This is a genomic window from Nocardia sp. CA-107356 (assembly GCF_050946365.1).
Classification (GTDB): domain Bacteria; phylum Actinomycetota; class Actinomycetes; order Mycobacteriales; family Mycobacteriaceae; genus Nocardia.
In genome coordinates this window covers 9,747,379-9,860,195 of record NZ_CP191992.1, presented here as the reverse complement: position 1 = coordinate 9,860,195, position 112,817 = coordinate 9,747,379, and the positions used below count along the sequence as shown (strand labels likewise).

The following is a 112,817-nucleotide window of genomic DNA, read 5'->3' as shown; positions in this document are numbered from 1 at the left end:
CCGAGAGGAGGAGATGCCCGGTGAGTCAACGGGAGTGGATCGAAAAGGACTTCTACAAGGAGCTGGGTGTCTCCTCCAGCGCCTCGCAGGACGAGATCAAGAAGGCGTATCGCAAGCTCGCTCGTGACTTGCATCCGGATGCCAACCCTGGCGATACCAAGGCCGAGGAGCGGTTCAAGACCGTCAGCGAGGCGCATGCCGTGCTGTCGGATCCGGCCAAGCGCAAGGAATACGACGAGACCCGCAAGCTGTTCGCCGGTGGCGGATACGGGCGCGGTGGCTTCAACCCCGGTGCGGGCGGCGGCTTCTCGCAGGACTTCAATATCGGTGACATCTTCGGCCAGGCGAATGCGGGCGACGGTGGCCTCGGTGACCTGCTCGGTGGGCTGTTCAACCGGGGCGGTACGCGGACCGCGAGCCGCCCGCGCCGCGGCGCGGATGTGGAGACCGAGACGACCCTGGGGTTCCGCGAGGCCGCACAGGGGGTCACGGTTCCACTGCGGATGACCAGTCCGTCGCCGTGTACGACTTGCCACGGCAGCGGCGCCAAACCGGGTACCAGTCCACGAGTCTGCCCCGTCTGCAATGGCAACGGTGTGATCAGCCGCAACCAGGGTGCGTTCGGCTTCAGCGAGCCGTGTGACGAATGCCGTGGCACCGGCTCGATCATCGACGATCCATGTGTCGACTGCCACGGCAGCGGCATCCAGAATCGGACCCGCACCATCACGGTGCGGATTCCGCCCGGTGTCAGCGATGGGCAGAAGATCCGGCTGGCCGGACAGGGCGAGGCCGGGCTGCGTGGTGCGCCTTCGGGTGACCTCTATGTCACCGTGCACGTCAGCCAGGACAAGGTCTTCGGCCGCAACGGCGACGATCTGACCCTGGTGCTGCCGGTCAGTTACAGTGAATTGGTGTTGGGCACAACGGTTTCCGTGCCCACGCTGGAAGGGCGCGTCGGCGTCAAGGTGCCACCCGGCACTGCGGACGGCCGCATCCTGCGGGTGCGCGGCCGTGGCGTGCCCAAGCGCGGTCCCGGCGGCGGGGCGGGCGATCTGCTCGTCACCGTCAAGGTGGCCGTGCCACAGAAGCTGGACGACGATGCCACCGATGCGCTCAAGCGCTTTGCGGAGGCGGAGAAGGCCAGCGGGTTCGATCCACGTGCGGGATGGGCAGGTGCGTGATGTCCGATAGTCCGAAGCAGGCATCCAGTGGGGCCGCGCGGGCCGAGTTCTTCATGATCTCGGTCGCGGCCCAGCTGGCGGGTATGCACGCGCAGACACTGCGCACGTATGACCGCTTGGGACTGGTTACGCCGCAACGGACTTCGGGTGGCGGTCGACGGTATTCGGCACGGGACGTCGAGCTGCTGCGCGAGGTGCAGCGGCTGTCCCAGGACGAGGGCGTCAATCTGGCGGGCATCAAGCGCATCATCGAACTCACCAACCAGGTCGAGGAGCTGCAGCAGCGGGTCGCCGACATGTCGGCCGAACTGGATCGGCTGCGCGCGGGGTATCGCCCCGATCTCGTGCCGCCGCAACGCAGTACCGCACTGGTGGTGTGGAAGCCGCGTAATCGGCGCTGATAAGCGCTACGGCAAAAGTAAAGGCTCCGGGATTCGGTTCGTAACCGAGCTCGGAGCCTTTGTCGTTTCGTCGATAGGTGAATGCGTTATGCCGCAATGCCGCACCGAATAACTGCTGGCAGTACTCGAGCAAACTCCCGACTCCGGATTTGGGTATCCGGCAAGTGGTTCGAGGCCGGGCGGCTTCGGCCCGCGGATGGTGGGGTTGCCAACGATGTGCCGAGCTGCGAAGTTTGCTGCGGACAGTGGTACAGCTAACTATGCGCCGGATCGCACCCGTGATTGCGCCGTTCGCCAGCTCGGTGGGTGCGTGGTATTTGCCATAGCCGGGTGAGCGGTTGTGGCACGCGGGTTGCCGTGGGATCGCTCTCGGAACCTGATTGGGATGAAATTTGCATACCGGGCCTTACGAGATCGGTGAGTATGTGACGGATTTCGTCGCCGTGTTCGTTCTTTCGGTTTGTTTCCAAGGGTTTTCGCGGTGCCTATCGCGGTTTCAGCGGAATTACATACGTGATGTTTATGCGAGTGATTCCGTAGCTGGCAAACCTCGCCTACACTCGTTCCAACGCTGCTGTCGAGTGTCCCGCAGCACCTCACTCGCCGGCTCAAGGTTTGTGTTCGAGTGCAAAAAGGGGTTGTGACACAAATGGATTCGCGGACTGTCGCTTTGATCAGAACGACGTTCAAGGCGGTTGCTGCGGAGGAGGGGGGTCAGGCCAAGCTGGCCAGTTCGTTCTACGCAATCCTTTTCACCGACTACCCCGCCGCCAGGGACTTTTTCCCCGCGGCAATGGATGCGCAGCGGGACCGATTGGTCAAGGCGATCTCCTATGCGCTCGATCGGCTCGAGGAGCCGGACAAACTGTTGCCATTCCTTGCCCAACTCGGGCGCGATCATCGCAAATACGGCGTGCAAGCGGCGCATTACACCGCCGTCGCCACCTCATTGAAGACCGCGATGCGGATCTTCGCGGGCACCGAGATGTGGACCGACGAGGTCGATCGGGCCTGGGACGAAGGCCTGAAGATCATCGGCGAGACCATGATCGGTGCGGCCGAAGAGGAATCGACGCCACCGGTCTGGAGCGGGACCGTCGTCGAGCGCCGCGAGGTGCTGCGCAACCTCGCCGTCGTGCGGTTGCAGTTGAATCAGCCGATGCAGTACGCCGCGGGCCAGTACATCAGCGTGCAGATCCCATCCCGGCCGCGGATGTGGCGCTATATGTCCCCGGCGGTGCCCGCGAATGCGAACGGAGAGATCGAATTCCATATCCGCGGGGTGCTCGGCGGCTGGGTCAGCCCGGCCATCGTCGGCAACACCGCCGTCGGTGACCAGTGGTTACTCGGTTCACCCCTGGGCGGACTCGGTATACCGCGCAATGTGAAACGCAAAATGCTGATGGTCGGCTGCGGTACCGGCATCGCACCCCTGCGCGCCCAGATCATGGCGATGGCACAACGGCGCATCAATCCTCGGGTGCATCTGTTCGTCGGCGGACATCATCCCTGTGATCTCTATGATCTGGAGATCCTGAGCCAACTGGCCACCGCCAATAAATGGCTCACCGTAACCCCGGTCACCGAGAGCGATGAAAACCCGTGGTGGTACCTGGATCCCGGCGAACCCGAATACATCTGGCCGGGTCTGGAGGCTCGAGTGACCGGCCAGATCGGCAAGGTCGTCGCCAGTTACGGCCCCTGGTCCGACCGGGATGTGCAGATCGTCGGCTCACCCTCGATGGTGCAGACCACCAAATTCCGCTTGATGGCCGCCGGAACCCAGACCAAGAACATCCGCCACGACCCGCTGTTTTGAATGGCAGCGCCTGCGGGGCGGCCTGTTCGCGGCCACCTGTTGTCTCACGGGTGCCCCTTTCGAGCGACCTGTAAGCAAGTCGCTAGCGGCGCCGTCGAGACTCGCGACTGCGTCGCATGCGCTTCGACGACTCGGACGCGAGACGGGCGAATGTCGCTCGTAGGGCTCGCTCGGTCGGGGTCGGGCTGTCGATCAGAGTCCTTCGAATTGTATTGCGGTAGTAGGGGTTCCGGTTTCGACCAGTCGATCCAGGGTTACCCGGACCATAGTGGGGGAGCCGCAGACCAGCACCTGATGGTTGTCGAACGCGCCGTGCGAACCGACCACATCCGCGACTGTGCCGAAGAGCATATCGTCGAGCGGGAATCCGATATCCACCCGCGAATGCTCGTACCATTCGTCGACCCAGCCGGGGTCCTCCGGGCTCTCGACGACGGGAATCACAGTGAGCCAGGGCAATTCGTTCGCCAGCAGGAAGAGCATATCGTCGGCGTACAGGTCGCGCGGTGAGCGGCCGCCGACGAACAGATAGGTGGGCGGCGGATCCTCGTATCGGGCGAGGTCGAGGATCTGGGCGCGCATCGGGGCCAGGCCGGTGCCGCCCGCGATCATCACCACCTCGTCACCGTCCGGGTCGACATTGAAAGTGCCTAGGGGAGAACCGATGTGCCATTCATCGCCGGGTTTGGTGTCGGCAACGATGCTGGCACTGCACCAGCCGCCGGGCACCGTGCGCACATGGAACTCCATCTTGCCGTCCAGGGACGGGGGCAGGGCGGGAGAGAACCTGCGGCGCATGCCGGGATGCTGCGGCACCCGGACCTCGACGGATTGACCCGCGAGGAACGGGACGTACTCGCCGATCAGCCGGATCACCGCGATATCGTGGCGCAGCCGATGGTGACCGACCACGGTCGCCTTCCATTCGGGCGCGGCACCATTGCCGAGCGGGCTCGGATTTGTTGTCATTGCTTCTCTCACACGGGATCTGAGCTGATTGCCCACTCTGGGGTGCCGACCGCCATCAGGGCGCGGCGGGTGTCGGCGATCATGCGTGCCGACCCGGCGATCTGGATCTGCCGGTCGGCCCAGGAACCGAAGCTCGCGACCACCGCGCCCAGATTTCCGATCAGGCGGCGGTGCATGCCGTACGGCTCTTCCTGCGGCGGATGCGAATACCACCACGGGTTGGTCTTCTGTTCACACACCGGGACCACGGTCAGCCACGGATTGCTCTGCGAGAGCTGCCACATGTTCTCGACGTCGTAGAGATCGCAGGGGTAGCGCCCGCCGATGAAGAAGTGCACGCGAGGGTTGATACCGCGCTGACCCATCTCGATCAGTTGTGCGCGCAGTGGGGCGATACCGGTGCCCGCGCCGATCAGCAGCACGTCGCGGGCGCTCTCACGATCGATATGCAGACCGCCGAGCGGACCCGCGATCATCCACCGGTCGCCGACCCGGGTCTCGTTGACAAGGGCCGGGCTGACCCAGCCGCCGCGGATCTTGCGAATGTGGAATTCGATCTCGCCGTAGGGATTCGAGGGTATGGCGGGCGACAGGTAGCGCCACATCTTCGGCCGCTGCGGCACCGAGATCGGCACGTACTGCCCGGCCTGATAGGGGATCGGGCTATCGGTCTGCAGCCGCACGATGGCCAGATCCTCGAGCACCCGGCGATGGCCGACGACGGTCGCATCCCAGTACGGCTGCGACTTGTCGGAGTTGGCGCCGATGGCCATGGAGGCGGAGATCAGAATGGTGATGTCGCGCCAGCCCTCTTCGAGTGCGCGATTCCACATCGGACCGTTGAAGACCCGGAAGGCGGCCAGCAGTGCCCGCCCCGCGATATCGTAGTGCGCGGCGAGCACACCGTATTTGCGGTGATCGCGTGCCAACTGTTCCAAGAACTTCTGTGCCCGTCCCCAGTCCTCGAGATTGTCGAGTACGTAATGGATGGCGGTCACCAGGCGCTTGGCCTGCATCTCCATCGCAGGCGGGAACAACTCCCGCAACTGTGGTTTCTCCGCGAACAGATGACCATAGAATGCACTGGCCAACCGCTCGGGTCCGTGCGGCGACTCGATCACCGAACGGAAGTTGGCGCGGACCAGCGCTGCCGAACGCGCATCCACGACGTGGAGCTTCCTTTCCCTCTATATGTGCTGCCCAGGGACGTGTCCGTAACCGGCGGTCCTCCGCCGTCAAGTATCCCTGAAAATCCCGTGGTCGTGTGGGTATGGCCGATCACGACCGTGCCAACGGTAATCCGTGGGCAAATCGGGTCCGCTGTGGGCCTGACATGCAGGATAAGCGAACAGCGTGGCAGGCGGGTTACCGCTGGGTCAACTCGCGACGTTGGCGCGCACCGCGGGGGCGACCGATTCGGCGTAGCGGTGCACCTGTTCGACGGGATCGCCTTCGGTCGGCCAGAAGATGAATGCGTCGACGCGCTGGTCGCGGTACAGGGCGGACAGGTCGTCGACCCAGCGCTCGGGCGGGCCCTCGAGGAAACCGTGGTCGGTGCCGTCACCGGTGATGGTGCCCGAGACGTTGTAGATCCGCCGGATGGCGCGCGGATCGCGCTGCGCAGCGGCGGCGGCATCGTCGATGCGCTTACCCGCCTCGGTCAGGAACTCCGGCGGTGCCCAGGCCGCCGAGGGCAGCCAGCCGTCGGCGCGCTGTCCGGTCAGGGTCAGCATGCGCGATCCCTTGGCGCCGAGCCAGATGCCCGGATCGTGCTGGGGCCGGGGGCCGGGATGGGCTCCGGCGAGTAGATGGAAGGTGCCGGGGATCCGGACCGAGCGTTCGTCGCTCCACATGGCGCGGATGACCGCGATGCCTTCGCCCAGTGCCTGTACCGATTGGCCTGCGCTCAGGTGGTGACCGCCCATGGCGGCGATCGCATCCGCGAACGCGCCAGCGCCGAGTCCGAGCTGAATCCGGCCGCCGGTCATGATGTCGAGCGAAGCAACGGATTTCGCGAGTACGGCCGGATTGCGCAGCGGCAGGTTGGCGACGTCGGGGAAAAAGGTGAGCCGTTCGGTCCGCATGGCGAGGCCGGTGATCAGGGTCCAGGTGTCGAAGAAGCGGCGCTGGTAGGGATGGTCCTGGATGCCGATCAGATCGAGTCCGGCGGTCTCGGCGTAGGTCGTCAGTTCGGTGAGCTGCGGATAGTTATCGGCCTCCGGAATAAGGAAGAGGCCGAATTCGGGCGGGCGGGATGGCTTGTGGCGGGCCCTCACGATGATATTCGGCCGTTTCAGATGGCTAGTACGGTTTTGCCGCGCGCCCCCGCGGCGCCGATAACCGTGGCGGCCTCGGCCAGCGGGACGGTGGCATCGATCGGCACCACCACATCGCCCTCCGCGACCCGATCGAGCAGGCGGGCCAATTCGGGTGCCCGACCGGAGGATTCGATATTGCCCCCCTTGATCCTGCGGTCGCGCAGCGCGTGCTCGTCGGCGGCCCAGATGGTGGAGTAGACCGTGCCGCCGTCGCGGACCAGCCTGGTCAGCTCGACCAGTGCCGCGGGTGGGCTCACCAGGTCGAAGAGAACGTCGACCCCGTCGGGATGTGCGGCGGCGATCTGCGCCGTGACCGGCCCCAGGGTGTAGTCGACGGTTTCGGCCGCGCCGAGCCGGGTCATCTGGTCGGCGGCCGCGCCGCGTGCCGTCGCGATGACGTGCGCGCCCGCCATATTCGCCAGCTGTACCAGGAACGAGCCGACACCGCCGGTCGCGCCGATGATCAATACCGTCTGATCGGGTTCGATCTTGCTGGCGTCGACGATGTCCTGTGCGGTGACGCCCGCGGTCGGCAGGGCCGCGGCCGCCACGGTCGGGACCTGGTCCGGGATCCGGACCAGCGTGGCGTTCTCGGGCAGCACCGCATACTCCGCGAAGCTGCCGTGGCCGACGGGCGGGAACAGGAACTTGCCAACGACCCGGTCGCCGACGGCGAATGCGGTGACGCCGCGGCCGACCGCGGACACCGTGCCCGCGCCGTCGACGCCGAGGATCATCGGGAAGTCGTGCGGCAGCTTGCCATCCAGAATGCCGCTGGCCATCTTCTGGTCGAAGGGGTTGACGCCGGCCGCCTCCAGTTGCACTCGGACCGCACCCGCGCCCGGTTCGGGCACCGGCATATCGGCCAATTCGGGTGCTGCTCCGAAGCTTCGTACCACGATCGCGCGCATCCATTGCTCCTTGATTCGGGCTGGATTGTGGTGCATCAATCAACGGCAAAGGCCATCGTAGGCACCCTTATGCCATAGACCCTGTGATTGATGCCATTCGGCAGTGTCGCGGCGTAGCGTTCATCACGAGTCTGTTCAGGTGTCGGGCGAACCGGTGCGGTTCGTTCAAGAAAGTAAAGTTGAGTGGAACAGACTCAACCTTTCGGACGTTGAACGATGCGAAGCGGTCCGAACCGCGCCGTGCAACCGCGTGGATTCATGCGAGCTCGGTACCGCACATCGACTAGTAGGAAGGTGACCTGTGGACTCGTTCAATCCCACCACCAAGACCCAGGCGGCCCTGACCGCCGCCCTGCAGGCCGCCTCGGCCGCGGGCAATCCGGAGATTCGTCCGGCGCACTTGCTGGTGGCGTTGCTGGATCAAACCGATGGCATCGCCGCCCCCTTGCTCAAGGCCGTCGCGGTAGATCCGGCGACGGTTCGACGCGGGGCGCAGGACATCGTGGACAAGCTGCCGCACGCGACCGGTGCGACCACCACACCGCAACTCGGCCGAGAAGCGCTGGCCGCGATTACCGCCGCCCAGCGCCTGGCCACCGAACTCGGCGACGAATACGTCTCGACCGAACACGTCCTCGTCGGGCTGGCCGAGGGCGACTCGGACGTGACCATGCTGCTGAAGAAGTACGGCGCGACCCCCGACGCGCTGCGCGAGGCGTTCACCGCCGTGCGCGGCAGTGCACGGGTGACCAGTCCGGATCCGGAGGGCAGCTACCAAGCGCTGGAGAAGTATTCGACCGATCTCACCGCGGCGGCCCGATCCGGCAAGCTCGACCCGGTTATCGGCCGCGATACCGAAATCCGCCGCGTCGTACAGGTTTTGAGCCGGCGCACCAAGAACAATCCGGTGCTCATCGGCGAGCCCGGCGTCGGCAAGACCGCGATCGTCGAAGGTTTGGCCCAGCGCATCGTGGCCGGTGACGTGCCGGAGTCGTTGCGCGGCAAGTCCGTTGTCTCGCTCGACCTGGGTGCGATGGTTGCGGGCGCGAAGTACCGCGGTGAATTCGAGGAGCGGCTCAAGGCCGTACTCGAGGAGATCAAAAGCAGTGCGGGGCAGATCATCACGTTCATCGATGAGCTGCACACCATCGTCGGCGCTGGCGCGACCGGCGAATCCGCCATGGACGCGGGCAATATGATCAAGCCGATGCTCGCCCGCGGTGAACTGCGCCTGGTCGGTGCCACCACGCTGGAGGAGTACCGCAAGTTCATCGAGAAGGACGCCGCCCTGGAGCGTCGCTTCCAGCAGGTGCTGGTCGGCGAACCGTCGGTGGAGGACACCATCGGCATCCTGCGCGGCATCAAGGAGCGCTACGAGGTGCACCACGGTGTGCGCATCACCGACTCGGCGCTCGTGGCCGCCGCCACGCTCAGCGACCGCTACATCACCTCCCGGTTCCTGCCGGATAAGGCGATCGACCTGGTCGACGAGTCGGCCTCGCGGCTGCGCATGGAAATCGACTCGCGCCCAGTGGAAATCGACGAGGTCGAGCGCGCAGTACGCCGCCTCGAGATCGAAGAGGTCGCGCTGGAGAAGGAGACCGATGCGGCCTCCGGGCAGCGCCTGGAGAAATTGCGCCAGGAACTCGCCGACGACCGCGAGAAGCTCAGCCAGCTGATGACGCGCTGGCAGAACGAGAAGAGCGCGATCGATCAGGTCCGAGTCCTCAAGGAGGAGTTGGAATCCCTGCGCGGTGAGTCCGAGCGCGCCGAACGCGATGGTGATCTCGGCAAGGCCGCCGAACTGCGCTACGGGCGGATCCCGGCGCTGGAGAAGCAGCTGGCCGAGGCCGAAAAGGTTTCCGCGACAGCCGGTGACGGCGAAGTGATGCTCAAGGAGGAGGTCGGCCCCGACGATATCGCCGAGGTGGTCTCGGCCTGGACCGGTATTCCGGTCGGCCGCATGATGGAGGGCGAAACCCAGAAGCTGCTGCGGATGGAGCAGGAATTGGGCAAGCGCGTCGTCGGCCAGGCCGAGGCGGTGCAGGCGGTCTCCGATGCGGTGCGCCGGGCCCGCGCCGGTGTCGCCGATCCGAACCGGCCGACGGGTTCGTTCATGTTCGTCGGTCCGACCGGTGTCGGTAAGACCGAGCTGGCAAAGGCGTTGGCGGACTTCCTGTTCGACGACGAACGCGCCATGGTCCGCATCGATATGAGCGAGTACAGCGAGAAGCATTCCGTCGCTCGGCTGGTCGGCGCCCCGCCCGGCTACGTCGGTTACGACCAGGGCGGTCAGCTGACCGAGGCAGTGCGGCGCAGGCCGTACACCGTGGTGCTCTTCGACGAGATCGAGAAGGCGCATCCGGATGTCTTCGACATCCTGCTCGCCGTGCTCGACGAGGGCCGCTTGACCGACGGACAGGGCCGCACGGTGGACTTCCGCAACACCATCCTCATCCTCACCTCGAATCTGGGTGCGGGTGGCGATCAGGAGTTCGTCATGAACGCGGTCCGCTCGGCCTTCAAACCGGAGTTCCTGAACCGCCTCGACGATGTGGTCATGTTCCACGCCCTCGACGAGGAGCAGCTGGAATCCATCGTCGATATCCAGCTCGACCAGCTGCAGAAGCGGCTGTCGCAGCGCCGGCTGAAACTGGACGTCAGCGATTCGGCCCGGTTCTGGCTCGCGGTGCGCGGCTACGACCCGGTCTACGGCGCCCGCCCGCTGCGCAGGCTGATCCAGCAGTCCATCGGCGACACCCTCGCCAAGGAACTGCTCGCCGGTGAGGTCACCGACGGCGACACCGTCGCCGTCAACGTCACCCCGAACGGCGAGGGCCTGATCGTCGGCCGCGGCTGACCCCGTCCCGCCCCTGCGTCCCGGCTCGCGATCAATCCGCAGCCGGGCCGCCTCGGGGTGGCCACGGCCGAGCTGGTCTTCGAGCGCCCCCTCGCGTCCCGTCTCCGCGTCCGCGTGAAGGGCATCGAACTCAGCCGAGAGTCGTCGAAGCACCTGCGGCCCAGGCGCGGATCTCATCCGGCAGGCCGGCGGTACGTGGGGCGCGCAACGATCCGCGCATCGGTGCCCCCGACGGAGCGAGTCTTATGAGCGACTGTTCGCGGCCCGTCTCGCGTCGGTGTGGGGGGCGTTGCCGTCGAACTCGGCCGAGAGTTGTCGAAGCACCTGCGGCCCAGGCGCGGATCTCATCCGGCAGGCCGGCGGTACGTGGGGCGCGCAACGATCCGCGCATCGGTGCCCCCGACGGAGCGAGTCTTATGAGCGACTGTTCGCGGCCCGTCTCGCGTCGGTGTGGGGGGCGTTGCCGTCGAACTCGGCCGAGAGTTGTCGAAGCACCTGCGGCCCAGGCGCGGATCTCATCCGGCAGGCCGGCGGTACGTGGGGCGCGCAACGATCCGCGCATCGGTGCCCCCGACGGAGCGAGTCTTATGAGCGACTGTTCGCGGCCCGTCTCGCGTCCGAGTCGTCGAAGCGCATGGGCCGAAGGCCCGAGTCTCGACGGCTCGGACGCGAGACACCAGGGGGCCGCGAACACGCCGCGCCGCAGGCGCGGCAAAGTGTCACAGCCTACCCTGGAGGCCATGACGAATCCCCACGATCCTTGGGCACAGCGACCGGAGGATGCGCCGACGGAACATATCGGTCCGCCGGGTAAGTCGGGGTTCGAGCAGCCGTCGCATACGGCGGAGTACACCGAGGCGTATGGGCCGGGCGGTGCGGGGTCGGTCTATCCGTCCACCGAACAATTCGATCAGTGGGCGCCGCCGCCCCCCAACGCAACCAGGGAATTCCCGCCGTATGAGGGCCAGCCGCAGTGGGGCTCGTACGGCGAACCGTGGGCTGGGTCGCAAGATCCGGCCCAGGTCGGTGCGTATGCCCAGCCGGGCGCACAGTATCCGCCGGGTCCGCCGGGTGCGCCGCTACCGCCCGACCAGCAGCCGCCGCATAAGCGCAATACGGGCCTGTGGATCGCTCTCGGTCTCGGCGTGATCCTGTTGATCGGCGCGGTCGGCGTGGTCGCTGGTGTGGTGCTCGGCGGTAAGGATTCTTCGTCGACCAGCGCCGCGAGCACCTCGGCGTTTCCGACTGCGGGCCGCCCCACCGGTTCGGCCCCGTCGGGTGGGCCGACACCGACCCAGATCATCCCGAGCATTCCGGGGCTGGGCGGCATCGATTCCCTCGGCGCGACCATGGGCACTATTTCCGCCAATTCCGGCGGCCAGCTGACCCTGGATACCCTGGGCGGATCCAAGGTCACGGTGCGCACCACCGATAAGACTCAGGTGATCTCGCTGACGGCGTCCAAGGCGGCCGATCTACCGGTTGGTGACATGGTCATGGTGCAGGGCGATAAGGGTGCGGACGGCTCGATCGACGCGAAGATCATCATCAGCACCGCGATGCCGGGAGGAACACGGTGAGACTGCGGGGGCCGAGAATGGGCGACCGGGGAAACCACGGGCAGGCAGTGACGCGTAATCGCTGGATAGACGAGAGCCTCGGCTTCGCTCGGCCCGGCGCGGGGCTTATGGCGGACTTCGTCCGACTGCGCATATTAGGGTAGGCGACGATGACGGCAATGTGGTTCGGGTTGGCGGCGATCGCGCTGGTTGGTGCGATCGTGCTGCTCTATTTCGATCGGGTCCAGCGACGGCGGACCGGTCATGCGCGCCAGGTCTGGGCGAAGGCCCAGGGCTATACGTATGTGTCGGTGGAACCGGCGCTCGCGGCGACCTGGCGCCGCGGTGCGCTGGCCAAACTCGGCTATCTGTCCGCGGTGGATGTGGTGTCGGGAATCCGCAAGGGCGAGAAGTTCGTCCTCTTCGATCTCGAGGATGCGGCGACGCTGGTCGCGGTGCGCAGGCAGATCGGTTCGGATATCGATGTGGATATGCGGCTCAAGACCGCCTCACCTCCCAAGGACGCCGATCTGGAGCTACTCGGCGCGATCGGCGACCGGGTGGTGTTCGCGACCAATCCGGAGATCGCCAGGCACGCCGTCGACCAGCGCATGGTCGCCTTCATCGAGTCGCTGCCCGATACCGTGCAGATGCTGTGGAGTGAGGGCAACTGGACCCTCGGCATGCTGAATGTCGGTACGGTGGCCAAGGATTGGGAGACCACCATCGACGCGGTGCTGCGGCTGTCGGGTCTGTTGCATGTGCTGCCGCCGGTCAGTGATGTGCGCGGGGTGGATTCGGGCGGTCACGATCCGGGTCGGCCGCATCCGCGCACATCGCGCTCCGCTGCTCCGGACGATGCGGATGGTCCGGTGGGTGCGAGCCGGGTCGCCGCGCCGGAGCGGCGCAAGGACGAGCGCGAGGATCCGGACTACGCCGACTCGGACTCCGCATACGACGAATCGTCTTATGACGAACAGGATTTCGATCGGCCGAAGTATCAGGAGTCGCAGTACTCCGAATACGACGATGACTATGACGACGAACCAGCCGCCGCGGCCCCGGAACCGCCGCGCCGCCCCAGCCTCGCCGTCGTCCCCGACTCTCGCTCGCGGGCCCGCGACGACCGCTGGGCAGCGGAGCCGGAGGACAACTGGCCGCCGGAAGACCGTCCGGCCACCCGCGAATCCGCCCAGCCCGAGCCCATCCGGCCCGAGTCGGACGAGGACGAATGGCAGTCCGCCGAGCACACACCGGATCCGCCCGGCGGTCCGTTCCACCCTGGATTCCGTCCGTACCAGGGACCTGTGCCGCAGTGATGGCCGCAGCGATTGCTTGCAGGTCGCTCGAAAGCGCAGCCGTGGTACCACTTCGACTTTGGATTGTGCAATGGAATCAGCATCGCGTAGCGATTCGATCGGGGGCGGTGGCCGGGTGACGGGTGGACCAGATAGTCCCGCGCGCTTGCCCGGTGCCATCCGTCCTGTCGCCCTGATCACCGGACCGACGTCCGGCATCGGGCACGGATTCGCCGAGCGGCTCGCCGCCCTCGGCTATGACCTGGTTCTCGTCGCCCGCGACGAGGAGCGGTTGAACGCGCTGGCCGCGGAGTTGGAACGCAAATTCGCCACCCGCTCCGAGGTATTGGTCGCCGATCTGGCCGATGCCGCTGATCGGGATCGGGTGGTCGCGCGCGCCGCCGACGGCATCGAATTCCTGGTCAACAATGCGGGATTCGGGCAGTCGGGGGAGTTCTGGACCCAGTCGCCCGCGGCGGTCCAGGCTCAGCTCGATGTCAATGTCACGGCGGTGGTGCAGCTGACCAGGGCCGCGCTGCCCGCGATGATCGCGGCCGCCAAGGGGTCGGTCGTCAATGTCGCCAGCGTCGCCGGTCTGATCCCCGGGCGCGGCTCGACCTATTCGGCTTCCAAGGCCTACGTCGTATCCTTCACCGAAGGGTTGGCGGGTGGACTGGCCGGAACCGGTGTCCGAGTACAGGCCCTGTGCCCCGGATTTGTGCATACGGAATTCCATGAGCGGGCTGGCATCGAGATGTCGTCGCTGCCCAAGCAGCTGTGGCTGAGCGTCGACCAGGTGGTCGCCGGTTCGCTGCGTGATCTGGAGAAGGACCGGGTGCTCAGCGTGCCCGGTGTGCAGTACAAAGTGCTCACCACCGCCGCCGGAATGATCCCGCGACCCCTGGCGGCCCGACTGAATCGCGGCATGTTCAACGCACGCGGAAGGACTTAACAGAGATGATCGACCAGGTAAGCAATACCGCCGTTTCGACGGACGACCGAGACAGATTGGCCGCGCTGGTTCGCGAACTCGCCGTTGTGCACGGCCGCGTCACGCTGTCCTCGGGCAAGGAGGCCGACTACTACGTCGACCTGCGTCGCGCCACCCTGCACCACGGTGCGGGACCGTTGATCGGCACGTTGCTGCGCGAACTCGTGGCGGACTGGGATTTCGAGGCCGTCGGCGGCCTCACCATGGGCGCGGATCCGGTCGCCCTTGCCGTCATGCACGCACCCGGCCGCCCGATCGACGCCTTTGTGGTGCGTAAGGCCGCCAAGACCCACGGCATGCAGCGCCAGATCGAGGGCCCGGATATCGTCGGCAAGCGGGTGCTCGTCGTCGAGGACACCACGACCACCGGTAATTCGCCGTTGACCGCCGTGCGCGCGCTGCGCGAGGCGGGCGCGACCGTGGTCGGCGTCGCAACCGTGGTGGATCGGGAAACCGGTGCCGATCAGGTGATCGCGGCCGAGGGGCTGGAGTACCGGTCGATCCTCGGATTGAAGGATCTCGCGCTCGGCTAAGCTGCGAGCGTGGTCCCGGGGCGCGATCGCTGGTGGTCGGAGCTTCGAATCAGCTGAAACGCCGATGGCTGTGCGGCTCGATATAGGGAGCGCATACGCCGAGCGCAGCGAGGCGTTCGGTAGACAGTGAAGGGTCGTGTGAGTTACCTGTGGTGAGCATTGCAGTCAATAACAGCCGTGCGAATGTCTCGATGCTCGGCATCGGTGCTTACCGTCCGAAGCGCCTGGTCAGCAATGAAGAGGTGTGCGAGGTACTCGACTCGACCCCCGAGTGGATCTACGAGCGCACCGGCGTGCGCAATCGTCGGTGGATCAGCGATGACGAGACGCTGCAGTCGATCGCGGCGGCCGCCGGTGAGCGCGCGATCATCAATAGCGGCATCGACCGGTCCAAGATCGGCGCACTCATTCTGGCCACCTCGAGCTGGTTGACGCTGACCCCGCACGGTGCGCCGAAGGTCGCCAACGATCTGGGGATGAACGGGATCGCGGCCTTCGACCTGACCTCCGGCTGCGGTGGTTTCGGTTACGGTCTCGGTGTCGCGGCGGATCTGATCCGGGCGGGTTCGGCCGATTACGTGCTGCTGATCGGCGCGGAGACGATGACCGTCGGGCTGGATCCGACGGATCGCGGCACCGCGATGATCTTCGGTGACGGCGCGGGCGCGGTAGTGGTCGGCCCCAGCGAGGAGAACGGCATCTCCCCGACGGTGTGGGGCAGTGACGGCGAGAACGCATCGGCGATCGCGCAGGATGTCGACTTCCTCGAGTACATGCAGAAGGCGCAGGCACTGCAGGGCACCGATCCGGCGATCGAGCCCGTCGGCCGAATGTCGCTGCGGATGGAGGGTCCGCGGGTATTCCGTTGGGCGGCTGTCACTTTGCCGCGCGCGCTGGCCTCTGCGCTGGAGGTTTCCGGGGTGTCCAAAGAGGACATCGAGGTGTTCATTCCGCACCAGGCCAATGCGCGTATCAACGAGCTGATGAAGAAGAATCTCGGGCTCGCCGATGACATTCCGGTGGCCAATGACATCGAGAACACCGGCAATACTTCCGCCGCCTCCATCCCGCTGGCGATGGAGGAGATGTTGGTGACCGGTAAGGCCAAGGGCGGCCAGACGGCGCTGCTGCTCGGCTTCGGCGCTGGCCTGAGCTATGCGGGTCAGGTGGTCACGCTGCCGCCCGCCCCGAAAGAGCCGAGCTTCTGACGGTGTCTGATTTGCGTCTCTTTCGTGCCGGGTTCCTAGCGGCGGCGGCGGTGACCGTGTACGGCGCGGTCACCGGCCGCGACACACTGCAGTGGGTCGCGAAGCCGCTGATGATGCCGCTCTTGGCGGCGGATGTGGCGACCGATCGGGCAGCGCTCGACCCGGTCGACCGCACGGTTCTGCTCGGCGCGCTCGGCGCCGCGACCATCGGTGACGTGCTGTTGATCGAGCCGGACAACGATCGCCGGCTGATCGCGGGAGCCTCGTCGTTCGCGGTGATGCAGGGCGGGTATTCGGCGCTCTGGTGGCGGCGCGGTGCACGGCCGCGTCCCGAGATCGCGCTGCCCCGGGTGCTGGCCTGGCTGGGTGCCGCGGCGCTGTTGCGGGCCAAGGCGCCGACCGTCGCGGTGCCGCTGACGGCCTATGGTGCAACGCTCGGCAGCGCGGCGGTGCTCGCCTCCGATCCCGGATTGGCTCCGGAGGCGCGGGATATCGCCGGGCTCAATATTCCGGGTGCGGATCCGCGCAGTCGGCTCGGCCTCGGCGCGCTGCTGTTCACCGTCTCCGATGGGTTGATCGTGCTGCGTCGGCTGTTCGCCCGGGGCGAGCGGTCGCGGCGGGTCGTGGAAGGCGTCATCCTGTCGACCTATGCGGCCGCGCAATTCCTGCTCGCGGATCCCCGCGCCCACGCGAAGATCGAACCATGCTCCGGGCGCGCGAAAGTTATTGCCCCAGAACGAGAATGATTCGATCGCGGTTGGCGGGATCGACCCTGATCGAAATCGTCTCGCCGACCGCGAGGCGCGGTTTGTCGGCCGGGGTGACATCGAAAACGATAGTGCCATGGTAACTTTCGGATCCGGGCACAACGAGTTCCAGATCGAATTCGGTCAACTCGGTGTGATGATCGGTGTGCTGCAGCGTATGCGCGCCCTCGATGGTCGCCCACCCCTCCAGCCCATGCCGCCACAGCTGCCGATCCGCGCGTGAGGGCCGAGCGGCCAGCAGCATTCCGATGCCGCAGCACGAACCGAACAGGCCGACCAGCGCGATGATCTGATAGGCCTCGGTGCCCGGTGGCGTATGCGGTAGTAGCCAGCCGAGCCAGAATCCGAGCAGCACCAAGTACCCGGCCGTCACCCCGAGCACGGTGCGGAGAATGCGCGCGTGGTCCATACCAGCCTCCACCCGACTGCTCTGTACCTCCAGAATAGGTCGGCTCGGCCCAGTGTGAATGCGCCTTGACCAGACCCGTGACCAGGCCGTCTCCACTGGGCAACGGTCGGGGTGATCGGTTGGTGTTCGTCAATTGACGGCGGCCGCCCGCGAGGATCGATGTGATCCTGGTGGTCACCGATGGCTCGGGTGACCGCGTCGACGCCGCTGTGGTGCTCGGCGGCGTCGTGCGCCGACTCAGCCCTTCAATCGCAGTACCGCGAGCACTCGGCGGTGATGGGTATCCGAGGGCGGCAGGTCGAGTTTGGTGAAGATATTGCCGATGTGTTTCTCGACGGCACGTTCGGTGACCGTGAGTGCGGTCGCGATCGCGTTATTGGACAGACCCTGTGCCATCAGTTCGAGGACCTCGCGCTCCCGTGGCGTGAGCCGGGCGAGCGAATCCTGTTGGCGCGAAGCACCCATCAGCTGACTCACCACCTCCGGGTCGAGTGCGGTGCCGCCGGTCGCGACGCGGTCGAGTGCGTCGACGAAGTCGCGAACGTCGGCAACCCGATCCTTGAGCAGGTAGCCGACACCGCTTGCGCCACTGGCGAGAAGTTCAGTGGCATAGCGGGTTTCGATCCATTGCGAGAACACCAGCACACCGGTGAGCGGATATTTGCGGCGCAGCTCGATCGCGGCGAGCAGCCCCTCGTCGGTGAAGGTCGGCGGCATCCGCACATCGACAACGGCCACGTCGGGGTTGTAGGTGCCGACCACATCGCTCAAGGTGGTGGCGTCGCCGACCATGGCGACCACCTCGTGGCCGCGCTCGGTCAGCAGCCCGGCCAGGCCGTCGCGCAGGATCACGCTGTCCTCGGCGATGACCACCCGCAACGGTGTACTCATCGCGGTCCGGCCATCGGGAGCAGGATGGTCACGACGGTGGGCCCGCCGGTCGGACTCTGTACGGTGAGCGTGCCGTCCACCGTGCGGGCCCGCGCCGCCAGGCCCGAGAGTCCGCTGCCGGCTGCGTATTCCCCGTCCATGGGCGGTAGCACACCGCCGATTCCGTTGTCGCGCACCGAGACCGCAATGGTTCGCGCATCGGTCGGCAGTACCGAAACCCAGGCGCTGGCGGCGTTCGCGTGTTTGACCACATTGGTGAGCAGTTCGGCGACCGAGAAGTAGGCGATCGCCTCGATGGCCGGATTCGGCCGCTGCGGCAGGTGTACCCGCAGCTGCACCGGAACCGCACACCGCGACGCCAGCGTTTCCAGCGCGGGCTCGAGCCCCAATTCGAGTGCGGGCGGATGGATTCCGCGTACCAGTTCGCGCAATTCGGTCAATGCCTCCTTTGAGCTGGCGTGTGCGTCGGCGATCAGATCGCGGGCATCAGCGCCCGCGGCCAGCCGCTCCTCGGCCCGTCCGAGAGCCATCGCGATCGTCACCAATCGTGCCTGCGTACCGTCGTGCAGATCCCGCTCCACCCGGCGCAGCGTCGCCGTCGAATCCTCCACCGCCGCACGCCTGCTCGCCTGTAACTCGACCAACTGCCGGTCGCGCGCCGTCGCGGAGAGTAAGGCGATAGTGAGCAGCCCGTGGATCCAGCAGACCGCGCGCAGCAGCCACGGCAGAGCGAAGCAGCCGATGACGCCGACCGCGGACATCAGCAAAACCCTTGGCCAGGTGTCGATATAGAAGGATCCGAACTGGGCGAGTGAATGGTGTGCGACGCCGCTGTCGTCGATATTCGTCGGGTTGAACAGCACCCACGGAATCGGCGACAGCGCGGTGAATACCGTGATGGCCACCACGATCAGCACGAAATAGCCACCGACCACACCGAGTACGGCCTGCGCGCACAGGAACAGGATGCCCCGCCAACTCGCGCGATCGGTGAACGCGCTCTTCAGGAATCCGAAGAAGCCCGGCTGCGAGACATAGGGCGGTGGCCCTTCCACCGGCGTATCGAGCAGATCCCTGGCCAGTGCGCGATAGACCTTCCCCCAGATTCGCGCGCCGAGAATCACCAACGCGAGCACCGGGATACCGATGAGCACGATCGAGGCGTACAGGCCGCCGCCCAAACCGAAGAACAGATAGCAGACGGCGAGTACGCCGATCACGAAAACCGTGAAGACATAGGCGAATTGCTTCCAGGTACGGGCCTGGATCGGTGCCCGCAGCACGGCGCGCAGCACATCCCGCGCGTCGGGTCCGGTCTTGCCGGTCGGCGCGTCGAGCACGAGGGTTTGTGTCTCGGTCATGGGCTCCATGGTTGTCGGGGTCGCGGCGGCGTTCGATGGAGCTGACCGCCGAATCCGAGGTGTAGCCAGCTACACCACCAACTACCATCCTGCGGATGAACTACCCGCCGCCACCGCAGTACGGTTCGCCGTACGGCTATCCAGCCTATGGTCCGCCACAGGATCACCCGCAGGCCGTCACGGTCCTGATTCTGGGCATCCTCGGACTGGTGCTGTGCCAATTCCTCGGACCGGTCGCGTGGGTGATGGGGAAGAAGGCACTCAACGAGATCGACGCGTCCGGCGGCGCGATCGGTGGTCGAAGCAGTGTTATGGCCGGATATGTCTGCGGCCTCATTTCGTCGATCCTGCTGATCCTGACCATTCTGTTCATCATCGTCATGGTGATCCTGACCGCTGTCGGCGTCCTCGGCTCCACATCCTCGACCTACTAGAAATCGCCGCATTCCGGCCACCCGATGGTGGCGGTGTTCGATGTGCGGCCTTCGCGGGCGCTCCGTGGTTACCCTGCGCTACCGCCGCCGCCCCGTCGCTCATGCCGCGGGGTGGCCGCAATTAGCATCGTCGGCGTGAACGACCCCGCACCGGATACGGCCGAGCAACCAGGACCCACCGAATGGGGCGAGCATCCACACGGTGTCGGGCCATGGGCGCAAGAGCACGGGGAGACACCGCCGCAGGATCCCCGCTACGACCCGGAGCTGTTGGCGGGTGGCGACCGTCGCAATGTCGTCGACGCCTACCGTTACTGGTCGCGCGAGGCCATCATCGCCGATATCGACCGGCGCAGACATCCGTTCCACGTGGCCATCGAGAACTTCGGGCACGACGCCAATATCGGCACCGTGGTGCGCACCGCCAACGCCTTCGCCGCGGCGGCCGTGCATATCGTCGGCAGGCGGCGCTGGAATCGGCGTGGCGCCATGGTCACCGACCGCTATCAGCACATCGAACATCACACCGATATCGGCGAGCTGCTGGCCTTCGCCGAGCGTGAGCAACTGACGGTGGTGGCCGTGGACAACGTGCCCGGCTCCGTCCCGCTGGAAACCGTCGAGTTGCCGCGCCGCTGCCTGCTGCTGTTCGGACAGGAGGGGCCCGGCGTCACCGAACATGCCAAGGGTGCGGCCGAGCTGACGGTTTCGATCGCGCAGTTCGGTTCGACCCGCAGTATCAATGCCGGAGTCGCGGCCGGTATCGCGATGCACGCATGGATTCGGCAACATGCCGATTTGACGTCGGCTTGGTAACGAAAAGATCCCTATGAACCGGCGCGAAGCTGGCACCATTGACCCATGACCTCGGGCAGCCCTCGGACCGGGCGCGACGCTGAACCCCCGGCCGCGCTGTGGTCGGAGCGAGCGGATATGGCCGAAGCCGCGATCGTCTCTCGGCACCTGCGTGCGCTATGGGGCTGTCCCGGTACCGAATTGGGTGTGGTCGGCTGGCCAGCGACCCGCGGCGAGCGCGCCTTCGTCTCCTGGCACTACTGGTGGCAGGCGCATCTGATCGACTGCGCGGTCGATGCCGCCAACCGGGTGCCGACCCCGAAGCGCCGCAAGCGCATTGCCGCCATCGCACGTGCGCACCGGATGCGCAACATCACCGGCTGGACCAATAACTACTACGACGATATGGCTTGGCTGGCCATCGCTTTGGAGCGCGCCGAGCGAATTCAGGGCATCACCGACGTACACGGCGGTCTGATCGCACTCGAGAAGGAGCTCTACGGCGCATGGGATCCGGCGCGCGGCGGCGGTGTGCCCTGGCGGGTCGGCTCGGACTATTTCAACGCACCCGCCAACGGACCGGCCGCGATCGCGCTGCTGCGGCTCGGCCGCCACTCCCGCGCGCAGGAGATGGCGGACTGGATCGATGCGACGCTGCGCGACAAGGAAACCGACCTGATCCTCGACGGCATCCACCTGCCATCCGGTGAGATCGAGCGCCCGACCTTCACCTACTGCCAGGGGGTGGTGCTCGGCCTGGAGGCCGAACTCGCGGTGCACACCGGCGAAGAGCGTCATCTCGAACGGGTACACCGGCTGCTCGCCGCCGTCGAGGAGCAGATGACCATCGACGGGGTGATCAACGGTGGTGGCGGCGGTGACGGCGGCCTGTTCAACGGCATCCTGGCCCGCTATCTGGCGGTGGTCGCGCTGATGCTGCCCGGCGACGATCGGGAACAGGTGGCCGATCGGTGTGCCGCGGCGGCGATCGTGCGCGCCAGTGCCACGGCGGCCTGGGCGAACCGGCTCGAGGTCGAGAGTGAACCGCTGTTCGGCCACGACTGGACCAAGCCCGCCCAGCTACCCGGCGGCTGGTCCGGCGCGGGGCAGTTCACGGCGGGTGGCTCGGTGACTTCGTCCCGGGTGCCGGAACGCGATATGTCGGTACAACTATCGGGCTGGCTCTTGATGGAAGCGGCGTTCCAGGTCAGCGCCGCCGGGCTGTAGCAATCAGCACTCGGTCTCGAGTATCCCGGTGGGCGCGGATTCGAGATCGAAATCTTCGGCGGGCTTGGCGATCTCCTGCCGGTAATGCCGGATACCCAGCGCCGTCCCGATGATCAGCCCGACCACCAGCGTGCCGATGACTCCCGGCATCAGCCACGGCACCCGCTGCAGGAAACTGCCCGCGTAATAGCCGATGAGCAGTAGTACCGGCGCCCAGATGATGGCGCCGATCGTGCTGGCCACGGTGTATTTGCGGTGGTTCATCTGCGCCGCGCCCGCGACCATCGGGCACAGTGTGCGCACCCACGGGATCCAGCGCGAAATGAGTACCGCGAGGAAACCGTGCCGCTGCAGCAATTCGGTGACCCGTTGCAGATTGCGGGTGTTGATATAGCGGCCGTTCTTCCTCGCCACCAGATGATGGCCGGTGCGGTGCCCGATGACGTAACCCACCTGGTTGCCCGCGATGGCCGCGATCATCGCGCCGACCGACAGCGCCCAGACATGGGCCTCGCCGGTCGCATTGGAGGCCATCACGATGCCCGCGGTGATCAGCATCGAGTCACCGGGCAGGAACAACCCGATGATCAACGCGCATTCGAGGAAGACGAAGGTCAGTACCACCGTCCAGACAAGTGCGGGGCCCGCCGAGGTCAGCGGATCGAAACTGCCCACTGCTAGGGGCAACTGCGCAGTGGACACCGGCTCAGTGGGTCGGCTCGTTCGTCGAGGCGGTCAGCGCGCCATCTTGCTGACCGGCCTCGTCCGCACCGCGATCGAGCACCTTCTTCGCCACCGCGATGATGCCGGGCAGGATCGAGATCAGGACGATGAGCAGGAAGATCGGTTCGATGTTCTTGCGAATGAACTCGATATTGCCCAGGAAGTAGCCGAGCACCGTGACACCGCCGCCCCACAGGATCGCGCCGACGATATCGAAGGTGACGAACTTGCGGTACTCCATCTTGGACACACCCGCGAGCACCGGCATGAATGTGCGCACGATCGGCACGAATCGGGCCAGGATGATCGTCTTCGGACCGTGCTTCTCGAAGAAGGCGTGCGTCTCGGTGACGTAATGCTTCTTGAAGAAACGGGTGTCTTCCTTGTGGAACAGCGCGGGCCCGATCGCCCGGCCGATCCAATACGCGCATTGATCACCGGCGAAGGCGGTGACCATGACGGCGGGTAACAGGATCCAGATCGATACCGGCGGATGGTCCGTCGCGGACAGCAGGCCACCGGTGAACAGCAGCGAATCGCCGGGCAGGATCGGGAAGAGCAGACCGGTCTCGATGAAGACGATCACCAGGATCGCCGGGAGCACCGCGTTCTTGAGCCACGTCTCCGTAAGCAGGTGCATCGGATCCAGCAACTGGGTCAATGCGACGTTGCTCGTCACCGATTCTGTCGCTGCCAGCAGAATCACGCGGCCTCCTGTCCCGGGTACGGCTGGCCTGCATTGCTTGCCACCGCATCGGAAGCTGCCAGCGCAATTACGCGGCCAACAGTACCGGGTCCAACTGAGAAACCTCTCGCTGTGCGAAAAGTTCTCCTCTTCCGACCGGCCGGTTCGTTTGGTCGAGCGACCTCACAGGAAGGTCCCCTGACATCGTGCGAAAGCCCGCTGGCCTACTCTGAGGGCTGACAGAATTGTCTTTTTCCGAACAACACGGAGGTCTTCACAGTGCCCATCGCGACTCCGGAGGTCTACGCCGAGATGCTCGGTCGGGCCAAAGCGAACTCCTTCGCCTTCCCAGCCATCAACTGCACCTCCTCGGAGACCGTCAACGCAGCCATCAAGGGCTTCGCCGATGCGGGTAGCGACGGCATCATCCAGTTCTCCACCGGTGGCGCGGAGTTCGGCTCCGGCCAGGGTGTGAAGGATATGGTTGTCGGCGCGGTCGCACTGGCCGAGTTCGCGCATGTGGTCGCCGCGCGCTACGACGTGACCATCGCGCTGCACACCGACCACTGCCCGAAGGACAAGCTGGACACCTTCGTGCGTCCGCTGATCGCCATCTCCCAGGAGCGGGTGAACGCGGGCCGCAACCCGCTGTTCCAGTCGCATATGTGGGACGGCTCCGCGATCCCGATCGACGAGAACCTGGAGATCGCCAAGGAACTGCTCAAGGCGACCCATGCGGCGAACATCATCCTCGAGGTCGAGATCGGCGTCGTCGGTGGTGAAGAGGATGGTGTCGAGGCCGAGATCAACGAGAAGCTCTACACCTCCCCCGAGGATTTCCGCAAGACCATCGACGCGCTCGGCGCTGGCGAGAACGGCAAGTACCTGCTCGCCGCGACTTTCGGCAACGTGCACGGCGTGTACAAGCCGGGCAATGTGGTGCTCAAGCCCGAGGTGCTGGCCGAGGGCCAGCGCGTCGCCGCGGCCAAGCTCGGCCTCGCTGCCGACGCGCAGCCGTTCGATTTCGTCTTCCACGGCGGTTCGGGTTCGCTGAAGTCGGAGATCGAGGATTCGCTGCGTTTCGGCGTGGTGAAGATGAACGTCGACACCGACACCCAGTACGCCTTCACCCGGCCGGTCGCCGCGCATATGTTCACCAACTACGACGGTGTGCTCAAGATCGACGGCGAGGTCGGCAACAAGAAGTCCTACGATCCGCGCAGCTATCTGAAGAAGGCCGAATCCGCGATGGCGGCACGTGTCGTCGAGGCGTGCAATGATCTGAAGTCCGCGGGTCGCTCGATCAGCGCCTGACCCTTACCTCCCGCGGTGTGAGCGTCAGGCCCGGAGACGGTGGCGCCCGGACAAGTAGAGTCTGCCGAACGCCGCCTGTTGCGGTGGTGGTCGGCGACGGGCGGGCCCACGGAGGGCCCGTGAACTCCGCGAATAGGAAACAGGGGCTTTGAGCACATGAGTCTGGATGTGCGCGTGCTCGGGCCTGTACGACTGCTGGTCGGTGGTGAGCCGGTAGCGGTCGGCGGGCCCAAGCCGCGAGCCTTGCTCGCCGCGCTGACCGTCAATCGACGGCGCGCGGTGGCTTCGGCTGCACTGGCCGATATGGTGTGGAACGAGGATCCACCCGACTCCTACGCCGCCAGCCTGCAGGTATTCGTCTCGAATATCCGTAAGGCGCTGCGCAATTCGGGTGTGGATCCGGCCATGGTGCTGCGCACCGAATCATCCGGCTATCGACTCGAGATCCCGGAGGATGCCTGCGACCTCGGACGCTTCGAAGCGGCCAGGGATGCGGGCACGCGCTGCACCGAGGTCGGCGACCACGCGGGTGCGGCGCAGCTGTACGGGAATGCGTTGCGCGAGTGGAGCGGTCGCGCTTTGGCCGATCTGGCCGGACTGCAGTTCGCCGACGGTTTCGCCACCGCGATGGACGAGGAGCGGCTGCAGGCCGCCTCGGCTCGCATCGATGCCGAAATCGCCTGTGGGCGTGCCTCATCGGTGATCGGTGAGCTGGTCTCGATGACCAATGAGCATCCGCTGCGCGAGCCGCTGTGGGGTCAGCTGATCACCGCACTGTATCTGTCCGGTCGGCAGGCCGACGCGCTGGAGGCGTGCCGTCGGGTGCGCACGGTGCTCGCGGAGGAACTCGGTATCGACCCTGGTCCGGTGCTGGTCGATCTCGAGCAGCGGGTGCTGCGTCAGGAACCGCTGAGCACAATGGAACTCAAGCGCACCGAGCGGCTGGCCGCGGCGATGACCGAGACCGTCACCGAGATGCCGCGTGCGGTCCGCAGCGGACAGCTGCGCATGCCGGACGGGCGGATCCTGGCAATCGCGCAGGGCGGCATGCGAATCGGCCGGATGACCGATAACGATCTGGTCCTCGACGATCCGAAGGCCAGTCGCTATCACGCGCACATCATGCCGAGCCGGGCCGGACTGCTGATCAAGGATCTGCATTCGGCCAATGGTGTGTACGTCAACGACGGCGCGATCGAGAGCGGTGCGCTGCTCGCCGACGGTGACAACATCCGTATCGGCGCGACGGTGCTGGTGTTCCAAGCGGTGCAGTAGCGCGCTCGGTCGCAGACTGTGCGGTCTACCGCCTCAGTCGCAAGCGATACCGTCGCCGTCCGGATCGAGGTACGGCGCGTAGCCGGGCTGACCACGGTAGAGCGGGAGCTTGCCCTCGGCGCGCACCTGATCGCAGTCGGTGTAGTACTTCGTCGGCTTTTCCTCCGACTCCGTCGGTGGTGGCACATTCGAACCCTTCGGACCCGGGCGATAGGTCGGCACCGGAAGCGAACCGTCTGGGCCCGAAACGTGTTGGACGGTGGGTATATCGGCGATGGCGGCGGGCGGGATCACCGCGAGCGCAGCGGCCGCCAGACAGGCCGCGCCGATCGCGGGTAGTACGCGGCGTTCGACTGAAATTCTCACACCAACCATCCTGCGCCGAGTTCGGCCGTTGCGGGTCATGGATACCTATCGATTCCGATCGGAAAGTCGGACAGGTTGTACGGCACTGAACGGGTAGGGTCGACCGCTGTGCCACCGCATCGCGAAGCGATTCGACGAGGGGTGGTGGCCGGGAGGCGGGTGGGCGAATTGCGAGATGTCGAGGGGTTGCCGATGGCTCGGCGGTGGATGGCCGTACTCGGTGCCGTCGTGTGCACGGCCGGGGCATTGACGTACGCGGGTCGACCTGCTGGCGCAACGCCCGTGGAGAACGGCCCGGTAGCTGGTCCGTGCGTGACCGATCCGCCCGCAACGCATGCGGGCCTGGTGCCCGAGACGCTCGAAGTGCCGATCCCGTATCCGGTGATCACCGTACTGCCGCCCGATCGGCCCGAGCGAGCGCCGATCCGGACACAGATGGAGTTGCCGTCGAATCCGTGCACCAACCCGTGCCCGGATCTGACCGATGCGCCCGCACCGCCGCCCAGCCTGGCCAGCAGACTCGGCATTCCGGAAATTCTGTTGAGCCCCAAGCCTTTCCACCTCGGCATTCCTGGGCCGGGACCGGATCCGGGTCAGGTGCCGCCGCCCCCGCCGCGGGTGGATCCGCCGATCGAGCCCGCCGCGCAGTCCCCGGCCCGGCCGACGCCGCAGATCAGCGCGGTCACCGAGGTGGCCAAGCAGACCGGGGCGAATTCGGTGAACCGCACCGATAAGCGCTGGCAGGTGGATGGCACCGACCTCGGGATCATGTGGGAGAGCGCGCCGGGGGAGATCGCCACCGCCTTCGGCGACACCGTCGGGCGCGGCTTCCACCCGCCGGGCGGGATGGGGATGGATTGGCGCAGCAATGTGCTTGCCTTCAGCACCGACCGGGATCTATCCGACGGTATGACCTACGACCGGATGGTGACCGACGATCGCTGCCACGCGGCGGAAGTGCTCTCCAGCCGCAAACTCGACAATGTCGAGGTCACCACGATTCCTACCTCAGGATTCGCGCTCGGGGAGCGGCAGTACCTGAGCTATATGTCGATTCGCACCTGGAACAGCGTTCCCGGCACGTTCTTCACCAATTACGGCGGCATCGCCTATTCCGATGACCACGGCCAGACCTGGACCAAGGATCCCTACGCACGCTGGGACAACATTTTCGGGCTCGCGAATTTCCAAGTGAGTGCGATGATTCCGCAGGGCGACTACGTATATATGTTCGGCACGCCCAACACCCGGTTGGCGGCAGTCGGCGTCGCACGGGTGCCGAAGGATCAGTTGCTCAACACCACGGCCTACCAATACTGGTGCGACGGTAACTGGACTCCGGTAGGCGGATTCGACTCCGCGAGCCCGATCGTCGATGCGCCGGTGGGTGAGCTGTCGGTGCGCTTCGATGCCGCCCGAAACGTATGGCAGATGAGCTATCTCGATACCACCAAGGCAGCGCTGGTTGTCCGCGAATCGGATTCACCGCAGGGGGTGTGGTCCGATGGTGCGCCGACGGTGACGGTGCTCGATCACCCCGAGCTGTACGGCGGATTCATCCACCCCTGGTCCTCGGGTTCGGACCTCTACTTCACTATGTCGACCTGGAGCGACTACAACGTGTATCTCATGCACGCGACCATCGAATGAAGGTGCGCCGCTAGGCGAATCTGACCTCGGCGATGGCCCGGCCGAAGAGCTTGCGGCCTTCGGAGACGCCCGCGAGCAAGATTGTCGCGGTGCGTCTTCGTGGATCGAGCGATTTGATCTTCCCGCTGAACTCGACGGTGCTCGGCGTCTCGGTCGTCACCGGGACGAATCCGGAGAACCGCACACTGAACTTCTCGATCGCCGTCGGATCGCCGAGCCAGGAGGTCAGATAACCACCGGCCAGACTCATGGTCAGCATCCCGTGCGCCACCACCGTCGGTAGTCCGGCCAGTTGGGCCGCACGCTCGCTGAAGTGAATCGGGTTGGGATCGCCCGAAACTCCCGCATAGTTGGTCAGATCGCCGCGCGTCACCTGCGCGGTCCCGGCCGGGAGCTGATCGCCGACGGCTAGTTGGTCGAAGTCGGGGAGGGTGTGCACGAGATCGCTGCGCGATGCGGGCGTTCCGGGGGCCGGGGCGTCCGCGGCCAAGGCGACCAGCGGGCCGCGGTCGGGGACCGCGAAATCGCCGACGGTGACCGGGCGGGCGTGCATCATGATGTTCTCGACGGCGTTGGCGATATTCGGGTCGACCTCGACACCGCGGCGCGCCACGATGGTGGTCGAACCCGACTGCACGATCTCGCCGTGCTGGTTGGTCAGCGAGAACGTGACCAGGATGAAGTCGTTATCGCCGAACTGCCGGATCGATTCGATCACGACCTCGGTGCTGAGCCGATCGCCCGCCACGATCGGCCGGGCCAGCTCGAAGACCTGGTCGGTCTGCAGGATCTGGGACAGGTCGTAATCGGCGAGCACCGATTCGAGCAGGGCCCGGGTCGCACTGATGCCGATGACCGAGGCGAAGGTCGGCGGCGCGATGATTCCGTCGTAGCCGAGCTCGCGCGCATCGGGTTCGAAATGATGCGCGCCGTGCTGACTCTGCGTTGCGCGTGCGAACTCGCGGACCTTCTCGCGGCCGACCGCGTAGTGGTCGCGCACCCGGAACCGGCGTCCCGCCACTGTGGCTGTCTGCACAACTACATCATTTTCCGGCTGTGCGATTGTCTGCTCCCTGACCATGATCCGGGCCATGCTACTGGCGAACCGGTCCATTGACCAGGTAAGTGTGACGTTCGCTACCGGTTAGAGGGCTTGCCTTTTGGTTATGGCGACGTCGGCTACGGTGTCGCCGCGGTCGGCGGGTCGCAGACCTTCCAGCCGTCGTCGGTGTGCTCCAGATCGAAGGTCCTGGCCGATCGCTTGGACGGATCCGCATCGGTGTAGACGTTGGCCTGCGCGATCGCGGTCTTATCGGTGATCTGGACCGCATCGACGCTCGCCACCACCGGAATATTCTTGCGATCCGTTGATAGCTGGTGCACGCTCGCGAACTGATCTGCTGGAATGCCCTGATAGAAGTCGTGCAGCGGTCCGCACGTGGTCTTGCGCAGCGCCGCGAGGTCGCCGGACTTCAAAGCCGCGGTGTAATCGGTGATGCTGGCGCGCACCTTGGCCTCCGGGGAGTTGTCGCCCCGATTCCCGATCAGTACGGCCGCCAGCGCAATCACCGCCATTACCGCCGCGGCCGCCCCGAGCGCCGTGAACAGCCAGCGCTTCGACTGCCCGGCCGGTGTCGCGGCATCGGTGGCTGCCGCCTGCTGGCCGGGCGGCGTGATCCGCTGCGGCTGCGCCATCGGTTGCGGGGGTCGCCCGATCACCGGCTGGGCGGGCCGAGTCAAGTGGGTATCCGCCGGTGACGGTGCCGATGCGACCTGACGCGGGCGAGCAGGCGGGCGCGGCGCCGACAGCGCGGTCTCCTCGCCCCCCGGTCCTTGCGCAGGTCCTTGGGCTCCGGCCTGCTTCGGCCCGGCCGCCGGACGCGGCGTACTCGGCGGCTTGGTGACCGGCCCGGGCCGCGCCGCGGTCGGAGCGACCCGATCGGTGCCCCCTGGCTTCGCATCGGTCCGCATCCGCTGCGTGGCGTTCTTATCGACCGGCCGCTGAATCGGCAACGCCACGGTCTTCTCGGCGTCCAGCTTCGAAACCACCGGCATGGCGATCGTCTGGTCATCGGCCCCGGCCAGATCCGGCGCACCGGCACCCGGCTCATCCGGGCCCGTCGAAACAGTGGCATCCTTGCCGCCCACCGACGGCTTGTGCCCGGGATCGATCCGCCGCATGACCGTGGTCGCGGCATCCGCCCCCGCGATATCGTCGACCTGATCCGCCCCCGCGTCGGCAGCTGCCGCGGACTCGCTCGCACTCGGATCCCGCCGAATCACAGTGGTTTTCGCATCGGGTCCCGCGGACGGTCCGGCAGTGCCGGCGGATGTGTCAGCGGATTGTGCGGCTTCGCGGCCGGACAATCCGGCGGCAGCTGGGGCGGCACCGCTGGCTGGCGTGGCTGTGCCGCCGGACGGGGTGGCGGTCCGGCCCGCGGAACCAGCCGCGCCAGCTGGTGCGGCAGTGCTGGCGGACGGTGCGGCAGTGCTGGCGGACGGTGCGGCAGGGCGGGCCGACGGTGCGGCAGGGCGGGCCGACGGTGCGGCAGGGCGGGCCGACGGTGCGGCGGGGCGGGGCGACGGCGCGGTCGGGCCTACCGACTTGGCACCGGCCGGAGCACCGGGTTGTGTGGGAGCAGGGGGTTCGCTGCGTGGCGCGGACTTGGCGGCGGCCGGGGCGGACCCTTTGACGGCATCGGCCGGTCGACCAGCTGCGGAACCGCCCGAGGCGGTGGATACCGCTGGGCCGCTACCGGATTGGACCGTGGGACCGCCTTGTTCGATCGCGGCGGTCGGAGCGTCGGGCCCGCTGGCAACGTTGGTCGGGCGGTCGGTGGAGCCACCAGCAGTTGGTGTGGGCTTGCCGGACGGAGTTGTGCCGGATGCGGTCGCGTTCGGGGTGGTTCGTGCGCCGGGGCCGGGGGTGCCGCTGGAGACAGTTGGTGCGGTGCCGCTGGCTCGTGTGGCTGTGCCGCTGGGCGGGGTGGAGCCACCAGCAGTTGGTGTGGCCTTGCCGGACGGAGTTGTGCCGGATGCGGTCGCGTTCGGGGTGGTGCCGCGCGCCGCCGGTGTGGCCTTGCCGGAGGGAGTTGTGCCGGATGCGGTCGCGTTCGGGGTGGTTCGTGCGCTGGGGCCGGGGGTGCCGCTGGAGACAGTCGGGGTGGTGCTGCTGGGCGGGGTGGCGCCGCGCGGCACCGGTGTGGCCTTGCCGGAGGGAGTCGCGGCGGATGCGGCTGTGCTCGGGGCGGCAGCCGTCTTATCTTTGCCGCCTGTGTCCTTGGCGGGCTGTTTGCCCTCGGTGCCACTGCGTGGGATCGCCGTTGTCTTCGCTTCGGAATTCGGGGTCGCAGCGGGGGTACCACTCGGTGCGGATCCGCCAGCGGACGGATTCATTCCCACCGGAGCGGATCGGCCCGCGCCGCCAGCGGGCTGGCCCGGGCGGGCGGGCTTGGTCGCATCGGCGGGCTTGGTCGCGCCGCCAGTCGCGGATGTGGACGACTGTGCACCGACGGATCCGGCCGGTCGGCTGGGCGCGGCACCGGAAGGCGCGGGCGTCGCTCGCGGGCCAGCGGCGGCCGCGGGCTTGCCGAGCGCCGCGATATCCCCGGTCGAGGGATTCGGGCCGCTCGCCTGTTCGGTACCGGATGGTTGCTTCGCAGCCGAGGGTGCCGCGATCGGCCGGGTCGGCGCCGCGGCCGCGCGTTCGGTCGCGTCTGATCCGGCAGAGGTGCCGGATCCCGACGATGGCTCAGCACCCGACGGGGCGGGAATCGGTCGGGTCGGCGCCGCGGCCGCGCGTTCGGCCGCGGCGCCGCGGGCCGCGGAAGTGCCAGGTTTCGGCGACGCACCGCGGTCCGCGGAACCGTCGGGTTTCGGCGATGAGCCAGGGGCTGCCGGAGAGCTGGGGTTCGATGCGGGTGTCCGGTCCGCGGACGCGGCGGGGCGCGCGTTATCGGCCGCTTCGGCGGGTCGGCCGGTATCTCGTGCCGGGCTCTTCTCGTCGTTCGGATCGGACACCTACTACCCCTCGCTCAGGCGGAACAGTTGAACTCGACGGCCAGCCTAGCCAGCAAATCCGTCAACTGTGAGGATTCCCCTCCGCTGCGCTCCGGTCATCCCGGCCGAAGTCGCGGACAGTCGGGGCCGGTATGCCGGTCCGCGATGCTGGGCTGGTCGGCGGCAAAGAGCTGGCCGAGCCGGTCGCGGTGGGCAAGGCACTGTTCAGTGCGGGGAACGCAGTGTCGGCGCGGGACGTGCGAGCAGTGCACAATGAACCGCATGACCTCGTTCGGTGACTTGCTCGGACCGCAACCGGTACTCCTGCCCGAAGACTCCGATGTGGAGGAGGCGCTGCTCGATAAGGCCGATCCGGTGCAGGTCGCGGCCGCGCATCCGGCGGCTTCGATCGCGTGGGCCTACCTCGCGGAGGCCGCGTTGGCGCGCGGTGGGGCCGAGGGGGATGCACAGGTGGTCAATCACGACATCATCGCCGCGTACGCGTTCGCGCGCACCGGCTACCACCGCGGCCTCGATCTCCTGCGGCGCAATGGCTGGAAGGGTTTCGGGCCGGTGCCGTGGAGTCATGAGCCCAATCGCGGGTTCCTGCGCAGCGTCGGCGCGCTGGCCAGGGCGGCCAGGGCGGTCGGCGAGTCCGAAGAGTACGCGCGCTGCTTGGACCTGTTGGAGGACTGCGACCCCCGCGCCGCGGCGGAGCTCGGCCTCGACTGAGACGAAATTGATCGACCCGAATTCCCCGGTTGGCGTCGCCCGCGCCAGCACCATGGAGACGCTGCGCAGCGCGTGGGCGCGGTTGCGACTGTCCGCATTGCCGATTCTGCAGTGCGCGGTCGGTGCGGCGCTGGCCTGGTTCATCGCGCACAAGATCGTCGGGCATGCGCAGCCGTTCTTCGCACCGACCGCGGCCGTGGTCTCGATCGGCATTTCGTTCGGCGCGCGGCTGCGCAGGTCGGTGGAGTTGGTGGTCGGTGTCGCGGTCGGCATCGGCATCGGCGACCTGTTCATCACACGCGCTGGCACCGGCGTCTGGCAGATCGCCTTGGTGGTCGCGGTGGCCATGGCGCTCGCGGTATTCCTGGACGGCGGGTCGATCATCACCATGCAGGCCGCCGGTTCGGCCGTGCTGGTGGCCACCTTGCTGCCGCCGTCGGCGGGCGGAGGTTTCTCGCGGATGATCGACGCGCTGGTGGGCGGATTGGTCGGCGTGGTGGTGGTCGCGTCGATACCGCTGCATCCCGTGCGCCGGGCCCGCGAGCAAGCCGCGGAAGTCCTTGCGGTGATGAGTAAATCGCTGCACGAGTGCGCCGACGGACTGCTCGAACAGGATTCGGAGAAGATCCGCCGTGTCCTGGCCGCCGCCCGCGCGACCCAACCCCAGATCGACGGCCTGCGCTCCACCCTCGAGGGCGGTCGCGAGATCAGCCGGATCTCGCCGCTCTACTGGAATTCGCGCCAGCGCCTGGACCGCATCCGCGCCACCGCCGATCCGCTCGACAATGCCGTGCGCAACACCAGGGTGCTGTTGCGCCGTTCGCTGACACTGGTGCAGGACGACGAAATCCTCGACCCCCGACTCATCGATGAGCTGGAACGTCTGGCTCAGGCCGTCGAGGTGGTGCGTCGGATGATGCTCGCCGATCCCGGTCAGCAGCCGGATCAGGCCGAGGCCGCCAGGGTGCTGCGCGGTGTCGCCAAGGGCGCGCGGCCGGAACTCGTTGACGGCGCGGGACTTTCGGCGCATGTGGTCTTCGCGCAGATGCGTTCCATGCTGGTCGATCTCATGCAGGTCTGCGGTATGCAGCGCATCTCCGCGATGGCCTTGCTGCCCCCGACGGTCCCGCATCCGCATGTGCCGCCCGAGGAATGAGCCGACTACTCAGCGTATTTCGGACATTTCCAGGTGGTGCGCGACCTCACCCCCGATGCCCGGCACCCGAACTCCGATCATCGCGTAGTCCGCTACTCGTGTTCGCGCGTCGCCGCGGTCATAGCCTCGAGAGGCAACCGCGGTTACGAGGGGTAGCGCGGTTCGGACGCTTCGCACGACGGCGAAACGCCCTACCGGCTATTTTGGTGTGGTGGCCGGGCGGGTAAGGGCGCACCGTGGTCGAGTGAAGAGGTCGCCCGGTCCGGGAGGTCGGACCGGGCGACCGGCACCCGCTATTCAGTCCACCGGGGACAGGCGTTCCGGACTGCCGCGCAATGTGAAGCGGCGACGATCGAAATCCCACAGCCGATAGATCGGCCATTGCAGGGTGTGCCCGAGCCAGGCGAAGCCGGCGAAGACCCGGGTCACCGGCAGGATGGGATACCCCCGATTCGCGATGGCGTTCAGGCCGCGCAACTGATACTTCCAGAAGTCACGGGGATTGGTTCGGCGCCGCCGGGCCGAGATCCGCACCCGCTGATCCGGCAATTGCTGAATGCGCAGCCCTTTCATCGATAGGCAGAGCGCGAGATCCAGATCCTCGTGGATATCGGTCCGAACGGTGGTGTCGTCTTCGACCTCATCCCATGCGGTCCGGCGGATGGCCATATTCGCGCCGTGCATATTGCCGACCGGGCCGCCGAACATGCCGAGCTTCAGCTTCGCCCAGACTCCGATGTTCAGGAAAAAGCTGACCGGAGAGTCGTGGTAGGTGAAGATGCCGGTCGTCGCGGCGACGTCCGGATGCGCGGTCGCATAGTCGCGGATGGTCGCGCCCCAGTGCGGTTCGACGAAGGTGTCGGCGTCGATGCGGACGATGAAATCGCCTCGCGCCTTGGCGATTCCGGCGTTGCGCGCGGGGATGAGCCCGCGGGTCTCCTCGTAGATCAGTTCGATTTTCGGGTGGGCGGTCGCGTATTCGCGCACGATCGCGTCGGTGCCGTCGGTACTGCCATTGTCGACGACGATGATTTCGCTGATCGCTTCCTGATCGACGAGTCGTTCCAGGCAGCGCAGGATGAGCGCGGCTTCGTCGAGGACGGGGATGACCACCGATAGCGTGATCGGTGCTGGTGAACCGGTCATGGGTAAAACTCCAGGAGTCGAGCACAGTGGAGAAAGCGACCGCTCGGTATGTTTGAGCGGCCGGAGTGGAGACAGCGTTGTCAGCCGGGGGGAGTGATGTCGAACGGAGACTGCCGTCGACTGAGTGCGTTCAGGCGAGAGCTGAGCGCGATATTTCTCGGGATGGGACCCGTCGGGTCCTATTCGCAACCCATCCGCTCGGGTACTTCCTGGGCGGATGTCCAATATCGTAGTTGGAGCATTTGACGTGGAGTGTTCCCCAAAATTGGGAAGCCGTACTGGTCGGTCTTCAGCGCGCTGCGACGGGTAGCGGCTACGTCCAGAACCGGGTCAGCCAACTGCCGAACCGGGACCAATCCGCATCGACCCCGGACAACTCGTACAGCGAGTAGACCGCGTCGAAGAACACCGTGTTGATCGACGGCGTGAACAGCAGCGCGAACAGGATCAGCATGCCGAACGGCTTGAATTGGTCCAGCGCACGCCGAGTCCGATAACTCAGCGACGGCTCGATAACGCCGTACCCGTCCAACCCGGGCAGCGGCAGAATGTTCAAAAGCGTTGCGGTGATTTGCAGAAACGCCAGAAAGCTCAGGCCGTACCAGAACGCGCGATGCGAAGTGTCACTGCCGAAAAACCGCACGACCACCAATAACAGCACCGCACACAGCGCGTTCACCGCGGGCCCCGCACCACTGATGATCCGCTGCATGCGTGGGCTGACGCTGTGCGTGTGCACGTACACCGCACCGCCGGGCAACCCGATACCGCCGAGTGCGATGAACACCATCGGCAACACGATCGACAGCAGCGGATGGCTGTATTTCAGTGGATTCAGCGTGAGATATCCCCGCAATTCCACCTCGTTATCGCCCGCCCGCCATGCCGTGAACGCATGGGCGAATTCGTGCAGGCACAACGTGACTATCCAGCCGAAAACGACGAGTAGGAAGACCCCGAACTTTGCCCGCGTCGACTGCACATCGGCATCCCAGGCCAGCACCCCGCCAGCCACGGCGATCGCGATCACCAACAGGAATACCGGGCTCGGCCGCACGGCTCCGAGTCCGGAGCGGCGATTCTTCGGGAAGGGAATCGTCATCGCACAAGTAGCCAGTCTTCGTGATGTCGATAGAACGAGGAGCGCGGCAGAATCCGGTCGTTGGCGATGCCGTCGCGGGTCACCACTGCCCCCGGTGTGCCGAGTTGCGCGGCCCGTCCCATCAGCCAGCGGCGCCTGCGCAGGCCTTTCGGCACGGTCGCCCGCACCCCCGGCAGTTCGAGTGTCGGGGATACGAGCATCGCGTTGACCTTGCCGGAGAACAACTGGGCGTCGTCCACGTACGCCTCGCCCTCGAGTTTCTCACCACCGGGGCCGGTGATCACGGCCCGCCCGACCAGCACCGTTCCGGTGTCGTCGCGAACCAAGGGGGTCTCGGAGGCCCGGCCCTCCACCGCCCGCTTGGCGGCGGCATTGCCGGTGCCGGTCTGGTAGACGCGGGAGCCGTAGGTCTTGTCGACGGGTACGTATCCGATCTCCACATGGAGTCGTTCGGTGCGCATCAGATGGGTCAGCACCGAGGCCAGGGCGGCATCGTCGCCGAGCACGATCAGCCGTGGCAGGCTATCGGCGGCGAGGACGGGCAGTAGCTCATCGATCACGCTGTTTTCCGGGATGGCGGTCGTCCGCGAGAGCGGCAGCGACGCGAGGGCGATGGGTACCGGTGCGCCGTCGCAACGGAGAACGTGGGTACTCAAACTGCGGTACACCCTCCTCGGTTCGGCCGACAACTCGTCGACCACCCTCGCCACTTCCACGCCGGACCCCCTTGCTGGTCCGCCAGTGCCTCGCAACCATAGCCGTGTTTGATTGGCAGCGCCTGCGGCGCTGCATGTTCGCGGGCCCCGTCCGTCCCGCGTCCGAGCGGCCGAGACTCGCGCCTGCGGCGCATGCACTTCGGCCGCTCGGATGTGCGACGGGCCGCGAACTCCTCGCTCGTAAGACGCGTTCCGCTGTGGGTGCGTAGACATCGACTGTCGCCTGCGATCCGGACGGACGCCGGGGCGCAACTGGGCGTTGGGTAGACTGTTCTTCCGGCCACCGCCTCGATACGGCAGGTAGCTGCAACACTGGTGCTTACCCACCCGCCGGCTCCGCTGGCTGCCATCCCCCGGGGTGTTGCGCGTCGAACCGTAGGAGACACGACCATGCCGGCAATCGTCCTGATCGGCGCCCAGTGGGGCGACGAGGGTAAGGGCAAAGCAACCGATCTGCTCGGTGGCAGGTTGCAATGGGTGGTCCGGTACCAAGGCGGTAACAACGCCGGTCACACGGTGGTGCTACCCAATGGCGACAAATTCGCACTACATCTGATTCCCTCGGGCATCCTCACGCCGGGCGTGACGAATGTCATCGGCAACGGTGTCGTGGTCGATCCCGGCGTCCTGCTCGCGGAGCTGGCCGGACTCGAGGAGCGCGGCGTCGACACCTCGGGTCTGCTGCTCTCGGCCGACGCGCACTTGATCATGCCGTACCACGTGGCCATCGATAAGGTCACCGAACGCTTCCTCGGCAATAAGAAGATCGGCACCACCGGCCGCGGTATCGGTCCGTGCTACCAGGACAAGGTCGCCCGCGTCGGCGTGCGGGTTGCCGATGTGTTGGACGAGAAGATCCTGACGCAGAAGGTCGAAGCCGCCCTGGAATTCAAGAACCAGGTGCTTGTGAAGATCTACAACCGCCGTGCGCTCGACCCGCAGCAGGTGGTGGACGAGGTGCTCGAGCAGGCGGACAGCTTCAAGCATCGCATCGCCGACACTCGACTGGAGCTGAATCTGGCGCTCGAGCGCGGCGAAACCGTCCTGCTGGAGGGCTCGCAGGGCACCCTGCTCGACGTGGACCACGGCACGTATCCGTATGTGACCTCGTCCAACCCGACCTCGGGTGGTGCGGCGGTCGGCGCCGGCGTCGGCCCCAACAGGATCAATACGGTGCTCGGCATCCTGAAGTGCTACACCACTCGCGTCGGCTCGGGTCCGTTCCCGACCGAACTCTTCGACAACTTCGGTGAATTCCTGGCCAAACAGGGCGGCGAGGTCGGTGTCACCACCGGCCGGGCCCGCCGTTGCGGCTGGTTCGACGCGGTCATCGCACGGTACGCGACCCGGGTCAACGGCATCACCGACTATTTCCTCACCAAACTGGACGTGCTGTCGAGCCTGGACCGGGTGCCGATCTGCGTCGCGTACGAGATCGATGGCAAGCGGGTCGAGCAGATGCCGACCACACAGACCGAATTCCACCACGCCAAGCCGATTTACGAGGAGATGCCCGGCTGGTGGGAGGACATCTCGCAGGTGCAGACCTTCGAGGAACTGCCCGCCAACGCGCAGGCCTATGTGCTGCGCCTGGAAGAGCTGTCCGGCGCCCGCATTTCCTGCATCGGCGTCGGACCGGGGCGTGACCAGACAATTGTCCGCCACGACGTGCTCGGTTAGCGCTGCAAACAGCGGAATCGCTGCGCCCGTTCATCGTTCGTTGTCGTCGATCATGATCCGTGACGAACTACAGTAAGAGCTATGGCTCGGAACTGGCCCATGATAGAGCGCGAGACCGAGTTCGAAGCGATCCGCGCGGCACTCACCGGCACTCGATACGTCGGTACTGTCTTGACCGGCGACGCCGGTGTCGGAAAAACGACGCTGGCCAGACACGCGACGGCCGCGGTAGGCGGCAATATCCGCTGGGTTGCGGGCACGGAGTCGGCCCGCAGCATCCCACTCGGCGTATTCGCCCATATGGTCGGCGTTTATACGGCGCACGATCCGGTGACGTTCATGTCGGCGGCGCGCGAGGCACTGCTCGCCGACGGGCACACGATCATCGGTGTCGACGACGCGCACCTGCTCGACCAGCTCTCGGCAACACTTTTGCTGCAACTGGCCATCGATAAGGCTGCGCATATCGTCGCGACCGTGCGCAGCGGGGTGCAGGTACCCGATGCGGTCACCTCGTTGTGGAAAGACGGCCACCTGCTGCGCATCGACCTCAATCCGTTCACCGAGCAGCAGAGCGTCGATCTGGTGGAGCAGATGCTCGGCGGACAGCTGGAGGGTTTCACTGCCAATCTGATGTGGGAGTCATCCGGCGGAAATGCCCTGTTCCTCAGGCATTTGGTGGAGGGCGCGCTGGAGGCGGGTTCGCTGCGGCAGGTCAACGGTGTCTGGCAGCTGCGCGGCCGGGCCGCGGTGACCTCGGAATTGGCCGCCTTACTGGAGGATCGGGTCGAACAGCTGCCCGACTCGGTGCTGCGGGTGCTCGAACTGCTCACCTTCTGCGAGCCGATCGACCTCGATGTGCTCGCCGAATTGGCGGGTGAGGAAGCGGTGGAAGCCGCCGAAACCCGTGGCCTCATCCGGGTTGTCGAGAATTCCCACCAATTGATCGTGCGCTACAACCATCCGCTGTTCGGTGAGGTGATCCGGCGCAGGCTCGGCATCGCCTCGGCGCGGCGGCTGCGTGGTCGGCTGTACTCCTCGCTCAGGGAGCGGCCGATCAATTCCGCGCCGGACCGCATCCGGCTGGCCGAATTGGCTTTGGACAGTGATAAATCCGCCGACCTCGAACTCTTCGAGGCGGCCGCCGCCGATGCGATCGGACTGGCCAATCTGCCGCTCGGTGAGCGCTTCGCCCGGGCCGCGGTGGAACGCCGTGGCGGGGTGGAGGCCGCCGATCTGCTCGCGCGCGCGCTGCTGTGGCAGGGGCATCGCATCGAGGCCGAACGCACCCTCGCCAGCTTCGATCCGGATCAGATGAACGAGGTGCAATTGGCCCGCTGGGGCAGCACCCGGGTGTCGAATCTGTTCTGGGCCATGGGCGATGCCGAGCGCGCCGACGAGGTACTCACGATGCTGCGTGGCAAGGTGCGGCATCCGAAGATCCTTGCGACCTTCGATGGGTTGGCTTCGGCGTGTGCGGTCAATGAAAATCGGCTCGAGGACGCATTTTCCGGCGCCGAGGCGGTGATGGAGACCAACGGCGCACCGCCGTGGGCGGTGTGGTGGGCATCCTTCGGCGGCGGCCTGGCGCTGGCGTTGATGGGCAAGGGTGAGGCGGCGCGGCAGTACGCGGCGCGCGGGCATCAGGTGGAGTCGCATATCGACGGGCTCAACCGGTTCATCTCGACTCATGCCGAGGTACTCGCGCTGACCTTCACCGGCGATCTCGAGGCCGCACGCCGTTGTGCCTCAGGGTATTTCGGCTACTCTGCACCGGGCCAGTACCTGGCCTGGGGCATGTCGAAGATCCTGCAGGGCACCGTCGACGTCGCGCAGGGCCGCTTCCTGGACGGGATCGAACATCTCGAACAGGCAGTGGCCGCGCTCACCGCGGAGGGGGCCGCCGCCTGGCATATCCCGGCGAGAATCCGTTTGGCCGAGGCATATTCGGCACTCGGCCGGGCACCGGAGGCCGCCGAATCGATTGCCGAGGCCAGCGCGCGCGGTGGCAGGCACAGCGCGGTGTACGACCCGCAGTTGGAGATCGCGCGGGCCTGCGTTGCCGCCGCGGAAGGCACCGTCACCCCGGCCATCCGACTGGCCATGAGCGCCGCGGATGCGGCGGCGCGTTCACATCAGCACGCCATCGAGGCGATGGCGCTGCATGCGGCCGCCCGCTTCGGCGACCACTCGGCGGCCGGCCGACTCGCCGATCTGGCCGTCCGGGTCGACGGTGGTCTGGTGCAGGTCCAGGCCAGTCATGCGGTGGCGTTGGCCGCCCACGACGGACCCGGCCTGGATGCCGCCGCCGCCGAATTCGAGCGCATCGGTGCCATGCTCTCGGCCGCCGACGCCGCCGCCCAGGCCGCATCGGCCCACGAGCGAGCCGGAGACCGCCGCCGCCTGCTGGAATCGGCCGCCACCGCGAACCGGCTGGCCGCGGCCTGCGGCGGCGCGAGCACCCCGGCGCTGCGCCAAGCCGCGCAGCCCTTGCCGCTCACCTCCCGTGAACGCGAAATCGCGAATCTCGTTGCGGCAGGGCTGTCCAACCGTCAGATCGCCGATCGACTGACCGTCTCGGTGCGCACGGTGGAGGGCCACCTCTACCGCGCCTGCATCAAGATGGACGTGACGGACCGGGAATCCCTGGGCGCGCTGATGCGTGGTGAGTCCTCTGGTGGAGCCAGCTGAGGGGGCTCGATCGGTCAGCGAACCAGCTGGGATTCGCGTGGCCGGCGAATCGAATGTGGGTGCTGGAATACTCACTACCCGATGTGGGCGCCCGTAAGAGGGGCGGATCCTGGTAAAGCTTGCGGCTCAATGCGATTCGGGGCAGCGGTTACCGGGTAATGCGCCCGGTGATGCTCCGTGTAATGCGCCCCGGCCGCGATGGCGGCGGCGAGTACCGGCTCGCCATTGTGCACATATGCGGACAGGCTGCTGATGACGGCGTCCGCGCCGGTAAAGGCAGCCACCAGCGCATCGTGATCGGACAGTGTCGCCACCCGGATCTCGGCATCGAGCACTCCGGCCGCGGCCGCGGCCGCCCGCATCCGAGAAGCATCGCGGCCGACCAGGATCGGGGTGATGCCGCGCCGTTTCAATTCGGTGAGCAGGTAGCCGCCGGTGTGGTCGGTGGCACCGTAGACGGCGATTTTCGCGATGGTCTTCGTCGTTGTCAGGAGTACGACGCTGTGGGCATGGTGTGAGTAAATGAATGGCTGACTATCGAACATCAATGCTCAAAACACTCAACATGAGAGAGGTATGGTGAGTGAGTGGACATCCTCAGCGAAACCATCGCGGCCATCCGCACCGGCAACCCGACCTCCGGATTATTCGTCCGGCACGCGCCGTGGGGTCGCGCCTATCCGGTAGTCCCCGGCGCGGGTTTCCATGTGGTGCTGCAGGGTTCGTGCTGGGCGGTGCCGTCCGGCGGCAACCCGATCGCCCTTGGTGTCGGTGACGTTCTGTTCATGCCACGCGGTGCCGACCACGATCTGGTCGACCGCCTCGACAGCCCGGTCACCGAAAAGGCACAGCCGGGTGAGCCGCGCGAGATCACCGGCCCCGGCGCCCGCGCCGCGCTGCTCTGTGGCGCATACGAACTCGGCAGGCAGCGCAGCCACCCATTGCTCGACGAACTCCCCGAATTCATCCATCTCCCGGCGCGTCCCGGCCGCCACCCGTCCCTGCGCGCCGCGGTCGATCTGCTCGCCGCCGAAGTCGCCGAACCGAAGCAGGGCAGCGATGCCGCCGTTCCCGCCATCCTGGAGACCCTGCTGCTGTTCATACTGCGTGCCTGGTTCGACGAACAGGCCGCACCCGCCACCGGTTGGGCGGGCGCGTTCACGGATCCGGCCGTCGCCGCCGCCCTGCGCGCCGTCCACGAAGAACCCGCCCGCACCTGGACCGTCCCCGACCTCAGCGATATTGCGGGGGTCTCGCGCGCCACCCTGGCCCGCCGCTTCGCCGCCACCGTCGGCGAACCGCCCTTGGCCTACGTCACCCGCTGGCGCATGCTCACCGCCGCCCGCCTCCTGCGCGATACCGACAGTCCCCTCGGCGCCGTGGCCCGAAAGGTCGGCTACACCTCGGAATTCGCCTTCGCCAAGGCCTTCAAACGCGAATACGGTCTACCCCCGGGCCGATACCGCGGCGTCGACGACCAGCCACCCCTGATCGCGGTCTGAACTTCAGTCGAGCTTCCCCGACGATCCGCGCTGCGGTGGCGGTATGGCCGAACCGTCACCGCATGCTCGAGATCTTTTCGCGCTGAACCCGCGCGTCAGCTGAATGGGGTGTGGGGGCGGGGTTGGAGTTCGCCGTCCAGGTAGATGTCGACCTTTTCGTTGTAGAAGCAGGCGAGGCCTGCGATCTTCTGGCTTTCCGGCAGCGGGGTGCGGTAGCCCCAGACGATGTCCGGATATTCCTTGTCGTCGAGGTGGACGGTCCAGTACTCGGCGGTGCCCTTGTAGGGGCAGCTGGTGCGGGTTGCGGAAGGGCTCAGCAGGTCCATACGGACGTCGGTCAGTGGAACGTAATACCGCGCGGGGAGGCCGGTTTCGAACAGGATGCGCGGGGAGTGGGAGTCGGCGACGGTGACGCCGTCGACCTCGACGCGGACGTGGCGCGAGCTGGCGAGGATGTCGACCCGCGAATACGGATCGCGCGGGTGGACGTAGACCGGCTCGTCTTCCTCGAACCACTCGTCCATGGAATTCCAGTCCAACCGCACCAGATCGTCGAGTTCGGGTATCGGCGAATCATGGTGGCGCAGTGCGGCACCCGGCACGATCACGCCGTCGATCACCACGTCGTATTCGGTCGCGTCGCCGCGGCTGGGGGAATGTTTGGTATTGCCATTGGGCTCGAGCTTCGCGTGCAGATCCGCGACCGGCAGGTAGTACGTCGGATAGTGCGGTCCCTCCCATACCAGCACCGGCCTTTTGGTATCGGCGACCAGCTGTCCACGGAGGTAGACCCGCACCCGTTTCTGCCCGGTCTCGACCTTGACCCGGCCCCGCTTGTCATCAGTCATACCTTCCGACCGTACTCCGCGCGGGTTACCGGGAAAGTCGGTCGCCGACGGTGATCGCTCGCGCCTCGTCGACGCTGTGCGGCGCCGGGTCGTGGTCGTCGATATGCGACAGCGCGGACCGACCGGTGAGCAGCACCAGCACCGCGGCCGCAGTGCACGCCGCACCCCACCCAGAACGGCAGGCCGATATTGTGTTCGCGTCGCTTTCTGTGCGTGACAAGGTCCTACTCATCGGATTACCTCTGGGTCGGATAGTGCTGCGGCGCAGCCTTCTTCAGGGCGTCCAGCAGTTCTGTCAGATCTGTCTCCATGCGCGCGAGGCGGTCGGTATCGAATTCGGACAGCCGGGTGGTGAATGCGGTGCCGAAGGCGCGGCGCGCCTGCTGCAGCCGGTCACGTCCGGCCGGGGTGAGTTCGATGAGGACGGCTCGGGAATCCTGCGGATCCGTGCTCCGGGTGGCGAATCCGTCCGTGACGAGTCGCCCGATCAGCGCCGTTGCCGCCGGTTGCGAACATCGATCGATACGGGCGAATTCACTGACCCGCACGGCGCCGTGTTCGTCGAGCACGGCCAGTGCCCGCATGACGGCCCGCGGCAGATCGTCGCCGCTGATCACCCCGGCCAGCCGGGTCAGCCGACCGGCGGTGACGAGTAGATTGACGACGCTGTCCTCTGCGGATGTCACCGGTGTCTGCTGCACCCAGATATTATTACATAACCTAACTATCTATCTGGGTGAAGCCGATCACTGCCGGTCTACCTGCGGAAACGGCAGCGCCCCGGGGGAGCATGATCACTCCGCCGGGGCGCTACCGGATGTGGCGACTACGTAGGTTGGGGGAGCGGCCTGTGCGGCGTGCCGAACAGTTGGGCATCTCCGTGTGCGCGCTTGAAGAACAGGTGCGCGTCGTGTTCCCAGGTGATGGCGATGCCGCCGTGCAACTGCACCATCTCGGCGACGATCGTGCTGAATGCCTCCGAACAGTGCAGGCGCGCCGCCCAGACATCCTCGGCGGCCGATGGCGACCGCTCCGCGACGGCGGTGGTCGCCGCGTATGAGGTGGACTTGGCCGATTCCACCAGCACGTACATATCGGCCATGCGGTGCTTGAGCGCCTGGAAGCTACCGATCGCGCGACCGAACTGCACCCGTGATTTGGTGTACTCGACCGTCAGGTCCAAGCAGCGCTCGGCCGCACCCACCTGCTCGGCCGCGATGGCGGCCCAGGCGATTTCGTGCAGCCGCGTGCTGACGGCGGCGGGATCGGCGGTGCCGAGCCGTCGGCCCGGTACATCGGTGAAGGTGATTTCGGCGAGCTTACGGGTCGGATCCATGGTCGGCACCGAACGCCGGGTGACGCCATCGGCCGCGGCCTCGACCTCGAACAGTCCGGTCGGCGTCACCACGACGAGGGTATCGGCGTGCAGCCCATCGAGGACATAACGCGCTGTGCCGGACAGTATTTCGCCCTCGGCGTGCACCCCGGGCGCATCCCAGCCGTTCGCGCCCGCCCAGCAGACGGCGATCGTCCTGGTGCCCTCGGCGACCTCCGGCAGCAGCCGCGCACACGCATCGACATCGCCGGACAACAGCACCGCCTGCGCACCGAGCACGGCCGAACCGAGCATCGGTACCCCGGCAAGCGTGCGTCCCAATTCGGTGACCACCAGCAGGGATTCGACCAGACTCGCGCCGAACCCGCCGTATTCCTCCGGAATCGCCAGTGCGGCAACACCGACCTGCTCACACAAAAGCCGCCACAGGTTCTGGTCGTAGCCGAGTTCGGTATCCATGCCCGCGCGCACAGCCGCGGAGCCCGCGTGCTTGGTCAGCAGCGCCCGAACCGATGCGGTGAATTCCTGATGTTCGGTGCTCGGCCCATCCGTCACCCGGCCGCCACCACTCATCGAATCGCTACGCGATGCTGTCATTTCGTACCTCGCAAAGTTCGATCCCACGGCATGTCGAGTTGCGCACGGGCAGTACAGGTCAGCTGGCGGATCATGCGGACCCCTGCGGGGCTCGGTCCCGAACGGCTTCGTCGCGCAACGCCTGGGCAATCCGGGAGCGATGCAGATCCGGTGTGCCCCACGCAGACCGGAGCGCGGTCACCCTGGTCAGCCACAGCGACAGGTCGTACTCGGCGGTGTAACCGATCGCGCCGTGCACCTGCAGCGCCGCGCGCGCGGCGCGATAAGCCGCGTCACCGCAGGCGATCACGGCCGCCGAAACATCGCGGGCGCGCGTGGTCTCGCCCATGGTCAACGCCGCCCGGTGGAGCAATGGTTCGGCCAGATCGAGCCCGATCAGCACATCGGCCAACTTCTGCTTCACGGCCTGGAATTCACCGATCTGCTTGCCGAACTGCTTGCGCTGCTTGGCATATTCGGTCGCGGCGGCCAACAGTGCCCGACCCGCGCCGAGCAGCTGCGCGGCATTGGCGAGCGCCCCGGCATCGAAGGCGGCGGCGACGGCATCGAGCACCTGATCACCCTCGGCCACCACCGCATCGGATTCGACGACGAACAGCCGACGCGCCGGATCGACCGACCGCACCAGTTCCGTCCGGTGCGCGGTGCGAATCTGGTTACCGTCCGCGATCAGTACCACCTCGGCGGTATCGGCGTCCAAGGCGACCGTGCCGTGCGCGGGTGACGCGAACGCCAGCGTGCCCAGCGCGGTACCGTCGGCGAAGCCGGGCAGCCAGCGCGCGGCCAGCGCGGTATCCGGAAGGGCTTGTAGCAGTGCGGGTATGGCGGCCGCCGTCTCCACCAGGGGGCCCGGCGCGGCGGCCCGGCCGATCTCCTGGAAGGCGACGACCAGATCGATCGGCTCCGCGCCGATTCCGCCGTGCCGCTCCTCGACGGCGAGGCCGAGCGCACCCGCACCGGCCAGCTGCCGGATCAGCCCGCGGCCCGGCCCGGGATCCCCGGTCCCCCAGGACCGTACGGCGGCAGGTGTCCGTCCGGCGTCCAGCAGTTTGCGCAGGCTGGTGCCGAAGTCGAGTTGTTCCGGGCTGAGCGCGAATCTCATCGGCTGCTCCCTCTCGGTAGTCCGAGCAGCCGCTCGGCGATGATATTGCGCTGGATCTCGTTGGTACCGGCGTAGATCGGACCGGAGAGCGAGAACAGATAGCCGTCCGTCCACGGCCCGGACCGTTCGGCCGCGCCGGCGAGTACCTCCAGTGCGGTCTCGTGCATGGCGATATCGAGTTCGGACCAGAACACCTTGGTGATCGACGATTCCGCGCCCAGCTTGCCGCCCTCGTTGAGCCGGGTGACCGTGCCGAAGGTATGCAGTCGGTAGGCCTCGCTACCGATCCAGGCGTCCACCACCGCATCGCGCTGCGCGGTATTGGTGTGATCGCCGGTGTCGCGCCACAGCTCGATCAGCCGCTGCGCGGTCGCGCTGAAGCGGCCCGGACTGCGCAGCGATAAACCGCGCTCATTGCTCGATGTGCTCATCGCGACCCGCCAGCCGTCGCCGGGTTCGCCGATCACATCCCGATCCGGGACGAAGACATCGTCGAGGAAGATCTCCGCGAATCCGGGCTCGCCGTCCAACTGCGGAATCGGCCGCACCGAAACACCATCCGCCGAGAGCGGGAACATCACATAGGTGAGTCCGCGGTGCCGTTCGGCCTCGGGATCACTGCGGAACAGCCCGAATGCCCAGTCCGCGAACGACGCTCGCGAACTCCAGGTCTTCTGACCGCTCAACAGCCAGCCGCCGGTGGTGCGGCGCGCGGTCGAGCGGATACCGGCCAGATCGCTGCCCGCCTCCGGCTCGGACCAAGCCTGCGCCCAGATATCGTCGCCGCGCGCCATCCGCGGCATGATGCGGTCCAACTGCTCCGCGGTGCCGTGTTCGAAAAGCGTCGGTGCCAGCAGGAAGATGCCGTTCTGGCTCACCCGCCCCGGCGCACCGGCGGCGTAATACTCCTGCTCGAAGAGCACCCACTCCAGCAGTGAGGCATCGCGCCCGCCGTACTCCTTGTGCCAGGAGACGACCGACAGGCGTGCGTCGGCGAGCGTGCGCTCCCATTGGCGATGCGCCTCGAAACCGGCCTTGGTATCCATGGATGGCAGTGGTTTCGCGGGTTTATTTGCGGCGAGGAATTCGCGAACTTCCTGTTGGAATTCCCGGGTCGCCTGATCGAGATCCAGATCCACTACGTTGTCCCGTTCTGCTCGGACGTCGACTCGGTGCTCACCGTGACCGATGCGGAGGCCGAAGAGGTTGCCGTGCTCTTCATCGACTTGGCGTTCATACCGCCGAGTGCATCCGCGCCGACCTCGGCATTGTGCGCATGCGCGAAATGGTGCAGGCCGAATACCGAGTCCATGCCAGCGCGCATACCCATCAGATCCTCGGCCTGGTTGACCGCCTTCTTGGTCAGCGCGAGCCCGAATTGCGGCATGGTGGCGATCTTTTCGGCCAGCGCGAAGGTTTCGGTCTCGAGTTCGGCGCGCGGCACGACGCGATTGACCATGCCCCACTCCTTGGCCTGCGCCGCATCGAAGCGGTCACCGGTGAACAGGAACTCCTTGGCCGCGCGCGGCCCCATCACCCATGGGTGCGCGAAGTACTCCACACCCGGAATGCCCATGCGGACAACCGGATCGGAAAAGAACGCGTCATCGGCGGCGATGATCAGATCGCAGACCCAGGCCAGCATGAGCCCGCCCGCGATGCACGCGCCCTGCACCATGGCGATGGTCGGCTTCGGGATTTCACGCCAGCGCCTGCACATTCCGAGGTAGACCTCGGTCTCCCGAGCGAAGCGTTGATCGCCGCCGACCCGGTCCACGTGGTCCCACCACAGCGCTGCCTTGTTCGGGTAGCGCACATGGTGATCGCGTCCCGGAGTTCCGATGTCGTGCCCGGCGCTGAAGTGTTTGCCATTGCCCGCCAACACGATCACCTTGACCTCGGCGTCCTCGACGGCACGCTCGAATGCCGCGTCGAGGGCGTAGGTCATCACCGAGTTCTGCGCGTTGCGGTAGTCCGGCCGGTTCAGCGTGACAACGGCGACGGCACCACGCTTTTCATAGGTGACGACCTCCCCCTCATCAGGAACACCGCTCTCGTCCGACATTACGACTTCTCCTCACGTAGTTGACGCTTGAGCACTTTCCCGGCCGCGCTGTAGGGCAGCTGATCGCGGAATTCGATGAACCGGGGAACCTTGAAGTTGGCGAGAACCGCTGTCGCGTGCGCCGATACCTGATCCTCGGTCAGCGTCGAACCCGGCTTGCGCACCACATAGGCCTTGCCCACCTCGCCCATTCGGGTATCGGGTACGCCGATGACCGCTGATTCGGCGATACCGTCGAGTCGCGCGAGTGCCTGTTCGATCTCCGCCGGATACACATTGAAGCCGCCGGAGATGTACATATCCTTGAGCCGGTCGGTGATCTTCAGATAGCCGCGCTCGTCGACCGTGCCGATATCCCCGGTGTGCAGCCAGCCATCGGCATCGATGGTCTCCGCGGTGCTTTCGGGATCATCGAGATAGCCGAGCATGACATTCGGGCCGCGTAGCAGCACCTCACCCGCGTCACTGAGCCGCAGTTCGAAGTCGGCGATCGGGCGTCCGCAGGTATTCGCGATGGTCTCGGCGTCATCGTCCGGTCGGCACATGGTGCCGAAACCGGCTGCCTCGGAAAGACCATAGGCAGTGATGACGATGTCGAATTCGAGTTCGGAGCGCATCCGCTCGATCAAGACCACCGGCACGGTTGCCGCGCCGGTTGCGGCGATCCGCAGCGTGCCGAGATCGAATTTGTCGCGGTCCGGAAAGTCGAGGATGGTCTGGTAGATGGTGGGCGGCCCGGGGAGCACGGTGATCTTCTCTTCGCCGATCAGCCGCATGGCGGTCGGCACGTCGAACACCACCTGCGGAATGATCGTCGCCCCGGTGACCAGACAGACCAGGATTCCGGCCTTGTAGCCGAAGTTGTGGAAGAACGGGCTGATCACCAGATAGCGGTCGTCGCTGTTCACCGTTGTGCACTCGGCCCAGGCCCGCACCACCGACAGTGCCTGCCGGTGCGCGACCAGCGTGCCCTTACTGCGCCCGGTGGTGCCCGAGGTGAACAGGATGTCGGAAATATCTTCGGGGTCGACCGATTCCGCGCGTGCCACGGCGTCCGCCAAGGACACGCTTTCGGCGATACCGGCCAACTGCGACCAGTTCAGTGCGTCCGCGTCGGTGGTTTCGGTATCCGATTCGACCGGGATCACGACCACCGTGTCGATGCGCAGATCCGGTGCGGCGGTGCGCAATTCGGCGAGCCGATCGCGGCCGAGGAAGGTGCCCGCGATGAACAGCGCCTTGGCGTCGATTCGGGTCAGCACATCGGCTGCCTCATCGGCGACATAACGCGTGTTGAGCGGAACCAACGCCGCCCCCGCATAGTGTGCGCCCAACGCGGCGACCACCCAGTGATGGGTATTGGGCGCCCACATCGCGACCCGATCACCCGACTGCACCCCACGGGCGATGAGCGCCCGCGCCACCTCCTGAACCGCCGCCAGCAGCTGCGTCCAGTCCAGCCGGACCGGGCCGTCGCCGAGAGCGGGCGCGGCACCGAAGACGCGGGCGGCATCGTGCAGTGCCATGGGTGTCGTTTGTGCAGGGGTTGTCACGGTTGTCCTCACCGTCGGCGGGGTCTTTTACGGCGTTTGCTCGATCAAAGTGGTCAGCCTCTAACAAAGCAAGTGCTTGGTAGGTTATCCTACCGGCGTGGTTGCGATCCAGACCTCAGATTCCGACACTGCCGCACAGGACGCGCGGTTTTCCGCAGAAGTGCGCGAGTGGTTGGCCGATAACCTCGATGGCGAGTTCCGCGCGCTGCGCGGCCTCGGCGGACCCGGCCGCGAGCACGAAGCCTTCGAGGAACGCCTCGCCTGGGACCGGCACCTGGCCGCGTCCGGGTGGACCTGCCTGGGCTGGCCCACGGAGTGGGGCGGCCGCGAGGCCTCGGTGCGCCAGCAGGTGATCTTCCATGAGGAGTACGCCAAGGCGAATGCGCCAGCCAGGGTTTCCCACGTCGGTGAGGAACTGCTCGGTCCGACGGTGCTGGCCTTCGGAACCCAGGCGCAGAAGCAACGCTTCCTGCCCGGGGTCCGGAATGTGACCGAACTGTGGTGCCAGGGCTACTCCGAACCCGGCGCTGGCTCGGATCTGGCGGCCATCACCACGAGCGCGCATCTCGACGGGGACCAATGGTCGATCAACGGCCAGAAGATCTGGACCTCGCTGGCCCACGTGGCCGACTGGTGCTTTGTGGTCGCCCGCACCGAAAAGGGTTCGACGCGGCACAAGGGCCTGTCCTACCTGCTGGTTCCGATGCATCAGCCGGGGATCGAGGTCCGCCCGATCATCCAGTTGACCGGCACCTCGGAATTCAACGAGGTCTTCTTCGACAATGCGCGCACCGACGCGGACCTGGTCGTCGGCGACCCCGGCGACGGCTGGCGCATCGCCATGGGCACGCTGACCTTCGAGCGCGGCATCTCCACCCTCGGCCAGCAGATCCGCTTCGCCCGCGAACTCGCCGATATCGAGGCGCTGGCCCGCCGCACCGGCGCGGCCGATGACCCGCTCATCGCCGATCGGATCGATAAGGCGTGGGTCGGGCTGCGCGTACTGCGCGCCCATGCGCTGCGCACCATGCGGGATACCACCGCCGACGACGGCGGACAGGCCTCGGTCTCGAAACTGCTGTGGGCCAACTGGCATCGTGGCCTCGGCGAACTCGCCATGGCCGTGCTCGGCCCCGCCGGACTGGTCGCCGGGGAGAGCGATCTCGACGAATGGCAGAGGCTGTATCTGTTCACCCGCGCCGACACGATCTACGGAGGTTCGAACGAAGTGCAGCGCAACATCATCGCCGAGCGCGTGCTCGGCCTGCCGCGAGAGGCTCGCCCATGACCGGTCCACTTTCTGTTGCGCCCCAGCCGGTTCCGGGTCATGGTCTGCTGACCGGCCGGACCGCCGTGATCACAGCGGCCGCGGGCACCGGCATCGGTTCGGCCACCGCGCGCAGGCTGCTGTCGGAAGGCGCGGATGTCGTCGTATCCGACTGGCACGAGCGGCGTCTGGCCGAAACCGAGGTAGAACTGAAGGCCGAATTCCCGGATCGCCGGGTCGCATCGATCGCCTGTGACGTGCAGAGCACCGAACAGGTCAACGAGCTGATCCGCAGTGCGGCAACGGCATTGGGCCGCATCGACATCATGGTCAACAATGCCGGACTCGGCGGCGAGACCCCAGTCGTCGATATGACCGACGAGCAGTGGGATCGCGTCCTCGACATCACCCTCAACGGCACCTTCCGCTGCACCCGCGCGGCCCTCGGCTACTTCCGCGATGCCGGCCACGGCGGCGTCATCGTCAATAACGCCAGCGTGCTCGGCTGGCGCGCGCAATACGGCCAGGCACATTACGCCGCCGCCAAGGCGGGCGTAATGGCCCTGACCCGATGCAGCGCCATCGAGGCCGCCGAACTCGGTGTCCGGATCAACGCCGTCGCCCCGAGCATCGCCAGGCACGCCTTCCTGGACAAGGTCAGTTCCACCGAACTGCTCGACCGCCTCTCCGAGGGCGAAGCCTTCGGCCGCGCCGCGGAGCCATGGGAAGTAGCCGCCACCATCGCGATGCTCGCGAGCGACTACACGACTTACCTGACAGGCGAAGTGGTCTCGATCAGCAGCCAGCGAGCCTGACCTACGCAAAGCGACCCGTTCGTGGCCCGTCTCGCGTCCGAGTCGTCGAAGCGCATGTGTTGTAGGTGTGTGTCTCGACCACTGTGCGGGTGTACATCCGGTGCCGATCGATTGGCGCTTCGGTGACCGTCACGGAGCGAGTCTTACGAGCGACGTTCGTGGCCCGTCTCGTGTCCGAGTCGTCGAAGCGCATGTGTTGTAGGTGTGTGTCTCGACCACTGTGCGGGTGTACATCCGGTGCCGATCGATTGGCGCTTCGGTGACCGTCACGGAGCGAGTCTTACGAGCGACCCGTTCGTGGCCCGTCTCGCGTCCGAGTCGTCGAAGCGATGCGCCGCAGGCGCGAGTCTCGACGGCTCGGACGCGAGACGGGCCACGAACACGCCGCGCCGCAGGCGCGGCAAATTAGACCGAGCACACCTCCTGATCAGGTAAAAAGGCCGAGACGCAGCGCGTCGAGGTGTGCCATGCTGAGAGTGGTCAGATCCCGCACTCCCTAAGGGGCGATGGCTATGGGCCCGGATCGCCCACATGCCCGCGAACAACTGGAACTCGAATTGGTGCGCGAAGTCGTGCTGGCCAGGCGACGGCTGGACAGCTTGGTGCTGGCGGCGCTGACTCTCGGCGCTGAACTCATGGGGCACACCTCCGAATGTGCGACCGCGACCCGGGCGGCCCAAATTCTCGAACAGTATGCCGTCGACGAGACCGAGGTCGCCCGCGATCCGCGCGGCGCGCTGCGCGCCGATATGGCGCGAGATCAGGAGCGTGCCTGCCGAATCGGACTCGATGTCGGATCGGGTGCGGCATCGGAACAGGTCCGGCGCCGACGGCGGCAGACGGCGTTGTTGTGTGAAGTGCGAGCGGATCTGCTCGACGTTGTTCGCAAATGCCGCAAGTTCCGCTTCGATCGCATCGCGTTCGCCGATGAGATCGCGCAAGGCCTGTGTGCCGCCACCGACAAGTTGGTCGTTGGCGCGGATATGGATACCTACCGGGCCTGGCAGCGCGGCATGGTCCTCAAGCTCATCGAGGAACCGGCCCGGTTCGGTCCACCACGGGTAATGGCCACTGTCGATGCGGGCCCCGATCGCGGCCCGCTGACCGTCGAATGGGACAGCTGCGAGCGCAGACTCGCACTGGTGGCTCGGATGGCGCGGGCGGGTATCTCGCCGGTGGTGATCTGTGATCGCCTACTGGCGGACCTGTCGGTGTCGTCACCACTGCGCTATTCGATGCGCTGAATACATTGCGAACGTCGGAGCCGTGGCCCAGCCTGGACCAAGCAAATGCTTGGTTGTATTATGGCCCGTGTGACCGCACCAGAGGCCTCGAAATCAGCACGGCGCAATGAACTGCTCGCACTCGCGGCCCAACTGTTCGCCGAGCGTGGACTGCGTGCGACGACCGTGCGCGATATCGCCGATGCGGCCGGGATTCTATCGGGGAGCCTCTACCACCACTTCGATTCCAAGGAGTCGATGGTCGACGAGATTCTGCGCGGCTTCCTCGACGATCTGTTCGGGCGGTACCGAGAGATCGTCGGTTCCGGGCTCAGTTCGCGAGATACCTTGGAAGCCTTGGTGATCGCATCCTACGAATCCTTCGACCGCTCGCACGCGGCGGTGGCGATCTACCAGGCGGAGGCCAAGCGCCTGCGCGATGCGGAGCGGTTCACCTATATCGCGGACTACAACCGCGAATTCCGCGAGCTGTGGCACCGAGTATTGATCAATGGCGTCGAGGACGGCAGCTTCCGGCCGGAACTCGACGTCGAGCTGGCCTACCGGTTCCTGCGGGACACGGTGTGGGTGGCGGTGCGGTGGTACGAGCCCGGCGGTTCGATCACCGTCGAAAACCTCGCCAAGCAGTATCTGACCATCGTGCTCGACGGCCTCACCGTGCCGTAGTCCATTTCGGCGGTCGCGGGACCCTGCGTGGTTATCCGAGCTGCCGCCCCCGGGCCCGTCGCTCCCCGCCGGGCAGCACCCAAGTAGGAGTTCTAGATGTCAGCACCATCCGCTCGCCGCCCGTACGCCCCGCTGCGGGATGCGTATGTGATCGACGCCGTGCGCACCCCGGTCGGCAAGCGCAATGGCGCGCTGGCCGCGGTGCATCCGGCCGATCTCGGTGCGGCCGCGCTGCGAGGTCTGCTGGACCGCAACCCGATCGACCCGGCGGTGGTCGACGATGTGATCGTCGGCTGCGTCGACAATATCGGCCCGCAGGCGGGCAATATCGGCCGCACCATGTGGCTGACCGCCGGATATCCGGAGGAAGTTCCCGCAGTCACCGTCGACCGGCAGTGCGGATCTTCCCAGCAGGCCATCAATTTCGGCGCGCAGGCCATCATGAGCGGCACTGCCGAGGTGATCGTCGCGGGCGGTGTGCAGAACATGAGCGCCATCCCGATCTCGGCGGCCATGTTGGCGGGTAAGGAATACGGCTTCGACTCACCGTTCGTCGGTGCGCAGGGCTGGGACCATCGCTATGGCACCGGCGAGGTTTCGCAGTTCAACGGCGCGCAGATGATCGCCGATAAGTGGAATATCAGCCGAGAAGAGATGGAGCGCTGGGCATTGCGCAGTCACGAGCGCGCCCGCGACGCCATCAAGAACGGCCGCTTCGATCGTGAGATCGTGCCGGTCGGCGAATTCTGGATCGACCAGTGCCCGCGCGAGACCACGCTCGAGAAGATGGCGTCGCTGCCGGTGCTCGCCGAGGGTGGGACGCTGACCGCCGCGGTCGCCAGCCAGATCTCCGACGGCGCGAGCGCGACCCTGCTCGCCTCCGAATGGGCTGTCGAGGCTTATGGTTTGCAGCCGCGCGCCCGCATCCATCACGTCAGCGCTCGCGGCGCGGACCCGATCATGATGCTCACCGGCCCGATTCCGGCCACCAAGTGGGCGCTGGAGAAGACCGGCCTGACCATCGACGATATCGATGTCATCGAGATCAACGAGGCCTTCGCCCCGGTTGTGCTCGCCTGGCTGCGCGAGACCGGAGCGGACCCGGAGAAGGTGAACGTCAACGGCGGCGCGATCGCCCTCGGCCACCCCCTCGGCGCCACCGGCGCAAAGCTTTTCGCCACCCTGCTCAACGAACTCGAGCGCGTCAACGGCCGCTACGGCCTGCTCACCATCTGCGAGGGCGGCGGCACCGCCAACGCCACCATCATCGAACGCCTCAGCTGAGAGCCCTTCGTCAACTCCGGCTGAGTAACCAAAGGCCGCCCTGGCAGCAACGCCAGCGGCGGCCTTTCGGCTATCCGTGCGGATTCGACAACCCCGCTGGCCAATACGCATCCACTCCCTGGATCAGCCAGCTGGGACGAAGTATCCGGACTGCCGCGCTCCCGCTGGCGGAACGGCCTGGAGGAGTGTGTCGGGCCGCAGTACATCCCCGCGTCGGACGTTGCTGAAGAGTTTGCCACTCGGGATCGCCGGGACAGCCTGCTTGGGTGCCGAATCCAGGATGAAAACGTAGTACTCATAGTGGAAGGGGTCGTCCGAGCTGAACACCGGCAGTCCTCGCCAACAATATCCGGCCAATCCGGAGGCCGAATTCATCGTTTCCCGGGTCATCCCGGACTGGACGACCACCATCCGATCCCAGCCGTCATTCCAGCCGGCCTCGGCAGTCAGAACTCCAAGTGAAACCGTACCGGGCGCAGTGGCTTTCGTGCGCACGGTCTGCTCGAGCCTCGCAGGCGAACCCAAGGGTTGCGGATTCGACGCCAACTCGAACATCCCAGTGCAGTTCTCCCCGACACCGTTCCGTGGTGCCGAGCTAACGGTACAACCCGTGAGGACCAGCATTGCCGTCGCGACAACGGCCGTAATCAGCTTGATGCCCATAGGTCTCACTTTCCTGCCGGCAGCGGGATATCCGACGGTTCCGGCGAGCCAGTCTCGCCAACCTTCACGCGGTTGCTCCACTCGATCTGTTGCTGCTGGTTGATCACGATCGCGTCGCCTCTATCGATCTTCTGCTGGACCAGTCTCTGCAGCTCTTCAGGTGAGGCGTTCGGATGCTCGACCGCGATCTGCCTGCCGAGGCTGTTGTTGTACAGGTCCATTGCTTCCCGCGCGGGCGCATTGCCGCCGATACCCTCGTGTGCTGTGCCGAAGCTTTGAGTCCAGTCCTCGCCGTATCGTTGGGTCATCAGCGAGTTCCAGTACATGTGCCGGAACGCGTCTCCGTGACCGTCATTGAGAGCGGCGGCGTCGTTGTCATACACCTTCTTGGCCGCTTCCTCGGCCTGTGATTTGAAGTCGAAGAAGTCGGAAACCCTGCTGATCCCGTCCGGCTTCGTGAGCTGCAACTCGAGCAGCGCCACCTCCTCGGGTGTCATGAATGTCGGCTGGAAATCCGGTGAAACCATCCGGATCTCGTCCAGCAACAGGCCCGAAGGCCACAAGGTCGCACCCGACTTGGACGGTGCCGTCTGATATTTCGTGAGAATGTCGGCGAGCCGCGGATCGCTCGGCATAGGAGTCACACCCCGCTGCACCTCAGGCGACAGGGACTCCAGGTGTCGCCGGATCTTCTCGGCACCCTCTTTGTCTGTCTGCTGAATCGACGTGAGCGCGCCGCGGATCCGACTGGTCAGGTAGAACTCGTAGCCTTCCTTCTCTACCAATCCGGCAGGACCGTGCTCCAGCACGACCTTCCAGTTGGGCATTCGTGAGCGCACCTCGCCATCGTCCTCAACGTAGAGGTGGAACTCCGAATCCTCGGCGTCGCTTTTTGCCTCTTTTATGATGTCAATGTAGGCAACGATGGCGTCGAGCTGGATATAGATCTCCTGCTGGATATCCACCATTACCTGCTTGGTTCGCCGCGCATGGTCGCGGTCCTGCGCCGCGCGATCGCGAGCGGCGTCGCCAGCGGCGCGCTTCCAGTATTCGTAAGACATGTCGATCGCTGATGCCGCTTTGGCGGTCTCGTCGTCGAGCTTCTGGGCCTTGTCCGAGATCTTCACGCCAATGTTCACCGCAGGGCGTGGATCCCAACTGAGCACCTTCGACACCGTAAGGGCCTCGACATAAGCGCCGCCGCTCACCGCTGCCCGGCCTCCCGCAGACGGTCCGCGAAGGCCCCGTCTTCGGCCAAGAATTGAGTCACTGCTGTGTCGGTGAGATCTGCGAACTCGTGCAGACGACGAGCGTGATATTCCACAACCTTGTTCAGTCCGGTCGCGACCGCATCGACGGTCTGGGCTAGATCGGAGCTCTCCATCGTGGGCAGGGCGACGAGCCCCTCGGCCAATGGTGCCAATCCGCCTACCGTGTCACCGTGGCCCCGAACCGTTTTCGCCAACTCTCGGGTTTTGTCCGGATCCAGCTCGAAGTCGCTCACCGGCGCCCCTTTGTCTCATGTCCGTCGTCGCGCGTCTCGAGGCTACAAGGCAACTGCTGCGGTCGACCTACCCGCTCCTCGACCAACCGTGTCGGTGCCTCCTACGAATGGCCTAAAACACTGACGGATCATGGTTTTGCGCGGGCATTCCTGCCAGGGAGACAGCGACAGATAGCGGATTCGGAAACCCCGATTCGCGTGAGCTTCCGCCGCTGCAAGGGGCGCTGTTGTGTGGCAGCCATGGGGCGGGTATGCGAAAGGCCGCCCTGGTCGGGAGGACTCGGGGCGGCCTTTGTCAGCAGGCCGAAGCGCTGCTTCGGTTACGTCGGGCTCACGCCGTGATCTGCGGTGAGGGCGGCGATGGTGTCGATGCGGGTGACGGCGTCGGTGATGATGCGGTCGATGAGTTCCTTGCAGGTGGGGAGGTCATCGATGATGCCGGTGACCTGGCCTGCGGCGAGTACTCCGGCCTGGGTGTTGCCCTCGACGAGACCGGCGCGCAGAAGCATCGGAGTGTTGGCGGCCATGATGACCTGGGACCAGGTGAGGTCCTTGGCCTTTCGCATGGCCAGGCCGTCGCGGATCATTGTCGACCATTTCATGCCGGTCATACCCTTGAACTTCCCGGCATTGGCGACCGCGGCGGCGAGGCCGCGCCAGCGACCCGAATGTTCCAGGCGATCAACGAGTTCGGTGTTCAGCACCCGATGCGGCATACCGTCGACCTTCAGCGAGACCACCGTGTCCTGAAGTTGGCGCTTCAGGTACTCCTGCTTGACCGCTTCGGGGACGGTGCTCTCCTTGGTGAGCAGGAACCGGGTGCCCATCGCGACACCCGCCGCACCATAGGCCAATGCGGCCGCCAGACCGCGACCATCGAAGAATCCGCCCGCCGCGACGACCGGAATATCGACCGCGTCCAGCACCGACGGCAGCAGCAGGGTGGTGGCCACCGGACCGGTATGCCCGCCGCCCTCGCCGCCCTGCACGATCACCGCGTCGGCGCCCCATGCGGCGACCTTCACCGCATGCTTGGCCGCGCCGATCGATGGAATCACCACCACACCGGCATCTTTCAGCTTGGCGATCAGTTCTTGCTTGGGTGCCAAGGCGAACGACGCGACGGCCACCTTCTCGCGGATCAACAGATCGATGCGGTCACCAGCGTCCGTGGCGTCCGCGCGAATATTCACGCCGAACGGTTTCTTCGTGTGCGCCTTGGTCTTCGCGATCGCGGCTTCCAATTCGGCGAAGGTCATGGTGGCCGAGGCCAGAATCCCGAGCCCACCGGCCTCGGCGGTGGCCGAGACCAGACTCGGCCCGGCCACCCAGCCCATGCCGGTCTGTACGATCGGATGCTCGATGCCGACCAGTTCGGTCAGCGGAGTGCGTAGCGGCCCGCTCATGACGGCACCTCCGATTCCCGAACCTTCTTGGGATCGAGCACATCCCGGATCAACCGCAGCTCTTGCGCGGTCGGCAGCCGGGTCTCGCCGGCATCGGCGAGGCCCGCGATCTCGAACGAGGTGTTCTCGGCGACCTCGGCGGCGGTGACGCCCGGATGCAGGCTGCGCGCCCGCATGGTGTGATCGGGCCCCTCGAAATCGAAGACGCCCAGGTTGGTGACTACTCGGTGCAGGTGATGGAACCGATACGCCGGGTTGGCCGGATCGATCTTGTCGTAGCCGACCCCGCAGACGATATCGACCTGCTCCACGAACACCCGCCGGGTATGCCGCGAAACCCAGTAGCTGGTCGGATGATTGATGGTGTTGCCCGGTGCGCCGCGCGAGCCGAACATCTGCCTGGTCGGCTGCTGTAGTGGACCGAATGCCGACAGGTTCTGATTGCCGAACCGGTCGAGCTGGTTGGCGCCCATCACCACATGGCGACGACCCGAGGCCACCACATCGAAGACCTTGCGGAACGGAATCCACCCCTCGATCGGGGCTTTACCGCCGAGCGGGGGAGTGTCGGCGAAGAACAGCGCTTCGCCATCGGAGAGCAGTAGATCCGGTTCGGTGGTCAACTTGGCCAGCCGTGCGCCGATGATCGACATCGGCGACATCGGCGATGCCATGATTTCTCCTGCGCCGCTGAAGATCTCGGCACAGGCGACCGCGCAGATCTCGGCCCGAGTAACGGCTTCAGTTGTCGGCCCGGCCATCGAATCGGTACGCGATGCGGTCATTTTTGCGCCTCCTGTGCGAACTCGCGAACGGCGGCCTGGTACTCGTCCTCGGACACCGCGAGATACTTGTCGACGAACTGCTGCCAGGCCTGCGGCGTCTTGGCCGACTCCACGTAATGCTTCTGGAACTTCTCGTCCCGGCCGTAGCTGTCGGCGGCCAAGGTGAAGTGCGCGCCGCCCGGCGCCTCGACCACACCGTCGACCAGCATCCGGTTGAGCAATAGCGACTGCAGCGGAACGGCCTTCACCAGTTCCTCGGTCTCGACCACCCGCTCGACCGATACGTAGCGACGTTCGGCGGCCAGGCAGTACAGGTCGTCGAAGTACGGATCGACACCGGTGTAGGCGGCGTTGCCGTGCTTGTCGCCGATATTCAGATGGACCAGCGCCGCATCGAGATTCAGTGCGGGCATTGCGATGAGCGTTTCGCCGTCCGAATAGGGCGAAGCGATGGTCTTCAGCTCGCCATCCCAGAAATTGACGACATCGGATCCGAGCCCGGCCCGGATCGGCAGGAACGGCAGGCGCGCGGCCGCCGCCTCCAGTCCGCACTTCACCATGCCTTCGTCCATCTCCCGCGCCACCAGCGCACCGGAGGCGCGCGCCTTGGCGAACCATGGATCGTAGAACGGCGGCGAATCCAGTGATACGAACCCGTAGTACGCCTTGCGGACCTTGCCCGCCGAGCACAGCAGACCGAGATCGGGTCCGCCATAGGTGACCACGGTCAGATCCGTGATATCCGAGCGCAGGATGGCCCGTACCAGCGCCATCGGCTTGCGCCGCGAGCCCCAGCCGCCGATGCCGATGGTCATACCGCTGCGCAGTTCGCCGACGACATCGTCGAGCGACATTCGCTTGTCCCGCATCAGTTTTCCCTGCCCTCTTCCTTGGAGCTCTCTTTGCGCGCGGCCAGATCGTCGTCGAACCGCGCCCGGATCTCATCGGCCACCCCGGCCAGATTCAGTTCGAAGGTGAAACCCTGCTCGTAGCGATAGCTGCGGTGCACGTCCTGCACGTCGATGCCATTGAGCGCCCGCTTCGCCGCCCGGATAACCCGTCCGTCCTTGGCCGCGATGTTCTTGGCGAGTTCCAGTGCGGCGGCGTCGAGTTCGGCGCGCGGCACCACCTGGTAGACCGAACCGAAGTGCTGCAGCTGCTGTGCGGTGATGGTGCTCGCGGTGTAGAACAGCGCGCGCATCAGATGCTGCGGCACCAGGCGGGACAGATGTGTGGCCGCGCCGAGCGCCCCGCGGTCGACCTCGGGCAGGCCGAAAGTTGCGTCATCGGAGGCGATTACGACATCGGCATTGCCGACCAGGCCGATACCGCCGCCGAGGCAGAAGCCCTGCACCGCCGCGATTACCGGCACCGGGCAGTCGTAGACCGCCGCGAATGCTTCGAAACAGCCGTGATTCGCGTCGATCAGCGCCTGATGGCCCGAGGTGCGCTGCATCTCCTTGATATCGACACCGGCGTTGAAGCCGCGGTTCTCGGCGCGCAGCACCACGACCTTGGTCTCCGGATCGCGCCCGGCCGCGCGGATCTCATCCGCCAGTGTGAACCAGCCGTCGGACGGTATGGCGTTGACCGGCGGGTAGTCGACCGTGACCACGGTGATGCCGGTTGATTCGGAGTGACGGTTGATCCCCATCGCGTATCCATTCGTGGTTGGCAAAGCAAGCAGTTGCTTGGTAGGTTAGCACGGTGACACTCGAAATCGATCTCACCGGCAGCGTCGTTCTGGTGACCGGTGGTGTGCGCGGGGTTGGTGCGGGCGTCAGCAAAGCTTTCCTCGCCGCGGGCGCGACCGTCGTCGCCTGCGCGCGACGCCCAGGCGACGCGCCTGTACGCCATGACGGGCGGGAGATCGAATACCTGCCCTGCGACGTGCGTGACGCCGACGCCGTACAGGAACTGGTCGACACGATCGTCGCGCGCCACGGCCGCCTCGATCACCTGATCAATAACGCGGGCGGCGCTCCGTTCGCCCTCGCCGCGACCGCGAGCAAGAACTTCCACAGCAAGATCGTCGAACTGAATCTGCTCGCGCCGCTGCTGGTTTCGCAGACCGCCAACGCGGTGATGCAGCAGCAGCCCGGCGGCGGCTCGATCGTGATGGTGTCCAGCGTCAGCGGGCACCGGCCCTCGCCGGGCACTGCCGCCTACGGTGCGGCCAAGGCGGGCATCGACAGTCTGACCTCATCGCTCGCGGTCGAATGGGCCCCGAAGGTCCGGGTGAATTCACTGGTCGTCGGCCCGGTCGAGACCGAGCAGAGTCAACTCCACTACGGCGATCAAGACGGTATCGACGCGGTCGGCGCGACCATCCCGCTCGGTCGGATGGCCCGGCCCGACGATATCGGCGGCTGCGCCGTATTCCTGGCCTCACCGCTGGCCGCCTTTGTCAGCGGCGCCACGCTGCTGGTGCACGGCGGCGGTGAGCGTCCGGCATTTCTCGCCGCGTCGAACGCCAACGTCCGCTAGCGAGTGCTTGCAGGTCACTCGAAACAACACTGTCCAGCAGCCCACCGAGGCCGGAACAACCGAACCCGAAAACGAAGAGGACACAACAGGTTATGGATACCGAGCAGATCTGCGCCGGGCGCGTCGTCATTGTCACCGGGGCCGGCCGCGGCATCGGCCGGGCACACGCACTCGCCTTCGCCGCCGCCGGAGCGCGCGTGGTGGTCAACGATCTCGGCTCCGCCCTGGATGGTGCGGCGACCGGCGAGACGCCCGCCGAACAGGTCGTCGCCGAGATCAAGGCGCTCGGCGGGGAGGCCGTGGCCAATGGTGACGACATCGCGGACTGGGATGGTGCGCGCAATCTCATCCGCCAGGCCGTCGACACCTTCGGCGGGCTGGACGTGCTGGTCAACAATGCCGGGTTCGTGCGCGACCGCATGCTGGTGAACCTCGGCGAGGACGAGTGGGACGCGGTGATCCGGGTGCACCTCAAGGGCCACTTCGCGACCATGCGGCACGCCATCGAGTACTGGCGCGGTGAGTCCAAGGCCGGTCGTCCGGTCGATGCCCGCATCATCAACACCAGCTCCGGTGCGGGTCTGCAGGGCAGTGTCGGCCAGGGCAACTACGGTGCGGCCAAGGCGGGCATCGCGGGCCTGACCCTCACCGCGGCGGCCGAATTCGCACGCTACGGCGTCACCGTCAATGCCATCGCCCCCGCCGCCCGCACCCGCATGACCGAAACCGTCTTCGCCGAAACCATGGCAGCCCCCGAAGACGGCTTCGACGCCATGGCTCCGGAAAACGTCTCGCCGATCGTCGTCTGGCTGGGCAGCCCGCAATCGGCCGCCGTCACCGGCCGGATGTTCGAAGTCGAGGGCGGCAAGGTCGCCTTGGCCGATGGCTGGCGGCACGGCACCGCCGTGGATCGCGGCGCGCGCTGGAACCCGGCCGAACTCGGTCCGGTGGTCGCCGACCTGATCGCCAAGTCCGTCCCGCCGGAGCCGGTGTACGGCGCCTGAGCGCCCCCGAATCTGCGCCGCGGTAGTTCGAATTGTCGCGGCCGCGCTGTCCGACCTGTTCCGGAACGGTCGATCCCCGCTGGCATCGGTTCGTGCCGTGTCGTGATGGATCCGCATCGGCTCGGCGGCACTCGCATCGCGGCAGGTCGATTGGCACGTTCAGCTGTTCGGACCGTCGTGGCCGTAGTGCTCCAATTGTCACGGCCGCGCTGTCCGGCCTGTTCCGGAACGGTCGATTCCCGCTGGCATCGGTTCGTGCCGTGTGGTGATGGATCGGCATTGGCTCGGCGGCACTCGCATCGCGGCAGGTCGATTGGCACGATCTGCTATTCGGGCCGTCGTGGCCGTAGTGCTCGAATTGTCGCGGCCATGCTGTCCGGCCTGTTCCGGAACGGTCGAACCCCGGAAGCGTTCGCTCGTGCCCGTATCGCAACGGATCGGCATTGCCGCCGTGGCAATTACATCGCATCGTGACTGATGGATTGGCGCGTTTGTACGGTTCGGACCGCCGCGACCAGACCGTGCGTTGGCGGTCCTCGTCGATGCGGCGTCATGGCTGCCCGGCACAGTGATGCGAGGACCGCTGAGCCCATTGCCACGGCCGCATGGGCACCGATCGGTGACGGTGGTGGTCGCCGCACTCGTGGTCTGGCGGCATCGTCATACGTACTGGTCCACCTGTTTCCCTGAGTTGTGTGCAAAGGGGGATTACGCGGAAGTGTGTTCGGGATTACACGCAAACCCCGAAGGCGTGATCTGGGCGTTCGGCCGGTTCCGGACTGAAAGCCCGGTGGGGCGCGTCGTAAGCGGTGCGTGGCCCGACTGACTGCGCGGATCGGGGCTGAGGTTTACTATGAGCTCCCATCCGTTGAAGTCCCGGAATTTGTGAGCTGCGACCGGGCGAGAGATCTGCGCTATATCGAATGAGGGGAAGGCTGGCGCATGGCCGTTGGTCGCACGTCGCGCGTGGTTGCAGTGCTTGCGACTGTGGCTGGCTTTGCACTCCTCTGGGGAGTGTCGGCCCATGCGCAGCCCGGCGGAGCGTGTCAGCAGTGTGCGGATCCCAGTTCTCCCGCTAACCCTGCGTCGGACCCGACCGGCGATGTGTGGATGCCGCTGACGATTCCGGGCCAGTCGAATGTCAGTTCGCCGGTTGATCCGACCGATGCCGCCGCGGGTGTGAACTCGGCCGCGGGGCCGGGTTCGGCGGCCGCTGGCTCGGCGGCCGTCGGCGCGACGGGTCTGCTCGGCGCACTTCTCGGTGGCGGCTCGGTGAGCGTGGGAACCATTCTCGGCACCGGCTCTGCGGGCGTAGGCGCGATCATCGGCACCGGTTCGGCGGGTGTCGCCACCATTCTCGGCACCGGTTCCGCTGTCCTCGGAACCGGTTCCGCGGCAGTCGGTTCCGCCGCTGTGGGCACGGGTTCGGCGCTGGGCGTCACGGGTTCGGCCGCGGTCGGCTCGGCCGGTGTCGGTTCCGCCGGTGTCGGTTCGGCGGCCGTCGGCACCCTCGGTCTCGGTTCGGCGGGCGTCGGTTCGGTCGGAACCGGTTCCGCTGCGGTCGGTTCCGCGGCCGTCGGTTCCGCCGCGGTCGGCTCGGCGGCCCCGCTGCTCTTGCTCCTGATCCCGCTGCCAGCGCCGCCCGCGCCGGTGGTGCCGCCCGTACCGATCATCATCCCGCCCGCACCGGCGGTGCCGCAGCTCGCACCGGTCCCGGTGGCCGCGCCGCCCGCGCCGGCCGCGGAGCAGGCACCACCGCCTACGCCGCCGGCATCTCCGGCCGCCCCGCCCGCGGCTGCGGCCGAGCCGAATCCGGACGTCCGTCCGACCAGTGCCGACGACGGGCTGCCCACGCCCAATGCGCTCGGCGTGGTCGGCGGCCTGATCGCGCTCGCGCTGGCCGGAACCGGTTCCGGCGCAGTGAGTTTCCAGAGCGCGTCGGCCGCACAGGCCCGCATCGATGCCGCACGTGCCGAGTTCTTCGGACCGAGGACGTAAGGGGCGATCGATGAATGAGAGCAGGACGCAAAGCGGACTCCGGGCCTACCGACGGGTCGCGGCAGCGGTCGACGCGGTGTGCGCCATCGCCGCGGATTCCGATGCGACCACCTTGGAGCAGGTCGTCGCCTCCATCGCCAGCGAGCGGCGCCGCGAGATCGAAATCGCCAGTGCGGAACTGGGTCCCGGCGTCTGCGGCCAGCGCCGGTTCTATCCGGACCGCGACGTGATCGTGCTCGCCACCGCACTGCCGAGCCGCGAACATACGCTCGCACACGAATTGGGCCATATCGTCTTCGACCACGAGGGTGCGCCCGCGCCCGAGGTGACGCTGGAGGCCAGTGACGATCTGATCGCCTACATGCTCAGTCAGCGGGCGCACGAGCAGATCGTCGACGACGGTATGGACGAGCTCGCCGAATGGGAGGCCGAGACCTTCGCCGCCATGTTGATGACCCGACTGCGCGTGTTCAACAGCCGGGGCGCAGGCGTCTCGGTCCTTCGATTCGATGAGGCGCTGGGATGACCCTCTGGTCGACGGCCATGCTGGTCTGGGTTGCCGCCGGTGCGCGTGTTGGTCGCGTGCTGGTGAAGCCCGCGACGACCGCGCGGGTGGCGATCGTCATCGCGGTCGCGGCGGTCGCACTCGCGGCCACCGTCGCGGTTCCCGAGATCGCCCTGGCGATCGACAATCTGCGGCCGCGCGGTCTGCATTCGGGCATGCTCTCCGACGGTATCGTGACCTCGGCCTGGATTCTCTTCGCGGCCGCGACCTCGGTGGTCGCGTCGGCGGCGTGGCCGGTCGTCTCCCGCCGCAATCTGCGTCAGATCGCCTTCGTGATCTACGGCATCGGCTCGGTCGCGGTAGCGGTAAACCTGTTCTGGTCTACCACTTTCGGCTGGATGGTCGTCGCGCTCGGTTGCGTTTTCATCGTCATCACCGGTATGCGCAACCTGGACTGGACGACGCTCGGTCGCGGTATCGCGATCTACACCGCCGGGACCGCGCTCGTCGCGGTGCTCGCCGTGCTGCAGATCCGCCGGGCCTTCATCGACGCACCGGTCGCGAAACCGGGCGAACCGGACTGGGCCTGGCCCGCCTGGGAGGCAACTGGCCTGCTCATCGCATTCGGCGCGGTGTGGATCGTGGTCGAGCTGTGGGTGCGCGCGCGAATGTTGTTGCGGCAGACCAAGGTTCTGCACCGAATCATGGTCGGGCGGTTCCCTGAGGTGGTCGCGCACGAGCAGACGGGTACATCCACACAGCTCAGGGCATCCGATCAGGTCGCGCAGATCATGGACGCGTTGTATCTGCAATCCGGCGGTGGCGTCGAGTTGGTCAGTGCCGGTCCGCCGCCGCCGCTGGTATCGGCGCGGGCCGACCGGGTCGCGCAGTGGGCGCGAAACCCATTGGGCGATGTGGTAGTCGACGCGCGATGGATTGCTCCGCCGGAGGGTATTAGTCCCCGCGGCTGGGTTCAGGCAATCGCGCGCGCCTACGAAGCGAGCGCCGCAGCGCCCGCCCGGAATTGATCGAGTGACACCAAAGTCGATCAGCTCGAGGCATTCTGAAGGACTCGCTCCGGGTATTCAATAAGGTTGACATAGCAAGGAATCCGGCACCGCTTCCGCGGTGCCGGATTCCTTGTGTCTACAGACGTATCCGTGCAACTGATTTCATCAGTACCGGGTCACTCGAGGGCGCGCTTTTATCGCAAGCCTGTACACACCGCCAAGCCCACAATCTCAGGGGCGTCGATGGTGCGCCCGCGTTCCGGCGGGGGCATGCCCATGACGCAGTACGGTGCGACCCTGTGGGTCGCACCGTACTGCGCTGTGGGAGAACCTATTCGGTACCGTCCGGAGGAATTTCGGGCAGACCTTCGCTTGCCCGCAATTTCTCCGCCATGGAGGTGAGGAGGTTCTGTGATTCTTCGGACAGATCGAACGCCCTACTCGACAGCCGTCGCAGCCCATAGCCCTGCAGCTGGGACAGCAACTCCAGATCGTGATCGATCTTGGCGGCATAGATGTCGTTGAAGAAGTAGTCCGGCTTGACCTTGAAGAACTTGGCCAGTGCAGCCACCGTTTCGTCCGACGGGTTGGTCCGCTGACCCGACCGTAACTGCGAGAGGTACGGTTTCGAGATCGGATGCCCGGAGGCCGTCAGCGCAGCCGCAACCTCCGCGTTGGTGTGCGGCTTGCGCCCCGGGGGATGCACGGTTTCGAACAGCTTGTTCAGCCGCGCCGCGAAATCAGCCATTATGAGCCGCCCAATTCCCTTCACTGTACTAACAGTCGTTATCTCGGATACGTATCATTGATATTAGCGGCTCAGTAACTGAAAACCTACGCCTGATTCAGGATTTCCTTGAAGCTTCTAGGTGCCGCTCCGGGGAAGTGACTGCGACGGTTGCGTTTGCGGGTCACGCCAACGGCTCTTGGGAAAACGTGGTGTGAACCGGTTCTTGCCCGTCGCGAGCGCCTTCCCAGGCGGGCCGATGATAACCGAAAGATAGCTGATAGGTCATCTAGTGGCCTGCGCTGGCCTTTGTGTGGCGTACGACACGTTTTGGGCTCATGGGGATGAACGTTCAACAAACGCCATGGAATTGGTTGAAACTCTTACAACCTCTCGATGATGGTACCTGTCGCCAGTGCGCCGCCCGCACACATGAGCACCATTGCGGTGCTGCCTCCGGTTCGCTCCAGTTCGTGCAAAGCCGTTGTGATGAGCCGGGATCCGGTCGAACCGACTGGATGGCCGAGTGCGATCGCACCGCCGTTTACATTCACTCGGTCCATGTCCGGCTTGTGTACAGAAGCCCATGAAAGTGCAACTGCCGCAAAAGCCTCATTGATCTCGAAAAGATCGATGTCACCGATACTCATCCCGGACCGTTCGAGCAGTCGGGTGCACGCCTGCACCGGCCCGTCCAGGTGGAATTCGGGCTCCGCGCCGACCAGCACCTGCGTCACGATCCTGGCCCGCGGGCGCAAACCCGTTCGCTGCGCGGCCTTTTCGTCCATCAGCAGTACGGCGGCCGCGCCGTCGGAGATCTGCGACGACGTGCCAGCGGTGTGGATTCCGCCCTCCAGTACCGGCTTCAGCTTGGCCAGACCCTCCAGCGTGGTTTCGCGCAGGCCCTGATCCCTTGTCACGTCCAGCTTCTCGCCAGTGAGGTTGCCTTCCTTATCGACCGCCGGCGCTGTCACATGCAGCACCTCGCGATCGAAACGGCCCTCGGTCCAGGCCTGGGCGGCCAGGCGCTGCGAACGGACGCCGAGTTCATCGATGTCGGCGCGAGTGATGCCGCGCCGCTTGGCAATACGCTCGGCCGCCTCGAACTGGTTGGGCAGATCGATATTCCAGGAGGCGGGCCGACGTGGACCGGCATGCTCGCCGACGTTGGCGCCCAAGGGAACTCGGCTCATCGCCTCCACGCCGCAGGCCATGCCGATATCGATGGCGCCGGTCGCGATGAGTCCGGCGATGAGATGGTTGGCCTGCTGCGCCGATCCGCACTGGGCGTCGATGGTGGTGGCGCCGACCTGCCATGGCAGCCCGGCGTGCAGCCAGGCGACCCGGGTCACGTTATTGGACTGCTCGCCGGCCTGGGTGACGCAGCCGCCGATGACCTGCTCTACCTGTGCGGGGTCCAGGTGGGCCTTATCGAGCAGCCCGCGCTGGGCGAGGCCGAGCAGTTCGGCGGCGTGCAGGCCGGCGAGCCAGCCGCCGCGCTTGCCGATGGGGGTGCGAGCGGCCTCGACGATGACGGGTGTGCCCATGTCCAACCTTTCTTCTGGGACAGAAAAATGAAACGTGTGTTCACGCCTGTGACTGATGAATCTGTCCTGTTCTTCCCTCATTATGCAGCCTATGCTTCAATGTTTGTAGAACGTGTTTCAGTTTGTCGAAGGAGACATCTGGTGGTAGACCCGCGCAATGCCCGGCCGAATCTGCCGGATGGGTTCGATGTCACGGACCCGGACATTTATGCCGACCGTGTTCCGGTGGAGGAATACGCCGAACTGCGTCGCACCGCACCGATCTGGTGGAACCCGCAGCCCCCCGAAATCGGCGGCTTCCACGACGAAGGCTTCTGGGTGGTGAGCAAGCATGCGGACGTCAAGGAGGTGTCGCGCCGCAGCGATGTGTTCTCCACCTTCGAGAACACCGCGATCCCGCGCTTCAACGACGACATCACTCGCGAGCAGATCGAACTGCAGCGCTTCGTCCTGTTGAACATGGACGCACCCCAGCACACCAAGTTGCGCAAGATCATCTCCCGCGGCTTCACCCCGCGCGTGATCAACGGCTTGCGCGCCGAACTCAAGGCGAGGGCCGAGTCCATCGTGAAGGAGGCAGCGGAAAACGGATCGGGCGACTTCGTCACCCAGGTCGCCTCGGAGCTGCCGCTGCAGGCCATCGCCGAGCTGATCGGCATCCCGCAGGAAGATCGCAGGAAGGTCTTCACCTGGTCGAATGATATGACCGGCTACGACGATCCGGAGAACGACGCCGATCCGGTCACCGCCTCCGCCGAGGTGCTCGGCTACGCCTACCAAATGGCCGCGGCGCGCAAGGAAAGTCCGGCCGATGACATCGTGACCAAGTTGATCGAGGCGGATGTCGACGGCGATGAGCTGACCCCGGAGGAGTTCGGCTTCTTCGTGATCATGCTGGCCGTCGCGGGCAACGAGACCACCCGCAATGCGATCACCCACGGTATGGCGGCCTTCCTGGAGCATCCGGATCAGTGGGAGCTGTTCAAGAAGGAGCGCCCGGCTACCGCCGCCGACGAGATCATCCGGTGGGCAACCCCGGTCACCTCGTTCCAGCGGACCGCGCTCGAGGACACCGAACTCGGGGGTGTGCAGATCAAGAAGGGGCAGCGGGTGGTCATGCTCTACCGCTCGGCCAACTTCGACGAGGAGGTCTTCGAGAATCCGGACCGGTTCGATATCACGCGAAAGGACAACCAGCACTTGTCCTTCGGTGGCACCGGTGCGCACTTCTGCATCGGCGCGAATCTGGCGCGGATGGAGGTCGACCTGATCTTCAACGCCATTGCCGATGCCATGCCCGATATCAGCAAGCTCGGTGATCCGAAGCGGCTGCGCTCGGGTTGGCTCAACGGCGTCAAGGAGTTCCCGGTCGACTACAAGGGCTCGGGCTGCCCGGTCGCGCACTGAGACACCGCGGCCCCAGGCTCGTGTCGGCGGCCTGGGTCCGCACCCGAAAGGGCCCTCGGACCGGCAGTTCCTTGCCGGTTCGAGGGCCCCTTTGTGCTGCCCCGAGGGGGAGAGGCAGCGTGCTAGGTGATGGGCTCGGCCGTCGCCATGGCGCGGTCGACCTCCCAAAAGGCCCGCAGCGCGGCGATCTTGCCCGTTTCGTCCACCTTGTAGGTGAACACGCCCTCGGCATCGATCTGATGGCCGCCCATCTTGGTGCGGATCAGGCCGGTAAAGGCGATCTCATTGCCGCAGGCGAAGGAGTCCTCGAAGCGGAATTCGATCGAATCGGTCTTCGCGATCGCCATATCCCAGAATGCCGCGATGGCCTCCTTGCCGCGGTGGCCGTTACCTTCCGGATCGAAACCCGAAGGGCCGATGGGATCTTCGACAATGCCGTCGGTCGCGAACAGATCGACCCACGCCTGCTTATCCCGTGCTCGCACCGCCGCCTGCGATGCGAGTCCGGCGGCCCGTGCTGGATGTTCGGTGGTACTCATACTGCTGCCTTCGCGACGATGGGTTCCTCGATATTCTTCGCGGCGAAGCGGCGCAGTGACTCCTGTTGGGCCGCCAGCTCACCGTCGAAGCCGATGCCATCGGCCAGCCACGGGATCACGATCGCATCGGTCACCCCGGCATCGGCCAGATCCTGATATCCGGAGCGCCCGAACTTGTCGACGCATACCGCCTGGATCTCGAACGGCACACTCTCGCGGCCGAATTCGGCGCGCAGCGCGCCGAGCTTGCCGATGGTGGCGCACAGTTCGGCATAGGTCATCATCGCCGAGGTCCAGCCGTCACCGACCTTGGCGGCCCGACGGAGTGCGGGTTCGGTGTGGCCACCGATGTAGAACGGGACCGGCTCGCTCGGCGCCGGGCTGATCTGCAGCGGATCGAAATCGAAGAATTCCCCGTGGTATTCGACCATGCCACCGCCGAGCACCAACTTGATGACCTCGATCATCTCGTCGACCCGCGCGCCGCGCTTGGCATAGGGCACCCCACACCATTCGAATTCCTCTGGTGCCCAACCGATCCCGACGCCGAATCCGAAGCGGTTGCCGGACAGGTTGGCGACGGAGCCGACCTGCCTGGCCAGCAGCAGCGGATTACGCGAACCGAGCTTGAGCACATTGGTGTAGAAGCGAATCCGGCTGGTCACCGCCGCCATAGCGGTAGCCCCGATCAGCGGGTCGACCCACGGCGTCTCCGGCCCCCAGAAGCGGCTGCCGTCGGCGGTATACGGATACTTCGCCGACGCCGACTGCATATAGAACAGCGAGTCGGGGAGTGCGATCGATGCGAACCCGCACTCCTCGGCCGTCTTCGCCAATTCGGGCAACTGCTCCAGCGGACTCAGCGCGATGCCGAGGCTGAACTTCAGCGCGGTCATCAGCTGGGCTGTTCCGAGCCGACAACCCACATGGAGAAGTACTGCGACCCGCCGCCATACGCATGTCCGAGCGCCTTCTTGGCATTCGCGACCTGGTAGTCGCCGGCGCGGCCCATGACCTGTTTGGCCGCCTCGGCGAACCGGATGAGTCCGGAGGCGCCGATCGGATTGGAGGAGAGCACGCCGCCGGACGGATTGACCGGCAGCGTGCCGCCGATCTCGGTCTCGCCCTTATCGGTGAGTTTCCAGCCGTCACCCTGCGGGACGAAGCCCAGGTTCTCCAGCCACATCGGCTCGAACCAGGAGAACGGCACATAGATCTCTGCCACGTCGATCTCATTGAGCGGATCGGTGATGCCGGCGGCCTGCCACAGCGCGGCGGCCGCATCTTGTCCGGCCTGCGGGTTGACCTGGTCGCGTCCGGCGAAGGTGGTCGGCTCGGTGCGCATGGCGGTGCCGTGCACCCAGGCGACCTTCTTGCCGGTGGCCTCGACCGCCTTCGCGGCCTCCTCGTCACCGATCACCACGGCACACGCACCGTCCGAGGACGGGCAGGTTTCGTCGAATCGGATAGGGTCCCACAGCATTTGGGAGGAGAGCACCTTTTCCAATGTGATATCGGGCTGGTGCAGATGTGCGAGCGGGTTCTTGGCGCCATTGCGGCGATCCTTGACGGCCACCATCGCGCCGATATGGCTCGGCGCGTTCGACCGGCGAATGTAGGAGCGCACATGCGGTGCGAAGTAGCCGCCCGCGCCCGCCCCGACCGGCATGGTGAAGGGCACCGGAACGGACAACGCCCACATGGCATTCGATTCCGACTGCTTCTCCCAGGCGATGGCGAGCACCCGCTTGTGCACCCCGGCCTGTACCAGGTTGGCGGCGACGATACCCGTGGAGCCGCCGACGGATCCGGCGGTGTGCACGCGCAGCAGCGGTTTTCCGGTGGCGCCCAAGGCATCCGCCAGATACAGCTCGGGCATCATGACGCCTTCGAAGAAGTCCGGCGCCTTACCGACCACCACGGCATCAATATCGGCGATCGTGAGTCCGGCATCTTCGAGTGCACGATCGATGGCCTCACGGCACATGCCCGCCATGGACACATCGGTTCGTTTCGTCACGTGATGTGTTTGTCCGGTGCCCAGCACCGCAGCCGGAAATGTCATCGGCTCGCCTCCGAATCCAAAACGCTAACCAGGTTCTGTTGCAGTGCCGGACCGCTGCTGGCATGGGCGAGCGCCCGGTTCGCGGTGCCCGCGATAATTGCCTCGGCCGCGAAGCCGATGCGCTCGAGGCCCGCCGCGAACATCGGATTGGCGGCGAGTGCGCCGCCGGACGGATTCACCTTGGTTTCGGGCCGCAGCCCGATGGCCTCGGCGAGGATCAGCTGCTGATGGCTGAACTGCGCATGCAGTTCGGCGATATCGAAGCCGCTGGTATCGCCACCGGTAACCGCCTGTGCCGCAGCCGAAGTCGACGGCGAGACGGTCAGATCGCGGGCGCCGAGATTGGGTGTGTCCACCCGGTGCGCCATACCGGTGATCCAGGCCGGGCGCTCGCAGAGTTCGCGGGCCCGGTCACCGACCGCGAGCACGATGGCGGCCGCGCCGTCGGTGATCGGCGCGACGTCGTGTGCGCGTAGCGGATCCGCGACATACGGTGTGGCGAGCAGAGTTTCGACATCACCGGAGTCACCGGCGGCAACCGCCGCCATATCGCGTTCGGTCCAGCGGCCCGCGTCCAGCCCGGCCCGCGCCTGCAGACCCGCGATCGACCAGGCGTCCGGCCAGAGCGGCGTGACCAGATAGGGATCGAGCTGCATGGTCAACACCTGGCGCAGCGTGCCCGCGGAGGACTTGCCGAAGCCGTATACCAGCGCTGTCTGCGCCTGTCCGGAGCGGAGCTTCACGAATGCCTCGTACAGTGCCCACGCCGCGTCCATTTCGACGTGCGATTCGTTGATCGGCGGTACCGCGCCGATGGCGTCGACCGCCGAGATGAACGAGAAGGCACGACCCGCAAGGTAATCCGAGGAACCGGAGCACCAGAAGTCGATATCGGACTTGGTGATGCCGAGTCGGGTGTAGAGCTGCTGGAAGATGGGCACCAGCATCTCGACACCGTTGGTGGTGCCGAAGGTCTCCGGCACATGCGGTGCGTGGGCGAATCCCACGACCGCGATGTCGGTGGCGTTGTTTGTCAACGTGGCCTCTCAGAGGTGGTGCTTATAGGTCTCGTAGTCGGCATCCGGCTCGCCGGTGGGGCGGAAGTGGTCCACATTGCTGAGCCCGAAGCCCCACTCCTCGCGCGGTTTCCACACCGCCTCCACTCGCATGCCCATCCGCACCTCGCTCGCCTCACAGCCGAGCACCAGGTGCAGTACCGGGATATCGGCGCCGTCGAGCAGCACATACGCCGCGACATACGGCGGCTTGATCCGCTGGCCGAGGAACGGCACATTCACGATGCAGAAGGTGGTGACGATGCCGCGGTCGGGCAGTTCGACGATTTCATCGGTCGGCCTACCGTTGGTCGGATTGGCGCCGCGCGGCGGGAAGTACACCTTGCCCGCGGCATCCGTGCGCCCGCCGAGCAGTTTGCCCTCGGCCAAACCGCGCAGGTAGACGGTCTCCTGCGGCGAGGCGCTGTGCATGTACTGCAGGTCGACCGGCGTGGTGAGCACCGTGACCGGCTCGCCGCTATCCGCGGAGCTACCGGAATCACCGGTTTGCGCTGGTGTGGTGGAGGTTTCGCCCGGTTCGAAACAGGCGATGTCCTTGATGCTGCCCGTGGTCTCGGCGGCCCACCGTGCGACCACCCGCAGTCCGGTGTGGATGTCCTCGGGTGCGGCGACGTCGACGGCATGCAGCAGGGTGGTGTCCGCGCCGTCGAGCTGGATCAGTGCCCAGGCGAACGGGCGGTCGAACGGCTGGCCGGGCAGCAGATCGCGGACCCAGGTCCACGATCGGACGGTGCCGGTATCGGCCACGTCGACGAACTCGGTCAACCGTGCGGAGGTGACCGGATCGTATTCTGGCGGCGGCACCAGCACCCGCCCGTCCGAGCCGCGCATGCCGACAATTTTGCGGGCGCGCAGCTCGGTCAGGAAGGTGCCGATGGTCGGTCCGACCGACCGTGTGTAGTCGAATTGCACCCGAAGGGGTGCACTGAGCACGTCGGGCGCAGTGTTCAATTCCGGCCCTCTCTCATCCGCGATTGTGCCGGATGCGGTATTCCCCTGAGTCACGATATCGAGTAGAACAGGTTCTTATTCTGGTGGCAAGAACTTGCTGATCCTTTCGAGCGACCTGCAGGCAGTCGCTAGCGATAGAAAGAGGTAGTCCATGAAGTTCGGATTGCAACTCGGGTACTGGATGGCGCAGCCGCCACAGAATGCGGGCGAGTTGGTGGTCGCCGCCGAGGCGGCGGGTTTCGACGCGGTGTTCGCCGCCGAATCCTGGGGATCGGATGCCTTCGGGCCGCTGATGTGGTGGGGCTCGGCCACGCAGCGGGTGCGTCTTGGTACCTCGGTGGTGCAGATGTCGGCGCGCACGCCCGCCGCGACGGCCATGCACGCGCTGACACTGGACCATCTCAGCGGCGGCCGGGCTATCCTCGGGCTCGGCGTCTCCGGGCCGCAGGTGGTCGAGGGCTGGTACGGGCAGCCGTTCGCCAAGCCGTTGCAGCGCACCAGGGAGTACGTCGGGATCATCCGTCGCATCCTGGAGCGGCAGGCGCCGGTCACCAATGACGGCCCGCAGTATCCGCTGCCGTATACGGGGCCGGGATCGACCGGGCTCGGCAAGCCGCTCAAGCCGATCGTGCATCCGCTACGAGCGGATATGCCGATCTGGCTGGGTGCGGAGGGGCCGAAGAATGTCGCGCTGACGGCCGAGATCGCCGACGGCTGGCTCGCGATCTACTACGCGCCGCGGCTGGCCGGGATGTACAACGACTGGCTCGACGAGGGCTTCGCCAGGGCGGGCGCGCGCCGTTCGCGGGCGGACTTCGAGATCGCCGCGAGCTGCCAGGTGGTGATCACCGACGATCCCACGAGCGAACTCGAGCGGATGCGCTGGATCACGGCGCTCTATATCGGCGGCATGGGCGCGCCCGAGCTGAATTTTCACGCGCAGGTCTACCGGCGGATGGGCTACGAGCGCGAGGTCGACGAGATCGGCCGACTCTTCCAATCCGGCAAGAAGGCCGAGGCGGCCGCGATGGTGCCGGATGAGCTGATTTTGGATACCGCGATCATCGGCGACGAGGAGCATGTGCGTAAGCAACTCGGAGTCTGGGAAGCCGCCGGGGTCACCCAGATGCTCGTGTCTGTTCCAGATATCGAGCAATTGCATCGGCTCGCACCCCTTGTACAGATGTAGAACACGTTCTAAATTCGTAGGGGTGACGACGCAGGAGTCAGTAGAAATTCTCGGTCTGTGGAACATCGCGAACGCGGAACCGGATCGGATCGCCTTGGCGGATCCATCCGGCCGCGAGGTGACCTATCGCGAATTGGCCACGCTCGCAAACCGTTACGGCACCGGCCTGCGGGCGCTCGGTCTGCAACCCGGCGACGTGCTGGTCACCATGGTGCACAACTGCGTCGAGGCGGTCGCCGCCTACTTCGCGGCCTATCAGGCCGGGTTGTACATCGTCGCGGTGAACTGGCACCTGACCGGCCCGGAGGTCGCCTATATCCTCGCCGACAGCGAGGCGAAGGCCTTCATCGCCAGCGACCGTTTCGCCGCTGCGGCGATCGCCGCGGCGGATGAGGCCGGGCTGCCCGCCACCGCGCGTTTCGCGGTCGGCGAGATCGATGGCTTCAAGTCGGTGGCCTGGCTGGGTGCGGCCGATACCGGTCGGCCCGACAATCGGACCACCGGCGCGCCGATGCTCTACACCTCGGGAACCACGGGGCGCCCCAAGGGTGTTCGTCGCCCGCTCACCGGCACCGACCCGGATGTCGTTCCGGTGTATTCGTCCGCGTTCTTCGGGCTGTTCGGGCTGAAGCCCTACGACGAGCACGTGCACATCTGTGGTTCGCCGCTGTATCACACGGCCGTGCTGAACTTCGCCACCATCTCGATCCAGTTGGGGCACAAGCTCGTTCTGATGGATCGCTGGGACGCCGAGGACATGCTGCGGCTCATCGAGAAGCACCGCGTGACCCACAGCCATATGGTGCCGACCCAGTTCCACCGGCTGCTCGCGCTGCCGGAAGAGGTGCGCGCCAAATACGACGTGTCCTCGCTGCGCAGCATGGTGCACGGCGCGGCCCCGTGCCCGGCCGAGACCAAGCGGCGGATGCTGGAGTGGTGGGGGCCGACGGTCACCGAGTACTACGCGGCGACCGAGGGCGGCGGCACGGTGATCAACGGGACCGAATGGCTGGAGAAGCCGGGTTCGGTCGGCAAGGCTTGGCCGTGGTCGGTGATCAAGGTGCTCAGCGAGGAAGACGGCTCCGAGGTGCCCGCGGGCGAAACCGGTCTGGTCTACATGCGCATGGGCACGTCCAGCTTCGAATACCACCACGCCAAGGAGAAGACCGAAGAGGCAAGGGTCGGTGACCTTTTCACGGTCGGCGATATCGGCCACCTCGACGAGGACGGCTACCTCTACCTGCACGACCGCCGCTCCGATCTGATCCTGTCCGGTGGTGTGAACATCTACCCCGCCGAGATCGAGACCGTACTCATCACCCACCCGAAGGTCGAGGACGTCGCGGTCTTCGGTCTACCGCACCCGGATTGGGGCCAGGAAGTAAAGGCCGTCGTCCAGCCGGTGGCCGGTATCGAGGGCAACGACGAACTCACCGCCGAGCTATTGGCCTTCGCCGCAGCCCAATTGGCGAAATACAAAATGCCCCGCTCCATCGACTACCTCGACCAACTACCCCGCGACCCCAACGGCAAGCTCTACAAGCGCAAAATCCGCGACCGCTACATCCCGGCCTAGCGCCGTCCATCAACGGGAGTCGAACGGTTGCTCGCCGATCTCGACCAACCACCACCCGACTCCCCTCGCTGAGGCAGGGCGCCGGGCGTGCCGGATAGGTGCCGAGGGTAGTCAAACGGTTGTTGTGGCCCGTGGGGGGCCGGACACCATATGACTACCCTCGACGCATCTCGGACCGCCCCCTGGGCGGAGTTGGATCGGCGACGGTGTGTTTGGGGTGGTCTGACTCCCTCTTGTCCGACTCGTCTTGCCCTCTGGCGCTGGCCTACCCGACTCGGCGTCCTGCCCGACCATCCCCTCCGCCCGAAACCTCCGCCTCACTCAACCGGTTCGCGCAACTCCGGCGCCAAACCGAAGAGGGGGAACAGTTTTTCGGTGTCGAGGAAGAAGTTGAGTCCGGCGATGGTGTCGCCGTCGAGTTCCAGCACGGTGATCGACCACGGAACCCATACGCCCGCTTCGGTTTCGTGCGGTTTGTAGTGGCCGAAGGCGGGGTGGCCGTTGGCGCCGTCCAGGCGGATCATGCGGGAATCGCGGCAGCCGCTGCCGGTGCCGAGCATGAAGGCGGCGACATTCTCGGGGCCGGAGATCCAGAGTTCGATCGGCGGCATGGACAGTGCCACATCGGTTTTCAGCAGGGTGGTGAGGGTGTCCATATCGTAGGCCTCGAAGGCCTTGACGAAATCGTCGACGAGTTTGCGCTGGTTGTCATCGGTTTCGTCGTAGGTGTCGGTGGTGGTGGGCTGTACCTTCGACATGGTCGCCCTGGCGCGCTGCAGTGCGCTGTTCACCGATGCGGGGGACATGGTGAGCGCCTCGGCCGTCTCGCTCGCCGAGAATCGCAGCACCTCGCGCATGATCAGGATGGCGCGCTGGGTCGCTGGCAGATGCTGACAGGCGGCGACGAATGCCAGCCGCAGTGTGTCCTTGGCGGATGCGTGCTCGGCCGGATCCGATCCGAAGGCCAGCGCATTGGGGATCGGCTCGATCCAGACGTAATCCGGCTGTGGCATGGGCAGCGGCGAATCCGGCCGCGACGGACCGGACAGATCCATCGGCCTGGCCCGACGCTGCGGACCGTCGAGCATATCGAGGCAGACATTGGTGGTGATCTTGTACAGCCAGGACCGTAGGCTGGCCCGACCCTCGAACGAGCTATAGGACTTCCACGCGCGGGTGAAAGTCTCCTGCACCGCGTCTTCGGCTTCGAAGGAGGAGCCGAGCATGCGATAGGCGTAGGCGCACAGCTCTCGCCGATGTCCTTCGAAGGACTCGAGGACGTCCGGGGTGAGGCCGACGGTGGAGCCGGACGAGTCGTTCATGGGTGTCACCCTGCCATAGCCCACCGACACATTCGAGACCCATAAGGCCTGGACCTGCGGAATCAAGATCATCACAGTTCGGCGTGCGGGTTGTGCCCGGCCTCACAACGCCCGCGAGCGATGAGTTTCGCGCGTTCGATCCGTCTGTATATGAAGGACCACCGAAGCCGACGTAAGGACCCGCATGCCCAGCAAGATGATCTTCATCAACCTTCCCGTCGCAGACCTGGGCCGGTCCAAGAACTTCTACGAGGCCATCGGCTGGAAGGTGAACCAGGACTTCACCGATGACAATGCCGCCTGCATCGTCATCGACGACAACATCTGCGCCATGCTGCTGACCAAGGACTTCTTCACCACCTTCAGCAAGCGCCCGATCGCCGATACGGTCGCGACCACCGGCGGCGCCTACGCGTTATCCCTGGCCAGCGCACAAGAGGTCGACGCACTCACCGATGCAGCACTGGCCGCGGGCGCCACCGAGGAACTCAACGAGGACCGCAGGGCCCAGGAGGCCCAGGTCGGCATGTTCGGCCGCACTTTCATCGACCCGGACGGCCACCAATGGGAGCCCTTCTGGATGGATTACCCCGGCAATTGATCTCGCCGCGGCCGGTCGCATGGTGGCCCGGGGCCATCATGCGGATCGATTCGGCGAGAACGTAATTCAGCTACCGGTGAAGGTGGGCTTGCGCTTTTCGGTGAAGGCCTTCGGGCCCTCCTTGGCATCGGCCGACCTGAAGACCGCCATACCGAGTTTCGCCTCGATCTGGAAGGCGTCCTCTTCCGGCATGGCCTCGGTCTCCCGGATGGTGCGCAGAATCGCCTGCACCGCGAGTGGGCCGTTCGCCGCAATCTGCCCGGCGAGTTCGAGGGCCTTGTCCAATGCGGTGCCGTCCGGGACCACATGCCCGATCAGCCCGATATCCTTGGCCTCGGCGGCGGTGATGTGCCTGCCGGTCAGCAGAATGTCCGCGGCAACGGTGTAGGGAATCTGGCGGACCAGCCGAACGGCCGAGCCACCGAGCGGGAACAGACCCCAACGCGCTTCGGATACACCGAATTTCGCACCTTCGGCGGCCACACGGATATCGGTGCCCTGCAGGATTTCGGTGCCACCGGCGATGGCCGGGCCCTCCACCGCCGCGATCAGCGGTTTGCTGAGTCGGCGGCCCTTGAGCAGCGCCTCCAGTTTGGTCGGATCGAAGCTGCCCGCGGCGTCGCCGGGGTGCCGGGCGGTCATCGCCTTGAGGTCCATGCCCGCGCAGAACGCACCGCCCGCGCCGGTCAGGATGGCGACGCGGATATCGGGATCGCTGTCCACCTGGTCCCAGGCGTCGCGCATGATCGCCATCATCTCGGCCGAGAGCGCGTTGCGGGCCTCGGGGCGATTCATGGTGACGATGAGGACGTGATCGCGCTTCTCGACGAGGCAATCTGGCATTACTCGATCTCCTGACACTCCAGGGGGGACGGCAGGCCGGCGGCGCCGGCCGGGGCGGGCAAATTCAGCCTTGTCAGAAACAGTAACACGTTCTATTTTTAGCTCTGTGAGCTACAACATAGCGGACCTAGTCGAACACGCCATCGATCTGATGCCCGACCGCGTAGCGCTGGCCGACGACGGCCGCGAGGTGACTTACGCGCAGTTGGAGGAGCGGGCCAACAAGCTCGCCAACTACCTGCTGCAACAGGGTGTCCAACCGGGCGACAAGGTGGGCATCTATTCGCGTAATACGATCGAGGCCGTCGAGGCCATGATCGCGGTCTTCAAGGCCCGCGCCGTGATGATCAACGTGAACTTCCGATATGTCGAGAACGAGTTGCAGTACATTTTCGACAATTCGGATATGGTCGCGCTGATCCACGAGCGCCGCTACACCGACCGGGTGGCCGGGGTTCGCCCGAATACGCCCTTGCTGAAAACGGTCATCGTCGTGGACGACGATACGACCGGCACCATCCCCACCGCGGCGGATTCGGTGGAATACGAGACGGCGCTGAAGCAGTCCTCGGGCGAGCGGAACTTCGGCGATCGGTCTCCCGATGACATCTTCATGCTCTACACCGGCGGCACCACCGGCCTGCCCAAGGGTGTGATGTGGCGGCACGAGGATTGGTGGCGCGTACTCGGCGGCGGCATCAACTTCCTCACCGGTGAATACGTCGAGGACGAATGGCATCAGGCCAAGACCGGCGCTGGCAATCCGCAGATGGTCCGATTCCCGATACCGCCGATGATCCACGGTGGCTCACAGACGGCGACCTTCCACAGCCTGTTCGACGGCGGCAAGGCCGTGATGATCCCGGAATTCACCGGGCACGGCGTTTGGCAGCACATCGACCGGCACAAGATCAATCTCATCTTCATCACCGGTGATGCCATGGCCAGGCCGATGCTGGACGCGCTCATCGAGGGCAATCCGGAAACCGGTGCGCCATACGATCTTTCGAGTCTGTACGTGATCGCCAGCAGTGCGGCGCTGTTCTCCCCGACGCTCAAGGACCAGTTCCTGGAACAGCTGCCGAACCGGATGATCACCGATTCCATCGGCTCCTCCGAAACCGGTTTCGGCGGTCTGTCCGTTGTCACCAAGGGCGCCAACCACACCGGCGGCCCGCGGGTGAAGATCGACGCCGCCACCCAGGTGCTCGACGAGCAGGGCAATCCGGTGGCGCCGGGGTCCGGGCAGGTCGGTTTCATCGCGCGCAGCGGTCACATTCCGGTCGGCTACTACAAGGACGAGGCCAAGACCAAGGCAACATTCAGGGAGTTCAACGGGATTCGTTACTCCATTCCGGGTGACTACGCCCGGGTCGAGGAGGACGGCACCGTCACCATGCTCGGCCGCGGTTCGGTCAGTATCAACAGCGGCGGCGAGAAGATCTACCCGGAGGAGGTCGAGGGCGCGCTGAAGTGCCATCCGGATGTCTTCGACGCCCTCGTGGTCGGTGTGCCCGACGAGCGCTGGGGCCAGCGGGTGGTGGCCGTCGTGCAGTGTCGCGGCGATAAGCGCCCGTCTCTCGAGGATCTGCGCCCGGTGCTCAGCCAGGAGATCGCGCCCTACAAGCTGCCGCGCAGCCTGTGGTTCGTCGACCAGATCAAGCGCAATCCGGCCGGTAAGCCGGACTACCGCTGGGCCGCCGCGCAGACCGAAGAGCGCCCGGCCGATGTGCACGCAGAGGCGAGCAGCAAGTAGGACGGTAGTACGACCGAAACGGCAAGGGCTGCCGCGACATCGCGGTGGCCCTTGCCGTTTGCGGGTCACTCGTGGGCCGGTGCGACAGGAGATCGAATTGACTACGCCCTACGCGTTTTTCGCGGCAATAGACCATGGCTTCGAACCATTGCCCTTTGCCGCCAGCGCCTGGTCCCCGAAGATGGTCAACGGACCCGCGATCTGCGGGCTGCTGGCCAGGGCGCTCGAACAACAGCACTGCGCGCCGGGATTCGTGCCCGCCCGGTTGACCGTCGACCTGTTCCGCCCCACCCTGAACAAGCCGGTGACGGTGGTGACCGAACTGGTTCGGGACGGCAAACGGATCCGGGTCGCCGATGCCGCCCTGATGCAGGACGGCGCGGATGTGGCCCGCGCCAGCGCGGTCTTTTTGAAGCGGTCGGTGCAGCCGCCGGGAGAGCGGTGGACACGCGCGGAATCCCCACAGCCGCCACCGGTTCCGGTCGCCGACGGGCCGACGGCGCCGCTGTGGAACAGCGACGACAGTCTCGATGGCTGGTCGTCCCGAATCGGCGAGCATCAGAACAACGGCCGCAAGCGCATGTGGCAGGCCCCGCTCTCGGTGGTCGAGGGTGAGCCGCCCTCGGCGTTCGCCGGTGCCGCGATGATCGGCGAGTCGACGAGCCTCATGACCAACTGGGGGACTACCGGAATCGGTTTCATCAATGCCGATCTGACACTGGCGCTGGCGCGGCCGCTCATCGGGCTGGAGATCGGGGTCGAGGCCGACAGCCATATCAGTGCCGATGGAATCGCGGTCGGCAGTGCGACATTGTTCGACCGGCACGGGTCCTTCGGAACCTGTGTGGTGACCGCGCTATCGAATGCCGATCGGGAGGTCGATTTCTCCAGCGGGATCAATCACGTGCAGGTCGCGAACAAATAGGGTTCGCGACCCAGAAGAGATCGAACGGCCCGCCGGGCTATGCCCGGCGGGCCGAATATGGTGGGGCGGGGCTCAACGGTTGGCGAGTTCCGCGAGGCGGAAGGCGAGCTTGGTGCGGACCGCGGGGATGCGGGTCGCCACTGTCATCGCGGTGTTGCGCAGCAGGCGGGCCGGAAGCGGGCGCAGCGTCGCCATCTTGGTCATCTGGTCGGTAAAGGCGACGACTCCGAGAGCCACTGGGCGGCGGGTGGTTTCGTAGGTGTCCAGCACGCTATCGGGTTCACCATCGACGACCCGGGCCAGCAGCGGGCCGAGGAAGGCCGCGTCCTGGATGCCGGTGTTCATACCCTGTCCGCCCGCCGGGCTGTGCACATGCGCGGCGTCTCCGGCCAGCAGCAGGCGGCCAGCGCGGTAGTGGTCGGCGACGCGGTGGTGCACCCGGAACCGCGAGCTCCACAGCACCTCACGGACTTTCACATCGCCGCCGGGGCCACGCGTGTCCAGAATGGTCTGGATCTCCTCGGCGCTCGGGTGTTCGGCTGCCTCGGCAACGGTGGCCACCACCCGGTAGCGGTTCGACTCGGTGTCGTCGGGCAGCGGCGCGACCACCGTCACGCCCTCCGGCGACAGATGCAGTGCCACTTCGTCACGCCCGATCGGCCAGTCCATCCGGACATCGGCGAGTACGAAGGATTCGGGGTAGGTCGCGCCGGTGAAGCCGATGCCCGCCTGCTCCCGTACGACACTGTGCATGCCGTCGGCACCGACGACGTATTCCGCGCGGATGTGACCGGTCGCGCCACTGCCGTCGGTGTATTCCACTGTGACGCCGCCGTTTTCGTCGGCGACCCGGGTGATCTGGTACGGCCGGTGCACATCGCCGCCCGCCTTGCGCAACCGGGCGAGCAGGACCGCCTCGGTGGTGTCCTGCGGAACCATCAGTGTGTACGGGTACTCGGTGGGCAGTCCGCCGAACGGCACGGTCGCCAGGGTGCGGTTGCCGTCCAGCACCCGGAAGGTCGGCACCACGATGCCGCGGTCGACGAGTTCTCCGGCGATGCCGAACTCCTCGAGCACCTCCAGGGTCCTGGCATGCACGACCGCGGCGCGCGAGGTGTTCGCGCCCTCGGCGAGCCGGTCCAGCAGTACGAAGTCGATACCGGCGTCGGCCAGGGTGATCGCGGTGGTCAATCCGGCCGGACCGGCCCCGACGATGACGACGGACGTGGTCTCCGGCAGCGGGGTGGTGTTCATCGGAACTCCTAAGTCAACATCTGTAGGCCAACGCTTGTTGGCATAACGGTAGCGCGCGCTCCTTGTGGAAGTCAACAGTTGTTGGCCTACACTTGTTGGCATGAATGTCGAGCTCGATCAACCGCCTGCGCGCCGCTCCGATACCACCCGCGCGGCCATCCTGGAAGCGGCCAGGGCGCGCTTCGCGGCCGAGGGCTTCCGCAAGGCGACCATCCGCGCCATCGCCGCCGATGCCGCGATCGATCCGTCGATGGTGATGCGGTACTTCGGCAGTAAGGACGGACTCTTCGCCGCGGCCGTCGATGTGCGCCTCGATCTGCCGGATCTCGCCGCGGCCGATCCGGATGCACTCGGTGAGTTGCTGGTTCGCCGATTCCTGGCGATCTGGGAGGATCAGTCCGATAACAAGGTGCTGGTGATTCTGCTGCGCTCATCGATCACCGATGAGGGTGTGAGCCAACGCTTTCGGCAGATTTTCGCCGAACAGGTGCTCCCCGCGGTGCTGCGCTTCGGCGAACCGGCCGACGCGCAGCGTCGCGGGGGCTTGATCGTCACGCAGCTGCTCGGGCTCGCGCTGTGTCGCTATGTGCTCGAGCTGCCGCCGGTGGTCGGGCTGACGCGCGAGCAGATCGTCGCCGATATCGCGCCGACACTGCAGCGCTACCTGACATCGGCGCCACTCGGCGCTCAGATGTGTGCGCCGCCGTCGACATGAATCGTGGTGCCCGTGATGAATTCGCCGTCATCGGAGGCGACCATCGCGACCACACCCGCGACCATTTCGGGTGATCCGAGCAGCGGACCGATGGCCGGAGCCATCTTGCTCAGCAGGCTCGGATCGATATCCGCTGGCACATCGAGCAGGCTGTAGGTCATGGCCGTCTCGATGCCGCCGGGCGAGACACAGACCGCGCGCAGATTCCGCTTGCTGTACTCCAGCGCGAGCACCCGCGTGAAGGCCTCCAGTCCACCCTTGCTCGCCGCGTACGCCGCCCGATACGGCGCGGCATAGGACGCGGCATTCGAGCTGATATTGACCACCACCCCGCGCCCGGACTCCAGCAGCGCGGGCAGGGCGGTCCGGGTCACCAGGAACGATCCGGTCAGATTGGTGCCGAGGACGGTATTCCACAGTTCGGTCGTGGTCTCGTGGGTATGCGACATGCGCACGATCCCGGCGGCATTCACCAGCACGTCGAGGCCGCCCATTCCGGCTACCAGGTCGGGCACCGTCTGTTCGACGGCCGCCTCGTCCGAGATATCGAGCGCCGCGACGGTGAGCCGGTCGCCCAGACCCTGATCCATCGCGAGCTGCGCGGTCTTGGCCAGGCCATCGCCGGTTCGGCTCACGCCGAGCACCCCCGCTCCCTCGTCGAGCAGCCGCAAGGCGATGGCGCGACCGATGCCGGAACCCGCGCCCGTCACCAGCACACGGCGCTGCGCGAAACGCTTCATACGCTCTGCACCCGCGCATCCCGCTCCGACAGCAGTCGCGCTATGTCGGGCAGCCGGTCGAGGTCGGCTGGTTCGGCGACCAATTCGACCGGGAAGGGCCGAAACGCGGGCTGTGGCAGGCCGGGACCGAGAATCAGACCACCGCGGACGCCGATGCGATCCATCTCCTGGATCAACGGCTCATAGCGGGCGGGCCGCAAGTTGTTGTGCAGGACGAAATCCCGGACATCGGCAGCGGTGGTGAAACTGCGCTGGCGCACCGGTGAGCAGACCGGGAATGTCGGATCATGGAAGGTCATATCGTCGACAAAGCCGCGCATGAAATCCGCGGCATGCTGCTGCAGCGGCGAATGGAACGCCCCCTTATAGGCGTCGAGAACGAACATTTGCCGGGTATCCGACGCTGCCTCGATTTCGGCCAGGATCTCTTGTAGCGCCGTGCGATAGCCCGAAATCACGAACGATCTGTGCACATCATCGATCGGACCGGTATCCACGGCGAGGTGCACACCGGGGCGGCGCTCGCCGTAATAGTTCGCCGGATCGTCCCCGATCGGCGTGTACATCAGCCCCATACCCTGTGCGGCAGCGCCTTCCGGCAGCTCCGGAACGAGTCGCCGGTGATGCAGCATGCCGAACAACTCGTGCCGCTCGACGGCCCCGGCCACACAGGTGCTGATCAGCGCGCCCAGGCTCAGCCCACCGGCGGCCTCCGGTTCGAAACCGCCCGCGGCCAGGTACTCGGCGAGCCCCAGTGCGAAGGCCGCCTGGCGCAGTGCGCCCAGGCTGTGCCGATCCTCGGGTTCGCTCGCCATTTCCGCGGCCAGTTCCCTGGCGCGGAGTCGGTCCACCGATAGTCCGGTCACCGCTGCGGCTTCTTCGTAGGCGAGCGCGATGGACGGACACCGCTCGCAGAACTCATCGATGACTTCGGCGGTCAGGCTGACCTGCCCACCGAACAGAAAGGAAACCCTCATTGCATGTCCTACCCACGCCGGGGTCGCATCATGGCGACACCCCATTGCGTATCTGTGAATCACGTTCGACCGGAACGGAATTGGCGGCGCCGCCAGCTCAAATACAACAAGTGGGCCCGCTATCGGGCAAGAGTTTCGCCGGACCAGGCATTGGCCACCCCCTGGCCAGTAGTACCCCTGGTCGGTAGTACTACCGACCGAGCCGCGCGAGGAATCGCAGCATCAGTTGGTCGATTTCGCACGCATGCGTCAGATTCGGTGTGTGGGCGGCGCCAGCGATGGTGTGGAATTCAGCGGGACCGCCGAGTCCCTTTGTCAGCAAATCCATGACGTCGTGATCGAAGGCCGGATCGAAGGCACCGCGGACCAATAACGCGGGGCAGTCGATATCGCCGATGAGATCGGAGATGTCGTCGACATTGATGAGACAGTCGGCCGCGGCGGCAACGCGTTGCCGATCACCGTTCAACCATTTCGCCAGCCACTGTTGATGATCGTCCCGATCACCGCCGATGATCAAGCCCGCCACCATCTTCGCGATCACGGTCAGTGGCCCCGTCCCGATCCAGGCATCGGTGACCTGGCGGTAGCCGATTCGCTGCGGCTCGTTGTAGGCCAGCGCCGAACAGCCGAGCAGGATCAGTCCGGCCACGCGTGGCGGGCACAGCAATGCCATGCGCAGCGCGGTGAAACCACCCTGCCCGACACCACCGACAATGACCCGGTCGATGCCGAGTTGATCGAGGACCGACCAGGCGTCGCGGGCCAGATCCCAGACACTGTATGCGCCGTCGGCGTGTTCGGTCAGCCCGTGCCCGCGTGCATCGATCGAGATCACCCGGTATTTCGGGGTGAGCGCCGCAACCTGGTTCGCGAACATTTCGTGATCCATGAAGAAGGCGTGTCCGAGCACCACCGCAGGCCCGGATCCCCCGCTGTCGACAAAGTGCACTTTCGCGCCAGCGGAGGTTACGAAGGGCATAACCGTGCTCCTGTCAGACTGCGTCCCCCAGAGGAAGCAGCCTAACAAGAACGGGTTATACCAACGGTTTTCACCACATCACGGGCAACTCCTCCACACCGCCGGTGAAGCTGCTGGTTCGCATCGGCACGGCGGCCGGTGCGACGGCCAGGCGCATGGTCGGGAAGCGGGTCACCAATTGGGTGAAGACGGTATGCAACTCGATGCGGGCCAACGGCGCGCCGATGCAGTGGCGTGCACCGTAGCCGAAGGTCAGATGGGAGCCGTCCTTTCGGGTCACATCGACGCGGTCGGGATCGGTGAATACCGTCGGATCATGGTTGGCCGCGGTCAGATCCAGTAGTACGAGATCGCCGGCGCTGACCTCGTTGCCGTCGATTTCCATATCGGTGCGCGCGTAGCGGGGCATCTGGGTGGCGTCGGCCGTGCGCAGCAGTTCTTCGATCGCGGTCGGCACGAGTTCGGGATCGTCCACCAGGGCCTGCCATTGGTCGAGATTTTCCAGCAGCCGTTTGGCGCCGACCCCGATCTGGACCACCGTGGTCTCGTGGCCGCCGAACAATAGGCCGAGGCCGAGCGTCGCGATGCCCTGATCCGACAGATCGTCCCTGGCGCACAGCTGCGAAAGCACGTCATCGGCCTGGTCGCGGCGTTTGCGTTGGACCAATGTCATGAAGTATTCGAATAATCCGGCGACACCCTGCTGCACCTTGGCGCCGTCGTGCTGTTCGCCGAGTGCCTCGGTCCAGGCGCGGAACTGATCGCGGTCCGCATAGGGCACACCGAGTAGTTCACAGATGACCAGCAGCGGCAGCGGCAGCGCAACGGCGGTGTGCAGATCGGCGGGGGAGCCCTTCGCGGCCATCTCGTCGAACAATCGCGTGGTGAGTTCTTCGACCCTGGGCCGCAATTCGCGCATCCGTCGCGGTGAGAAGAACGGCACCACCAACTCGCGCAGTCGCGCCTGATCGGCCGGTTCGGTCTCGAAATTGCCGAGCGGGCCGCCGAAGAACACCGAATCCGATACCCGCGCGGCGGTTTCCGGAGCGGGATGGGCCCGGCCGAGGCGCGAATCGGCGAATAACGTCCGCACCTGCGCGTAGCTGGTGGCCAACCAGCCTTCGTCGCCGAGCGCGGTTCGGGTCCGCTGGATGGTGTCACCCGTCACGGGGCAGCTCATATGCGCTGATTCCACGGTCACTCCTTGGAGTTCTTGGGTAAGAAGGTCATTCGGCCAAACGCACGCGCAGCAGATTGCCGCTGGTTGTGCCGACGAGGAATTCCCTTTCGGTGTCACGCGATACGACGATCGAGGTCATCGGCTCGCCGGTCAGCACAGTGCACGTCGAGTGATCCGCCGGGTCGATGCGTACGAGTCGGCCGGAGGTGGTTGCGTCATAGAGCAGGCCGTCCGGGCCGATGGCCAGATCGTCGGGCAGTGGTGGGGCGCCGGGTCCGGCGGCCAGATCCGCGACGACGCTGGCGTGCGACGGATCGTCGAGCGGGATACGCAGGATGCGGCCGTTCGGGCTGAGATACAGCGTGACGTAGAGTGCGTCGCCGTCGACCAGAATCCCATCGGCACCGAAATGCTGTGCCCGGTCCGACCATTCGGTGTCGATGCGGCCGTCGGGTCGGATCCGGACGACGCCTTTCGAGGTGTCGGCGACGAAAAGGTTTCCCGCCGTATCGAATGCGGCGCCATTGGCCATGCCGAGGCCGGAGGCGAAGATCTCGGCCTGCGGCGCCTCGGCGGAGGGATCGATGCGGACGACCCCGCCACCGGTCGAGCCGGGTACCAGATTGGTCGGGAAATTCCCGTATGTCACGTAAATCTGCTGGTCCGGGCCGAGTTTCACCGCTCCGGGATAGGACACCGCGACCCTCGCGGTAATGCGGCCGGACGGGTCATAGCGCACCACTTCGTTGCGTCGCACCCGCGAGACCCACAGGTCGCCGCGCGCGTCATAGGCCAGACCCTCGGCCCAGTCCTCATCACGCACGGTGGCGGCCGCGAAGACGGTCGCGGTGGCGGTTCCACACGAAACTGTTTCGGCCGCAGCCGAAATCGGAAGTACACCGACGATCGCGCAGGCGATCGCGGTGCCGATCCGTGCCGCGTTCACCATGCGACGGGCAATGAGGTCAGGCCCTTGGTGACAACGTTCTCGCGCACCTGCAGCTCATCGGGGTCGACCGTCAGATGCAGTGTCGGGAAGCGGGAGATCAGCTGACCGAAGGCCACTTGCAATTCGATGCGCGCCAATGGTGCGCCGGTGCAGTAGTGCAGGCCGTAGCCGAACGCCAGATGCGCACCCTCCGAGCGGGTTACGTCGAGTTGGCGCGAGTCGGTGAAGACCGCAGGATCGTGGTTGGCCGAATCGACATCCAGCAGCACCAGATCGCCCGTCCGGACCGTGACGCCGTCGATCTCCATATCACTGCGCGCATACCGGGCGAAGGCGGTGGAATCGTGCACGCGCAGCAGTTCCTCGATCGCACCGGGCACCAGCTCCGGTTGGTCGACCAGTTTCTGCCACTGCTGCGGATTCCGCAGCAATTGCACGGTGCACAGGCCGATCTCGACGACCGTGGTTTCGTGCCCGGCCAAGAGCAGTCCCATGGCCAGCGTCGCGATGGCATCGTCGGCCAGGTCCGGCACCTCGCACAGTTTCGCGATCACGCCCTCGCCGGGTTCGCGGCGCAGCCGTTCGACCAGCGACTTGCAGTAGAGGAACCATTCGGCTCCGGCCTGTCCCGATTTCGCGCCGTCGGTGGTGTCGAACAGCGCCTCGCTCCAGGTGCGGAACTGCGCGCGGTCCTCGTACGGCACACCGAGTAGTTCGCTGATGACCAGCAGCGGCAGTGGTTCCGCGAAGGCCTTGTGCAGGTCGGCGGGTGAGCCCTTTTCGGCCATATCGTCGAGCAGTTGGGCGGTGAACGCGGCCACCCGCGGCGTCAGCTCGCGCATCCGCTTGGCCGAGAACAGTGGATTCAGCAGTCCGCGCATCCGCGCGTTATCGGCGGGCTCGGTCTCGAAGTTCCCGAAGGGGCGGCCGAAGAACACCGACTCCGACGACCGCGCCGCCGTTTCCGGTGTCGGGTGCGAGCGGCCGAGACGCACATCGGTGAACAGTTCCTTCACCTTGTGATAGCCGGTGACCTTCCAGGCTTCGTCGCCGGTAGCGGTGCGGACCCGGCCGATCGAGGTGGGCTCGGCGTCTTTGCCGGTGAAGGGGCAGACGAGTTCCGACGAATCTGCGGTCATGGCTCACTCCTCGAGCTACACGCGAACTTGTACAAGTCAACTTAAACATAGCCGGTTGTATCATTCCACTTGAACAAGGGAGGGATGTCTTGCCGAAGAACCCCACGCCCGCGGTGGCACCCGCGCGACGCATGCCACGCGCCGAGCGCCGCGAACAGATCCTCGCCGCCGCCACCCGCGCCGTCGCCCGAAATGGTTTCAGCGCAACGAGTCTCGATGACATCGCCGCCGAAGCCGGTATCACGCACGTGATTCTCTACCGGCACTTCGCCTCGAAGGCCGATCTGTATCGTGCGGTGCTCGAACGGGCGTATATCCGACTCGGCGATGCGGTCGGGACCGAAAATATCGACGGCACCAGCATTTCCGCGTTGCTGACGGCCGCCGCCGCGGATCCGGAGGCCTTTCGCCTGCTGTTTCGCCATGCGGTCCGGGAACCCGAATTCCGCGATGTCACCGATCTGGTCCGCAGCTATTCGACGCTGCTCGCCCAGCGCTATCTCACCACCGCGATCGCGGACGGACCGTGGCAGGACTGGGCGGCGCAGGTCATCCCCGCCTTCATCCTGGACGCGGTGATCGCCTGGCTCGATGTCGGCCAACCGGATCTCGATGATGCCGCCACGCGGATCGGTCGTGCCGCGCTGGCGCTGATCGAGGTTGCGCAAAGCGGTGCCGGGCAAAAGGATTGAGGCCGAACACCTGACATCATCCCGAGGAGGAGCATGGGCGATTCAGTATCGCGTAGCGATTCGATGAGGGGTGGCGGTCCGGTGACGGGTGAGCTGCGGGTGCCGACTCTTGCCGAGTTCGTCCGCACGCGGCGGCAGCATCCGACCGCCGCGCATCCGACCGGTCTGAGTCGACAGCAACTGGCCGAGGCGATCCACTCGAGCGTCGGCTACCTCGCCAAAATCGAACAGGGCGGGGCGTTCAATCCGAGCCCGTCGGTGCTCGACGCGCTCGCCGATGTCTTCGGACTGGACGAGGACGAGCGCATGCATCTGTATCACCTTGCGCAGCAGCGGTTCAGCGGTCGCGGACCGCAACCGCCAGGTCCAGCCGTCAGCAAGACGCTCGACGCCTTGGCCCCGCATCTGGCGGCCGCACTGGATGACGGCTGGCGCGTCATCGAGTGCAACGCGGCCTTCGACGAGGCGTTTCCGGGTCTGCACCCCAACGGAAATGTGTTGCGGTGGATGTTCACCGATCCCCGCGCACGCCTGGTGATCGAGGAATGGGAGCGCGAGGCCGACCTGATGGTCGGGCGCTTCCGTGGCCATGCGGGTCGCGCCGGTGCTCGAGCCGATGTCCAGCTGCTCCTGCGAGAACTGGGCGCTCAACCCGACTTTCACCGCCTGTGGAACACCGGCCGGGTATACATCGGCCGCCGCGACCCGACGATTCGGCTCCGGAATCGCAAGACGGGCAAGCCGTTCGAGATTCACGTCCAACGATTCCGCACCACATTGCCCGAGGCGACCCGTCAACTGTTCGTCGGACTGGTCGCAGACGACGCGACCGGGTAATGGCATCCGCTCGCTCCGAGCCGGAGGCAGTTGTATGTCTCCTGTTGGCCGGTGACCTCGAGTCCGAGTTCGTCGAGTCGGCAGAAGGTGGTCAGATCAGCGCAGGCGACGCCCGCGCCGACGGTAGCGGGCACCGTCGAGGTCTTCCGGATGGGCGGCGTAGGAACCTCCATCCTCGGGAGAGTTCGACCTCTATCGGGCTCTCGACGCGCTGAACCACGACCGCCCGGCTCGACGTCACACTCCGTCCACCCCGAGTGTGAAGAGCCGGACAGGTGATCCGGGGTAAACAAACGTCGCCCGGATTCTCGAGTCTCGGGCGCAACCGCGGTCTGCCGGGGCCGGTGATCGTCCGGTGGTGTTCGGCCTATCAGGCGCGGTCGTGGAGAGTGACCTGGTAGCCGTCGGGGTCGGCGAAGGTGAATGTCCGACCGAAGGGGCCATCGATCGGTGCGGAGACGATGGTGTGACCGTCGGCGACGAGAGCATCGTGAATGGCCTGCACGTCTGTGGCGTGGAGCCAGATCGCGGCACCGATGCCGGGCTGAGCAACGGATGCGAGATCGGTGCCGGGAACGACGTCGCGGAGTGCGAACGCGATCGGCTTCGTCTCGAAGACAACGGCGTGCGGAGGTCCGGCCTGCGAGCGGACGAGGCCGAGGTACTGCTCGTAGAACGCCTGCGAAGCATCGAGGTCGCGCGCTTGGAGCGAGATGAAGTCGGGGCCGGTGACGGGCATGATGATGCTCCTTAGTCTGTGTCAGTTTTCTGACACGTCAATCTATGTCAGAATACTGACATGAGTCAAGACGGTGTCGACCTGCAGACGTCACTGGGCTACCTGCTGAAAGAGGCGTCGAGCACTCTCCGCGCAGCCATGGAGGAGGTGTTGCGGCCGCTCGGGATGAGCGTGACGCACTACTCCTGCCTCGAGCTGCTGGCTCAACGACCGGGCTTGTCGAACTCCGAGCTCGCACGGGGCGCGTTCGTGACACGGCAGTCGATGAACGTGCTGCTCCAGGCCCTGGAACGAGAGGGCTTCGTCACCAGACCTGCAGAGGCGCCCGTCGGGAAAGTTCTTCCCACGCGGCTCACGCCTCGCGGCCGACGGAGCCTCGAGAAGGCAACCGTAGCGGTCCGGTCCGTCGAGGTCAGAATGCTGGCCGGCCTGACCGAGACCGAGCAGTCAGGCGCATTCCGGATCCTGCAGAGCATGATCCATTCCCTGCGCGATGGCAACGACGGTGCATAGCTCGTTCTCCGGCGCACGTCTCGCCGCGCCCGGATAGCAGTGCAGCCGAGCATGAAAGTCCGTGCAGGCAACCTCGAAACCGACAGACCCGACTACACCCTCTTCTGCGATGAGCCCGAAATCCATTGTGGAAGAACACACTTCATGCACAGATCCCGCCCGATGACACCGCCGGACCGCAATGCCCACCATCACCGCCCGAGACGCCGCGGCTGCCCGAAACCCAGCCGCCGAGGGCAGTCGAAGGGTGGTTCGGTGCTGGCTGGCCAACGACCATTTGACTGCCCTCGGCGGTCGGCCGGTGCTTTGTTGGCGGTTATTCAGGGTGTCGGTTGGGTTGTGTCATGCGGGTGATTTCGCGGACGATTGTTGTCTGGTCGCATGGTGCGATGTGGAATTCGTTGTACTGGTGGCGATACCAGTAGCGGCCGTCGCCGTCGATGTCGAACCAGTTCAGGCGGTCTCGGGTGGGGGAATTGCGTAGGTCGCGGACGCATTCCACGGTTCCTGAACCCGAGCGTGGGGCGCGGAGGAGGCGGCTGATTCGGTCGGAGGTGGTTTCCTTGGTGCCGGTCCAAGATTCGAGGTTGTTGAGGAGTCGGTTGGTGTCCTCGACCAAGGGCGAATGGTTGCCGGGTGCGACATTGCCGAGCACGGCCGTGAAAACCCTTGGCACGGTTGTCGGGGTGCCGACTTCGATCACCACGTTTGCGCCGAAATCTGGTGTGGGGCCGGGTCTTTGGACCAGGGTTACGCCGATGTCGGTGTCGATGGCGCCGTAGGCGCGCAGTGGGCGTCGTCGGGTGCCGATGAGTGCCAGCGATGTTTCGGGATGGGCGGCCAGACGCAATACGGCGGTGAGGTCCGGATCGTCGCCGAGGGGGAGGCGTTGCTCCAGTTCGCTTGTGAGGCGGTCGAATTCATCCTCCCACCGCACCGACGCGATCAGGCGTAGGGGGAATGGGTAGCGGTCGGCACCTGTTTCGCGCCAGATGTGCATGAATTCGTCGGGGGTGAATTCCCACTTCACCGGCGCTGGTCCTGGTTGTGTGGACGCTGCGGCGCATCCGGTCGGGTCGCGGGGGCGTCGTCCCCGATGACCTGCGGGACCTGGGGATTCTGCGGGCCGAGTAGTTCTTCTTCGTGATCGCCGATGAGATAGTCGGGAGTTTTTCGATTCGACTCGGTGTCGTCTTTCTTTCCCGCACCGGGCGACATCATGCCCGGCATGCCGGATCGACCCGTCGTCGCGCTGGTCGATGCGCTGCTGGTGGCCGCCGCGGCGGTGCTCGCGCCGACCGGCAGCCCGGAAACGCTGCGTCCTGGGCTGCCCGAGCCCGGCCCGCTGGTCCCGCCCGGTGTGGCGGTGGTGCTGCCGGGACTCACCGGCCGCGTGCCTGAACTGGTCGTCGTGCTGGCAGGTGATGTGCTGGCGGGTGATGTGCTGGTGGTGGCGCCAGGATTGGTTGTGGTCTCCGGTGTGCGGTTTGTGCTCGACTGTTGCGCGTCAGTCGAATTCGAGTCCAGTCCTGAGGTCTGAGTCGCGTTCGGATCGCTCGGCGATGGCTCGTTTGTGCTCTGGCCGCCATCGTTGCCGGTGCCACCGCCGTTGTTCGTACCGCCGGTGCGCGGTCCACCAGTGCCGCCGGTACCGCCACTATCGCCGCCGGGTCCGCCACCCGGTGCCTGTACGGGGACGAAGGTCGGGATGCCGTTCCCGGCGGGACCGTAAGACGGCTTGTAGTTGTTGTTCATGGTGTCGATCGCCGTGCGGTGGAGCGCTTCGACGCCGCGTTGATAGGCAACCTGGTCGCCGTCCTGGGAGCTGGCCAGTCCGGCTCCTACCGCGGCGATGATGATCTGCGCCGGATCCATGGTGCTCGGCGAGCCGGTGCCCGATTGCGACGCGGCCGTCGGCGGCACGGATGCCTTGACCACCTCGGCGGCGTGCGCGGCGGCCTTGATGCGGTGCCCGCAGGTGCTGATCACCTCCTGCACATCGCTGGCCTGCTGGTAGAACTTCTGCGCGGCCGCGAGTGCGGCATCGGCCGTCTTGCCCTCCATACCTGTGGTGAGCGCCTTCTGGATGGAGAGCTGCGCGCCGAGCAGCCCGCCGCTGAGGGTGTCGGCGATGCTGATCCAGGTGTCGGCCTGCTGGTGCATGATCCCCGGACTCATCGCCTGGGCATTTCGGTAGATCTCTTCGTGTGTGATGCCCTCGAACTGTTCCATCCGGGTGATGTACGTCGGATCCGCGCCGTCGTAAGAGATGGACTGCTGAGTCTGCTGTGCACCCTGCTGCTGGGTGTGCGAAAGTGTGCTCGGTTGGGCGGTATTCGGCTTCTTGTCGGAGAAGAAGGTGCCGAGTGCGGCGGGATCATCGTTGATATTGAGGTAGCCGGGGCCGGTCATGGTCAGTTGTCCTTGCCGATTTCCGGTTCGATCGTGGTGGCGATGTTCTGGATGCCGTCGCAGGGGGCGGTACTGCGGGGGGCGCGGTCGGTCAGGTCGACGGCGACTTGCACAAATCCGACCTTCGTTCGCAGGTCGATCTGGCAGCCACGAGGAGTTGCGGGGTCTCGGACCAACAGGGCTTGGCGGCCGTTGACGGTGGTCGGCTCGCTGTAGGAACCGACCTTGGCGAGGTCTTCCTCCCAGGTCGCGTTTCCGGAGTCGACGGCGAGGTCCTGAAGAGTGGACGAGAAGTCACAGGCTAGAAAGCTGTACTCCGCGACGAGGTCTCGACCGCGTTTTCGAGATGTGGGATCGAATCCAGCTTTCTGAATGGTGTCGTCGCTGATCCATGTGCACGGGTCGAAGACCACCTTGGGACGCCCTGTGCTGGCGGTGTACTTGTTGTCTTGTGACGGTGGTTGCAGTTTCGGATTGGTGAGTGTCGTACGGGCAGATTGTGTTCCGGTGGATGAAGCTGTGGCCTGAGCGAGGTCGGTCGGATGCGGTGTGACGTCGTCGGTGCTTGAACAGCCCACGGAGATCGTCACAGTTGCCAATGCGAGCAGAGCTATCCAAGCAGTGCGGATGGTTGTCATGTCTGGGGCACCTCCGAGGTGGCCGTGTTGATCGAGCGCGCAAACATTGTGTCGGCTTCCTCTACCAACTGACCGGCGCGGAGGTAGGCCGCTGCCATTTTCAGCGCTGCCTCCTTGATCCCATTGAGCGCTTCGGTTGTCTGCACAGCCTTGCTCGAAAACCCTGACTGTAGTTGCTGAGCCGAGTCGAATCCCCCGAAGCCTTCGTGGCGGTGCAACCCCCTTGACATTCGGATCTGTGGTTCCAGCGTCGTATCGATGAACCTCGTGTACACCTCGGCGCATCGTCGGGCAGCGTCGGCTTCCATCCGGAATGTCCCCGCTTCGGCCTGTTGGTACAGCGCGTTCGCAGTCGACTGCCCCACGTCCATCGACAGACCCTCCCTCTCTGCTCGTCCGCCTAATCTACTGGACGCATGAATCGGCCGATCGGTTCCATTGGAACGCGCGGGCGCTGCGAATGGGATCGATGCTGGGGGTTCAGCTCGCGTCGCGCCGTGAAGGTGATGGTCGCCCCGGTCCGGTGTTCTATCTCGGGCGGTCTGTGAATCGCGCGGGCGCCGCGAACAGGATCGCCGTGGGGCGAGTTGGGCTGTGAATCGTTGTGGGATGCAATGCTTTCTGGGGTTATGTGCTGATTGCATGAGAATTCGCGATGTTGGTCCTCGGCGAGATTGCGGCGTGCTGTGCTGGGCCGAACAACGCGAAACCTGTAGGGAGGCGGGCATGTCGGAGAACGGATCGACGCTGGCACGGCGGCAGTTGGGGAAGTACCTGCGCGATGGGCGGGAGGGGTGCGGACTCACACTCCAACAGGCATCTGCACTGATTCAGCGCAGTGCCAGCACGCTACAGCGCATCGAGAAGGGGGCGGTGGCGAATCTACGCGAGGTGGACCTCGAGGCGCTGTGCAAGATCTACGTGTTCGATGCGGACTTCACATCTGCAATGAAAGGACTTGCGGCACAAGGCAGCGAACTGAGCTGGTGGTGTGAATACGACGATGTGATTCCGAAGGACTTCGACTTCTTCGTGGGACTGGAGGCATCGGCGCAGCGCCTGACAACCTACGAGCCCGAACTCGTGCCAGGATTGTTGCAGTCACCGGCCTATGCCAGCGCGGTATTCGACTCCTGTTGCCCAGAGGACACAGCCGACGAGCATGCGCGCAGGGTGCAATTGCGGATGCGGCGCCAGAGCAGAATCACGCGCAAGTATCAGCCAGCGACACTTGATGTGATCCTGCGAGAATCGGTTCTGCGGGGCATCGTAGGCGGGCCGAGGATCATGGCTGCGCAGCTGAAACACCTGGCGGACTTCGGCACTCGGCCCAACATCAGCATTCGGATCCTTCCGTTCAACGTGGGGTTCCCACTTGGAGAGGCGGTTGGTCCGTTCGTCATCCTCGAGTTCGGCGCTGACAAGTTGGGGCAGCTGATCGATCCGCCTGTTGTCTACACCGAATCGTTTACAGGGGACTTGTATCTTGCAAAACCAACCGCAGTTCGGCGCTACCATGAGGCGTACGAGACCCTGCGCCGATGCGCGTTGGACGCGGAGGCCAGCAGGGCCATGCTGCGGAAGGTGGCGAAGGAATATGCGGCGTGAAGGTGAGCTATTGAGTGGGACGTGGTTCAAGAGCAGCTACAGCGGTGGTAATGGGAACTGCGTCGAAGTTGCCTTCCTCTCGAACGACCTTGTCGGCGTTCGTGATTCGAAGAACCTGTCCGGTCCGACATTGACGTTCACCTCGGCCGAGTGGTCGGAGTTCACGTCTGCGGCGACTCGCGGCGAGTTCGACGCCTGACCCTCGTCGGCAACGCAATCGGCCCGCCGGGCTCTGCTCAGACAGATGGCGAAGGAGTACGCGTCCTGATGGTTGATCTTTCGAACGCGAAGTGGTTCAAGAGCAGTCGCAGCGGTGGGGACAAGGCTTGCGTGGAAGTCGCGTTTCTCGCGAACGACCTTGTCGGCGTTCGTGATTCGAAGAACCCGTCCGGTCCGGCGTTGCTGTTCACCTCGGCCGAGTGGTCGGCCTTCACGACCGCAGCAACTCGCGGCCAGTTCGACGCCTGACGCCTCGGCCTTCGCTGCTCGCAGCAGCGACTCAGTCGATTCCGCGCCGAGTTGTGCGATCTCGCAAGCTGAGCTTTCGCGGTGCCGGTCAGTGGGCTCCGGGTGGCGGTGTTTGTGGGTCAGGGTCCGGGCCATGCACGATGTGGAGCAGTGCGAGGGCTGCTCCCGGAGCGCTTCACCAAGCTTCGCCGCATCTCCCGCCGCGCCATGTCGGCCGCTCCTCGGGCTCGTCCAAGGCCCATGCCGTGGAACAGGCCGAGATCGTCGCCGAGGCGTTCGAGCCGACAGCGTAGTTTCGCCGACTGCCGCCGGGCCGAACCTGCTCTCCCCGAGAGCGATTCGGCCCGGCGTCGTCATGCCCCGCTCGCATAGACGTCGCCGAGTAGCCCCCCACCTTGTGAGCGAAGCAGGGGGTTCGCCCCGGCCAAAGCATTTCGGTTGTTCCCGAGAAGGTGCGTGACGTCGGCAAATACGTCTACGACCTGGCCGAGGCGCTGCGGTCGGCGCTGGATTCCGCAGCCAAGGGTGTGGACGCGGTAGCCGAGGGAAGCTGGACCGGTGACGCCGCAACCGAGTTCGCCACCGCTGGACAGAAGTTCACGACGGCGGCGTTCAGATCAGCACGGCGTTGACCGGTATGGCCGAGAAGCTTGGCGTCACCGCCGACCCATACCAGGACCAAGACCAGAACACTACCTCCACCATTGGTCTCCACCGCCACAACCACGGCGAACGCCTTGAACCATTACGGCCACATCCTCGAAGCCAAGGGCTACAACCTCGGGATCGCCAACCGCTACAACCCGGCACCCGAGCGTCCCACCCAACCGGTCCCGATCTTCGTCGGCAAACAGCAGACCCCGCCGCTGCGAGTTCGTACACAAACCCAAGACCAACTCGCGCCCGATGCGCGAGTTCCTACGTCACGCCGAGGTACGGAGCAGAGGCAAAGGTTCAGCACTCATTGGGCGTCAACTATCCTCTTTGTCAACTCGAGGAGGAACTGGGCGGCCTTGTGCTTGTTTTCATCGGTCAGATGCAGGACTCCGCTCGCAGTCTGCGTAGTGTTTTCCTCGATCTGGAGTTCCGAATTCCATTCGCCGATTCGTGTGGCGAAAACTACTTGAGGAGTTGGATTTCCTAGATCCGTCCGCCAATCCCACACCCAGACTGTTTTGCCCATTTCAGTCGTTTCTACGAAGAACTTTTTGCGGTTTTCGATGGGAGTAGGGTCGTTCGGTGCTTGGTGTATTTCGAACCGGCCGTTGCTTCTCTGGGTCTGACTGTTAGTTATGGTGCAGCTCCCACTGGGCGAGATGATCGTATCTTTGCCGAGGAACGCTACCGACCCCAAGTCTACTGCTTGTAACTCGCCACTGAAGAAAGCCATCAGCGAGTTACACAGTTCCTCTTGTGTCACGCCAGCATGAGCCTCAGGTGATGAGGTGGGCGACGCCGAAGGCGAATTGGAACACCCGGTCGCCAGCGTAAGAGCGGCTGCGGCGACCATTATCATCCTGCCAGTTCTCATCGCGGAATCTCCGTCATCTAGCTAGATAGTCCAGTCCGATTTATCACCGTCGGTTGCCGTTACCGACGCATCGCCGATTGCAACACGGACCCCTTCAATGCCCTTGCCGTAGCTCTCGACGACAGCGGGAGGCCATTTGTTTGCAGGGAGACCCTTTGTTGAGTCCAATGCCAGTTTTTGGCGGTCGCGCATGTCCCGATATCGGTTGGTCGATGGCGCTGAATCTGGACTGGCAAACCTACTAATACGCCGGTAAACAGTGCTAAACTCTCGCCGACGAAATCGGCCGAGCCGTATGCGCGCTACGACAGAGCCCTCCATGACTGCGACAAGCTGGCAGGCGATTCCGACGACGTGGTGGAGTGGCAACGCCTACGACAAGCACGCCATCGAAGAGGCAAAGGTTCAGCACTCATTGGGCGTCAACTATCCTCTTTGTCAACTCGAGGAGGAACTGGGCAGCCTTGTGCTTGGTTTCATCGGTCGGTTGCAGGGCTCCGCTCGCAGTCTGTGTCGTTTTTTGCTCGATTTCGAGTTCTGAATTCCATTCGCCGATTCGTGTGGCGAACTTCAGTACTGGAGTTTCAAACCTTGCGTCTCCCCGCGAATCCCACACCCAAACTGTTTCGCCCATTTCAGTCGTTCTTTCAAAAAATTGTCTGAAGTTTCCGGTTGGATCAGTATCGTTCGGGGCTTGGTGTATTGTGAAATGACCGTTGCTTCTCTGGCTCTGACTGTTGGTGACGGTGCACCACCCACTGATCGAGATGATTGTATCTGCGCTGACTAGCGGTACCGACCGCACGTCTACTGCTTGCAACTCGTCACTGAAGAAAGCCGTCAGCGAGTTGCACAAATCCGCCTGCGTCACGCCAGCATGAGCCGCGGGCGATGAGGGTGGCGACGCCGAAGGCGAATTGGAACACCCGGTTGCCAGCAGAAGAGCGACTACGGCGACCATTATCATCCTGCCGATCCTCATCGCGGAATCTCCGTCATCTAAATAGTCCAGTCCGATTTGTCGCCGTCGGTTGCCGTCACCGATGCATCGCCGATCGCAACACGAACCCCTTCAATGCCCTTGCCGTAGCTCTCGACGACAGCGGGAGGCCATTTGTTTGCAGGGAGGCCCCTTTGCGCCACTAGGGCCCCGTGTATTTTGTTACCCTCGATCATATTCGACTGAGCGTTATCGGCGACGGACTTGGTTATGCCCAGGATGAACGTCTTCGATGCCTGCACAGCGCTCACCAGATCAGTCGAAGCCGAGATCCAACCCATAGGAAAATCAAAAGCAGACTTGATATAAGAACCTGTCAGCGCCGTGACTTTCGATACCAGATCCTGCGCTTTCGTGGCAAGGTCGGTGTATAGGGTCAACTCATTCTTGGCGACTGTTTCCAGACTTACCGCAATCTGCAGGCACACTTCAGCCGTTGAGTCTAATGCAATTTTCTGGCGGTCGCGCATGTCCCGATATCGATTGGATGCATCCCCTTGCCATTCAGTATATAAGGCTGTTTCAGAATATGCGGTAGTTGCATTAATTATGTCGCCATTCATCTTGCGCCATTCATCCGCGTATTCAATGAATTTGACCGGAACCTCGAGCCCAGGATTGATCTCCACGAGCTTGTCCCAAGTCTCGCCTAGGGCGTTATTGATCTTGTCGCGGTTGTCCCAAATCTTATCAACAAGGTCTTCTGTAGTGAGGGCGCTACCAAAGTTGCCGGTGAGTACTCCGCCATATCCGTTGGCTCGGATCATCGCTACTATGTGTCCGTGCCAATCCTGGACAACCTCCGGCAGATTGCCAATATCGCTCTGGCTCGACCGAATGGCCACTATCTGTTTGATCAACTCGTCGCGGCTGGTGGTCACAGTTCCCCCGCCTTACCGTCCAGTGCGTGCTTACCGGCCTGATCCTCCGCTTCATACGTATCGTGAGCGTACTGCAGCACCTGAGCAATATCGGAGAACACAGTCTGGCCTTCGAGCATTCTGTCGAGGAAGTAACCAGGAGCGGGCCTGTACTTGTCCATTGTAAGGCCGAACGCACCGGCCTGGACCTCGGTGATGTCGACGTTGAAGGTCCTCGCGGCCGCGTGGCTGAGATGCTCGGCGGCCTCCTTCCATTTGTTCACCGCGTGTTGCATCAAATTGAGCGAAACTACCAGTTTGTCAGACAAATCATCCCACCCTTTCATCGAAAAGTCGCTCCCGATGGCGGTCTAAATGGTATTCGAGATCAGCATCGGCATATCGTGAATAGTCCCCCCGGACCTCGAACCTCGGGCGCAACGAACGGATCTGATCAGCGCACCACAATATTTCGTCGGCGATTTGATATGACTCGGCGGAACCGGCCCATTCCGGCCATACCGTGATCGACTGTAGGTAGGTACGGTCGGCGCTCACCCTAACGGGATGCTCGTCATGAAACACCACACTGCCGTACACGTCGTACCCGGCGTCTCTGATCATCCTGCTGGACACATCGCTGTACTGCTCCCAGGTCTCGGTGTCGAGCAGCAACATCAGAACCGTTCGGTGGTCGGGAACCGCCGTGTCCGAAACCTCTTGCGGGGACGGCCAACGACCGGAGGAGTACAACCGCGCCAGACGTAGCGACACCGCCCCCCTATATGCCAGCATCAGCTCCTCGGCGACCTCATGGGGACCGACAGATCTGCTCCACCCCGAGCTGAATTCGATACGGACAGGAAGAAATCCGCGATCGAGTTCCATAGATGCGAACGACGATCCGGTGGAAGGCGGCTCCAGGGGCGGCTTGGCTTCCTGGTTGCGCTGTTCGGCTCGTCGCGAAGTCGGCTGTGAGAGGGGAGGTTCGGGCTTCGGAACGGTAGGCGTCGGCGCAGCCGCGGCAGGAGTCCGATTGGGCCGCTGCCTGTCGAGAGGCGCATCATCCCAGAATTCATCGGGATCGTCGTAATGATTGTAGAAACCTTGGACCGCCATCACAGCGACCGCTGGCCACTGATGCGGACACAATTCTCTCTGACTGGAATTGGCATCGAACCCCCATTTTGTGCATGCCTGCTGCCGTTCTGCCGACAGCCGTCACCCTCTCCGCCATCACCCTCTCCGCCGTCGATCGTTTTGTCAACCGGGATCGCCAGTGAGACCACGTGGAAGCCCTTGTGAGCCAAGCGACTTCATGCCAGGCGGGCCTGGATCAGGCAGTGTGCGTCGCGATCGCGTTCTGCTCGAATGACCTGGTCGGCGTTCGTGATTCGACAACCGGTTCGTTCCGGCGTTGCTGTTCACCTCGGCCGACTGGGCTGCCTGCACGACCGTGGCAACTCGCGACGAGTTCGACCCCTGCCTCTCCTAGCGCCCGCTTCGCAGGGGTGTCCGCCGATCCCACGCCGAGTTGGGCGATCACGGCGTGTAATGCTGGCGGCGGACGGGCTTGTGGTCACCCGGATCAGATTGTCCGAGAACAGCCCTCGGCGTCGCGGCGGGCCGGGCCGGTTCGCGTCACGGAGCGCCAGGAGTCCTGCACGGTGGAATGCAGCCTGGAAGGGCGCAGGGCACGCGCCCGCCACTGTCTCGATGTACCTTTGGTCCAAGCGTCGCTCGCCCACTGTGAGCGACGGACATCCAAGAGGTGGGGGATTCGTGGTTGTCGTCTGAGCGCACTTGTTCGCCGCGCAGTATCGAGTGCGGCTGACGCCGAGCGCTATGAAATGCTGAACCTCACCGTGGACTGTAATGCCCGCGAGACGGTTCGTATGGATCGATCGAGCGCCAGGACGTCGAGATATACGGCGGTGTGACGATCACTGCCCCGGATTATTCGTTGGAGTGCCGGCACCGCGTCGGGACGTGGTCGAGTCGGCCGGGGTGATCGAAGGTAGCCGAATGGAAGTCAACTCGACAGGAAGCCGAGTAAAAAGTACCGTCTACGCGTTGACCGCTGCGGTAATCGCGGGATTCAGTGCATTGCTGTGGCACAGCTTGCTGGTGACCAGCCTCGATGAGATCGAGTACAGCGAACTCGATATCATCGCGCTGGCTGTCAACGCTGTGATCGCAGTCCTTGTGATTCCCGTCATCTGGTTGGGCTACCGGGCCCCTCGCCTTGTGCATATTGCCGCGATCGCAATGCTGTCGTCAAGTATCGCGACCCTGGCAGTCCTCTTTCTAATGGAAGCCGCTCGTTTCCACAGCAATTTTTCGCTGCTATACGCCGTTACCGTAGGATCCATCGGCACGTTTGCGGCGCTGGTCCTCCTGCACCTCTGGCGCGGCATTCAGTGAGGTACTGGTGTACGAACGCCGCATTCGCGGCATGCAACGCCATCTTCGACTGGAAAACTGCCCTGCTTCGCGATCAGCGAAACCCGCTACGACTGAGTCGGCCCACCGAAAGGGTCGAAACCAGCGACGTGAGACACGCTCTCGCGTTTTGTCAACCGGATCGCCAGTGAGGCCACGTGGAAGCCACTGTGAGCCAACCGACTTTCAAGCCAGGCGTTCCAGGCGCGAAGTCCCGCAGGGCCTCGGTGGAGGAAGGAGATCGCAGATAGCCCGCCACTGAGCCTTTCCGGGGAGTGGTGGTGTCGGCAGCCTGAGCTGCCGACACGCCGGAAAGTTTTGGGGTCCAGCGAGAAAGCGTAGAACCCCGGGTATGAAGGTGGTCCGTCCAAAGATCAACTCGGCCCGCCGGTGGCAGGTTCCGGCGGGCCGACGTGCGGATCCCGGGTCAGGCAGGAGTTTCCGCGAGGAGTGAGCCGATGGCTCGCAGGTGATCGGTGGCCGCGCCGAGTGCGAATTCATTGTGTTTGGCGGCGGTGAAGTAGTTGTGCGCGATGTGGTCGCGGTCGATGCCGACGCCGCCGTGCACATGAACTACGGTGTGCGCCACCCGGTGTCCGGCGTCGGCGGCCCAGAACTTGGCGGTGTGCACCGCTTCGGCGCTCGCCAGATCTTCGGAGACCCGCCAGGCGGCCTGGGTGACCGCCAGCCGCAGGCCCTGGACGTCGATGTAGGCGTCGGCGAGGCGCTGGGCGACGGCCTGGAAGCTGCCGACCGCCTTGCCGAATTGTTCACGCTCGCGGGCATATTCGGCGACCAGCTCGAGTGCGCGTTCGAGGGTGCCCAGCTGCTGAGCGCTCAGGCCGAGCCAGGCGCGGGTGAGGATCCAGTCCAGGATCTCGGCGCCGTCGGCCACCGTCGCGACCAATTCGGCCGGGGTGTCATGGAATTCGACGCCGAACTCGGCGCTGAAGTCGACTACTTGCTGAGCGGTCACATTGACCGTCGCATCGGTCGGATCCACCAGGAAGAGTGCGGCAGCTCCGGAAACCGTGGCGGGGATCAGGATTCGGGCCGCGCGGTCGGCATAGGGCACCGTGGTCTTGGCGCCGGTGAGTCGCCAGCCGCCATCGGCCTCGTGCGCCACCGTGGTCGGTTTGGTCGGCTCCCAATTGTGTTCCTCGGCGAGTCCGGCGGTCAGGATGACGCTGCCTTCGCCTGCCTGGCGCGCCCAATCCTGTTGGGCGTCCGAGCCGAAACGCGCGAGCGCGCCCGCGCCGACCACGATCGACCACAGGTACGGCACCGCGGCGACATGCCTGCCGAGTTCCCGCAGCACGGCGCTCTGCTCGAGTGCGCCGAAGTCGCCGCCGCCCACCGACTCGGGCAATGCGGCGGCCAGCACGCCGGTCTCGCTGAGTGACCGCCACAGCGGCTCGTCGAAGCGGCCCTCGGCGTCGAGTTCACGGATCCGGTCGGCGGTGACCAATTTGGCGCAGACCTCGGCGGTCAGGCGGGTCAGGTCGAGCTGAGCTTCGGTGGGGGTGAAATCCATGGTGTCTACCTGCTTTCTGCGGTGCGAGCGACGGGCCCGGAGGCGGTAGCTTGCGTGACCACGTGGGGCCCTGAGCACCGCGATCGAATACAGCTCAGCGCGCCGCGGCTGGTTGCTTCAGTGCGGTCATGGCGATGATGTCGCGCTGGACCTCGTTGGTGCCGCCGCCGAAGGTGAGGATCAGCGCGGCGCGGTGGAACCGCTCCAACCGTCCGCGCAGTTCCGCGCCGGGGGAGTCCTGCCGCAGGTATGCCGTCGGGCCGAGGATTTCCATCAGCAGGCGGTAGGCCTCGGTGGCGAGTTCGGTGCCGTAGACCTTGCAGGTCGAGGCGTCCCACGGCCGTGGCGCGGCATCGCCGCCCGCATCGGCCCGGCTGGCGATCTCCCAGTTCAGCAGCTTGAGGTATTCGACCTTGGCCTGCACCCTGGCCAGATTGAGCCGCACCCATTCCTGGTCGATCACCCGGGAACCGTCGCCCGCCTTGGTATTGCGGGCCCATTCGGTGGTCTGGTTCAGCGCCACCGTGAGCGGTCCGGCGGAGGTCAGCGCGACGCGTTCGTGGTTGAGCTGATTGGTGATCAGCGCCCAGCCGCCGTTCTCCTGGCCGACCAGCGAGCTGGTGGGGACCCGGACGTCCTGGTAGTAGGTGGCGCTGGTGTCCGGACCGGCCATGGTGTGCACCGGGGTCCAGGAGAAGCCCTCGGCACTGGTCGGCACGATGAGCATGCTGATGCCCTTGTGCTTCCTGACGTTGGGGTCCGTACGCACTGCCAGCCATATGTAATCGGCGTAGGCGATCAGGCTGGTCCACATCTTCTGGCCGTTGATGACGTAGTCGTCGCCGTCGCGCACGGCGGTGGTGCGCAGGCTGGCCAGGTCGGTGCCCGCGCCCGGCTCCGAATAGCCGATGGAGAAGTGCAGTTCGCCCGCGGCGATCTTGGGCAGGAAGAACTTCTTCTGTTCCTCGCTGCCGTAGTGCATGATCGTCGGCGCAACCGAGTTGATGGTGAGGAAGGGCACCGGCGCGCCCGCAATGGCCGCCTCATCGGTGAAGATCAGCTGATCCATGGTCGGGCGATCCTGCCCGCCGAACTCCTTGGGCCAGGCCAGGGTGAGCCAGCCGTCGCGACCCATTTCCTGGACCACCTCGCGGTAGACGTTGCCGTGCCCGTACTCGCCGGTGGTCGCGCTCAGCGCGGCTCGACGCTCCGGGGTGATCAGCCGCGCGAAGTAGTCACGCAGCTCCGCGCGGAGCTGTTCCTGCTGCGGCGTGTACGCAATGCGCATGGCAGTACCTCTCGGGGGATGGTCAGCCGACGGAGCTTGCGGAGTCGGCGGGGGTGGGTATGGCGGAGCCTTCGTTCGATGTCGGTGAACCGATCATTGCATATGAACTGAAACATGTTCCAGTATTGCGGGCGAATGTGGTCGATGACGTCGCACGACATCACATCGTGTTGTTAGGCTTCGATCAGAGCATCAGTGAAGGAGTTGTCATGAAGGTCAGTGTGGATCTGGACCAGTGCGAAGCCAACGGAATCTGTGTCGGAATCGCCCCCGACGTCTTTGAACTCGATGACGACGACATGCTGCACATCGTGGTCGGCGAGGTGGCGCCGGATCGGCTCGATGATGTCCGCGACGCGGTCGCCCAGTGCCCGAAAGCGGCCCTCCGGCTGCAGTGACGGGCGCTTGCCGTAAATAGGAACACGTTCTAGAGTCGGCCCCGTGAGTGATGCAGACGACAACGATGTGAGTCTCGCGGGCCGGGTGGCCATCGTTACCGGTGGTGGCGCAGGACTGGGGCGGGCCGAGGCGCTCGCCCTGGCGGGCGCGGGCGCGTCGGTGGTGGTCAACGATCTATCGGAATCGGATGCGGTGGCCGAAACCCTCGCCGATATCCGGGCGCTCGGCGCCAAGGCGGAGTTCGTCGCGGGCAGCATTGCCGAGCGTTCGACCGCCGATGCGCTCATCCGCACCGCCGATGAGGCGTTCGGCAGCGTCGACATCGTGGTGAACAATGCGGGCATCACCCGCGACCGGATGCTGTTCAATATGTCCGACGAGGACTTCGACGCGGTGATCGCGGTGCATCTGCGCGGCCATTTCCTGTTGACCCGCAACGCGGGCGCGTACTGGCGGGCCAAGTCCAAGGCGGCGGGCGCGCCGATCTACGGCAGGCTCGTCAACACCTCCTCCGAGGCCGGACTGCTCGGCCCGGAGGGGCAGGCCAACTACGGCGCCGCCAAGGCCGGTATCACCGCGCTGACGCTCTCCGCTGCGCGCGGGCTGTCCCGTTTCGGCGTGCGCGCCAATGCCATTGCGCCGCGGGCGCGCACCGCGATGACCGAGGCGGTCTTCAGTGCGGCGCCGGAGGGCGGCATCGATCCGCTCTCGCCGGAGCATGTGGCCCGGTTGGTCGCCTTCCTCGCCTCGCCCGCCGCCGACGCGGTCAACGGGCAGCTGTTCGTGGTCTACGGACCGATGGTCGCGCTGATGGCCGCACCGGTGGTCGAGCAGCGCTTCGACGCGGCCGGCGATCAATGGAATTCCGGCGATCTTGCCGCCACGCTCGGCGGTTACTTCGCTGAGCGCCCCGCCGGGCGTACGTTCTCAGCAGCTTCGCTGATCGATCTCGACCGCTAGCGACTGCTTGCAGGTCGCTCGAACGGATCGGTTGCTGAGTGATGGCAGCCGCCCTCGGGTAGCTGACCAGCTGTTGATCACCCCTTCGGCAGTTGGTAGACATGGGAGTCACGGTGTGCGCCGCCTCACGAAGGTTAGGCCAGCCTGAATTGACACACGTTGCAAATTCATAGGCCGAATCAAGCAAAAAGAGCTGTTCAAAAGTGGCAAAAGGCTTCCTACGGCAATGTGAACATGTTCTAATCGTTCCGGCGATGTGGCCGAAGAGGGGCATCGTGCGGTGTGCTGTATTAGCAGGATGAGCAAGGAGGATCGCGCATGAACGAGGTCCTTGCCGTGCCGTTGCGTGCCGTCGGCGGGTTTTTCGAACTCGTTGCCGATGTTGCGCGGGCGAGCATTCGGCGACCATTCCAAGGGCGCGAGTTCATTGATCAAGCCTGGTTCATCGCACGCGTTTCGATCATTCCGACACTGCTGGTGGCGATTCCGTTCACCGTGCTGGTGAGCTTCACGCTCAACATCCTGCTGCGCGAAATCGGCGCCGCCGATCTCAGCGGCGCCGGTGCGGCATTCGGCACGGTCACCCAGGTCGGGCCGATTGTCACGGTATTGATCGTCGCTGGCGCTGGCGCCACCGCGATCTGCGCGGATCTGGGTGCGAGAACCATTCGTGAGGAGATCGATGCGATGCGCGTGCTCGGCATCGATCCGGTACACCGGCTGGTGGTACCGCGGGTGCTGGCCTCGATGTTCGTGGCATTGCTGCTGAACGGCCTGGTGTCCACCATCGGCATCGTCGGCGGCTTCCTGTTCTCGGTGCTGCTGCAGGATGTGAATCCCGGCGCGTTCGTCAACGGCATCACACTGCTCACCCGTCTGCCCGAGCTGGTCATCTCTGAAGTGAAGGCCGGTTTGTTCGGGCTGATCGCCGGACTGGTGGCCTGTTATCTCGGCCTGAATGTCAAAGGTGGTCCCAAGAGTGTCGGTGATGCGGTGAATCAGACCGTTGTCTTCGCCTTTATGGCCCTGTTCGTGGTGAACGTCGTGGTCACCGCCGTCGGCATCAAGTTCGCGGCGCGGTGAGACGATGGCATTCGTAATCCAGTCCCGGTTCCCGCGTACCGTGCGGCGAGTGCGTCGCTTTTCGAACTCGCTCGATTCGGTGGGGAAACATGCGGTGTTCTATGCGCAGACGATCGGTTCGATCCCGCGCGCACTGCTGCACTATCGGACCGAGACGATTCGATTGATCGCCGAGATCAGCATGGGCACAGGCGCTTTGGCTGTAATCGGTGGCACTGTCGTCATCGTCGGATTCCTCACGCTGTTCACCGGCGGCACCATTGCGGTGCAGGGTTACAGTTCGCTCGGCAATATCGGTGTCGAGGCGCTGACGGGCTTCTTCGCGGCATTCATCAATGTGCGCATCGCGGCGCCGGTGATCTCCGGAATCGGTTTGGCGGCCACTATCGGCGCGGGTTCGACCGCTCAGCTCGGCGCCATGCGGGTGGCCGAGGAGATCGACGCGCTGGAGTCCATGGCGATCCGGCCGGTGCCGTATCTGGTCGGCACCAGAGTGCTGGCGGGCATGATCGCGATCGTGCCGCTGTACGCGCTCGCGGTCATCTGCTCGTTCATCGCGAGTCGCTTCGCCACCGTGGTCATCTACGGGCAGTCGGCGGGCGTCTACGACCACTACTTCTCCACATTCCTGATCCCCAGCGACATCCTCTGGTCCTTCGCCCAGGCGATCTTGATGGCCTTGGCGGTCATGATGATTCACACCTACTACGGCTACAACGCCGCAGGGGGACCGGTCGGCGTGGGGATCGCGGTCGGCAATGCGGTGCGGGCTTCGTTGGTCGCGGTGGTCACGGTGACACTGCTGATCTCGCTGGCCATCTACGGCACCTCCGGCAACTTCCATCTCTCCGGGTAGAGCGGTATGGCAACGAAGCAATCGGGAAGCGGCCTCGGCGCGGCACTGCGCGGCGGGCTGGGGCTGAAGCTGGCCGGACTCGGCATGGTGCTCGCGCTGGTCGCGGTCGTGTCCGTCGCGATGGTCATGTTCGTCGGCGGGTTCACCAAGACGGTGACCGTCACGGTCGACGCACCGCGCAGCGGTCTGGTGCTCGACCCCGACGCCAAGGTGAAGATTCGCGGTGTGGAGATCGGCCGGGTCTCCGACATCGAACAGACCGGCGACGGCGCCAAGCTGACGCTGGCGATGGATCCTGAACTGCTGAAAATGGTTCCGTCCAATGCGGCCGTGGATATCAAGTCCACCACCGTATTCGGCGCCAAATACATCAATTTCACTGTGCCGGAACAGGCCTCGTCCACTTCACTGAAGCCCGGCGCGACCGTGACCGCTCAGTCGGTGACCGTCGAATTCAATACGCTATTCCAGCATTTGACCGATGTGCTGCAGAAGATCGAGCCGGAGAAGCTCAACGCCACCCTGTCGGCGCTGAGTACCGCGCTGCAGGGGCGCGGCGAGAAGCTCGGTGATCTGCTCGCCCGCAGCGATGCCTACCTGCGCGATATCAACCCGAGTCTGCCCGCGCTGCAACGGGATCTGGTCGCCTCGACCGGCGTCACCAACCTCTACGCCGACACCGTGCCGGATCTGCTGCGCACCACCGATAACGCGACCGTGACGGCCAGGACGATCGTCGAGGAGCAGGAGAACGTCGATGCGATGCTGGTCAACCTCATCGGACTGGCCGATACCACCGGTTCGGTCCTGCGTGAGAACGAACAGCCGCTGGTGACGGCGCTGGATCTGCTGCGTCCGACCACCCAGTTGCTCAACGACTACAAGCCCGCGCTGTACTGCCTTGTCGTCGGCCTGGCCAATGTGCTCCCGATCGGTGAGGACATCTTCGGCGGACGGTTCGACGCGGTGCCGCTGAATGCGAGTTTCATGCCCGGCGCCGATCCCTACCAGTACCCACAGGATCTGCCGAAGGTCAACGCCACGGGCGGACCGCACTGCGACGGCGTCGTGGACCGGGTGCCCGACAGCCACGCGAACTTCGTGGTCACCGATACCTCCGAGGGTCATGTCTGGACGCCGTCGACGACGACACATCTGAACGGGCCCAAGGTGTTCCAGATCCTGTTCGCCGGATTACCTGGGGTGGGGCAGCCGTGAGTAGTAAAGCGCGCGCGACAACCATCAAGCTGACGATCTTCACGGTGGTGATGGCGCTGGTCCTGGCCGGGCTGGTGGTGGTGTTCAGCCAGATGCGCTTCGCCAAGGAGAGCGGCTATCACGCGGTGTTCACCAGTTCGTCCGGCATGCTGGACGGCGCCAAGGTGCGCATTGCCGGTGTGCCGGTGGGTTCGGTGACCGGGGTGCACGTCGGCAAGGACAATCTCGCGCATGTCGATTTCGACGTGGACAGCAAGTATCGGCTCTACACCAGCACCAAGGCGACCATCCGCTACGAAAACCTGGTCGGTGACCGGTATCTCGAACTGATGGAGGGGCCGGGTACCGCCAAGGTGATGTCGAAGGGCGGCACCATCGGACCCGATCGCACCTCGCCCGCGCTCGATCTCGATATGTTGCTCGGCGGCTTCAGACCGCTGCTGCGCGGCCTGGATCCGGCCCAGGTGA

Annotated in this window: 111 protein-coding genes and 1 pseudogene (1 of these 112 running past the window's edge); 53 read left to right on the top strand and 59 right to left on the bottom strand. The window is 65.4% G+C overall.

Annotation, left to right across the window (positions count from 1 at the left end):
- Positions 1–20: 20 nt before the first annotated feature.
- From dnaJ to ACQP1G_RS44330, 3 genes are all read left to right on the top strand, one after another.
- Positions 21–1,184, top strand: a complete 1,164-nt coding sequence (dnaJ, locus tag ACQP1G_RS44340; protein ID WP_433196461.1) for a molecular chaperone DnaJ — start codon at positions 21–23, stop codon at positions 1,182–1,184.
- Positions 1,184–1,585 (top strand): heat shock protein transcriptional repressor HspR, encoded by a 402-nt coding sequence (locus ACQP1G_RS44335; RefSeq protein ID WP_433196459.1) that lies wholly within the window; start codon positions 1,184–1,186, stop codon positions 1,583–1,585. The genes dnaJ and ACQP1G_RS44335 overlap by 1 nt, the downstream gene beginning before the upstream one ends.
- A 649-nt stretch (positions 1,586–2,234) precedes the next feature.
- Positions 2,235–3,404 (top strand): FAD-binding oxidoreductase, encoded by a 1,170-nt coding sequence (locus ACQP1G_RS44330; RefSeq protein ID WP_433196457.1) that lies wholly within the window; start codon positions 2,235–2,237, stop codon positions 3,402–3,404.
- 192 nt (positions 3,405–3,596) lie between these two features.
- Here ACQP1G_RS44330 and ACQP1G_RS44325 read toward each other — a convergent pair whose 3' ends face one another.
- From ACQP1G_RS44325 to ACQP1G_RS44310, 4 genes are all read right to left on the bottom strand, one after another.
- Complete coding sequence (locus ACQP1G_RS44325; RefSeq protein WP_433196455.1) at positions 3,597–4,373, bottom strand: FAD-binding oxidoreductase; 777 nt, start codon at positions 4,371–4,373, stop codon at positions 3,597–3,599.
- Positions 4,374–4,381: 8 nt separating this feature from the next.
- Entirely contained in the window at positions 4,382–5,539 is a 1,158-nt protein-coding gene (locus tag ACQP1G_RS44320; RefSeq protein ID WP_433196453.1) for an FAD-binding oxidoreductase, read from the bottom strand.
- Between the two features lie 210 nt (positions 5,540–5,749).
- On the bottom strand, positions 5,750–6,649 hold the full coding sequence (locus ACQP1G_RS44315; protein ID WP_433196451.1) for an LLM class flavin-dependent oxidoreductase: 900 nt from the start codon (positions 6,647–6,649) through the stop codon (positions 5,750–5,752).
- A gap of 17 nt (positions 6,650–6,666) precedes the next feature.
- Positions 6,667–7,602 carry an NADP-dependent oxidoreductase gene (locus ACQP1G_RS44310; protein ID WP_433196449.1) on the bottom strand — a complete coding sequence of 312 codons (936 nt, stop codon included), beginning with the start codon at positions 7,600–7,602 and terminating at the stop codon, positions 6,667–6,669.
- A 301-nt stretch (positions 7,603–7,903) separates the two neighbouring features.
- Here ACQP1G_RS44310 and clpB point away from each other — a divergent pair, with 301 nt between their 5' ends.
- From clpB to ACQP1G_RS44275, 7 genes are all read left to right on the top strand, one after another.
- A complete protein-coding gene (gene clpB, locus ACQP1G_RS44305) occupies positions 7,904–10,462 on the top strand; it encodes an ATP-dependent chaperone ClpB (protein ID WP_433196447.1) in 2,559 nt (852 codons plus the stop codon).
- 740 nt (positions 10,463–11,202) lie between these two features.
- Positions 11,203–12,042, top strand: a complete 840-nt coding sequence (locus ACQP1G_RS44300) for a DUF5666 domain-containing protein (RefSeq protein ID WP_433196445.1) — start codon at positions 11,203–11,205, stop codon at positions 12,040–12,042.
- A gap of 149 nt (positions 12,043–12,191) precedes the next feature.
- Entirely contained in the window at positions 12,192–13,340 is a 1,149-nt protein-coding gene (locus tag ACQP1G_RS44295) for a hypothetical protein (RefSeq protein WP_433196443.1), read from the top strand.
- Between the two features lie 70 nt (positions 13,341–13,410).
- Positions 13,411–14,271: an SDR family NAD(P)-dependent oxidoreductase gene (locus tag ACQP1G_RS44290; RefSeq protein ID WP_433196441.1), complete on the top strand. Its 861-nt coding sequence runs from the start codon at positions 13,411–13,413 to the stop codon at positions 14,269–14,271.
- A 5-nt stretch (positions 14,272–14,276) separates the two neighbouring features.
- Complete coding sequence (gene pyrE / locus ACQP1G_RS44285) at positions 14,277–14,843, top strand: orotate phosphoribosyltransferase (protein ID WP_433196439.1); 567 nt, start codon at positions 14,277–14,279, stop codon at positions 14,841–14,843.
- Between the two features lie 149 nt (positions 14,844–14,992).
- Positions 14,993–16,051 (top strand): beta-ketoacyl-ACP synthase 3, encoded by a 1,059-nt coding sequence (locus ACQP1G_RS44280; RefSeq protein ID WP_433196437.1) that lies wholly within the window; start codon positions 14,993–14,995, stop codon positions 16,049–16,051.
- An 11-nt stretch (positions 16,052–16,062) separates the two neighbouring features.
- Entirely contained in the window at positions 16,063–16,797 is a 735-nt protein-coding gene (locus ACQP1G_RS44275) for a lysoplasmalogenase (protein ID WP_433209383.1), read from the top strand.
- Here ACQP1G_RS44275 and ACQP1G_RS44270 read toward each other — a convergent pair.
- The 3 genes from ACQP1G_RS44270 to ACQP1G_RS44260 form a co-directional block, all read right to left on the bottom strand.
- Complete coding sequence (locus ACQP1G_RS44270; RefSeq protein WP_433196435.1) at positions 16,775–17,227, bottom strand: hypothetical protein; 453 nt, start codon at positions 17,225–17,227, stop codon at positions 16,775–16,777. The two genes, ACQP1G_RS44275 and ACQP1G_RS44270, sit on opposite strands and share 23 nt — an antisense overlap.
- 237 nt (positions 17,228–17,464) lie before the next feature.
- Positions 17,465–18,118 carry a LuxR C-terminal-related transcriptional regulator gene (locus tag ACQP1G_RS44265; protein WP_433196433.1) on the bottom strand — a complete coding sequence of 218 codons (654 nt, stop codon included), beginning with the start codon at positions 18,116–18,118 and terminating at the stop codon, positions 17,465–17,467.
- Positions 18,115–19,479: a sensor histidine kinase gene (locus tag ACQP1G_RS44260; protein ID WP_433196431.1), complete on the bottom strand. Its 1,365-nt coding sequence runs from the start codon at positions 19,477–19,479 to the stop codon at positions 18,115–18,117. The genes ACQP1G_RS44265 and ACQP1G_RS44260 overlap by 4 nt, the downstream gene beginning before the upstream one ends.
- A 95-nt stretch (positions 19,480–19,574) precedes the next feature.
- On the opposite strand from ACQP1G_RS44260, the gene ACQP1G_RS44255 reads away from it, so the two are divergent.
- The 3 genes from ACQP1G_RS44255 to ACQP1G_RS44245 all read left to right on the top strand — a co-directional run bounded on the left by ACQP1G_RS44255 (position 19,575) and on the right by ACQP1G_RS44245 (position 21,935).
- Entirely contained in the window at positions 19,575–19,913 is a 339-nt protein-coding gene (locus ACQP1G_RS44255) for a DUF4190 domain-containing protein (protein WP_433196429.1), read from the top strand.
- 135 nt (positions 19,914–20,048) lie between these two features.
- Positions 20,049–20,729 (top strand): TrmH family RNA methyltransferase, encoded by a 681-nt coding sequence (locus ACQP1G_RS44250; RefSeq protein WP_433196427.1) that lies wholly within the window; start codon positions 20,049–20,051, stop codon positions 20,727–20,729.
- 117 nt (positions 20,730–20,846) lie between these two features.
- A complete protein-coding gene (locus tag ACQP1G_RS44245; RefSeq protein ID WP_433209380.1) occupies positions 20,847–21,935 on the top strand; it encodes a glycoside hydrolase family 76 protein in 1,089 nt (362 codons plus the stop codon).
- A gap of 3 nt (positions 21,936–21,938) precedes the next feature.
- Here ACQP1G_RS44245 and ACQP1G_RS44240 read toward each other — a convergent pair whose 3' ends face one another.
- Positions 21,939–22,622, bottom strand: coding sequence for a DedA family protein (locus ACQP1G_RS44240; protein ID WP_433196425.1), 684 nt, complete (start codon positions 22,620–22,622; stop codon positions 21,939–21,941).
- A gap of 19 nt (positions 22,623–22,641) precedes the next feature.
- A complete protein-coding gene (locus ACQP1G_RS44235; RefSeq protein WP_433209377.1) occupies positions 22,642–23,298 on the bottom strand; it encodes a DedA family protein in 657 nt (218 codons plus the stop codon).
- Positions 23,299–23,622: 324 nt separating this feature from the next.
- Here ACQP1G_RS44235 and fbaA point away from each other — a divergent pair, with 324 nt between their 5' ends.
- Complete coding sequence (gene fbaA, locus ACQP1G_RS44230) at positions 23,623–24,657, top strand: class II fructose-bisphosphate aldolase (protein WP_433196423.1); 1,035 nt, start codon at positions 23,623–23,625, stop codon at positions 24,655–24,657.
- A gap of 156 nt (positions 24,658–24,813) precedes the next feature.
- Positions 24,814–25,932 (top strand): BTAD domain-containing putative transcriptional regulator, encoded by a 1,119-nt coding sequence (locus tag ACQP1G_RS44225; protein ID WP_433196422.1) that lies wholly within the window; start codon positions 24,814–24,816, stop codon positions 25,930–25,932.
- A 33-nt stretch (positions 25,933–25,965) separates the two neighbouring features.
- Here the strand turns inward: ACQP1G_RS44225 and ACQP1G_RS44220 are convergent, their stop codons facing one another.
- Complete coding sequence (locus ACQP1G_RS44220) at positions 25,966–26,298, bottom strand: excalibur calcium-binding domain-containing protein (protein WP_433196420.1); 333 nt, start codon at positions 26,296–26,298, stop codon at positions 25,966–25,968.
- 192 nt (positions 26,299–26,490) lie between these two features.
- Here ACQP1G_RS44220 and ACQP1G_RS44215 point away from each other — a divergent pair, with 192 nt between their 5' ends.
- Positions 26,491–27,948: a DUF4185 domain-containing protein gene (locus tag ACQP1G_RS44215; protein ID WP_433209374.1), complete on the top strand. Its 1,458-nt coding sequence runs from the start codon at positions 26,491–26,493 to the stop codon at positions 27,946–27,948.
- 10 nt (positions 27,949–27,958) lie between these two features.
- Here the strand turns inward: ACQP1G_RS44215 and ACQP1G_RS44210 are convergent, their stop codons facing one another.
- Entirely contained in the window at positions 27,959–29,029 is a 1,071-nt protein-coding gene (locus tag ACQP1G_RS44210) for a fused (3R)-hydroxyacyl-ACP dehydratase subunits HadA/HadB (protein ID WP_433196418.1), read from the bottom strand.
- Between the two features lie 98 nt (positions 29,030–29,127).
- Positions 29,128–30,231: an Rv0361 family membrane protein gene (locus ACQP1G_RS44205; RefSeq protein ID WP_433196416.1), complete on the bottom strand. Its 1,104-nt coding sequence runs from the start codon at positions 30,229–30,231 to the stop codon at positions 29,128–29,130.
- Positions 30,232–30,349: 118 nt separating this feature from the next.
- Between ACQP1G_RS44205 and ACQP1G_RS44200 the strand changes: the two genes are divergently transcribed.
- The 3 genes from ACQP1G_RS44200 to ACQP1G_RS44190 all read left to right on the top strand — a co-directional run bounded on the left by ACQP1G_RS44200 (position 30,350) and on the right by ACQP1G_RS44190 (position 33,835).
- The gene (locus ACQP1G_RS44200; RefSeq protein WP_433196414.1) at positions 30,350–31,999 is read left to right on the top strand and encodes a hypothetical protein; all 1,650 of its coding nucleotides are present in this window, start codon (positions 30,350–30,352) and stop codon (positions 31,997–31,999) included.
- Positions 32,000–32,229: 230 nt separating this feature from the next.
- Complete coding sequence (locus ACQP1G_RS44195) at positions 32,230–32,679, top strand: DUF3151 domain-containing protein (protein WP_433196412.1); 450 nt, start codon at positions 32,230–32,232, stop codon at positions 32,677–32,679.
- A 52-nt stretch (positions 32,680–32,731) separates the two neighbouring features.
- Positions 32,732–33,835 (top strand): FUSC family protein, encoded by a 1,104-nt coding sequence (locus ACQP1G_RS44190; protein WP_433209371.1) that lies wholly within the window; start codon positions 32,732–32,734, stop codon positions 33,833–33,835.
- Positions 33,836–34,132: 297 nt separating this feature from the next.
- Here the strand turns inward: ACQP1G_RS44190 and ACQP1G_RS44185 are convergent, their stop codons facing one another.
- The 3 genes from ACQP1G_RS44185 to ACQP1G_RS44175 all read right to left on the bottom strand — a co-directional run bounded on the left by ACQP1G_RS44185 (position 34,133) and on the right by ACQP1G_RS44175 (position 36,739).
- Positions 34,133–34,981, bottom strand: a complete 849-nt coding sequence (locus ACQP1G_RS44185) for a glycosyltransferase family 2 protein (RefSeq protein ID WP_433196410.1) — start codon at positions 34,979–34,981, stop codon at positions 34,133–34,135.
- 313 nt (positions 34,982–35,294) lie between these two features.
- Positions 35,295–36,083 (bottom strand): site-2 protease family protein, encoded by a 789-nt coding sequence (locus ACQP1G_RS44180; RefSeq protein WP_433196408.1) that lies wholly within the window; start codon positions 36,081–36,083, stop codon positions 35,295–35,297.
- Positions 36,080–36,739 (bottom strand): hypothetical protein, encoded by a 660-nt coding sequence (locus ACQP1G_RS44175; protein WP_433196406.1) that lies wholly within the window; start codon positions 36,737–36,739, stop codon positions 36,080–36,082. The genes ACQP1G_RS44180 and ACQP1G_RS44175 overlap by 4 nt, the downstream gene beginning before the upstream one ends.
- A 450-nt stretch (positions 36,740–37,189) precedes the next feature.
- Between ACQP1G_RS44175 and ACQP1G_RS44170 the strand changes: the two genes are divergently transcribed.
- Positions 37,190–38,479, top strand: a complete 1,290-nt coding sequence (locus ACQP1G_RS44170; RefSeq protein ID WP_433196404.1) for an adenylosuccinate synthase — start codon at positions 37,190–37,192, stop codon at positions 38,477–38,479.
- An 81-nt stretch (positions 38,480–38,560) separates the two neighbouring features.
- A complete protein-coding gene (locus ACQP1G_RS44165; RefSeq protein WP_433196402.1) occupies positions 38,561–41,170 on the top strand; it encodes a LuxR C-terminal-related transcriptional regulator in 2,610 nt (869 codons plus the stop codon).
- A 74-nt stretch (positions 41,171–41,244) separates the two neighbouring features.
- On the opposite strand, the gene ACQP1G_RS44160 is transcribed toward ACQP1G_RS44165, so the two are convergent.
- A complete protein-coding gene (locus ACQP1G_RS44160; protein ID WP_433196400.1) occupies positions 41,245–41,715 on the bottom strand; it encodes a saccharopine dehydrogenase NADP-binding domain-containing protein in 471 nt (156 codons plus the stop codon).
- 42 nt (positions 41,716–41,757) lie between these two features.
- On the opposite strand from ACQP1G_RS44160, the gene ACQP1G_RS44155 reads away from it, so the two are divergent.
- Positions 41,758–42,672 carry an AraC family transcriptional regulator gene (locus ACQP1G_RS44155; RefSeq protein WP_433196398.1) on the top strand — a complete coding sequence of 305 codons (915 nt, stop codon included), beginning with the start codon at positions 41,758–41,760 and terminating at the stop codon, positions 42,670–42,672.
- Between the two features lie 95 nt (positions 42,673–42,767).
- On the opposite strand, the gene ACQP1G_RS44150 is transcribed toward ACQP1G_RS44155, so the two are convergent.
- From ACQP1G_RS44150 to ACQP1G_RS44115, 8 genes and pseudogenes are all read right to left on the bottom strand, one after another.
- Positions 42,768–43,520 carry a DUF427 domain-containing protein gene (locus tag ACQP1G_RS44150; protein WP_433196396.1) on the bottom strand — a complete coding sequence of 251 codons (753 nt, stop codon included), beginning with the start codon at positions 43,518–43,520 and terminating at the stop codon, positions 42,768–42,770.
- A gap of 25 nt (positions 43,521–43,545) precedes the next feature.
- Positions 43,546–43,726, bottom strand: a pseudogene (locus tag ACQP1G_RS44145) (MFS transporter); the annotation flags it as partial.
- A 30-nt stretch (positions 43,727–43,756) separates the two neighbouring features.
- On the bottom strand, positions 43,757–44,221 hold the full coding sequence (locus ACQP1G_RS44140) for a MarR family winged helix-turn-helix transcriptional regulator (protein ID WP_433196394.1): 465 nt from the start codon (positions 44,219–44,221) through the stop codon (positions 43,757–43,759).
- A 125-nt stretch (positions 44,222–44,346) separates the two neighbouring features.
- The gene (locus ACQP1G_RS44135; protein ID WP_433209368.1) at positions 44,347–45,429 is read right to left on the bottom strand and encodes an acyl-CoA dehydrogenase family protein; all 1,083 of its coding nucleotides are present in this window, start codon (positions 45,427–45,429) and stop codon (positions 44,347–44,349) included.
- Between the two features lie 94 nt (positions 45,430–45,523).
- Complete coding sequence (locus ACQP1G_RS44130; protein WP_433196392.1) at positions 45,524–46,555, bottom strand: acyl-CoA dehydrogenase family protein; 1,032 nt, start codon at positions 46,553–46,555, stop codon at positions 45,524–45,526.
- Positions 46,552–47,694: an acyl-CoA dehydrogenase family protein gene (locus ACQP1G_RS44125; protein WP_433196390.1), complete on the bottom strand. Its 1,143-nt coding sequence runs from the start codon at positions 47,692–47,694 to the stop codon at positions 46,552–46,554. The genes ACQP1G_RS44130 and ACQP1G_RS44125 overlap by 4 nt, the downstream gene beginning before the upstream one ends.
- The gene (locus tag ACQP1G_RS44120) at positions 47,694–48,620 is read right to left on the bottom strand and encodes an enoyl-CoA hydratase (RefSeq protein WP_433196388.1); all 927 of its coding nucleotides are present in this window, start codon (positions 48,618–48,620) and stop codon (positions 47,694–47,696) included. The genes ACQP1G_RS44125 and ACQP1G_RS44120 overlap by 1 nt, the downstream gene beginning before the upstream one ends.
- Positions 48,620–50,173, bottom strand: coding sequence for a FadD3 family acyl-CoA ligase (locus ACQP1G_RS44115; protein WP_433196386.1), 1,554 nt, complete (start codon positions 50,171–50,173; stop codon positions 48,620–48,622). Before ACQP1G_RS44115 ends, ACQP1G_RS44120 begins: the two co-directional genes overlap by 1 nt.
- 97 nt (positions 50,174–50,270) lie before the next feature.
- On the opposite strand from ACQP1G_RS44115, the gene ACQP1G_RS44110 reads away from it, so the two are divergent.
- From ACQP1G_RS44110 to ACQP1G_RS44090, 5 genes are all read left to right on the top strand, one after another.
- Positions 50,271–51,461, top strand: a complete 1,191-nt coding sequence (locus ACQP1G_RS44110; RefSeq protein WP_433196384.1) for an acyl-CoA dehydrogenase family protein — start codon at positions 50,271–50,273, stop codon at positions 51,459–51,461.
- On the top strand, positions 51,458–52,255 hold the full coding sequence (locus ACQP1G_RS44105) for an SDR family oxidoreductase (RefSeq protein WP_433196382.1): 798 nt from the start codon (positions 51,458–51,460) through the stop codon (positions 52,253–52,255). The genes ACQP1G_RS44110 and ACQP1G_RS44105 overlap by 4 nt, the downstream gene beginning before the upstream one ends.
- A gap of 512 nt (positions 52,256–52,767) precedes the next feature.
- Positions 52,768–53,499 carry a hypothetical protein gene (locus tag ACQP1G_RS44100; RefSeq protein WP_433196380.1) on the top strand — a complete coding sequence of 244 codons (732 nt, stop codon included), beginning with the start codon at positions 52,768–52,770 and terminating at the stop codon, positions 53,497–53,499.
- Positions 53,500–53,559: 60 nt separating this feature from the next.
- Positions 53,560–54,165, top strand: coding sequence for a TetR/AcrR family transcriptional regulator (locus tag ACQP1G_RS44095; RefSeq protein WP_433196378.1), 606 nt, complete (start codon positions 53,560–53,562; stop codon positions 54,163–54,165).
- 96 nt (positions 54,166–54,261) lie between these two features.
- Positions 54,262–55,449 (top strand): acetyl-CoA C-acetyltransferase, encoded by a 1,188-nt coding sequence (locus tag ACQP1G_RS44090; protein ID WP_433196376.1) that lies wholly within the window; start codon positions 54,262–54,264, stop codon positions 55,447–55,449.
- A 123-nt stretch (positions 55,450–55,572) separates the two neighbouring features.
- Here the strand turns inward: ACQP1G_RS44090 and ACQP1G_RS44085 are convergent, their stop codons facing one another.
- The 7 genes from ACQP1G_RS44085 to ACQP1G_RS44055 form a co-directional block, all read right to left on the bottom strand.
- A complete protein-coding gene (locus tag ACQP1G_RS44085) occupies positions 55,573–56,112 on the bottom strand; it encodes a hypothetical protein (RefSeq protein ID WP_433196374.1) in 540 nt (179 codons plus the stop codon).
- Between the two features lie 5 nt (positions 56,113–56,117).
- Positions 56,118–57,320 (bottom strand): DUF6973 domain-containing protein, encoded by a 1,203-nt coding sequence (locus ACQP1G_RS44080; RefSeq protein ID WP_433196372.1) that lies wholly within the window; start codon positions 57,318–57,320, stop codon positions 56,118–56,120.
- Complete coding sequence (locus ACQP1G_RS44075; RefSeq protein WP_433196370.1) at positions 57,317–57,616, bottom strand: hypothetical protein; 300 nt, start codon at positions 57,614–57,616, stop codon at positions 57,317–57,319. Before ACQP1G_RS44075 ends, ACQP1G_RS44080 begins: the two co-directional genes overlap by 4 nt.
- A 320-nt stretch (positions 57,617–57,936) precedes the next feature.
- On the bottom strand, positions 57,937–59,022 hold the full coding sequence (locus tag ACQP1G_RS44070; protein WP_433196368.1) for an NAD(P)H-dependent flavin oxidoreductase: 1,086 nt from the start codon (positions 59,020–59,022) through the stop codon (positions 57,937–57,939).
- Complete coding sequence (locus ACQP1G_RS44065) at positions 59,019–59,807, bottom strand: CoA-transferase subunit beta (protein WP_433196366.1); 789 nt, start codon at positions 59,805–59,807, stop codon at positions 59,019–59,021. Before ACQP1G_RS44065 ends, ACQP1G_RS44070 begins: the two co-directional genes overlap by 4 nt.
- The gene (locus ACQP1G_RS44060; RefSeq protein ID WP_433196364.1) at positions 59,804–60,676 is read right to left on the bottom strand and encodes a CoA transferase subunit A; all 873 of its coding nucleotides are present in this window, start codon (positions 60,674–60,676) and stop codon (positions 59,804–59,806) included. Before ACQP1G_RS44060 ends, ACQP1G_RS44065 begins: the two co-directional genes overlap by 4 nt.
- The gene (locus ACQP1G_RS44055) at positions 60,676–61,461 is read right to left on the bottom strand and encodes an enoyl-CoA hydratase family protein (protein ID WP_433196362.1); all 786 of its coding nucleotides are present in this window, start codon (positions 61,459–61,461) and stop codon (positions 60,676–60,678) included. The genes ACQP1G_RS44060 and ACQP1G_RS44055 overlap by 1 nt, the downstream gene beginning before the upstream one ends.
- Positions 61,462–61,514: 53 nt before the next feature.
- Between ACQP1G_RS44055 and ACQP1G_RS44050 the strand changes: the two genes are divergently transcribed.
- The 5 genes from ACQP1G_RS44050 (at position 61,515) to ACQP1G_RS44030 (ending at position 66,829) form a co-directional block, all read left to right on the top strand.
- Positions 61,515–62,294, top strand: coding sequence for an SDR family oxidoreductase (locus tag ACQP1G_RS44050; RefSeq protein ID WP_433196360.1), 780 nt, complete (start codon positions 61,515–61,517; stop codon positions 62,292–62,294).
- A gap of 92 nt (positions 62,295–62,386) precedes the next feature.
- Positions 62,387–63,298, top strand: coding sequence for an SDR family oxidoreductase (locus tag ACQP1G_RS44045; protein ID WP_433196358.1), 912 nt, complete (start codon positions 62,387–62,389; stop codon positions 63,296–63,298).
- Between the two features lie 1,110 nt (positions 63,299–64,408).
- Positions 64,409–65,296: a hypothetical protein gene (locus ACQP1G_RS44040; protein WP_433196356.1), complete on the top strand. Its 888-nt coding sequence runs from the start codon at positions 64,409–64,411 to the stop codon at positions 65,294–65,296.
- 10 nt (positions 65,297–65,306) lie between these two features.
- Positions 65,307–65,822, top strand: a complete 516-nt coding sequence (locus tag ACQP1G_RS44035) for an ImmA/IrrE family metallo-endopeptidase (RefSeq protein ID WP_433196354.1) — start codon at positions 65,307–65,309, stop codon at positions 65,820–65,822.
- Positions 65,819–66,829 carry a hypothetical protein gene (locus ACQP1G_RS44030; RefSeq protein ID WP_433196352.1) on the top strand — a complete coding sequence of 337 codons (1,011 nt, stop codon included), beginning with the start codon at positions 65,819–65,821 and terminating at the stop codon, positions 66,827–66,829. Before ACQP1G_RS44035 ends, ACQP1G_RS44030 begins: the two co-directional genes overlap by 4 nt.
- A gap of 313 nt (positions 66,830–67,142) precedes the next feature.
- Here the strand turns inward: ACQP1G_RS44030 and ACQP1G_RS44025 are convergent, their stop codons facing one another.
- Together ACQP1G_RS44025 and ACQP1G_RS44020 are read right to left on the bottom strand one after the other, a co-directional pair.
- Positions 67,143–67,559 carry a helix-turn-helix domain-containing protein gene (locus ACQP1G_RS44025; protein WP_011207048.1) on the bottom strand — a complete coding sequence of 139 codons (417 nt, stop codon included), beginning with the start codon at positions 67,557–67,559 and terminating at the stop codon, positions 67,143–67,145.
- A gap of 362 nt (positions 67,560–67,921) precedes the next feature.
- Positions 67,922–69,085, bottom strand: a complete 1,164-nt coding sequence (locus ACQP1G_RS44020) for a steroid 3-ketoacyl-CoA thiolase (RefSeq protein ID WP_433196350.1) — start codon at positions 69,083–69,085, stop codon at positions 67,922–67,924.
- Between the two features lie 141 nt (positions 69,086–69,226).
- Here ACQP1G_RS44020 and ACQP1G_RS44015 point away from each other — a divergent pair, with 141 nt between their 5' ends.
- Positions 69,227–70,492: a cytochrome P450 gene (locus tag ACQP1G_RS44015; RefSeq protein ID WP_433196348.1), complete on the top strand. Its 1,266-nt coding sequence runs from the start codon at positions 69,227–69,229 to the stop codon at positions 70,490–70,492.
- A gap of 122 nt (positions 70,493–70,614) precedes the next feature.
- Here ACQP1G_RS44015 and ACQP1G_RS44010 read toward each other — a convergent pair whose 3' ends face one another.
- The 5 genes from ACQP1G_RS44010 to ACQP1G_RS43990 are packed head-to-tail and all read right to left on the bottom strand — an operon-like array spanning position 70,615 to position 75,123.
- A complete protein-coding gene (locus tag ACQP1G_RS44010) occupies positions 70,615–71,031 on the bottom strand; it encodes a nuclear transport factor 2 family protein (protein ID WP_433196346.1) in 417 nt (138 codons plus the stop codon).
- Positions 71,028–71,918 (bottom strand): TIGR03619 family F420-dependent LLM class oxidoreductase, encoded by an 891-nt coding sequence (locus ACQP1G_RS44005; RefSeq protein WP_433209365.1) that lies wholly within the window; start codon positions 71,916–71,918, stop codon positions 71,028–71,030. The genes ACQP1G_RS44010 and ACQP1G_RS44005 overlap by 4 nt, the downstream gene beginning before the upstream one ends.
- Positions 71,919–71,926: 8 nt before the next feature.
- Positions 71,927–73,096, bottom strand: coding sequence for a thiolase domain-containing protein (locus ACQP1G_RS44000; RefSeq protein WP_433196344.1), 1,170 nt, complete (start codon positions 73,094–73,096; stop codon positions 71,927–71,929).
- Positions 73,093–74,133 (bottom strand): thiolase domain-containing protein, encoded by a 1,041-nt coding sequence (locus ACQP1G_RS43995; protein ID WP_433196342.1) that lies wholly within the window; start codon positions 74,131–74,133, stop codon positions 73,093–73,095. The genes ACQP1G_RS44000 and ACQP1G_RS43995 overlap by 4 nt, the downstream gene beginning before the upstream one ends.
- A 9-nt stretch (positions 74,134–74,142) precedes the next feature.
- On the bottom strand, positions 74,143–75,123 hold the full coding sequence (locus ACQP1G_RS43990) for a Zn-ribbon domain-containing OB-fold protein (protein WP_433209362.1): 981 nt from the start codon (positions 75,121–75,123) through the stop codon (positions 74,143–74,145).
- Positions 75,124–75,274: 151 nt separating this feature from the next.
- Between ACQP1G_RS43990 and ACQP1G_RS43985 the strand changes: the two genes are divergently transcribed.
- Positions 75,275–76,312 (top strand): LLM class F420-dependent oxidoreductase, encoded by a 1,038-nt coding sequence (locus tag ACQP1G_RS43985; protein WP_433196340.1) that lies wholly within the window; start codon positions 75,275–75,277, stop codon positions 76,310–76,312.
- 22 nt (positions 76,313–76,334) lie between these two features.
- Positions 76,335–77,888 (top strand): acyl-CoA synthetase, encoded by a 1,554-nt coding sequence (locus ACQP1G_RS43980; RefSeq protein ID WP_433196338.1) that lies wholly within the window; start codon positions 76,335–76,337, stop codon positions 77,886–77,888.
- A gap of 317 nt (positions 77,889–78,205) precedes the next feature.
- Here the strand turns inward: ACQP1G_RS43980 and ACQP1G_RS43975 are convergent, their stop codons facing one another.
- Complete coding sequence (locus tag ACQP1G_RS43975; RefSeq protein WP_433196336.1) at positions 78,206–79,210, bottom strand: sigma-70 family RNA polymerase sigma factor; 1,005 nt, start codon at positions 79,208–79,210, stop codon at positions 78,206–78,208.
- 184 nt (positions 79,211–79,394) lie between these two features.
- Between ACQP1G_RS43975 and ACQP1G_RS43970 the strand changes: the two genes are divergently transcribed.
- Positions 79,395–79,811, top strand: a complete 417-nt coding sequence (locus tag ACQP1G_RS43970) for a VOC family protein (protein ID WP_433196334.1) — start codon at positions 79,395–79,397, stop codon at positions 79,809–79,811.
- 66 nt (positions 79,812–79,877) lie between these two features.
- Here the strand turns inward: ACQP1G_RS43970 and ACQP1G_RS43965 are convergent, their stop codons facing one another.
- Positions 79,878–80,654, bottom strand: a complete 777-nt coding sequence (locus ACQP1G_RS43965) for a crotonase/enoyl-CoA hydratase family protein (protein WP_433196332.1) — start codon at positions 80,652–80,654, stop codon at positions 79,878–79,880.
- Positions 80,655–80,760: 106 nt separating this feature from the next.
- Here ACQP1G_RS43965 and ACQP1G_RS43960 point away from each other — a divergent pair, with 106 nt between their 5' ends.
- The gene (locus tag ACQP1G_RS43960) at positions 80,761–82,410 is read left to right on the top strand and encodes an acyl-CoA synthetase (RefSeq protein ID WP_433196330.1); all 1,650 of its coding nucleotides are present in this window, start codon (positions 80,761–80,763) and stop codon (positions 82,408–82,410) included.
- 97 nt (positions 82,411–82,507) lie between these two features.
- The gene (locus tag ACQP1G_RS43955; protein ID WP_433196328.1) at positions 82,508–83,335 is read left to right on the top strand and encodes a thioesterase family protein; all 828 of its coding nucleotides are present in this window, start codon (positions 82,508–82,510) and stop codon (positions 83,333–83,335) included.
- 72 nt (positions 83,336–83,407) lie between these two features.
- Here the strand turns inward: ACQP1G_RS43955 and ACQP1G_RS43950 are convergent, their stop codons facing one another.
- Complete coding sequence (locus ACQP1G_RS43950) at positions 83,408–84,589, bottom strand: FAD-dependent monooxygenase (protein WP_433196326.1); 1,182 nt, start codon at positions 84,587–84,589, stop codon at positions 83,408–83,410.
- Positions 84,590–84,689: 100 nt separating this feature from the next.
- On the opposite strand from ACQP1G_RS43950, the gene ACQP1G_RS43945 reads away from it, so the two are divergent.
- A complete protein-coding gene (locus ACQP1G_RS43945; protein WP_433196324.1) occupies positions 84,690–85,304 on the top strand; it encodes a TetR/AcrR family transcriptional regulator in 615 nt (204 codons plus the stop codon).
- Here the strand turns inward: ACQP1G_RS43945 and ACQP1G_RS43940 are convergent.
- The 6 genes from ACQP1G_RS43940 to ACQP1G_RS43915 form a co-directional block, all read right to left on the bottom strand.
- Complete coding sequence (locus tag ACQP1G_RS43940) at positions 85,277–86,044, bottom strand: SDR family NAD(P)-dependent oxidoreductase (RefSeq protein WP_433196322.1); 768 nt, start codon at positions 86,042–86,044, stop codon at positions 85,277–85,279. The two genes, ACQP1G_RS43945 and ACQP1G_RS43940, sit on opposite strands and share 28 nt — an antisense overlap.
- Entirely contained in the window at positions 86,041–87,021 is a 981-nt protein-coding gene (locus tag ACQP1G_RS43935) for a hypothetical protein (protein ID WP_433196320.1), read from the bottom strand. The genes ACQP1G_RS43940 and ACQP1G_RS43935 overlap by 4 nt, the downstream gene beginning before the upstream one ends.
- Before the next feature lie 190 nt (positions 87,022–87,211).
- Positions 87,212–88,003: an alpha/beta fold hydrolase gene (locus tag ACQP1G_RS43930; RefSeq protein ID WP_433196318.1), complete on the bottom strand. Its 792-nt coding sequence runs from the start codon at positions 88,001–88,003 to the stop codon at positions 87,212–87,214.
- Between the two features lie 70 nt (positions 88,004–88,073).
- Complete coding sequence (locus ACQP1G_RS43925) at positions 88,074–89,183, bottom strand: cytochrome P450 (RefSeq protein ID WP_433209359.1); 1,110 nt, start codon at positions 89,181–89,183, stop codon at positions 88,074–88,076.
- Positions 89,184–89,229: 46 nt separating this feature from the next.
- Positions 89,230–90,132: an SMP-30/gluconolactonase/LRE family protein gene (locus tag ACQP1G_RS43920; protein ID WP_433196316.1), complete on the bottom strand. Its 903-nt coding sequence runs from the start codon at positions 90,130–90,132 to the stop codon at positions 89,230–89,232.
- A complete protein-coding gene (locus ACQP1G_RS43915) occupies positions 90,126–91,271 on the bottom strand; it encodes a cytochrome P450 (RefSeq protein WP_433196314.1) in 1,146 nt (381 codons plus the stop codon). Before ACQP1G_RS43915 ends, ACQP1G_RS43920 begins: the two co-directional genes overlap by 7 nt.
- A gap of 89 nt (positions 91,272–91,360) precedes the next feature.
- On the opposite strand from ACQP1G_RS43915, the gene ACQP1G_RS43910 reads away from it, so the two are divergent.
- The gene (locus ACQP1G_RS43910) at positions 91,361–91,963 is read left to right on the top strand and encodes a TetR/AcrR family transcriptional regulator (RefSeq protein WP_433196312.1); all 603 of its coding nucleotides are present in this window, start codon (positions 91,361–91,363) and stop codon (positions 91,961–91,963) included.
- A 33-nt stretch (positions 91,964–91,996) separates the two neighbouring features.
- A complete protein-coding gene (locus ACQP1G_RS43905) occupies positions 91,997–92,800 on the top strand; it encodes a helix-turn-helix transcriptional regulator (protein ID WP_433196310.1) in 804 nt (267 codons plus the stop codon).
- A gap of 370 nt (positions 92,801–93,170) precedes the next feature.
- Here ACQP1G_RS43905 and ACQP1G_RS43900 read toward each other — a convergent pair whose 3' ends face one another.
- Positions 93,171–93,539 (bottom strand): VOC family protein, encoded by a 369-nt coding sequence (locus ACQP1G_RS43900; RefSeq protein ID WP_171397831.1) that lies wholly within the window; start codon positions 93,537–93,539, stop codon positions 93,171–93,173.
- Positions 93,540–93,599: 60 nt separating this feature from the next.
- Here ACQP1G_RS43900 and ACQP1G_RS43895 point away from each other — a divergent pair, with 60 nt between their 5' ends.
- Entirely contained in the window at positions 93,600–94,052 is a 453-nt protein-coding gene (locus tag ACQP1G_RS43895; RefSeq protein ID WP_433196308.1) for a MarR family winged helix-turn-helix transcriptional regulator, read from the top strand.
- A 316-nt stretch (positions 94,053–94,368) separates the two neighbouring features.
- On the opposite strand, the gene ACQP1G_RS43890 is transcribed toward ACQP1G_RS43895, so the two are convergent.
- The 4 genes from ACQP1G_RS43890 to ACQP1G_RS43875 are packed head-to-tail and all read right to left on the bottom strand — an operon-like array spanning position 94,369 to position 97,473.
- Positions 94,369–95,082, bottom strand: coding sequence for an ESX secretion-associated protein EspG (locus ACQP1G_RS43890; protein ID WP_433196306.1), 714 nt, complete (start codon positions 95,080–95,082; stop codon positions 94,369–94,371).
- Complete coding sequence (locus ACQP1G_RS43885) at positions 95,079–96,464, bottom strand: hypothetical protein (protein ID WP_433196304.1); 1,386 nt, start codon at positions 96,462–96,464, stop codon at positions 95,079–95,081. Before ACQP1G_RS43885 ends, ACQP1G_RS43890 begins: the two co-directional genes overlap by 4 nt.
- Before the next feature lie 2 nt (positions 96,465–96,466).
- Positions 96,467–97,102: a DUF3558 domain-containing protein gene (locus ACQP1G_RS43880; protein WP_433196302.1), complete on the bottom strand. Its 636-nt coding sequence runs from the start codon at positions 97,100–97,102 to the stop codon at positions 96,467–96,469.
- Complete coding sequence (locus ACQP1G_RS43875; RefSeq protein ID WP_433196300.1) at positions 97,099–97,473, bottom strand: hypothetical protein; 375 nt, start codon at positions 97,471–97,473, stop codon at positions 97,099–97,101. The genes ACQP1G_RS43880 and ACQP1G_RS43875 overlap by 4 nt, the downstream gene beginning before the upstream one ends.
- Positions 97,474–97,828: 355 nt before the next feature.
- Between ACQP1G_RS43875 and ACQP1G_RS43870 the strand changes: the two genes are divergently transcribed.
- The 4 genes from ACQP1G_RS43870 (at position 97,829) to ACQP1G_RS43855 (ending at position 99,810) form a co-directional block, all read left to right on the top strand.
- Positions 97,829–98,710, top strand: a complete 882-nt coding sequence (locus ACQP1G_RS43870; RefSeq protein WP_433196298.1) for a helix-turn-helix domain-containing protein — start codon at positions 97,829–97,831, stop codon at positions 98,708–98,710.
- Entirely contained in the window at positions 98,700–98,909 is a 210-nt protein-coding gene (locus ACQP1G_RS43865; protein ID WP_433196296.1) for a DUF397 domain-containing protein, read from the top strand. The genes ACQP1G_RS43870 and ACQP1G_RS43865 overlap by 11 nt, the downstream gene beginning before the upstream one ends.
- Positions 98,910–98,977: 68 nt before the next feature.
- Positions 98,978–99,178: a DUF397 domain-containing protein gene (locus tag ACQP1G_RS43860; RefSeq protein ID WP_433196294.1), complete on the top strand. Its 201-nt coding sequence runs from the start codon at positions 98,978–98,980 to the stop codon at positions 99,176–99,178.
- A 452-nt stretch (positions 99,179–99,630) separates the two neighbouring features.
- Positions 99,631–99,810, top strand: a complete 180-nt coding sequence (locus ACQP1G_RS43855; protein ID WP_433196292.1) for a hypothetical protein — start codon at positions 99,631–99,633, stop codon at positions 99,808–99,810.
- A 329-nt stretch (positions 99,811–100,139) separates the two neighbouring features.
- Here the strand turns inward: ACQP1G_RS43855 and ACQP1G_RS43850 are convergent, their stop codons facing one another.
- The 5 genes from ACQP1G_RS43850 to ACQP1G_RS43830 form a co-directional block, all read right to left on the bottom strand.
- Positions 100,140–100,709, bottom strand: coding sequence for a hypothetical protein (locus ACQP1G_RS43850; RefSeq protein WP_433196290.1), 570 nt, complete (start codon positions 100,707–100,709; stop codon positions 100,140–100,142).
- A gap of 412 nt (positions 100,710–101,121) precedes the next feature.
- On the bottom strand, positions 101,122–101,580 hold the full coding sequence (locus tag ACQP1G_RS43845; protein ID WP_433196288.1) for a hypothetical protein: 459 nt from the start codon (positions 101,578–101,580) through the stop codon (positions 101,122–101,124).
- Positions 101,581–101,708: 128 nt separating this feature from the next.
- A complete protein-coding gene (locus ACQP1G_RS43840; protein WP_433196287.1) occupies positions 101,709–102,590 on the bottom strand; it encodes a hypothetical protein in 882 nt (293 codons plus the stop codon).
- A complete protein-coding gene (locus ACQP1G_RS43835; protein WP_433196285.1) occupies positions 102,587–102,898 on the bottom strand; it encodes a hypothetical protein in 312 nt (103 codons plus the stop codon). Before ACQP1G_RS43835 ends, ACQP1G_RS43840 begins: the two co-directional genes overlap by 4 nt.
- A gap of 1 nt (position 102,899) precedes the next feature.
- Positions 102,900–103,688 (bottom strand): hypothetical protein, encoded by a 789-nt coding sequence (locus tag ACQP1G_RS43830; protein WP_433196283.1) that lies wholly within the window; start codon positions 103,686–103,688, stop codon positions 102,900–102,902.
- 906 nt (positions 103,689–104,594) lie between these two features.
- On the opposite strand from ACQP1G_RS43830, the gene ACQP1G_RS43825 reads away from it, so the two are divergent.
- Positions 104,595–104,993, top strand: coding sequence for a hypothetical protein (locus ACQP1G_RS43825; protein WP_433196281.1), 399 nt, complete (start codon positions 104,595–104,597; stop codon positions 104,991–104,993).
- A gap of 445 nt (positions 104,994–105,438) precedes the next feature.
- On the opposite strand, the gene ACQP1G_RS43820 is transcribed toward ACQP1G_RS43825, so the two are convergent.
- Together ACQP1G_RS43820 and ACQP1G_RS43815 are read right to left on the bottom strand one after the other, a co-directional pair.
- Positions 105,439–106,545, bottom strand: coding sequence for an acyl-CoA dehydrogenase family protein (locus tag ACQP1G_RS43820; protein WP_433196279.1), 1,107 nt, complete (start codon positions 106,543–106,545; stop codon positions 105,439–105,441).
- Between the two features lie 94 nt (positions 106,546–106,639).
- Positions 106,640–107,833, bottom strand: a complete 1,194-nt coding sequence (locus ACQP1G_RS43815; RefSeq protein ID WP_433196277.1) for an acyl-CoA dehydrogenase family protein — start codon at positions 107,831–107,833, stop codon at positions 106,640–106,642.
- 209 nt (positions 107,834–108,042) lie between these two features.
- On the opposite strand from ACQP1G_RS43815, the gene ACQP1G_RS43810 reads away from it, so the two are divergent.
- From ACQP1G_RS43810 to ACQP1G_RS43785, 6 genes are all read left to right on the top strand, one after another.
- Positions 108,043–108,231, top strand: coding sequence for a ferredoxin (locus ACQP1G_RS43810; RefSeq protein ID WP_433196275.1), 189 nt, complete (start codon positions 108,043–108,045; stop codon positions 108,229–108,231).
- 43 nt (positions 108,232–108,274) lie between these two features.
- Positions 108,275–109,192, top strand: coding sequence for a 3-oxoacyl-ACP reductase (locus ACQP1G_RS43805; protein WP_433196273.1), 918 nt, complete (start codon positions 108,275–108,277; stop codon positions 109,190–109,192).
- Between the two features lie 318 nt (positions 109,193–109,510).
- Complete coding sequence (locus tag ACQP1G_RS43800) at positions 109,511–110,275, top strand: MlaE family ABC transporter permease (RefSeq protein WP_433196271.1); 765 nt, start codon at positions 109,511–109,513, stop codon at positions 110,273–110,275.
- 4 nt (positions 110,276–110,279) lie between these two features.
- Positions 110,280–111,131 (top strand): MlaE family ABC transporter permease, encoded by an 852-nt coding sequence (locus ACQP1G_RS43795; protein WP_433196269.1) that lies wholly within the window; start codon positions 110,280–110,282, stop codon positions 111,129–111,131.
- A gap of 6 nt (positions 111,132–111,137) precedes the next feature.
- Positions 111,138–112,349, top strand: coding sequence for an MCE family protein (locus ACQP1G_RS43790; RefSeq protein WP_433196267.1), 1,212 nt, complete (start codon positions 111,138–111,140; stop codon positions 112,347–112,349).
- On the top strand, positions 112,346–112,817 hold the start of the coding sequence (locus ACQP1G_RS43785; RefSeq protein WP_433196265.1) for an MCE family protein. It continues 563 nt past the right edge of the window; 472 of the gene's 1,035 nt are visible here — the first part of the coding sequence; its start codon is at positions 112,346–112,348; the stop codon falls past the right edge of the window. Before ACQP1G_RS43790 ends, ACQP1G_RS43785 begins: the two co-directional genes overlap by 4 nt.

What these genes read in the sequence shown, in the direction of transcription:
- ACQP1G_RS43920 (WP_433196316.1), bottom strand. Translation starts at nt 90,132, where the DNA reads ATGGTGAACGCGGCACGGATCGGCACCGCGATCGCCTGCGCGATCGTC.
- ACQP1G_RS44335 (WP_433196459.1), top strand. Translation starts at nt 1,184, where the DNA reads ATGTCCGATAGTCCGAAGCAGGCATCCAGTGGGGCCGCGCGGGCCGAG.
- ACQP1G_RS43880 (WP_433196302.1), bottom strand. Translation starts at nt 97,102, where the DNA reads ATGACAACCATCCGCACTGCTTGGATAGCTCTGCTCGCATTGGCAACT.
- ACQP1G_RS44270 (WP_433196435.1), bottom strand. Translation starts at nt 17,227, where the DNA reads ATGGACCACGCGCGCATTCTCCGCACCGTGCTCGGGGTGACGGCCGGG.
- ACQP1G_RS43795 (WP_433196269.1), top strand. Translation starts at nt 110,280, where the DNA reads ATGGCATTCGTAATCCAGTCCCGGTTCCCGCGTACCGTGCGGCGAGTG.
- ACQP1G_RS44160 (WP_433196400.1), bottom strand. Translation starts at nt 41,715, where the DNA reads ATGTTCGATAGTCAGCCATTCATTTACTCACACCATGCCCACAGCGTC.
- ACQP1G_RS44255 (WP_433196429.1), top strand. Translation starts at nt 19,575, where the DNA reads ATGAACTACCCGCCGCCACCGCAGTACGGTTCGCCGTACGGCTATCCA.
- ACQP1G_RS44065 (WP_433196366.1), bottom strand. Translation starts at nt 59,807, where the DNA reads ATGACCGCATCGCGTACCGATTCGATGGCCGGGCCGACAACTGAAGCC.
- ACQP1G_RS43860 (WP_433196294.1), top strand. Translation starts at nt 98,978, where the DNA reads ATGGTTGATCTTTCGAACGCGAAGTGGTTCAAGAGCAGTCGCAGCGGT.
- ACQP1G_RS44330 (WP_433196457.1), top strand. Translation starts at nt 2,235, where the DNA reads ATGGATTCGCGGACTGTCGCTTTGATCAGAACGACGTTCAAGGCGGTT.
- ACQP1G_RS44325 (WP_433196455.1), bottom strand. Translation starts at nt 4,373, where the DNA reads ATGACAACAAATCCGAGCCCGCTCGGCAATGGTGCCGCGCCCGAATGG.
- ACQP1G_RS43975 (WP_433196336.1), bottom strand. Translation starts at nt 79,210, where the DNA reads ATGAACGACTCGTCCGGCTCCACCGTCGGCCTCACCCCGGACGTCCTC.
- ACQP1G_RS44095 (WP_433196378.1), top strand. Translation starts at nt 53,560, where the DNA reads ATGGCCCGTGTGACCGCACCAGAGGCCTCGAAATCAGCACGGCGCAAT.
- ACQP1G_RS43950 (WP_433196326.1), bottom strand. Translation starts at nt 84,589, where the DNA reads ATGAACACCACCCCGCTGCCGGAGACCACGTCCGTCGTCATCGTCGGG.
- ACQP1G_RS44040 (WP_433196356.1), top strand. Translation starts at nt 64,409, where the DNA reads ATGCCGCTGACGATTCCGGGCCAGTCGAATGTCAGTTCGCCGGTTGAT.
- ACQP1G_RS43875 (WP_433196300.1), bottom strand. Translation starts at nt 97,473, where the DNA reads ATGGACGTGGGGCAGTCGACTGCGAACGCGCTGTACCAACAGGCCGAA.
- ACQP1G_RS43915 (WP_433196314.1), bottom strand. Translation starts at nt 91,271, where the DNA reads ATGACCGCAGATTCGTCGGAACTCGTCTGCCCCTTCACCGGCAAAGAC.
- ACQP1G_RS43905 (WP_433196310.1), top strand. Translation starts at nt 91,997, where the DNA reads ATGGGCGATTCAGTATCGCGTAGCGATTCGATGAGGGGTGGCGGTCCG.
- ACQP1G_RS44085 (WP_433196374.1), bottom strand. Translation starts at nt 56,112, where the DNA reads ATGGGCATCAAGCTGATTACGGCCGTTGTCGCGACGGCAATGCTGGTC.
- ACQP1G_RS44070 (WP_433196368.1), bottom strand. Translation starts at nt 59,022, where the DNA reads ATGAGCGGGCCGCTACGCACTCCGCTGACCGAACTGGTCGGCATCGAG.
- ACQP1G_RS44010 (WP_433196346.1), bottom strand. Translation starts at nt 71,031, where the DNA reads ATGAGTACCACCGAACATCCAGCACGGGCCGCCGGACTCGCATCGCAG.
- ACQP1G_RS44030 (WP_433196352.1), top strand. Translation starts at nt 65,819, where the DNA reads ATGACCCTCTGGTCGACGGCCATGCTGGTCTGGGTTGCCGCCGGTGCG.
- ACQP1G_RS44020 (WP_433196350.1), bottom strand. Translation starts at nt 69,085, where the DNA reads ATGGGCACACCCGTCATCGTCGAGGCCGCTCGCACCCCCATCGGCAAG.
- ACQP1G_RS43935 (WP_433196320.1), bottom strand. Translation starts at nt 87,021, where the DNA reads ATGAGGGTTTCCTTTCTGTTCGGTGGGCAGGTCAGCCTGACCGCCGAA.
- ACQP1G_RS43895 (WP_433196308.1), top strand. Translation starts at nt 93,600, where the DNA reads ATGAGTCAAGACGGTGTCGACCTGCAGACGTCACTGGGCTACCTGCTG.
- ACQP1G_RS43830 (WP_433196283.1), bottom strand. Translation starts at nt 103,688, where the DNA reads ATGGCGGTCCAAGGTTTCTACAATCATTACGACGATCCCGATGAATTC.
- ACQP1G_RS44180 (WP_433196408.1), bottom strand. Translation starts at nt 36,083, where the DNA reads ATGACGATTCCCTTCCCGAAGAATCGCCGCTCCGGACTCGGAGCCGTG.
- ACQP1G_RS44135 (WP_433209368.1), bottom strand. Translation starts at nt 45,429, where the DNA reads ATGAGTGGTGGCGGCCGGGTGACGGATGGGCCGAGCACCGAACATCAG.
- ACQP1G_RS44195 (WP_433196412.1), top strand. Translation starts at nt 32,230, where the DNA reads ATGACCTCGTTCGGTGACTTGCTCGGACCGCAACCGGTACTCCTGCCC.
- ACQP1G_RS43885 (WP_433196304.1), bottom strand. Translation starts at nt 96,464, where the DNA reads ATGACCGGCCCCGGCTACCTCAATATCAACGATGATCCCGCCGCACTC.
- ACQP1G_RS43825 (WP_433196281.1), top strand. Translation starts at nt 104,595, where the DNA reads ATGGAAGTCAACTCGACAGGAAGCCGAGTAAAAAGTACCGTCTACGCG.
- ACQP1G_RS43925 (WP_433209359.1), bottom strand. Translation starts at nt 89,183, where the DNA reads ATGAGCTGCCCCGTGACGGGTGACACCATCCAGCGGACCCGAACCGCG.
- ACQP1G_RS44100 (WP_433196380.1), top strand. Translation starts at nt 52,768, where the DNA reads ATGGGCCCGGATCGCCCACATGCCCGCGAACAACTGGAACTCGAATTG.
- ACQP1G_RS44120 (WP_433196388.1), bottom strand. Translation starts at nt 48,620, where the DNA reads ATGTCGGACGAGAGCGGTGTTCCTGATGAGGGGGAGGTCGTCACCTAT.
- ACQP1G_RS43970 (WP_433196334.1), top strand. Translation starts at nt 79,395, where the DNA reads ATGCCCAGCAAGATGATCTTCATCAACCTTCCCGTCGCAGACCTGGGC.
- ACQP1G_RS44045 (WP_433196358.1), top strand. Translation starts at nt 62,387, where the DNA reads ATGGATACCGAGCAGATCTGCGCCGGGCGCGTCGTCATTGTCACCGGG.
- ACQP1G_RS44290 (WP_433196441.1), top strand. Translation starts at nt 13,411, where the DNA reads ATGGAATCAGCATCGCGTAGCGATTCGATCGGGGGCGGTGGCCGGGTG.
- ACQP1G_RS44245 (WP_433209380.1), top strand. Translation starts at nt 20,847, where the DNA reads ATGGCCGAAGCCGCGATCGTCTCTCGGCACCTGCGTGCGCTATGGGGC.
- ACQP1G_RS44210 (WP_433196418.1), bottom strand. Translation starts at nt 29,029, where the DNA reads ATGGTCAGGGAGCAGACAATCGCACAGCCGGAAAATGATGTAGTTGTG.
- ACQP1G_RS43865 (WP_433196296.1), top strand. Translation starts at nt 98,700, where the DNA reads ATGCGGCGTGAAGGTGAGCTATTGAGTGGGACGTGGTTCAAGAGCAGC.
- ACQP1G_RS43940 (WP_433196322.1), bottom strand. Translation starts at nt 86,044, where the DNA reads ATGAAGCGTTTCGCGCAGCGCCGTGTGCTGGTGACGGGCGCGGGTTCC.
- ACQP1G_RS43800 (WP_433196271.1), top strand. Translation starts at nt 109,511, where the DNA reads ATGAACGAGGTCCTTGCCGTGCCGTTGCGTGCCGTCGGCGGGTTTTTC.
- ACQP1G_RS44130 (WP_433196392.1), bottom strand. Translation starts at nt 46,555, where the DNA reads ATGAGATTCGCGCTCAGCCCGGAACAACTCGACTTCGGCACCAGCCTG.
- ACQP1G_RS44150 (WP_433196396.1), bottom strand. Translation starts at nt 43,520, where the DNA reads ATGACTGATGACAAGCGGGGCCGGGTCAAGGTCGAGACCGGGCAGAAA.
- ACQP1G_RS44035 (WP_433196354.1), top strand. Translation starts at nt 65,307, where the DNA reads ATGAATGAGAGCAGGACGCAAAGCGGACTCCGGGCCTACCGACGGGTC.
- ACQP1G_RS44310 (WP_433196449.1), bottom strand. Translation starts at nt 7,602, where the DNA reads ATGCGCGCGATCGTGGTACGAAGCTTCGGAGCAGCACCCGAATTGGCC.
- ACQP1G_RS44235 (WP_433209377.1), bottom strand. Translation starts at nt 23,298, where the DNA reads ATGCACCTGCTTACGGAGACGTGGCTCAAGAACGCGGTGCTCCCGGCG.
- ACQP1G_RS43870 (WP_433196298.1), top strand. Translation starts at nt 97,829, where the DNA reads ATGTCGGAGAACGGATCGACGCTGGCACGGCGGCAGTTGGGGAAGTAC.
- ACQP1G_RS43810 (WP_433196275.1), top strand. Translation starts at nt 108,043, where the DNA reads ATGAAGGTCAGTGTGGATCTGGACCAGTGCGAAGCCAACGGAATCTGT.
- ACQP1G_RS44165 (WP_433196402.1), top strand. Translation starts at nt 38,561, where the DNA reads ATGGCTCGGAACTGGCCCATGATAGAGCGCGAGACCGAGTTCGAAGCG.
- ACQP1G_RS44170 (WP_433196404.1), top strand. Translation starts at nt 37,190, where the DNA reads ATGCCGGCAATCGTCCTGATCGGCGCCCAGTGGGGCGACGAGGGTAAG.
- ACQP1G_RS43945 (WP_433196324.1), top strand. Translation starts at nt 84,690, where the DNA reads ATGAATGTCGAGCTCGATCAACCGCCTGCGCGCCGCTCCGATACCACC.
- ACQP1G_RS44185 (WP_433196410.1), bottom strand. Translation starts at nt 34,981, where the DNA reads ATGACCGGTTCACCAGCACCGATCACGCTATCGGTGGTCATCCCCGTC.
- ACQP1G_RS44300 (WP_433196445.1), top strand. Translation starts at nt 11,203, where the DNA reads ATGACGAATCCCCACGATCCTTGGGCACAGCGACCGGAGGATGCGCCG.
- ACQP1G_RS44215 (WP_433209374.1), top strand. Translation starts at nt 26,491, where the DNA reads ATGGCTCGGCGGTGGATGGCCGTACTCGGTGCCGTCGTGTGCACGGCC.
- ACQP1G_RS44090 (WP_433196376.1), top strand. Translation starts at nt 54,262, where the DNA reads ATGTCAGCACCATCCGCTCGCCGCCCGTACGCCCCGCTGCGGGATGCG.
- ACQP1G_RS44295 (WP_433196443.1), top strand. Translation starts at nt 12,192, where the DNA reads ATGACGGCAATGTGGTTCGGGTTGGCGGCGATCGCGCTGGTTGGTGCG.
- ACQP1G_RS44190 (WP_433209371.1), top strand. Translation starts at nt 32,732, where the DNA reads ATGGAGACGCTGCGCAGCGCGTGGGCGCGGTTGCGACTGTCCGCATTG.
- ACQP1G_RS44025 (WP_011207048.1), bottom strand. Translation starts at nt 67,559, where the DNA reads ATGGCTGATTTCGCGGCGCGGCTGAACAAGCTGTTCGAAACCGTGCAT.
- ACQP1G_RS43965 (WP_433196332.1), bottom strand. Translation starts at nt 80,654, where the DNA reads ATGCCAGATTGCCTCGTCGAGAAGCGCGATCACGTCCTCATCGTCACC.
- ACQP1G_RS44000 (WP_433196344.1), bottom strand. Translation starts at nt 73,096, where the DNA reads ATGACATTTCCGGCTGCGGTGCTGGGCACCGGACAAACACATCACGTG.
- ACQP1G_RS43850 (WP_433196290.1), bottom strand. Translation starts at nt 100,709, where the DNA reads ATGAGAACTGGCAGGATGATAATGGTCGCCGCAGCCGCTCTTACGCTG.
- ACQP1G_RS43985 (WP_433196340.1), top strand. Translation starts at nt 75,275, where the DNA reads ATGAAGTTCGGATTGCAACTCGGGTACTGGATGGCGCAGCCGCCACAG.
- pyrE (WP_433196439.1), top strand. Translation starts at nt 14,277, where the DNA reads ATGATCGACCAGGTAAGCAATACCGCCGTTTCGACGGACGACCGAGAC.
- ACQP1G_RS43900 (WP_171397831.1), bottom strand. Translation starts at nt 93,539, where the DNA reads ATGCCCGTCACCGGCCCCGACTTCATCTCGCTCCAAGCGCGCGACCTC.
- ACQP1G_RS43815 (WP_433196277.1), bottom strand. Translation starts at nt 107,833, where the DNA reads ATGCGCATTGCGTACACGCCGCAGCAGGAACAGCTCCGCGCGGAGCTG.
- ACQP1G_RS43930 (WP_433196318.1), bottom strand. Translation starts at nt 88,003, where the DNA reads ATGCCCTTCGTAACCTCCGCTGGCGCGAAAGTGCACTTTGTCGACAGC.
- ACQP1G_RS43820 (WP_433196279.1), bottom strand. Translation starts at nt 106,545, where the DNA reads ATGGATTTCACCCCCACCGAAGCTCAGCTCGACCTGACCCGCCTGACC.
- ACQP1G_RS43790 (WP_433196267.1), top strand. Translation starts at nt 111,138, where the DNA reads ATGGCAACGAAGCAATCGGGAAGCGGCCTCGGCGCGGCACTGCGCGGC.
- ACQP1G_RS44260 (WP_433196431.1), bottom strand. Translation starts at nt 19,479, where the DNA reads ATGACCGAGACACAAACCCTCGTGCTCGACGCGCCGACCGGCAAGACC.
- ACQP1G_RS44055 (WP_433196362.1), bottom strand. Translation starts at nt 61,461, where the DNA reads ATGGGGATCAACCGTCACTCCGAATCAACCGGCATCACCGTGGTCACG.
- ACQP1G_RS44105 (WP_433196382.1), top strand. Translation starts at nt 51,458, where the DNA reads ATGACCGGTCCACTTTCTGTTGCGCCCCAGCCGGTTCCGGGTCATGGT.
- ACQP1G_RS44225 (WP_433196422.1), top strand. Translation starts at nt 24,814, where the DNA reads ATGAGTCTGGATGTGCGCGTGCTCGGGCCTGTACGACTGCTGGTCGGT.
- ACQP1G_RS44265 (WP_433196433.1), bottom strand. Translation starts at nt 18,118, where the DNA reads ATGAGTACACCGTTGCGGGTGGTCATCGCCGAGGACAGCGTGATCCTG.
- ACQP1G_RS44060 (WP_433196364.1), bottom strand. Translation starts at nt 60,676, where the DNA reads ATGCGGGACAAGCGAATGTCGCTCGACGATGTCGTCGGCGAACTGCGC.